Below are 109,413 nucleotides of genomic sequence, written 5' to 3' on the forward strand. Positions count from 1 at the left end.
AGTGCCGCCGAGGAGCAGACCGCCGTGGCCGAGGAGATCAACCGCAGCGTGCACCAGATCGCCGGCGGCGTGGAGAGCGTGGCGGACGATGCAGCCAAGGGTGCGCGTACGGCGACCGAGCTGAACGGCCTGGGCGAACGCCTGCGCCAGCTTGTGGGGCAGTTCCGCATCTGATCCGGGCGGGGCGCAACGCCCCGCCAATCCAGGCCGCGACGCATTCGGCGTGGCGGCCCTTGCCGGTCCTCTGCGACAATCCCCGGATTGTCGCCATGACAGCCCATTTTCCGGGACCGGCCCCGCTCGTTTGCGCTGCGCCGCTTCCCGCGCATACGCCAGCGAAGCCGATGACCCCAGAAACCACGCCGACTCCCGAACAGCTCCTGCAGCGCATGGACCATGCGCTGATCCGCGACCGCCATCGCCTGCGCCGGCAGCTCCACGAACTGCGCAAGCACCCCGACGACGCCAAGCTCGCCCAGTGGGCCGAGCGCTTCCAGGCCTCCTGCGCCAAGGTCGAGGCGCGCCGCGCGAGCATTCCGAAGATTCGCTACGACGACAGCCTGCCGATTGCCGCCAAACGCGACGAGATCAAGGCTGCACTGGAAAAGAGCCAGGTGGTGGTGATCGCCGGTGAGACCGGTTCGGGCAAGACCACGCAGCTGCCGAAGATCTGCCTGGAGCTGGGTCGCGGCACCCACGGCCTGATCGGCCACACCCAGCCGCGCCGGCTGGCCGCGCGTAGCGTGGCCACCCGTGTCGCCGAGGAGATCGGTACGCCGCTGGGCTCGCTGGTCGGCTACCAGGTGCGCTTCGAGGACCAGAGCGACGAAAGCACGCTGATCAAGCTGATGACCGACGGCATCCTGCTGGCCGAGACCCAGCACGACCGCTACCTGGAACGCTACGACACGATCATCGTCGACGAAGCCCACGAACGCAGCCTGAACATCGACTTCCTGCTCGGCTTCCTGAAGACGCTGCTGCCGCGGCGCCCCGACCTCAAGCTGATCATCACCTCGGCGACCATCGATCTGGAGCGTTTCTCCAAGCATTTCGGCGACGCGCCGATCGTCGAGGTCTCGGGCCGCACCTACCCGGTGGAAACCTGGTACCGCCCGCTGGCGGCGGAAGTGGACGAGGACGGCGAGGCGCTGTTCGATGATCTCTCCGTGGACCAGGGCATTCTCCGCGCGCTGGACGAGATCGCCGCCCACGAACGCGAGATCGGCAAGCGCCCCGGCGACGTGCTGGTGTTCCTCCCCGGCGAGCGTGAAATCCGCGACGCCGCCGACATGCTGCGCAAGGCCAACCTCCGGCACACCGAAGTGTTGCCGCTGTATGCGCGCCTGACGCCGGCCGAGCAGCAGAAGATCTTCGCGCCCATGCCGGGGCGCAAGATCGTGCTCGCCACCAACGTCGCCGAAACCTCGCTGACAGTACCGGGTATCCGTTACGTGATCGATAGCGGCACCGCGCGCATCAGCCGCTACAGCTACCGCGCCAAGGTCCAGCGCCTGCCCATCGAGGCCGTTTCGCAGGCCAGCGCCAACCAGCGCAAGGGCCGTTGCGGCCGGGTCGAGCCGGGCATCTGCGTGCGCCTGTACAGCGAGGAAGATTTCAACGGCCGCCCGGCCTTCACCGATCCGGAAATCCTGCGCACCAACCTCGCGGCGGTGATCCTGCAGATGCTGCATCTGCGCCTGGGCGACATCGAAGCCTTCCCCTTTATCGAGCCGCCGGATGGCAAGGCCATCAACGATGGCTTCACCCTGCTGCAGGAACTCTCGGCAGTGAACCGCGAGGGCCAGCTCACGCCGCTGGGCCGCCAGCTCGCGCGCCTGCCCATCGACCCGCGCCTGGGCCGCATGCTGCTGGAAGCGGCACAACTGGGCAGCTTGCCTGAAGTGCTCACCGTGGCCAGCGCGCTATCCGTGCAGGACCCGCGCGAGCGGCCGATGGATCGCCAGCAGGCCGCCGACCAGGCCCACGCGCAGTGGAAGGACCCGGACTCGGACTTCGCTGCGCTGATCAACCTCTGGCGCGGCTTCGAAGAACAGCGCCAGGCGCTGGGCTCCAACCCGCTGCGCAACTGGTGCCGGAAGAATTTCCTGAATTACCTGCGGCTGCGCGAGTGGCGCGATGCGCACCGCCAACTGACGTTGATCTGCAAGGAATTGCAGTTGCCCTTCACGAAGCCAGATGCTTCTCGTAGCAGCGAGCTTGCTCGCGAACAGCCCAACACTGCGAAACCCCAGAGCAATAAAGGCCCTCAGCCCGCCGTCGATAAAGGCGCGAAACCGGTTCGCGAGCAAGCTCGCTCCTACAAGGACGGCCAGTCCGCGGACGCGAAGCAGCGCGACATCGATTACGCCGCCGTGCACAAGGCGATCCTCTCCGGCCTGCTCAGCCAGATCGGCCAGAAGGCGGAGGAGGGCGACTACCTCGGCGCGCGCCAGCGGCGCTTCTGGATTCATCCCTCCAGCGTGATCGGCCGCAAGAAGCCGCAGTGGATCATGGCCGCCGAACTGGTGGAGACCACCAAGCTGTTCGCCCGCATGGTCGCGAAGATCGAGCCGGACTGGCTGGAACCGCTGGCCGGGCATCTGGTGAAGAAAAACTACCTGGAACCGCACTGGGAGAAACGCCGCGGCCAGGTGGTGGCCTACGAGCAGGTCACCCTGTATGGCCTGATCATCATTGGTCGCCGCGCTGTGCACTACGGCCCGATCGATGCGCCGGTGTCCCGCGAGATGTTCATCCGCGAGGCGCTGGTGCGCGGCGAGATCAACAGCCGCGCCAAGTGCCTGTCGGCCAACCGCCAGTTGCTGGAGAAGCTCGACGAACTGGAAGCCAAGGCACGCCGGCGCGACATCCTCGCCGACGAGGAAACCCTGTTCGCCTACTACGACGAGCGCCTGCCGGCAGATATCTACCAGTCCGCCAGCTTCGAGAAATGGTACGAGCGCGAGCACAAGGCAAAACCGGACCTGCTGATCATGCGCGAGGAAGATGTTCTCGCCCGCGATGCCAGCGAAGTCACCGCCGGCCTCTACCCGGACCGCCTGCAACTGGGTGAGCTGCAGTTGCCGCTGACCTACCATTTCGAGCCGGGCCACGTGCGCGACGGCGTGACCCTGCGCGTGCCGGCGCCACTGTTGCCGCAACTACCCGCCGAGCGCCTGGAATGGCTGGTGCCGGGCCTGCTGGAAGCCAAGTGCATCGAGCTGGTGCGCAGCCTGCCAAAGGCCATCCGCAAGAACTTCGTGCCGGTGCCGGACTTCGTCCGCGCCGCGCTGGGCAAGATTGTCTTCGCCGAGGGCGCGCTGTCCGAATCTCTCGGTCGCGAGCTGCAGCGCATGACCGGCAGCCGCGTGCCGGAAGAGGCCTGGGCGGAGGCCGAAACGCAGGTGGAAAGCCACCTGCGAATGAACATTGAAGTGGTCGACGCCCGGGGCAAGTTCCTCGGCGAAGGTCGCGATCTGGCGGAACTGACCGCACGCTTCGCCGAGGCCAGCCAGGCTGCGCTGGCGATCCCACAGGCGGACAAGCCGCAGAAGCCGGTGGAAGCCAAGGGCTTCGCTGGAGTGGCGGAGAAGGTCCAGCAGAAGATCGCCGGGTTGTCGATGACGGTCTATCCGGCGCTGGTGGAAGAGGCCGGCGTGGTGAAGGAAAACCGTTTCCCGACCCAGGCCGAGGCCGACTATCAGCACCGCCGCGCCCTGCAGCGGCTACTGCTGCAACAGCTCGCCGAGCCGGCCAAATTCTTGCGCAGCAAGCTGCCAGGGCAGACCGACATGGGCCTGCTCTACCGCGAGCTGGGCCGCGTCGAGTCGCTGGTCGAAGACATCCTGCTGGCCAGCCTGGACAGCGCCATTCTCGAAGGGGAAACCAATCTGCCGCGCGATGGTGCCGGGCTCGCGTCACTGGCCGAGAAGAAGCGCGGCGCCTGGACCGAGCACGCCGAGCGCATCGCCCGCCTGACCCTGGAAATCCTCAAGCTCTGGCATGGCTTGCAGAAGCGCTTCAAGGGCAAGGTCGACCTGGCCATGACGGTGCCTCTGAACGATGTGAAGGGGCAACTGGCCAAGCTGGTCTACCCCGGCTTCGCGCGTGACACGCCGCTGGAGTGGCTGAAGGAAATCCCGCGCTACCTCAAGGCCGTGGAACAGCGCCTCGACAAGGTCGCCGGTCAGGTCCAGCGCGACCGCGTGTGGAGTGGTGAGATGGCCGGCTACTGGGAACAGTACTCGGCGCGCCTGGCCAAGCACGCCCAGGAAGGCAAGCGCGACCCGGAGCTGGTGCTCTATCGCTGGATGCTGGAGGAGTACCGCGTCTCGCTGTTCGCCCAGCAGCTGGGAACGAAGATTCCGGTGTCGGACAAGCGCTTGTCGAAGCAGTGGAGCCAGGTCGAGGCCTGACGCTCAGGCTTTTTGTAGGAGCGAGCTTGCTCGCGAACCCGCCCAGCTTCAGAACTGCCGGGAAATGGTTCGCGAGCAAGCTCGCTCCTACAAGGAGTGAACCGTTAGTCCCGTTTTGGAATGCTCAGCCCACGCTGCACCGCTGGCCGCGCGAGGAAGCGCTCCAGCACGCGCTTCACGTTCTGGAAGTTCTCGAAACCGACCAGCTCGCCCGCCTCGTAGAAACCTACCAGGTTGCGAATCCACGGGAAGGTGGCGATGTCGGCGATGGTGTAGCGCTCGCCCATGATCCAGTCGCGGCCTTCCAGGCGCTGGTCGAGCACGGCCAGCAGGCGCTTGGCTTCGCCGACGTAGCGCTGCAGTGGGCGCTTGTCCTCGTAGTCCTTGCCGGCGAATTTGTTGAAGAAGCCGATCTGGCCGAACATCGGGCCGATCCCGCCCATCTGGAACATCAGCCACTGCAGTGTCTCGTAGCGGCCGCTGGCGCCGGGGGCGAGCAGCGAGTCGGTCTTGTCGGCGAGGTAGACCAGGATCGCGCCGGACTCGAACAGCGCCAGCGGCTGGCCGTCCGGGCCGTTGGGGTCGAGGATCGCCGGGATCTTGTTGTTCGGGTTGAGCGAGAGGAATTCGGGGGACATCTGGTCGTTGCGTTCGAAGCTGACCAGGTGCGGCTCGTAGGGCAGGCCCAGTTCTTCCAGCATGATCGACACCTTCACGCCATTGGGCGTGGGCAGCGAGTACAGCTGCAGGCGGTCAGGGTGTTCGGCGGGCCATTTATGGGTGATGGGGAACGCGGAAAGGTCTGACATGCATACTCCGGTCAGGTCACTGGGGAAGGCAGCGGAAGGCCTCAGGATAGACCTCCGGAAGCGACCGGTCATGACCCGCGCGCGACAAAAAGGTAAGGTGCGGCCCCATAGTCACCGGAGAAGGAACCCACCATGAGCCTGCACGGCACCTACGATTCGCAGAACATCTTCGCCCAGATCATTCGTGGCGAGGCTCCCTGCTACAAGCTGTACGAGGACGACGACGTGCTCGCCTTCCTCGACCTGTTCCCGCAGTCCTACGGCCATGCCCTGGTGATTCCGAAGAATTCTCCAGCGCGCAATATCCTCGAAGTCGACCCCGACGCCTTGGCCAAGGTGATGCGTGTGGTGCAGCGCCTGACCGGCGTGATCGTCGAAGAGCTCAATCCCGATGGCGTGCAGGTCGCCCAGTTCAACGGCGCGCCCGCCGGGCAGACGGTGTTTCACATCCACGTGCACATCGTCCCGCGCTATGCCGGCGAGGGCCTGGGCATCCACGCGGCGAACAAGGCCGAGGCGGGTGAACTGGAGAAGCTGCAGGCGCGCCTCGTTGCCCGTCTGAACGGCTGAGGCGCGCCAGGGGGTTATTCGACGGCGGGCTTGATGTCGAAACCGGTGCGGTTGTCGCTGACGATGCGGAAGGTGTTGTTGCCGCCCGGTTCGAGCGGCACCAGCAGTTCGCGGCGCAGCATGGCCTTGCTGCACAGGCCTTCGCCGTCCTTGTCGCCGATGATGCCGACCACGTGCTTGCCTGCTGGCACGTGGAAGCTGGCCGACTCGCCCTTGCCGATGCGCGCGGCTATTTCGTGGTCGATGGTGATGGCGACGTAGCAGCCGCCGCCGAGATAGCCGATGTCGCGGGTGACGTCGACCTTGACGCTGTCCTTGCCGGGTTGCTGGTAGGCCAGCAGGCGGTCGGTGGGGACGGGATGGACCTCGTCGTTCTGGTACGAGGCACAACCGGAAAGCGCGAGCACGGACAGGACGGCAAGAATCGAACGCATAGATTTCCTCCATGGACAATGCAGCCTAGGCTAGCCCATCCGGCTGGTTTCCGTCGGCTTGGCAACGCGTTGTAGGAATTTGGAGTAGTCTTCAGCAAACGTGAGCCGGGCTGGAGTGCTCGGCCGCCGCCATCGAGGCCGACCCGCCGGGCGGTTGAGCCAAGGAGCAGGGCGATGCACCGCAACAGCGATCCCGACCATCTGTTCGAGTCCAGCGCCGGACCGACCGGCCTGGAGGAAGCAGACCATCGTCTGCTGATGCGGTTGATCTTTACCTGTACCGGCGCGACGCTGGGATTGTTCTCGATTCTCCAGTGCTTCGCCGGCAACTACTGGCTGGCCGGCGCCGAACTGGCCACCTGTGGCCTGCTGCTGTGGGCCACGCAGCGGCTCAAGCGGGTAACGCGCCTGGTGCCCTGGATCATCGCCTACCTGCTGCCGACCTTCTGCTTCATCCTCTACATCATCATCATGCCCAACGCTTCGGCATCGGCCTTCGTCTGGGTCTACCTGATGCCGGTGATGGCTTACCTGCTGCTGGGCAAGTGGCGCGGCTTCCTGCTCGCCGTGCCGTTCATGCTGATCGCCACGGTGATGTACCTGCACGCCAATCGCTTGCGCCTGGATGCCCCGGGCCTGATCGACATCGGCAATGGCATCTTCTGTGGCGTGCTGGTGATCGCCTTCATGCACGTGTACGAGGAACGTCGCGCCGCCGCCTACAAGCAGCTGCGGAACCTGGCGCTGACCGACGCACTGACTGGCGTGGCCAGCCGCGAGAGTTTTCAGCGTGCGTTGCGTCGTTGCATCCAGGAGGCGGCGCGGTACGAGACGCGCCTGGTGCTGGTGGTGCTGGACGTCGACCACTTCAAGAACATCAACGACCAGTGGGGCCACGACGCCGGAGACAAGGCCCTGCAGCACCTGTGCAGTCGCCTGCGCCACCGCCTGCGCGCCACCGACCTGATCGGCCGGCTGGGCGGCGAGGAGTTCGGCCTGTTGCTGCCCTTCACCGACCGCTTCGACGCCAGGCCGCTGGTGGAATCCCTGCGCCGGGATATCGACGAGGCGCCGCTGATGTACCACGGCCAGCGTATCCCGATTTCAGCCACTTTCGGCCTCGCCGAATGGCCGGGCGACGGGCTGGATGCGGACGAACTCTACCGCTGCACTGACCGTCGCCTGTATCGCGGCAAGGCCGAGGGGCGCAACCGTCTGGTCTACAGCGATCCGGTCTGAGCGCGCCTGGCGGCCAGCGGCTCGGCCAGGCGGGCATAGGCCGTGCGCACCTGGCGGGCCATCTTCCGTTCAACCCATTCGTAGCTCAGCCAGGACAGCAACAGGATGGCTGGTACGCTGATGCCCAGCGTCTGGTAGGGCGTCAGGCCCAGCCGTTCATGCAGCCAGTACGCGGCCAGCCAGAGCACGATCACGTGCAGCAGGTAGACCGAATAGGACCAGTCGCCCAGCGCATGCAGCACCCGGTTGCGCTCGAACAGCGGTTCCAGCGCCACGCAGGCGGCGAGCAGTGCGGCGGCGGGCAGGCCCCAGGTCAGCAGGCGCCAGGGATGGTCGGCAGGGAACAGCGCGATGGTCGTCACTGCCATGGCGGCTGTCGCCAGCGCCAGCGGTCGCGGCCAGTTCAGCCAGCCACGCCGGTACAGCGCCGCGAGGCACAGGCCGAGGAGGAACTCGAAGATGATCGGGTTGCGATAGAAGTTGCTGACCCATGGCTCGCGCGCCAGCACCTGCGCCACCAGCAGCACCAGTGCGGTCACCAGCCAGGGACGCCAGCGTTCGGCGACCAGGAAGGAGAGGGCGAACAGGCCGTAGAAGAGCATCTCGAAGTTCAGCGTCCAGCCCACCGGTAGCACCGGATACTTGCCGAAGCCGCCGGGGTTCTCGCTGGGGATGAACAGCATGGACAGCAGCAGCGACTTGCCGCCGACGCCGTAGACCGGCATCACATCGGCGAAGGCGTAGATGATCAGCGCGGTGATCGCCGTGTACAGCCAGTAGGCCGGGGCGACGCGGGCCAGGCGCTGGACCAGGAAAGTCAGCGGCGACATCGGCCGGCCGGCGCTGGAAAGGTGGATCACGAAGCCGCTGAGGACGAAGAAGATGTCGACGCCGACCTGGCCGCGGGTGGAGAGCAATCTGCCGCCGAGGCTGTCGGCGCGGAAATCGAAGAACACCTGCATGAAGTGATGGAACACCACCAGCCAGGCGGCCAGTGCCCGCAGTGCCTGAAGCGAAACCAGCATGGGTGGGCGAGCCCTCCGTCTGTGGGAAAAGAAAAGGGGCGCGACAGTGCGCGCCCCTTTCCTCGACAGTGCGGATTCGCCGATCGTTCACCGGGCCTGCTGGACGGTGCCCGCCGGCAACGCCGGTTCGCGCTCCAGGCGCAGGCAGATCAGCGCCGTGGCGATGGCTGCGAGCGGCAGCAGGGCGCCGACCCAGGGCAGTGCGGCGAGGCCTGGGCCGTGGTCGATGGTCATGCCGCCGAGCCAGGCACCCAGGGCATTGCCCAGGTTGAATGCGGCGATGTTGAAGCTGGCCGCCACGCTCTGGCCGGCGCCATGGGCTTTCTCCAGCACCCACATCTGCAGCGGTGGCACGGTGGCGAAGCCGGCAGCGCCGAGCAGGGCAATGAAGATGACCACGGCGACCTGGTTCTGCAACGCAAAGCTCATCAACCCCATGACCACTGCCAGTGCCACCAGGCTGCCAAGCAGGGCCGGGACCAGCTTGCGGTCGGCCAGCTTGCCGCCGAGCAGGTTGCCCAGCACCAGCCCGCCGCCGAACACCAGCAGCACCGGCGACACGGCGCTCTCGGAGAAACCGGCGAGGCGGGTCAGCAGCGGCGACACATAGCTGAACACGGTGAACACGCCGCCGAAACCGAGCACGGTGGTCAGCAGGCCAAGCAGCACGGCCGGGCGCTTCAGCACGCGGAAGTCGTCGCGCAGGTTGCCGGCCGCCGGCGGGGCGCCGTTGCGCGGCAGGTAGATCGCCAGGATCGCCAGGGCCAGCACACCGATGCCGGTCACCACCCAGAAGGCCGCACGCCAGCCGTACAGTTGGCCGAGCCAGGTGCCCAGCGGGACGCCGAGGATGGTGGCGACGGTCAGGCCGGTGAACATCAGGGCGATGGCCGAGGCACGGCGTTCGGCCGGCACCAGGCTGGTGGCGACCACCGAGCCGACGCCGAAGAAGGTGCCGTGGGCGAAGGAGGTCAGCACCCGCGCCGCCATCAGCGTGGCGTAGTCCGGTGCCAGGGCACAGGCCAGGTTGCCGAGGGTGAAGATCACCATCAGTCCCAGCAGCGTGCGGCGCTGCGGCCAGCGCGCGGTAAGGGCGGTGAGCAGCGGCGCGCCGAGCACCACGCCCAGGGCGTAGCCGGAGATCAGCAGGCCGGCAGCGGAGATCGACACGCCGAAGTCCTGGCCGACCTCCAGCAGCAATCCCATGATCACGAATTCGGTAACGCCGATGCCAAAGGCACCGGCGGTCAAGGCATACAAGGCAATGGGCACGATGGCTCTCCCTGGTGATTCGTAGAATGGGCGCCACCTTATCCCCGCGCGTATTGCTGATATAGACTGCCTTTGAGCAAATCACCTGTGAATTGAATTCAACATGGCGCGCCCTGACGTCAACCGCTTCGGCGAAATGGAAGTCTTCATCCGCGTGGTGGAAACCGGCGGTTTCACTGCCGCCGCGCAGCAGTGCGGGATGACACCCTCGGCGGTGAGCAAGCTGGTGGCGCGCCTGGAGGATCGCCTCGGCGCGCGGCTGTTCAACCGTTCAACCCGACGCCAGCAGCTCACGGCCGAGGGCGCGGCCTTCTACGAGCGCAGCCTGCGCATCCTCGCCGACCTGGACGAAGCTGAGCGCGAAGCCTCAGCCAGCGCCGAGCCCCAGGGCCGGGTACGCATCAGTTGCAACCTGCCGGTGGGGCGGCAGTTCCTCATTCCGGCGCTGCCGCTGTTCTTCGGGCGCTACCCCGGCGTCAGCCTGGACCTGCAACTGACCGACGAAGTGGTGGACCTGCTGGAAGTGCGTGCGGATGTCGCCGTACGCAGCGGGCCGCTGCGGGATTCGCGGCTGGTGGCGCGTTCATTGGGCGAGTCCGGACACAAGATTGTCGCCGCACCCGAGTATCTGGCGCGGCACGGAACGCCGCAGCATCCGCGTGAGCTGGGTGAATACAACTGCCTGGGCTTCAGCTACCGGCGCGTCGAGCCGGACTGGCCATTCCTCGGCAAGCCGGCGGATGTCCCCGAGCCCAGCGGCAACCTGCTGGCCAGCGACGGTGACAGCGTGCGCCACCTGGCTTTGGCGGGACTAGGGCTGGCGCGGTTGGCGGAGTTTCAGGTGCGCGGGGATCTTGCTGCCGGACGGCTGGTGGAGGTGCTGGCGGACTTCAACCCCGGCGATCGCAAGCCCATGCATGCGCTCTACCTGGGCAAGCCGGGGCACTTGCCCGCACGGGTACGCGCGGTGCTCGACTTCCTCGCCGAGCACGTGCGCATCGACTGACTCAGGCGGCTTCGAGCAGCGCCAGGGTGTCGGTTGCGCCCATCATTCTGGCCGCGGCCAGCGGAGTCAGGCCGCTGGCATCGCGGGCCTCACGGTTGGCGCCGTGTTCCAGCAGGCAGCGGACGATCTCCGGGCGGTTGAACATCGCGGCCATCATCAGTGCGGTCTTGCCGTCGGGGGAGGCGCCTTCCACCTGGGCGCCGCGGCCGAGCAGCAGGCGGACCATCTCCAGGTCGCCCTTGAAGGCGGCGCCGGCCAGCGGTGTCTGGCCTGCATTGTTGCGCAGGTCCGGGTCGGCGCCGTGCTCCAGCAGCACGGCCACGGTGTCGTGGTGGCCGTAGTAGCTGGCCAGCATCAGCAGGCTGTCGCCCTTGTGGTTGCGCAGGTTGGCCGGCAGGCCCTGGCCCAGCAGGCTGGCCAGGCGCTCGGTGTCGCCCTGGCGGGCCAGGTCGATCACCTGGTTGGCGAATTCCAGCGTCTGTTCGTCCATTTCCGGGCGGTTCGCAGCATTCATCCTGAAGTCTCCTTGGCAAATTCGGGAATGATTCGCAGGATAAGGATCCGCGCGCTCTGGCGCGCTAACGCGGTGCCTATGGTGCCGGTGGAAAAAATCAATCCCTTGCTTCAAGGCAGGCATGGCGTGATTTGCGTCTGTAATCTTGCGTAAATGCCGTCCTCGCACGGCGGCTTTTCGGCGAATTTTGCAGCATAATCAGCGACCAGCGGTTGCACCTGAGGTGAAACCGCAAACCGCCGGGCGGGCAAAGGTGCCGCCCCGGCAAGGGAGTGGCACACTGCCCGGTTGCAGGGATTGCCATCCCAGAGGCTTCGCGCAGGGCGCGCAAGCCCATGAATATTCGGTGCCGGCCAATGCGCGGGCACCTTGCTGCCTAACCCAGCCGCCCGGCCCGGCGGCTTTGAGAAATTAAGAGGATTGACCGTGCATAAAGTCGTGATCAGCGGAACCGGCCTGTATACCCCGCCGTTCAGCATCTCCAACGATGAACTGGTGGAATCCTTCAACAGCTACGTCCGCAGCTACAACGACCAGCACGCAGAGGCTATCGCCAAGGGCGAAGTGGAAGCGCTCTCCGAGTCCAGCTCGGCGTTCATCGAGAAGGCTTCGGGCATCAAGAGCCGCTTCGTGGTGAACAAGGAAGGCATCCTCGATCCGCAGCGCATGGCACCGCGCATTCCGGAACGCTCCAACGAAGACTGGGGCATCCTCTGCGAAATGGCCACCGCCGCCGCCAAACAGGCCCTGGAACGCGCCGGCCGCAAGCCCGAGGACATCGACGGGGTGATCGTCGCCTGCTCCAACCTGCAGCGCGCCTATCCGGCCGTGGCTATCGAAGTGCAGGCCGCGCTGGGCATCCAGGGCTTCGGCTACGACATGAACGTCGCCTGCTCCTCGGCCACCTTCGGCATCCAGGCTGCGGTGAACAGCGTGCAGCTGGGCCAGGCCCGCGCGATCCTGATGGTCAACCCGGAAATCTGCACCGGCCACCTGAATTTCCGCGACCGCGACAGCCACTTCATCTTCGGTGACGCCGCTACCGCCGTGATCATCGAGCGCGCCGACCAGGCCACCAGCAAACACCAGTTCGACGTGGTCAGCACCAAGCTGCTGACCCAGTTCTCCAACAACATCCGCAACAACTTCGGCTTCCTCAACCGCGCGGCGGAAGAGGGCATCGGCACTCGCGACAAGCTGTTCGTGCAGGAAGGCCGCAAGGTGTTCAAGGACGTCTGCCCGATGGTGGCCGAGCTGATCGGCGAGCACCTGGCGCAGAACGACATCCCGGTCAGCGACGTGAAGCGCTTCTGGCTGCACCAGGCCAACCTGAACATGAACCTGCTGATCACCCGCAAGCTGATCGGCCGCGACGCCGAGCCGCACGAGGCACCGGTGATCCTCGACACCTACGCCAACACCAGTTCGGCCGGTTCTGTGATTGCCCTGCACAAGTACCAGGACGACCTGCCCGCCGGCTCCATCGGCGTGCTGAGCTCCTTCGGCGCCGGTTACTCCATCGGCAGCGTGATCCTGCGCAAGCGCTGATCGTGCCCGCTGACGACAACGAGCTGTTGTCGCGCCTGCTGGCCGGTGACCAGCAGGCCTTCCGCACCCTGGTAGCCGCCTACCAGGGCGCGATGCGCGCCGTGGCCATCGCAATCGTCGGCGGTGCCCATGCTGATGAGGTGGTGCAGGACGCCTGGCTTGCCGCCGTGCGCAACCTCGATGGCTTCCAGGGCCGCTCCAGCCTCAAGACCTGGCTGCTGACCATCACTGCCAACACCGCCAAATCCCGCCTGCGCAAGGTTCGTCGCGACGTTTCGCTGGACGACCTGCCCGCGCCCCACGGCAGCATCGACGAAAACCGCTTCGCCGCCGACGGCCACTGGAGCCCGGCACCGCTGGCGTGGCACGAGGACTCCCCCGAAGCGCTGCTGGCCGAGGACGAGCTGCGCCAATGCCTGGAAAAGACCCTGCTCAGCCTCTCCGAACTGCAGCGCAGCGTGTTGCTGCTGCGTGAGCGCCAGGGCCTGGAACTGGACGATATCTGTAATCTGCTGGAGGTTTCGCTCTCCAATGCCAGGGTGCTGCTGCATCGTGCGCGGCTGAAGGTGTTCGCCACCGTGGAGCACTTCGAGGAGACCGGGGAATGCTGACTTGCAAGGAACTGGTGGCCCGCTCCAGCGACCTGCTGGACGAACAGCTGGGCTGGCGCGAAAAGCTCGCGTTGCGCCGGCACCTGCTGCTGTGCCGCCACTGCCGGCGCTATCTGCGGCAGATGCGTCTGACCCAGGCGACATTGCGCCTGCTACCAGAACCGCCTCGCCCGGACTCGGAGCGCCTGGCAGATCATCTCGCCGAGCTTCGCCGGGACAGCGCGCGACGCTGATCGTTAGCTCACTCCTACGCTGGCGATTGGCGTAGGAGCGGATTTATCCGCGATTTCTTCACGGCGGATGCCTATCGCGGACGGAGTCCGCTCCTACGCCAGGTTTCAGATCTGCGCCGGAATCTGCGCCCGCCACGCATCCAATCCACCTGACAGGGCCCACGTACGCGGGTGTCCGAACGCCTGCAGCCGCTCCGCCAGCATCGCTGCGGAAAGCTCGTGGGGGCAGGCGCAATAGATCACCACTTCCTTGTCCTCCAGGCTGTCGCGCAGCTCGTCCAGAGCCCCGTCCAGGCTGAAGGCGATGGAGCCGGGAATCGCCTCGTCATCGAATTGCGCGCGCACATCGAGGATCAGCGGCGGCTCGCCGGCGTCCAGGCGTGCGCGCAACTCATCGACGCTGATGCGTGGAATCCGCGCGGTGCGCTTGAGCAGGCTGAAGCGTTGCCAGAGCTTCCAGGCAATGAACAGCGCGAAGGCGCCCAGCAGCACCGCTACACCAAGGCTCGCGTACTCGGTGAGCCAACCCAGGACACGGTCCACGGCATCGCTGAAGATGCTCCCGAGCATCAGCGCGGAACCAGCCCAGAGCGCCGCTCCTGCGCAGTCATAGGCGAGAAAGCGCGGCAGCGGCGTGCGGGTCATGCCGGCCATGGTGGTGGTCAGCGCGCTGGCACCGGGGAGGAATCGCGAGATCAGCAGCGCCCGCGGCCCGATGCGCAGGTACAGGCTCTGGCTCTGACGGATGCAGCTGTCAGGCGACAGCGAAACTTTGCACACGCTGCGCAGCATGAAGCCGCCGTAACGTCGCCCGGCGCTGAACCAGATCAAATCGGCAATCAGGCAGGCGCACACGGCCACGGCCAGCGCCTGCCCCAATGGAACACCGCTGCCTTGCAGGGCAAGAGCACCGGCGACGATCAACGCCGGATAGGCGGGAATCGGCAAGCCGAGTTGTTCCAGCAGGACGTTGAAGAACAGCAGGGTCAGGCCGTGCTGCTGGATCAAGGGTTGCAGTTCGTGCATGGGCAAACCTGAAGGCGCTGTCTTTCAGAAGTGAAGTCGGAGCATACCGCCAAAGGGGCCGACAGAAACGGCTGAAAGCCTAGTCGGGCATGGCCCTGAGCCTTTATGCCATAAGGAAATCAAAAGTTCCTTTGTAATAAAAGTTTTATCTACGAGCAACCGATCTGAAATAACCCCTCGCCAAGATTCCCAGCAACACAAACGGGGGCCGCCAGAACGGCCTGTGCGAGTCCTTGGGGGGCGCGCAGCAGCCAGGCACTCGGCGTGTTCAACGCAAATACCATTAAGGGGAATCTTCGATGATCCGTAAGCACTTCGCCGGTTACGCCGCCACTGCTCTGGCACTGGCCGTTTCCGCCCAGGCTTTCGCAGGCACAGTCACCACCGATGGCGCCGATATCGTGATCAAGACCAAAGGCGGTCTTGAAGTTGGCACCACCGACAAGGAATTCAGCTTCAAGCTCGGTGGCCGTCTGCAAGCGGATTACAGCCGCTTCGATGGTTTCTACACCAAGAACGGCAACAACGGTGACGGCGCCTACTTCCGCCGCGCCTACCTGGAACTGGGCGGCACTGTCTACAAAGACTGGAAATACCAGATCAACTACGACATGTCCCACAACTCCGGTAACGCTGACAACGGCTACTTCGACGAGGCTTCCTTCAGCTACACCGGCTTCAGCCCGGTAACCCTGAAGTTCGGCCGCTTCGACCCGGACTTCGGTCTGGAAAAAGCCACCAGCTCCAAGTGGGTCACCGCCACCGAGCGTACCTCCGCCTACGAACTGGCTGACTGGATCAACACCCACCAGGACGGCATGGGTGCCCAGGTTGGCGGCGTCGTCGCCAACATGGCTTACCTGGACGCCGGCGTATACGCCAAGGACGCCGACGACACCGACGGCGACAGCGTCAAGCAGTTCAACTTCCGTGGCGTGTTCGCTCCGCTGAACACCGACGGCAACGTCCTGCACATCGGTGTGGACTACGCCTACCGTGACCTGGACGACGTGGCCTTCGACTCCCGCATCCGTCCGCGTCTGGGCATGCGTGGTATCGCCACCAACGGCGGTAACGACGCTGGCGACAACGGCAACCGCGCTACCTTCGGCGGCGCCACCCTGAGCCCTGCCGGTTCCTACAAGGACGACTCCACCTGGGGCGCTGAATTCGCCTACGCCATCGGCCCGTTCTCCGCTCAGGCCGAATACCTGAAGCGCAAGCTGAAGGCCGATGCCGATGCCTTCCAGGACATCAAGGCTGACGGCTACTACGGCCAACTGGCTTACACCATCACCGGTGAATCCCGCGTGTACAAGCTCGATGGCGCCAAGTTCGACACCATCAAGCCGTCCAACAAGGAAATCGGTGCCTGGGAAGTCTTCTACCGTTACGACCACATCAAGGTCGATGACCCGAACGTGGTTGTGGCTACCGCTACCCGTGACGTCGGCGACACCAAGGCCAGCACCAACACCATCGGTGTGAACTGGTACGCCAACGAAGCCGTGAAGGTGTCCCTGGACTACGTTCACGTCAGCACCGACGGCATCCGCAACGCCAACGGCGACGACGACGGCAACGGTGTCGTAACCCGTCTGCAGTACGTGTTCTAAGAACTACAGCTCTACCGTTTGACTCCTTTGTGTGAACCCCCGCCTCGGCGGGGGTTTTTTTATGGGAGTCGGAAAATTACTTGCCCATGAACGCCGGCCTCTTGCGGGTGCAGGAGCGGATTTATCCGCGATCGGGTGAGCCCGGCACGGCGGCCAGCCATCGCGGACGGAGTCCGCTCCTACGCGCAGGCCGGTTCAGCGGAGCAAGGGGCCCGCCGGGCGCCGGCGGAATTCGAACTCGAGCAGTTCATCGAACGGATTGCCCATTTCCAGCCGCGTCCAGCCCAGCCTGATGAGGAAGGCCAGCGCCCCCAGGTTGTCCGGCCTCACGCTGGCGCGCCACAAGGGGCTGCTCTGCAGTTCCGCTCGGCTCATCACCAGCGCCATCACCGCGCGCCCAACGCCAGAGCCGCGCAGCTCCGGGCGGACGGCGAGATCGGTGACGAAATAGTACGGGTGCTCGGGGTTTGGCAGGCAGATACCCACTACCGCCACCAGAAGGTCGCCGCGCAGGATGCTGTACAGGACTCTGTCCGGAGTGTTCAGCAGCTGTTCCAGCCAGTCACGGTCCATCGGGCCAAGCTGCGCAAAGAGCACGGGGTCGGCGAACCAGCTTTCGTACGGAGGGAAGTCTTCCGCCTGGAAAGGGCGAATCTGCATGCGGGCGCTCTCCGGTGCAGCTTTGGGAAGTTTCACACTCGCATCTGCTGGGCGATTGCGTCAATCGACCCTGAGCGCTCGCGTCATTGAGGCCGCGCGCGGCCAGCACCTACCCTGCGGGCACTCAACCCACCGGGAGTCGATCATGCTGCGCAATCACTTCGAGACCGAACACAACCTGTTTCGCGATGCATTCCGTTCCTTCCTCGACAAGGAAGTGGTGCCCCACCAGGAAGAATGGGAAGAAGCCGGCGTGGTGGACCGCAGCGTCTGGCGCAAGGCAGGTGAGATGGGCTTCCTGCTGCCCTGGGCGGAGGAAGAGTACGGCGGAACTGCCCTGAAGGATTTCCGCTACGAACAGATCATGTGTGAGGAACTGGCCGCCATCAACGAGCCGGGCTTCATGATCCCGCTGCACTCGGCGCTGTGCGGCCCCTACATTGCCGAATACGGCAACGCTGAGCAGAAGGCTCGCTGGCTGCCCGGGATCATCCGTGGCGAGAGCATCCTCGCGGTGGCGATGACCGAGCCTTCCGCTGGCTCCGACCTGGCCGGCATGCGCACTACGGCGGTGGACAAGGGCGATCACTATGTCCTCAACGGCTCCAAGGTGTTCATCTCCAACGGGCTGCTGGCGGACCTGGTCATAGTCGCGGCCAAGACTGATCCGGCGAACAAGCACGCCATGGGCCTGTTCGTGGTCGAGCGCGGCATGCAGGGCTTCGAGCGCGGGCGCAACCTGAAGAAGCTGGGCATGAAGAGCCAGGACACCGCGGAGCTGTTCTTCAACGACGTGAAGGTGCCCAAGGAAAACCTGCTGGGCGATGCCAAGGGCGGCTTCTTCTACCTGATGAACATGCTGGCGCAGGAACGACTGACCAACGCCTGCGGCGCGGTGGCCGGCGCCGAGGCGGCACTCAATGCGACCGTCGACTACGTGAAGGAGCGCAAAGCCTTCGATCGCCCGATCGCGCACTTCCAGAACACCCGCTTCAAGCTCGCCGAGATGCGTACGCAGATCGACGTGGCGCAGGTCTTCACCGACCGCTGCGTGATGGACCACAACCAGAAGAAGCTCACCCCCGAAGTAGCCGCCGAAGCCAAGCTGTTCACCACCGAGCTGCTCTGCAAGGTGGTCGATGAAGGCGTGCAACTGCACGGCGGCTGGGGTTACATGTGGGAGTATCCGATCTGCAAGATGTACGCGAACGCGCGCATCCAGCGCATCTTCGCCGGTACTTCGGAGATCATGAAAGAGATTATCAGCCGCGGCATGAAGCTCTGAGGCGCGGCGCCCACGCATCGATTGAGCGAAACAGGAGTGCCCATGAACGGCCCGCTCGCTTCCCTGAAGATCCTCGACTTCTCCACCCTGTTGCCGGGGCCGTTCGCCTCGTTGCTGCTGGCCGACATGGGCGCCCAGGTGCTGCGCGTGGAGTCGCCCTCGCGCATGGACCTGGTACGCGTTCTGCCGCCGCACGTGGACGGTACATCCGCCAGCCACGCCTACCTCAACCGCAACAAACGCTGTATCGCGCTGGATCTCAAGCAGGCCGAGGCGGTGGAAGTGGTGAAGCAATTGGTGCAGGAATACGACATCGTGCTGGAGCAATTCCGCCCCGGCGTGATGGGCAAGCTCGGCGTCGGTTACGAGGCGCTCAAGGCGATCAACCCGAAGCTGATCTACGTATCGATCACCGGCTACGGCCAGACCGGGCCGCTGCGCGACCGTGCCGGGCATGACATCAACTACCTGGCCCTGGCCGGCGTGGCCAGCTACACCGGCCGCCGCGAGACCGGCCCATTGCCGCTGGGCGTGCAACTGGCGGACATCGGCGGTGGTTCGCTGCATGGCGTGATGGGCCTGCTGGCGGCAGTCATCCATCGGCAACAGTCGGGCGAGGGGCAGCAGGTCGACGTGAGCATGACCGACTGCGCCTTCAGCCTGCACGGTATGGCGGGGGCCGGCTATCTCGCGGCGGGAGTGGAGCCGGAGATGGAAGGCCTCGCGCTCAACGGTGGCAGCTTCTACGACTACTACCGCACCCGCGATGGCCGCTGGTTCTCGGTGGGCAGCCTGGAGCCGCAGTTCATGCAACAGTTCTGCGCCGCCATCGGCCGCCCGGAGCTGGCCGCGCGCGGGCTTTCGCCCAAGCCGGAGGAGCAGCAGGCGCTCAAGCGCGAAATCGCCATCGCTTTCGAGAAGCAGGATTTCGCCCACTGGCAGGAGCGTTTTGCCGCGCTGGACGCCTGTGTCGAGCCGATGCTGTCCCTGGCCGAGGCGGTGGAGCATCCGCAGTTGCGTGAACGGGGTGTGGTCACGCAGGTGCCCAACGGCAAGGGCGGGGCGCAACGGCAGGCGGCATGCCCGATCCGTTTCTCCGCCGGCCTACCCGAGCCACGCCACATCGGCGCTGCGCTGGGAGCGCACACGGCAGAGGTGATGGCGGAGCTGGGCTACACCGACGAGCAGGTCGCAGCGCTCAAGGCGGCGAAGGTCATCGCCTGAGTCGTATCACTCGCGGCGCGTTTCGCCGGTGAAGATCAGCGTCGCGCGACAGCGCCGGCAATAGTAGCGGCGGCCCTGGGCAACCAGGTTGTGGCGCTGGGACGAGAAGGGGAATTCATTGCCCTCGCCGCAGTGGCAGCGATACAGGTAGCGAGTGGCGCGGCGGCGCTTGATCTCGTAGGTGTGGCAGCGGTCCGGCGGCAAGCCGTAGATGCCGCGCATGATCAGTTGCCACTCCTCGCCGTGGGGGCGAATGCGCGGACCGAACATCTGGTGGGCGATCAAGTGCGCCACTTCATGGGCCACGGTCTGCTGCAGGAAGTGTTCGTGGTTTTCCCGGTACAACTGCGGGTTGAAACGCAGCAGGTTTTCATCCAGGTGGGCGACGCCGGCCTTCTGGCCGCGTAGCCGGAAGCTCACTTCCGGGCGGGGAAAGCGCCGCTGGAAGAAGGCTTCGGCCTGCTGGTAGCAGGCTTCGACGCGAGCGTTGAGCTGTTCAGGCATACAGTGGTTCTCCGACGGGGCAAGATTATGCCGCAGTCGGCGCGCCGGTGGAGGATTTCTCGCGGCCGCTCGTCCGGGGTGCAGCTTCAGGCAAGTCGGACGAGTTTCAGGCAAGTGCCGCTCTCTGCAGGAGCGAGCTTGCTCGCGAACCCCGTCAGGAGGTGAAGCCGACGCCTCGCTCCTGCGAAGAGCCAAAAAGAAACCGGGCCACAAGGGCCCGGTTTCTTTTGCAGAGAGTGGAATCAGGTGTATTCCGGGCCGACGCCGCTGCCCCAGAGGATGACCGACAGGGCCATCATCGCCACCAGCACCACCAGTCCTACCGCCAGCACGGAGCTGGAGAACAGGAAACCTTCATCCTTGGGAATGTTCATGAAGGTTGGGATGCCGACATAGAGCAGGTAGACGGTGTAGCAGATCGCGGCGGTGCCGATGATCATGCCCAGCCACAGGTGCGGATAGAGCGCCGCCAGGCCGCCGATGAACAGCGGAGTCGCGGTGTACGCAGCGAAGACGATGCATTGGGTCAGCGATGGCGACGCGTCGTACGTACGAGCCATCCAGTGGATGAAGGCGCCCATCACGGCGACGCCGGCGAGCATGGCGATGTAAGTCATGATGGTCAGCTGGATCGCGCTGGCGGCCGTCAGCTTGACCGGTCCCGCATTGCCCAATACCCAGCCGACCTGCGTGGTGCCGATGTAGGCGGAAATGACCGGGATGGCAGCGAGGATCAGGACGTGGGTGAGGTACATGTGGCTGATGGATTCTTCTTCGCCACGGATGTCCTGCCATTCCTGATCGGGATGGGTGAAGAGCCCCCACACATGATGGATCATGTCAGCATTCTCCTCTTCTTATAGAAGGTCGCCCCCCAGCGAGGCGCCGAGTACGCGTAGCCAGCGTCATCCGGTGCCCGGCCGACCTATGCGACCTTAAGTCGCAGTATAGGAATGCCTGCAGGCCACGTCGTCCGTGGGTTTAGAGCAAATGGAAGTTTCACGGGCGGCTGTAATAGCGCTCCAGTATTTCCATCGCCTTGTTGATCGACTGCAATCGCGTGGTGCTGCCACCGCGATCAGGGTGGTGCTGGCTCACCAGTTGGCGGTAGCGCAGCTTGATCAGCGCGTAGTCCACCGGGCCGTCTTCCAGCTCGAAGAGTGCCAATGCCGCGGCTTTTTCCTCGTTGCCCTGCATGCGCGTCCAGAAGCTTTCCAGCAACTTCTCCACATCGCGCTCGGTGGTTTCCTTCAGATGTTTTTCATCGAGGTAATAGGCGCGCAGCGCGTCCTGTTCGCCGAGAGCCTGCACACCCTGCATATAAGGAGAGAGGCGAATCTGCAGCGGGCCGATCTCCAGGTGCGCAGCGCCTTCTTCCCAGAGCCGGTCGCGCAGTCGATACAGCGCGTTGAACACCATGAAATGGGTACGGAACAGCACCAGCTTGTCGGTCAGCGGAAGGCTGGGCACGCGAGTGGAGTGCCGAGCCTTCAATTGCTGGATCAGCTGGAATTCGGAGATTCCTTCAGGCGCTTCCCGTAGCAACTGCAGGAGTTGGTCCGTCAGGTCGAGGGAAGGATCGAGATCGGGCATCATGCTGTCAGATTAGCAGTAGCCCGATAGAGGGGCTGGGGTACGCGTCGCTTTGCGCGTAAAATGACCGGCTTTTCGTCTTGCCCTTCGGATTCCAGAGCACCATGGCCAGCACCCTTTCGGTCAACCAGAACAAACTGCAGAAACGCCTGCGCCGCCAGGTTGGCGAAGCGGTCACCGACTTCAACATGATCGAGGACGGCGACAAGGTGATGGTTTGCCTGTCCGGCGGCAAGGACAGCTACACCCTGCTTGACATCCTGCTGTACCTGCAGAAGGTCGCCCCGATCCAGTTCGAGATCGTCGCGGTGAACATGGACCAGAAGCAGCCCGGCTTCCCCGAGCACGTGTTGCCGGCGTACCTGGAGTCCATCGGGGTTCAGTATCACATCATCGAGAAGGACACCTACTCGGTGGTGAAGGAGAAGATCCCGGAGGGCAAGACCACCTGCTCGCTGTGCTCGCGCCTGCGCCGTGGCACCCTTTATACGTACGCCGACGAGATCGGTGCGACCAAGATGGCGCTGGGGCACCACCGCGACGACATCCTGGAAACCTTCTTCCTCAATATGTTCTACGGCGGCACCCTCAAGGCCATGCCGCCCAAGCTCCTCTCCGACGACGGCCGCAACGTGGTGATCCGCCCGCTGGCGTACTGCAACGAGAAGGACATCGAAGCCTATTCGGTGCTCAAGGAATTCCCGATCATCCCTTGCAACCTCTGCGGCTCCCAGGAAAACCTGCAGCGCCAGGTGGTCAAGGAAATGCTGCTGGACTGGGAACGCAAGTCGCCGGGGCGCACCGAGATCATGTTCCGCGCCCTGCAGAACGTGGTGCCGTCGCAACTGGCGGACCGCAACCTGTTCGACTTCAACAGCCTGCGCATCGACGAGAGTGCCACCCCGCGCTTCCTCGACGTAATGAACCTGTAAGACCTCGCAAGGACGCCTGATGCGCGATTACCAGTGGCTGCACGAATACTGCCTGAACCGCTTTGGCTCGGTCGAGGCGCTGGAAGCACGCTTGCCCCAGGCCAGGTCGCCGGCCGAACTGGTGGCGGTCGGCGATGATCGCTACCTGTCGCTGATCAGCCTGCGCATCTTCCGCGCTGGGCTCAAGCACAGCCTGGTGGACGCCAAGTGGCCGGCCTTCGAGGGGGTCTTCTTCGGTTTTGATCCGGAGAAGGTCGTGCTGATGGGCGGCGAGCGCCTGGAAAACCTGATGCAGGACGCCCGGCTGATTCGTCACCTGGGCAAGCTCAAGAGTGTGCCGCGCAACGCCCAGTTCGTCCTGGACATTGCTCGCGAATACGGCAGCTTCGGCACACTGCTGGCCAGTTGGCCGTCCAGCGATATCGTCGGTCTCTGGAAGCTGCTGGCCAAGCGTGGCAGCCAATTGGGTGGCATGTCTGCGCCGCGCTTCCTGCGCATGGCTGGCAAGGACACGTTCGTCCTCGGCGACGATGTGGTTGCCGCGCTCAAGGCTCAGGAAATCGTCGACAAGGCTCCCACCAGCCAGAAGGATCTGGCGTTGGTGCAGGCTGCCTTTAATCAATGGCAGGAACAAAGCGGCCGTCCGCTGTGCCAGATTTCCATGATGCTGGCTTTCACGGTCAACCACTGATACGCGGTCCCGCCGCGGAGGAGGGCGCATGGACTCGGCGATCGAACGCACTGGCGCAGCGCTGGCTCGCACAGAACGTATCCTGGTGATTACCGGCGCCGGGCTCTCGGCCGACTCCGGGATGCCCACCTATCGCGGCCTGGGCGGTCTGTACAACGGCCGGACCGCGGAAGGCGTGCCGATCGAAGTAGCGATCTCCGGGCCGATGCTGCAGAAGGATCCGGCGCTGTGCTGGAAGTATCTGGCGGAACTGGGCAAGGCCTGCCTGGGCGCGCAGCCCAACGCTGGCCATGAGGCCATCGCGGAGTTGCAGAGGCTCAAGCCGGAGTGCTGGGTGCTCACCCAGAACATCGATGGTTTCCATCGGCGCGCCGGGTCGCCGGCCGAGCGACTGATCGAGATCCATGGCGAACTGGCGCCGCTGTACTGCCAGTCGTGTGGGCTGGAAAGCGCAGAGCTGGCAGGGCATCTGGATGGCCCGCTACCGCCGAAGTGCACGCGCTGTGCGGGCGTGCTGCGCCCGCCGGTAGTGCTGTTCGAGGAGATGTTGCCGGAAGAGGCCATCGATACGCTCTATGCGCAACTGCGCAAGGGATTCGATGCCGTTCTGCTGGTAGGAACCACTGCGAGCTTCCCGTACATCATCGAGCCCGTGCTGCGCACGCGGGAGGCTGGAGGCTTCACCGCCGAGGTGAATCCGGGGCTGACCGACCTGAGTTCGGTGGTCGAAGAAAGAATGGTGGGTCGAGCCTTAGACATTATGCCACGCCTGCTGAGTCACATTCCGCGATAAAAAACTTGCATTGCCCCCATTGAGCGGGCAAATTAGCCCGCTAATAAATGGAGCTAATGAGACACGGTCGTGCCCATGCTTAAACGCTTAGCACCCCTCGTGCCCATGAGTTTCGTTCTGCTGCTGGCAGCTTGCGCCAGCCATTCGCCGGAATCGCAGCCGAACCAGGTCGCTTCAGTGCCTGCCACTCGAGCAGCGTTCCAGGTAAATCAGCACAACATAGCGCTGATGAATGAGTCGCAGGACGAGGGGGCCAAAAACGATAACGGCAGTTCGACTGCCCATGTATCCGACATTCTGGACCGCGCGTTCTCGCTGATCGGTACTCCGTACCGCTTTGGTGGGAAATCGGAGCGGACCGGCTTCGACTGCAGCGGCTTCGTGGGCTATCTGTTCCGCGAAGAAGCAGGCATCAGCCTGCCGCGCTCCACGCGTGAGATGATCAACATGGACGTCCCGCTGGTCTCGAAAGAAGACCTGCAGCCGGGCGACCTGATCTTCTTCAACAACCGTGGTCGCGGCCGAGTCAGCCATGCCGGCATCTACATCGGTGACGGACAGTTCATCCACTCCGCCAGCCGCCGTGGCGGTGGCGTGCGAGTGGATAGCCTGGACGAGAGCTACTGGCGCCTGAGCTACATGGAAGCCAAGCGCGTGCTCGAGCCGGGTTACGAGCCGAAGACGGTGATACGCTAAACTTAAAGTTTTACTTTAAGTATTGCGCTCAAGTCACTGTTGGTACAAAGTGATGGCACTCCTTGACGGGATGCCATCACATGCTCGTTCTTCAGCGCATCGTTCTCCTCGCTTTTCTCGCCTCGCTGGCCGCCTGCGCCAGCCGCACTCCTCCTGCGCCGCCTCCCGTAGTGCGCGCTAACGTAGCTCCCGTCTACAACACCCAGGCTGCCGACGATGTTCTGATTCGTGCCATTGGCCTGGTCGGCACTCCGTATCGCTGGGGCGGTAACACGCCGGATAGCGGATTCGATTGCAGCGGCCTGATCGGCTATGTCTACCGCGATGCCACCGGCCTGATGCTCCCGCGCTCCACCCGCGAGATGATCACCATGCGCGCGCCCACCGTTGGCCGCGAGTCCCTGCAGAGCGGCGACCTGGTGTTCTTCGCCACCAGTGGTGGACGTGGCGTCAGCCATGCGGGTATCTATGTCGGAGAAGGGCGCTTCGTTCATGCACCCAGAACGGGCGGGACCGTGCGCCTGGACAGCCTCGACAGCACCTATTGGCAGAAAGCCTTCCTGGAAGCCAAGCGTGTCCTCGCCGTGCAGAGCCTCGCCCTCCATCCCTGATACTCAGGAGGGCTCATGACTACCCGCACGCTGAACCTCGACGACTCGCTTTATCAGTACCTGCTCGACGTTTCCCTGCGCGATTCGCCGGTGAAGGCACGATTGCGCGCCGAGACTGCCAGGTTGCCGATGTCCCGTTGGCAGGTCGCTCCGGAGCAAGGGCAGTTCCTCGCGCTGCTGGTCGGGCTGACCGGCGCGAAACGAATCCTCGAGATCGGCACCTTCACCGGCTACAGCGCCCTGTGCATGGCCGAGGCGCTGCCCGAGGGCGGCCATATCCTCTGCTGCGACCTGCCCGGTGAGTACAACGACATAGCGCGCAGCTACTGGCACGACGCAGGCGTCGACTCGCGCATCGAACTGCGGCTAGGACCTGCGTTGGCCACGCTGGAAGCCCTGGTGGCCGGCGACCTGCAAGGCAGCTTCGACCTGGTCTTCATCGATGCCGACAAGTCCAACTATCCCATTTACCTGGAGCGCGCCCTGAACTTGGTGCGCGAAGGCGGCCTGGTGGTCTTCGACAACGTACTGTGGAGTGGACGAGTGTTGGAGGCCAACCCGGAGAGTGCGGATACCCGCGCGATCCAGCAACTCAACCTGGCCTTGAAAGTGGATGAGCGAGTGGACTATTCGCTGGTGCCGATTGGCGATGGCATGAGCCTCTGCCGAAAGCGTTGAAAAACCTTGGGCGAAAAAAAGGCACGCCGGGAGGCGTGCCTTTTTCGTTACTGCGGCCTGGGTCAGGCAACATCCACCAGAATCACCTCGCTGTCTTCGAGCGCGGTGACCTTCACCACGGTCTCATCGGCGATGGCGGCGCCATCGCGGGCCAGCAGTTCGACGCCGTTGACCTCGACCTTGCCAACTGCCGGCACCAGGTAGGCGCGGCGGCCGTTGCCCAGTTCATACTCGGCAGTCTGGCCGGCCTTCAGTGTGGCGGCGACCAGGCGGCCTTCGGCGCGGATGCGCAGGGCGTCGGCGTCGTTTTCATAGCCGCTGGCCAGGGTCACGAAGCGTCCGGTGCGGTCGCCCTTCGGGAAGGGTTTGGCGCCCCAGGACGGCGTGCCGCCGCGTACCGAAGGAATGATCCAGATCTGGAAGATCTTGGTGACATCCTTCTCCAGGTTGTACTCGGAGTGCACGATGCCCGAGCCGGCGCTCATTACCTGCACGTCACCCGCTTCGGTGCGGCCCTTGTTGCCCAGGCTGTCCTGGTGGGTGATCGCGCCCTGGCGGACGTAGGTGATGATTTCCATCTCGCGGTGCGGGTGCGGCGGGAAGCCGGTGCCAGCAGCGATTTCGTCATCGTTCCAGACGCGGAGGTTGCCCCAGTCCATGCGCTCGGCGTCGTAGTACTCGGCGAAGGAGAAGTGGTGCTTGGCGTTGAGCCAGCCGTGGTTGGCGCCGCCAAGTTGCTGGAAGGGTCTGCGTTCGATCATGACTTAGTCCTCGTGGGGCGCGGCTGGCCGGTGGGCCAGTCCGCGCGGTTCATGGGACTATCTTCTCTCGCATATGATCGATAAAAAAGCGCAAATATCGGCAGATATTAATCGATTAATTCGATTCTACTCGGCGGTGCGCTTGTCGCCCTGATCGAGGAATTTGCTGAGGAACTGGCGGGTGCGCTCTTCCTTCGGATGGGCAAACAGCGCCTTGGCATCGCCCTGTTCGACGATCACTCCCTTGTCGATGAAGATCGCCCGGTTGGCGACGTCACGGGCGAAGCTCATCTCGTGGGTGACGATGACCATGGTGCGCTTTTCCTGGGCCAGGCCGCGGATGGTCGCCAGGACCTCGCCGACCAGCTCCGGGTCCAGCGCCGAAGTCGGTTCGTCGAAGAGGATCACGTCCGGCTGCATGGCCAGGGCGCGGGCGATGGCGACGCGCTGCTGCTGCCCGCCAGAGAGGCGCTTGGGATAGGAGTCTTCCTTGCCGGCCAGCCCGACCTTCGCCAGCAACTGGCGGGCGCGCTCGATGGCCTGGGCGCGCGGCTCCTTCTTCACGATGATCGGGCCTTCCACCACGTTCTCCAGCGCGGTGCGGTGGGGGAACAGGTTGAAGTTCTGGAAGACGAAGCCCACGTGCTGGCGCAGCTTGCGGATCAGCCCCTGCTGGCCGCTGAGCGGCCGCGAGGCGTCGATGAGGATGTCGCCGACCTGGATGGTCCCGCCGTTGGGCACCTCCAGCAGGTTCAGGCAGCGCAGCAGGGTGGTCTTGCCCGAGCCGCTGGGGCCGATGATCGCGACCACTTCGCCGGGCTGGACGGTCAGGTCGATGCCCTTGAGCACCTCCTGGCCGCGGAACTGCTTGGTCAGCTGGCGGACTTCGATCATGCGTCTTGCTCCCGGTCATGTCGGTTGACCCGGTCTTCCAGGCGATTCTGCAGGTGCGACAGGATGCTCGCGAGGATCCAGTAGATCAGCGCCGCGGCGAGGTACATGGTGAAGACCTCGAAGGTGCGCGCGGTGATCAACTGGGCCTGGCGGAACAGTTCCGGGACCTGGATGGTCGCGGCCAGGGCGGTGTCCTTGACCAGCGAGATGAAGCTGTTGCCCAGCGGCGGCAGTGCGGTGCGCGCGGCCTGCGGCAGGATCACCCGGCGCAGGGTTTCGGCGCGGGTCATGCCGATACTGGCGGCGGCTTCCCACTGGCCCTTGTCGATGGAGCCGATGGCGGCACGGAGGATTTCGCAGACATAGGCGGCCATGTTCAGCGAAAAGCCGATCAGCGCCGCCGGCAGCGGGTCGAGTTCGATGCCGGCCTGGGGCAGGCCGTAATAGATCATGAACAGCTGGACCAGCAACGGCGTGCCGCGGAAGAACGACACGTAGATGCGCGCCAGCCAGCGCACGGCAGTGAATCCGTACAGGCGCATCAGCGCCAGTACGAACCCCAGCAGTAGTCCGAAAAACATGCCGCCTACGCTGAGGACTACCGTGAAGATCGCGCCCTTGAGCAGGAAGGGCGCGGAATCCAGCGCAAGCTGCAGGCTTTCTTCAATCATTGGGTGACGTCAGCCTGGAACCATTTCTCCGAGAGTTTCTTCAGCGTGCCGTCGGCGCGGAATTTCTCGATGGCCTTGTTCAGCGCCGCGAGCAATTCGGGGTTGCCCTTGCGCAGGGCGATGCCGGCTTCCTGGCGAGCGAAGGGCGCGCCGGTCAGGGCCATGGCGCCCTTGGTCTTGTTGACCATGTCGAAGGCGGCCAGGCGGTCCACCAGGATCACGTCGATGCGGCCGCTGCGCAGGTCCTGGAATTTGGTCGGGTCGTCCTCGTAAGTACGCACGTCGGCTTGCGGCACATGCTCGCGCAGCCATTGCTCGTAGTTGGTGCCCAGGCCCACGCCGACTTTCACCCCGGCGAGTTTTTCCGGCGCGTCGTACTTGCCCTCGTCACCCTTGCGCACCAGCGCCTGGATGCCGGAAACGGTGTAGGCATCGGAGAAGTCGTACTTCTTCTTGCGCTCTTCGGAAATGGTCACCTGGTTGATCACCAGGTCCAGGCGCTTGGATTCCAGCGCGGCGAGGATGCCGTCCCACTTGGTCGGCTGCAGCTTGGCGGTGACGCCCAGTTCCTTGGCGATCAGCTCGGAGAAGTCCACTTCGAAACCGGCGAGCTTGCCGTTTTCGTCCTGGAAGCTGAAGGGTGGGTAGGTGCCTTCCAGGCCCACGCGGACCTGGCCTTTTTCCTTGATCTGGGCGAGCAGGTCATCGGCGGCCTGAGCCTGACCGAAGAGGCCAGCGCCAAGGGTGAGGGTCAGGCTGGCAAGCAGGAAATGACGTCGCAGTGCGGAGAAGGTCATGGTGGTCCCCGTTTTTGGTGTTTTAAGCAGGTTAGTCAACGCGTGGCGACTATAGGGTCGGAATCGTTATGCAATAAAATAATAAAAAATTACATGCCTAGTTCTGGTTGGCATGTAGGTCAAGTCGCCGAATGATAGGCGAACAATGCCGGCGAACCGCCGGTGTGCAGGAACAGGATAGGCCCAGGTTTTACGAAGCGATCCCGGCGGATGCCGTCGAGCAATCCCGCCATCGCCTTGCCGGTGTACACGGGGTCCAGCAACAGGCCTTCCTGGCTCGCCAGCAGGCGAATCGCATCGAGCGTTCCGGCATTGGGTTCGCCGTAGCGCGGGCCGAAGTACTGGTCCCACAAGTGTACGGTCGGCACTGCCTGCGTTTCGTGGCCGAGCAGTTGCAGCGTGCGCTCAACCAGTCCTTCCACCTTCGGCCGCTGTGCCGCGTCTGTGCGCGAGACGGTTACGCCGATCACGTCCAGTTGCGGCAGTGCATCGGCCAGTGCGATCGCAAGACCGGCATGGGTACCGGCGCTTCCCGAGGCGAGCACGACGGCGGAGAACTCCTGGCCGCTGGCCCGAACCTGCTCGGCCAGCTCCAGCCCGGCGCGTACGTAGCCCAGGGCGCCCAGCGCGTTGGAGCCGCCAATGGGCACAATGTAAGGCTTGCGACCCTCGCGGCGCAGGCGTTCACCGGTTTGTGCCAGCAACTCGTCCGCGGTATCGAGATTGGGCACGAGTTCGACTTCGGTGCCAAACAGGTCGAGCAACAGGCGATTGCCGTTGCTCAGGTAATTGCGGTCCTCGGTGCCGATCGGGTTTTCCAGCAGCGCCACGCAGCGCAGGCCGAGCTTCGCTGCGACGGCGGCGGTCTGGCGTACGTGGTTGGACTGGATCGCGCCGGCGGTGACCAGCGTATCGGCGCCGGCCTTCAGCGCATCGGCGGCGAGGAATTCCAGCTTGCGCACCTTGTTGCCGCCCAGGGCGAAGGGTGTGGTGTCGTCACGTTTCACATACAGCTCGCGGCCCAGTGATGTGGACAGCCGCTCCAGCTTGTCCAGCGGCGTCGGGCCGCCGGCCAGGTCGAGGCGGGGGAAGCGGGCGAGGGCTTCGCGAAGGGCGCTCATGAAGGATTCTCGGTATGGCAGTGGATTCGTCACGATAGAGCGCGGAAAGTCCTCTCGCAATCTGCCGAGCGGCCGCTTGACGCCGGGCTGCACGGGAATATCGCGTGACGATCCGCCATCTCGCCATGGGAATCTCCGGAGGCTGTGAATCAATGTGCGGACAGCGGCTCGGCGAACCGCTACGCTCCATGCTCAGATCCGGAGTCTTCAACCGGGCGATAACGAAAACAGGAAAACCAGGGCGGGAAATCCAAATGACTTCAGCTGTACTTTCGCGCGCTTCGCTGCGTCGCTGCTCGCTTCAGCTATTGGGTGCCATTGCCCTGTTGCTGGGGCTGAGCACGCCCGCGCTGGCCGACCGCGTGATTCCTGCGGGGATGATGGTCGGCTTCGTCGACAGCGCTGTGTATCCGGTGATCACCCTCAAGCGCCCCCGGCCGAGCCTGCTGCGTCAGGTCATGACGCTGGGGCTGTACAAGAGGACCGTCAGCTATCCATTGTCCGTTTCGGTGCGTATCCGTGACGAGAACAACCGATTCATGGTCTACGGCCTGTTACCCAACATCACTGGCAAATTCGTCGGCATCAAGGTCGGCCTGGACAGTCGCATCAGCCAGATATGGGTGCTTACCGAGCGGGAAGCGACAGAGTATGTAACCCGTCCGGGAACCCTCTTCCCACCGAGCTGACAGACAATTTGCAGGCTACGCCTTGCCGCTCGCGAGATTCCTCCGAGCGGACTGCAGCCGGGAAGGCTGTGCTTCGGCTATCATGTGCGCCGATCAAACTCTTTCTATCCGGTTACCCCATGACGTCCTCCCAGCAGCCGCCGCGCGACGAAAACGCGGACAACACCCAGGAACAACCTTCGCTCTCCCTGGCCGAACTGGCCAAGGCTGCGCTTGCTGCGCAAAAGCAGGCCGCGTCCGCCTATCAGCACCGCAAGGCCCACGACAAGGCGGAACTCCGTCCGCCGCACCCGCGCGGCTCGCGTCGCTCGATGGGCAAGCGCTGAGGCAGCCTCTCGTCAGAAACATCGTCAGCCAGCACTCTTGCGGGGGCGCTGGCTGAACTGCGGCAACCGGCGTCGGTCGTATCCGCAGCGGCCCTGCCATGCTGGCTGGCCATTTCCCGCTTTCGCGAACCCGTCACGGATCGACACTCGCGCCGTCCTGCAACCTGGTTGAAGGAGCGCCTCGCGTCCAAGGAGAATCCATGAAAGTCCTCGCTCCAATCCTTTCCCTGCTGGCGCTCGCCGGCTGCATCACCATGACCGGCAACTACGAAGTCAGTGCCCATGACGAGTCCGGCAAGGCCCTGAGCAATGGCAAGTTCCTCGCCCACGGCAGCGGTATCTACACCGTGCGCAATTCACTGTGCTCGGTCTACCCGAAGGCCATCGTCACCATCAAGGATGTGGAGACAGACCAGGAGCTGGAAGGCGAAAGCCCTTACCACTGTCGCTGAGTCGTCTCATGGGGCTGGCGGTGTGAGCTTCTGCTGCTGCCCCTGCTGCAACGTCCACTCCACAACCTGCGCGGAAAGCTGGTCGGCGGCCTTGCCGAAGGCGCTGACCACTTCGGGTACTTGCTTGCCGTCCACCGGCTGGCTGACCTCGAAGCTGTGCGAGGCGACGATGCGCTGGCCGAGTGTGCGCACCAGGCGGGCGTCGTAGCGGATGTGGATTACCGGTTTGCCGTTCTGGTACTCGCTCTGGAAGGCGCGCAGCTCGCCGGTCAGGTTGAGGTCGGCCTGCAGGCTGGCTTCGTCGCTGCTCAGCGCACGGATGCTGCCGTTGGCGGTGAAGGCGTCGAGCAGGCGATCACGCAACAGGCCCGGCGCACGGTTGCTCCAGCGCGCGCCCTGGTAGCTGCTCAGCTGGTTGCCCTGCGGGACCACGGCGATGCGGTTGCTGTCCAGCGCCAGGCTGGCGGTAGGCGCACTGACTCGTAGCGACCAGTTCACCAGCGCATGGCCGCGCGCGGGTTGCTGGGTGGCCGGCAGCAGGTAGAAGTCCGGGCTTTCCGCTTCCGGGAGGATCGAGCAGGCGCCCAGCAGGCTGACCAGGGCGACGACGCCGAGCAGGCGGGGAAGGGCGGTCATGGCTGGAACTCCTTGTTGCGCTCGCGGCCGAGCAGGTAGCCGGTGGGGTTTTCCTGCAGGCGGCGGGTGACGCCGCGCAGGTCTTCCAGGGTGGAGCGCAGTTCGCGGATCGCCGGGCCGATCTCGCCCAGGCCGTTGAGGCCGCCGTTCACCGAATCGTAGTTGCTGTCCAGCAACTGCTCGACGCGCTCGCTGCTGGTACGCAGGGAGGCGAGGGTCTTCTGGGTGTCGTCGAGGATGTCCTGGCCTTTCTTGCCCCCCAGCGTCTGGTTGGCGCGTTCGAGCAGCTGGCTGGCGTTGGCCAGGGTGATGCGCGCCTGCTCGCTGGCGGCGGCCAGTTCCTTGAAGGTCTGGCGGATGTCGTCGCGCTGCTCGGCAACCACGCCGGTGGCCTGGTCGATATGGTCCAGCGTGCGGCTGATGCGGTCGACGTTCTCCTGGGAGAACATGCGGTTCACGTTGTTGATCAGGTTGTTGATGTTGGTGGCGATGTCCTCGCCGTTGGCCAGCAGCTTGGCGAAGGGCGACGGGATGGTCTTGATCACCGGGATTCCGCCATCCTTGGCTTCCAGTGGCGGGCTGTCCTGGCCGGCGCTGGAGAGCTGGATGATGGCCTGGCCGGTGACGCCGGTGAGGGCCAGCTTGGCGCGCGTGTCTTCGCGGATCGGCGTGCTGTCGTAGACGCGGATGCGCGCGCGGACCTTGCGCGGGTCGTTCGGGTCCAGGCGCAGCGAGACCACGTCGCCGACGCGGATGCCGCTGTACTGCACGGTGCCGCCTTCGGACAGGCCGGTCACCGCTTCGCTGAAGATCACGTCGTAGATCTTGTAGCGCTGGTCGTTGCTCGATTGTGCCAGCCAGAGCGCGAAGAGCAGCGCGCCGATAGACACCACGAGGGTGAACAGGCCGATCAGCACGTGATGGGCACGGGTTTCCATTCAGCTTTCCTCCCGCAGGTGTTCGGTGGCCTGCAGCACGGCACGGCCGCGTGGGCCGTGGAAATAATCCTGTACCCAGGCGTCGTCGGTCTGGGCGACCTGGTCCAGCGGGCCGACCACCAGCACCCGCTTCTGCGAGAGCACGGCGACGCGGTCGCAGATGGTGTAGAGGGTGTCGAGGTCGTGGGTCACCAGGAACACAGTGAGGCCGAAGGCGTCGCGCAGGGTCAGGATGAGTTGGTCGAAGGCCGCCGCGCCAATGGGGTCGAGGCCAGCGGTGGGTTCGTCGAGGAACAGGATGTCCGGGTCCAGCGCCAGGGCGCGGGCCAGGGCGGCGCGCTTGACCATGCCGCCGGACAGTTCGGCCGGGTATTTGGAGCCGGCGTCCGGCGGCAGGCCGGCGAGGGAAATCTTCACCTTGGCCATAAACTCGGCATCGCTGCGCGACAGCCTGGCGTGCTCGATCAGCGGCAGGCAGATGTTCTCGCTCACGGTCAGCGAGGAGAACAGCGCGCCGTTCTGGAACAGCACGCCAAAGCGCCGTTCGAGCTTCGAGCGCTCCAGCGGCGGCAGCGCCGGCAGGTTCTGCCCGAACACGTGGACGCTGCCTTCGCTGGGCTGGCGCAGGCCGATGATACTGCGTAGCAGTACCGACTTGCCGGTGCCCGAGCCACCCACCACGCCGAGTATCTCGCCCTTCATCACATCGAGGTCGAGATGCTCGTGCACGGCGTGGGTGCCGAAGCGGTTGGCCAGGTCGCGGACGACGATGATCGGTTCGCTCACCAGCCCATCTCCATGAAGAACAGCGCGAACATCGCATCCAGCAGGATTACCACGAAGATCGACTGGACCACGCTGGAAGTCGTGTGCTCGCCCACCGACTGCGCGCTGCCGCTGACGCGGAAGCCTTCCAGGCAGCCGATCACGGCGATGATGAAGGCAAATACCGGGGCTTTGACGATACCGACCAGGAAGTGCTGCACGGCGATGTCGTTCTGCAGCATGTAGAGGAACATGCGTGGCGAGATATCCAGGCTCAGCGCGCAGACCACGCCGCCGCCGAAGATGCCGGAAATCATCGCCAGGAACGTCAGCATCGGCAGGGTCAGCAGCAGCGCCAGTACCCGCGGCAACACCAGCAGCTCCACGGGGTCGAGGCCCAGGGCCTGGATGGCGTCGATCTCCTGATTGGCCTTCATCGAGCCGATCTGGGCGGTGAAGGCGCTGGCGGTGCGGCCGGCCAGCAGGATCGCGGTGAGCAGCACGCCGAACTCACGGAGGAAGGAGAAGCCCACCAGGTCGACGGTGTAGATCTGCGCGCCGAACTTCTGCAACACCGTGGCGCCGAGGAAGGCCACCACCGCGCCGACCATGAAGGTGAGCAGGGCGACGATAGGCACGGCGTCCAGGCCGGTTTCTTCCATATGCGCGGCCAGTGCGGTCAGTCGCCAGCGACGCGGCCGGAACAGGTTGCGCACCAGGGTCTGCAGTGTCAGGCCGATGAAGCCGAGCACGCCGATCAGGTGGTCCTTGAACGTCAGGGTGGCGACGCCGATGCGCTCCAGCACGTCGACCAGCGCGTTGCCCGGTGCCGGGCCTTTCTCGTCCAGCCGGCACTGGGTAATGGCGCTGCCCACCGTGCGCAGCAGCGCCTGGCGCTCGACCGGAAGGTTGCGGGCGATCTGGTCGAGCTGGCTCATGCGCGCGCCGCCGATGATCTCGGCGAGCAGTGCGGCGCCGGCGGTATCCAGCGCGCCAAGGCCAGCGAAGTCCAGCTCGGCGGGGGACTCGGCGCTGCGCTGGGCGGCGACCTGGGCTTGCAGCGTGGCGAAGTGCGCGAGTGTCCAGTCGCCGCTGATGTGCATCAGGGACGGGGTCGCGGAGGTGTCGAGCTGAAGCTGGCCGGGTTGGGCAGTCGTCGTCATGATTCGCATTCTAGCGAAGTTGAGCGGCCTGACCACTTGACTTGTGTGACCCTTTTTAGAGCCCTGGCGGTTCTGCAGGCGGGCCCCGGCGACAGTCTGTTCAATTGACGCCCCAGCCCGCCAGCCACTAAGCTGCGCGCCTGCTTCAGGTGCCCGCGGCGCAAGTCGAGGGTGAAACAGGGAAGCCGGTGAATTCGATGAGCAATCGAGCATTCCGGCGCTGCCCCCGCAACGGTAAGCGAGCTTCGAACCGCATCCGCCACTGTGCCACTGGCATGGGAAGGCGCGGTTCCTTCGGAAACGCCAGGCGCTTCCACTCGCAAGCCCGGAGACCGGCCTGCTGCATCGCATGGCATCGCGGGAGGCGCTGCCGATCGTCGTGGCGCTCCCTGGCGCCGCGCGTTCGATGTCCTCCGCCTGCCCCGACTGGTCAGTGCCGCGCGGGTGAGAGCGGCGGAGAATCCTTCAGGTGAATTCCCTGTTTCCCAAGCCGACGGCTTTCGCGCCGAGCGGCTTTTACCGCCTGGCGCCGACGCACGCTGGCGGTTCGTTCCTGTCCAGCCCATTCTCCGCTCGCTGCCGCCCGGCCGGCGAGCTGGCGCCTGCGCGCTCCCTTTCTAGAGGCAAACCCCATGACTGAATCCCCTGAAAAGGACGAACGCCATCGTTCGCGCATGCAGCGCAAGAAGTCGGTGATCGACGAGAAGATCGCCCAGGCCCAGGGCGAACGCGGTGTGTTCCTGGTCAACAGTGGCAACGGCAAGGGCAAGAGCAGCTCGGCCTTCGGTATGGTCGCCCGCGCGCTGGGCCACGGCATGAAGGTCGGGGTGGTGCAGTTCATCAAGGGTGCTGCGACCACCGGCGAGGAGGCGTTCTTCCGCCGCTTCCCCGAGGAAGTCAGCTTCCATGTCATGGGCGAAGGCTTTACCTGGGAAACCCAGGATCGCCAGCGCGACATCGCCAAGGCACAGGCTGCCTGGGATGTGGCACGCCAACTGCTGAGCGACCCGCAAGTCGGCCTGGTGGTGCTGGACGAGGTGAACATCGCCCTCAAGCACGGCTATCTGGAGCTGGACACCGTGCTCGCCGACATTGCCGCCCGCCCGCCGATGCAGCATGTGGTCGCTACCGGCCGCGGCGCGCAGCCGGCCATGGTCGAAGCTGCCGACACCGTGACCGAGATGGGCCTGGTGAAACATGCCTTCAAGGCCGGCATCAAGGCGCAGAAAGGGGTGGAGTTCTGATGCCCTTCGTTGTGGCGGAGCGCGCCCGATGACCTCGCGCCAATGCCCCGCCCTGCTGATCGCCGCTCCCGCTTCCGGGCAGGGCAAGACCACCGTGACCGCCGCCCTGGCGCGCCTGCACACGCGCCTCGGGCGCAAGGTGCGGGTGTTCAAGTGTGGCCCGGACTTTCTCGACCCGATGATCCTCGCCCGCGCCAGCGGCGCACCGGTCTATCAGCTGGACCTGTGGATGGTCGGCGAGGGCGAAAGCCGCCGCTTGCTCTGGGAGGCAGCCAGCGAGGCCGACCTGATCCTCATCGAAGGCGTGATGGGCCTGTTCGATGGCTCGCCCTCGGCCGCCGATCTCGCGCGGCGCTTCAACGTGCCGGTGATGGCGGTGATTAATGGCCAGTCCATGGCCCAGACCTTCGGCGCGATGGCCGTCGGCATGGCCACCTACCAGAGCGACCTGCCGTTCTCCGGCGTGCTCGCCAACCGCATCGGCAGCCAGCGCCATCGCGACCTGGTGCGTGACAGCCTGCCGGAATGGATTCGCTGGTATGGCGCACTGCCGCGCGACACCGAGGTCGAGTTGCCCAGCCGTCACCTCGGCCTGGTGCAGGCCGATGAACTGGCCGACCTCGATGCCCGCCTGGACGCCGCCGCCGATGCCCTGGCCGCCAGCGCCAGCACCGAGTTGCCGGCGCCGGTGAGCTTCGCCGCGCCCGAACCGCGTAGCGAGTCTTCCCGCCTCGACGGCGTACGCATTGGCGTGGCGCGGGACTACGCCTTCGCCTTCCTCTATCAGGCCAACCTCGATCTGTTGCGCGAACTGGGCGCCGAACTGGTGTTCTTCTCGCCGCTGCGTGATCAATCGCTGCCGGAGGTGGACAGCCTCTGCCTGCCCGGCGGCTACCCGGAACTGCACCTGCAAGCGCTGGCCGACAACCGCGCCATGGCCCAGGCGATTCACGCCCACCACGAGATGGGCAAGCCGATCCTCGCCGAGTGCGGCGGCATGCTCTATCTGCTCGATGCCCTGACCGACGTGGCCGGCGAACGCGCGGAGCTGCTGGGCCTGCTGCCGGGTGAGGCGCGCATGCAGAAGCGTCTCGCCGCGCTGGCATTGCAGGAGGTGACGCTGCCAGAGGGCACCCTGCGCGGGCACACCTTCCACCATTCGTTGCTCGACAGCGCGGAAATACCGCTGGCCCGTGGCGTATGCCCGAACGACAAACCGGTGGCCGAGGCCGTGTTCCGGCGTGGCCGTCTCACGGCGTCCTATATCCACTTCTACCTGCCATCCGATCCGGATGCCGCGGCCGCACTCTTCAGACCATGACCGATCACGCCTACAGCCCCGAGGAACGCGCCGCGCTCTACCGCGCCATCGCCGAGCGCCGCGACATGCGTCATTTCAGTGGTGGCGAGGTGGCGCCCGAATTGCTCGCGCGCCTGCTCGAAGCGGCCCACCAGGCGCCCAGTGTCGGGCTGATGCAGCCGTGGCGGTTCATCCGCGTCACCTCGCGGGACCTGCGCCAGTCGATCCATGGCCTGGTGGAAGACGAGCGCGTGCGTACCGCCGAGGCGCTGGGCGAGCGCTCCGATGAATTCATGAAGCTGAAGGTCGAGGGCGTGCTCGACTGTGCCGAGGTGCTGGTGGCTGCGCTGATGGATGGCCGCGAGGCACACATCTTCGGTCGCCGCACGCTGCCGAACATGGACCTGGCCTCGCTGTCCTGCGCCATCCAGAACCTTTGGCTGGCTTCGCGCGCGGAAGGGCTGGGCATGGGCTGGGTGTCGCTGTTCGATCCTGCCGCATTGGGCGACCTGCTAGGCCTGCCGGACGGTGCCGAGGCGGTGGCGGTGATTTGCCTGGGGCCGGTCAATGAGTTCTACCCGGCGCCAATGCTGGCCCTGGAGGGCTGGCGCCAGCCGCGTTCGCTGGGCGAGTTGGTGTTCGAGAACCGCTGGGGGGAGAAAGCATGAGCCTGGCCTTGCTGAGCGTCCTCGGTGTGGCGCTGGACGCCCTGCTGGGTGAGCCGAAACGCTGGCATCCGCTGGTGGCGTTCGGGCGCTTGGCGGATCGGCTGGAGCGAAGGTTCAATCGGTCGCGAGTTGCCGATAGCGCTGAAAAGCTCCCTCTCCCTAACCCTCTCCCTGAAGGGAGAGGGGATATCCGTGCAGTGCCACATTCCGAGTTTTCCGGCGAGCACAGTGCTGGCCTACCGCTCCAGGCTAACTCCCTCGCCCTTCAGGGAGAGGGCTGGGGAGAGGGTGTATCAGCGAGCACCATTACGCCCAAGAGTGACACCCCCGGCCTCGGCTGGCGCAGCCATGGTGTCACCGCGTGGATTATCGCGGTCATTCCGCTGACCCTGATCGCGCTGCTGCTCAGCCTGCTGCCCTACGTCGGCTGGGTCGTCCAGGTGCTGGCGCTCTACGCCGCGCTGGGCCTGCGCAGCCTGGGCGAACACGCCGATCCGGTGGTGCTGGCGCTGCGTAGTGGCGATCTCAACGAAGCGCGCCTGCGCGTGGGTTACGTGGTCAGCCGCGAAACTGCCGAGCTGGACGAAACCGCGGTGGCTCGCGCGGCCACCGAATCGGTGCTGGAGAATGGCGGCGATGCGGTCTACGCCGCGCTCTTCTGGTTCGCCGTGGCCGGCGCGCCGGGCGTGGTGCTCTATCGCCTGAGCAACACCCTCGACGCCATGTGGGGCTATCGCAATGCGCGTTTCGAACGCTTTGGCTGGGCCGCGGCGAAGATCGACGATGTGCTCAACTACATTCCCGCCCGGCTGGTGGCGCTGACCTACGCGCTGCTGGGGCACACCCGGCTGGCCCTGCGCTGCTGGCGCACGCAGGCGCCAAAATGGGACAGCCCCAACGCCGGCCCGGTGATGGCGGCCGGCGCGGGGGCTCTGGGCGTTTCGCTCGGCGGCTCCGCCCGCTACCACGGCGAGCTCCACGAGCGCCCGCAGCTGGGCGAAGGCCCGGCGCCGACTGCCGTGGACATCTGGCGTGCGCTTGCCCTGGTACGTCAGGGAGTGTTGTTGTGGTTGCTGATCATCCTGATTCTGGGAGTGCTCTGATGCTCGAACATGGCGGACGGTTGCGCAAAGCGGCGCAGCAGTACGGAATTCCGCTCTCCGAGTGGCTGGACCTGTCCACCGGCATCTCGCCCTGGCCCTGGGCGTTGCCCAGCGTGCCGGCGGCTGCCTGGATGCGCCTGCCCGAAGACAGCGACGGCCTCGAAGCCGCCGCGCGCCGCTACTACGGCGCCGAGAAGCTGCTGCCGCTACCCGGCAGCCAGGCGGCGATCCAGCTGCTGCCGCGTCTGCGTCGGCCGGGCAAGGTCGGCGTGGTCTCGCCCTGTTATGCCGAGCACGCCGAGTCCTGGCGAGCTGCCGGGCACATCCTGCGTGAGGTCAGCGACCAGGAAGTGCCCCATCATCTGGAGCGCTTCGACGTGCTGGTGGTGGTCAACCCGAACAACCCCACCGGCCGGCGCATCGAAGCTGGCGTGCTGCTGGAGTGGCATGCGCGCCTGCAGGAGCGCGGCGGCTGGCTGGTGGTGGACGAAGCCTTCATGGACTGCACGCCCGAGCACAGCCTGGCGCCCAGTTGCGCCAGTCGTCCGGGGCTGATCGTGCTGCGCTCCTTCGGCAAATTCTTCGGCCTGGCCGGCGCACGGCTGGGCTTTGCCTTCGCCGAACCGCGCCTGCTGGAAAGCCTGGCGAAACTGCTCGGCCCCTGGGCGGTGAACGGACCCACGCGCTGGGTTGCCCAGGCGGTGCTGGGCGAGTTCCAGGAACAGATTCAGCGGCGCCGCGACCTCAACGAAGCGAGTCGGCGCCTGGCCGGTCTGCTCGGCGAGCACGGCTTCGCGCCCCAGGGCGGTACGGCACTGTTTCAGTGGGTGGTATCGATGCGCGCCCATGCGCTGCGTGATCACCTCGCGCGCCAGGGCATTCTCGTGCGCCTGTTCGAGACGCCCGGCAGCCTGCGCTTCGGCCTGCCGCCGGACGAGAAGGGCTGGGAGCGCCTGGAGCACGGCCTGCGCACCTTCAACCAGATGGAGAGCCTGCGGTGACAACGTCCAGCGCGCACAGCTCGACCTTGATGGTGCAGGGCACCACCTCGGATGCCGGCAAAAGCACGCTGGTGACGGCGCTGTGCCGCTGGCTGCGCCGCCAGGGCGTGGCGGTGGTGCCGTTCAAGCCGCAGAACATGGCGCTCAACAGCGCGGTGACCGCCGACGGCGGCGAGATCGGCCGCGCCCAGGCAGTGCAGGCGCAGGCCTGTAATCTGGCACCGCACACCGACATGAACCCGGTGCTGCTCAAGCCCAACAGCGACACCGGCGCCCAGGTGATCATCCATGGCCGCGCGGTCACCAGCATGAACGCGGTCGCCTATCACGACTACAAGCGCGTGGCGATGCAGGCGGTGCTCGAATCCCACCAGCGCCTGAGTGCGCAGTACCTGGTGGTGATGGTGGAAGGCGCGGGCTCGCCGGCGGAGATCAATCTGCGCGCCAACGACATCGCCAACATGGGCTTCGCCGAGGCGGTGGACTGCCCGGTGATCCTGATCGCCGATATCGATCGTGGCGGCGTGTTCGCTCACCTCGTGGGCACCCTGGAGCTGCTCTCCGAGTCCGAGCGGGCACGGGTGAAAGGCTTCGTCATCAACCGTTTCCGCGGCGATATCGCGTTGTTGCAGAACGGCCTCGACTGGCTGGAGGAGCGCACCGGCGTGCCCGTGCTGGGCGTGTTGCCGTACCTGATGGACTTCCATCTGGAAGCCGAAGATGCCATCGACACCCGCCAGGCCGCCAAGACCGGCGAGCGACTGCGTGTCGTCGTGCCGGTGCTGCCGCGCATCAGCAACCACACCGACTTCGACCCGCTGCGCCTGCACCCGCAGGTGGAGCTGACCTTCGTCGGCCCCGGCCAGCCGATCCCGCCGGCGGACCTGATCATCCTGCCCGGCTCCAAGAGCGTACGGCCGGACCTGGCCTTCCTGCGCGCGCAAGGTTGGGACGCGGCGATCCAGCGCCACCTGCGCTACGGCGGCAAGGTGCTGGGCATCTGCGGCGGCTTGCAGATGCTCGGCCGTACCCTGGCCGATCCGCATGGGCTGGAAGGCGCGGCGGGGGAGAGCGAAGGGCTCGGGCTGCTGGATTTCCGCACCGTTCTGGAGCCGGAGAAGCAACTGCGCAATGTCAGCGGCCGGCTGGCGCTGGAAGATGCTGCGGTGATTGGTTACGAGATTCACGCCGGCGTCACCGAAGGCCCGGCGCTGGCCAATCCCGCCGTGCGCCTGAGCGATGGCCGTGTCGATGGTGCGTTGAGCGACGATGGCCAGGTAATGGGCACCTATCTGCACGGGTTGTTCGAGTCCGCCGCTGCCAGCGCCGCATTGCTACGCTGGGCCGGGCTGCGCGAGGTGCAGCACATCGATTACCACGCCTTGCGCGAACGCGACATCGAGCGCCTGGCCGATCAGGTCGAGGCGCATCTGGATACCGAAAAACTGAGGGCGTTATGCGGACTGCAGGGCGCATGACCGTTCGCGGTTATCCGCCATCCCGCCTCGCCGTGAAGTCGACGAATAACGCCGGAGACACGCTTTCTTGTAGGAGCGAGCTTGCTCGCGAACCGCATGACTCCGGCGTGACCGGAAACCTCTGTTCGCGAGCAAGCTCGCTCCTACAGGGGCTGACCTACTGGAAGAACCCATGCTTGAACTGATCCTCGGCGGCGCCCGGTCGGGCAAGAGCCGCCTGGCCGAGCGCCTGGCGCAGGAAAGCGGCCTGCCGGTCACCTACGTCGCCACGGCCCAGGCCGGCGACGGCGAGATGTCCACGCGCATCCTCCGGCACCGCGAGCGCCGCCCGGAACACTGGGGGCTGGTGGAAGAGCCGCTGGCCCTGGCCGACGCGCTGGAGCGCCTGGCGGCGCCGCAGCACTGCGTGCTGGTGGACTGCCTGACCCTGTGGGTTACCAACCTGCTGATCCATGAAGACGGCTGGCGCCTGCGCGGCGAGATCGATGCGCTGCTGGAAACGCTGCCGCAACTGCCCGGGCGGATCGTCCTGGTCAGCAACGAAACCGGGCTGGGCGTGGTGCCGATGGGCGAACTCAGCCGCCGATATGTCGACGAGGCCGGCTGGTTGCACCAGTCCCTGGCCGAGGTCAGCGAGCGCGTGGTGTTCACCGTCGCCGGCCTGCCCATGGTGTTGAAGGGGGAAGCGTTATGAGTCTGCAATGGTGGCTGCAAGGCACCCAACCGATCGACCGCGTGGCGCAGGACAAAGCCGCTGCGCGCCAGGACCAACTGACCAAGCCGCGTGGCGCACTGGGCCGTCTGGAAGAGGAAACCATCCGCCTGGCCGGCCTGCAGGGCCGCGAACGGCCGGGCCTGGAGCATGTCTGGATCGCCCTGTTCGCCGGTGACCACGGGGTAGTGGCCGAGGGGGTCTCGGCCTATCCGCAGGCAGTGACCGTCGAGATGCTGCGCAACTTCGTGCGCGGCGGCGCGGCGATCAGCGTGCTGGCGCGCGACCTCGATGCGCGCCTGGAGGTCATCGACCTCGGCACGGCGACGCCGCTGGAGCCGCTGCCGGGTGTGCTGCATGTGATGGTCGGCGCCGGCACGGCGAACTTCACCAAGGAACCGGCGATGACCGCCGCCCAGTGCCTGATCGCCCTGGAGGCCGGCCGTGAATCCGTGCGCCGCGCGCAACAGGCTGGCGCCGAGCTGTACATCGGCGGTGAGATGGGCATCGGCAACACGAGTGCCGCCGCTGCGCTGGCCTGCGCGCTGCTCGACGAGCCGGCCCGTGCGCTGGTCGGCCCCGGCACGGGGCTGGACTCGCAGGGTGTCGCCCGCAAGGTCGAGGTGATCGACCGCGCGCTGGCGCTGCATCGCGCCCACTGCGACGAACCGTTTGAGGCGCTGTGCCGCCTGGGCGGCTTCGAGATTGCTGCACTGGTCGGCGCCTACCTGGCATGTGCGCAGAAGGGCATTACCGTGCTGGTGGACGGCTTCATCTGCAGCACTGCCGCGCTGTGCGCGATTCACCTGAATCCAGCCTGCCGCGACTGGCTGCTGTTCGCCCATGCCGGTGCCGAACCGGGGCACAACCGTGTGCTGGCCGCGCTCAATGCGCAGCCGCTGCTGGACCTTGGCCTGCGCCTGGGCGAGGGCAGCGGCGCGGCGCTGGCGGTGCCGCTGCTGCGCCAGGCCTGCCGGCTGCACAGCGAGATGGCGACCTTCGCCGAGGCGGCGGTATCGGATCGCCCGGCATGAGGCTGCGGCTGGAACTGCTGCGCCACGGCGAGACCGAGCGCGGCGGTGGCTTTCGCGGACGGCTGGACGACGCGCTGACCGAGAGCGGTTGGGCGCAGATGCGCGCGGCGGTGGGCGACGAGTGTCGCTGGGCGGCGCTGGTCAGCTCGCCGTTGCAGCGTTGCGCGGCCTTCGCCCAGGAACTTGCGGCGCGCCACGGCCTGCCGCTGGGCTTCGAGGCGGGCTTGCAGGAGCTGGATTTCGGCCAGTGGGAAGGCATTTCGCCAGCTAAGCTGATGGAGACGGATGCGCAGGCGCTCGGACGCTTCTGGGACGATCCCTACGCTTTCCCTCCACCGGGCGGCGAGGCCATGGGTGACTTCGAATCCCGCGTCTTTGCGGCGCTGGAGCGGCTCTACCAGGGCCATGCCGGATCTTCCGTACTGGTCGTCACCCATGGCGGTGTGATGCGCCTGTTCGGCGCCCTGGCCAGCGGCCTGCCGGCGAAGCGTCTGCTGGAAGTGGTGGTGGCCCACGGCGAATGCATGGTGCTGGACGTGACCCGCGAGGGTGATGGCTGGCGTATCCAAAAGGCGCAATCACAAGTCGACCCCTGATGAACAACCTGCACCCGGAACGCGACCAGGAAGCACCCGAGCCGCCTGCTGAAGAGCCTGGCGAAGACGCGCGCGCCGCCCAGCTCAGTGACTGGTGCCTGCCGTTGGTGGCGTTGCAGTTCCTGACTCGGCTGCCGGTGCGCCTGGGGCACATGCCGACGCCGCAGCAGTTCGGCCGCGCCACGCTGTATTACCCGCTGGTGGGGTTGCTGATCGGTGCGGTGCTGTTCGCCATGGGCGAGTTGCTCAGCGGCGTGCACCTGCTGTTGCAGGCGGCACTCATCCTTCTGGTGTGGGTGGCCTTCACCGGCGCGCTGCACCTCGACGGCCTGGCCGACACGGCGGATGCCTGGATCGGCGGGCTGGGCGATCGCGAACGTACACTGGCGATCATGAAGGACCCGCGCTGCGGCCCGGCCGCGGTGGTCGCCCTGGTGCTGTTGCTGCTGCTGAAGTTCGCGGCGATCACCGCCATTCTCGGTAACCACCAGCACTGGGGTTTGCTGCTGGCGCCCTGGTTGGGGCGCTGCGCGTTGCCGCTGCTGTTCTACACCACCGATTACGCGCGCAAGGGCGGCCTGGGCCAGGCGCTGGCCGATCACCTGCCGCGCCGCGCCATGCCCTGGATGCTGGCGGCCAACGCCGCGCTGATGGTGCTGGTGGGCCTGACCGGCATGCTGGCGCTGGCGGTCGCGCTGGTGATGTTCGTCTGGCTGCGCAGCCGCTTCATCGCCCGCCTGGGCGGTACCACCGGGGATACCGCCGGGGCGATGCTGGAGATGATCGAGTGCGCGGTGCTGGTGGCGCTGGCGCTCTAGGGTCCAACGGATAGGGGCGTGGGCTGTTCATGTAGGAGCGAGCTTGCTCGCGAACTGCATGGCACCGCTGCTTCCGGGAAGCTTGTTCGCGAGCAAGCTCGCTCCTACAAAATACCTTCACTACCGCTCTCCCACGGGAGAGCAGGATAGCCGTGCCCCCCCATCAATCGAACGCAAAATGCTCCGTCTTCAACCCCATGATCGACCGTACCGGCTTGGCCATCGCCGACGCGTGCCCTTTGGCGCGGGGTAGCAGGCGGGCGAAGTAGAAGTCGCTGGTGGCGATCTTGGCCTTGTAGAAGTCGCTCGATTCGCTGCCGCCCTGGCGCAGGCGCTTGCGGGCGGCGGCTTCCTGCAGTGCCCAGGAGTACGCCAGCGCGGCGTAGCCGGAGAACATCAGGTAGTCGTGGCTGGCGGTGCTCACCAGGTCGCGCTGTTTGCGGGCGGTGAGGGCGATGCGCAGCGTGAGGATATTCCACTGCGCGCAGAGCTTGAGCAGCGTGAGCGCGCGCCCGCGCATGGCCGGTTCCTGCTTGAGCAGGTCGACGGCGAACTTTGCCACCTGCCGGGTGAAGTCGCGCACGGCCTTGCCCTGGGTCATCAGCAGCACCTTGCGGCCGAGCAGGTCCAGCGCCTGGATGCCGGTGGTGCCCTCGTAGAGCGTGGCGATCCGCGCGTCGCGGACGATCTGCTCCATGCCGTGTTCCTTGATGTAGCCGTGGCCGCCGAAGACCTGCATGCCCAGGTTGGCGCTCTCCAGGCCCAGTTCGGTCAGGCAGCCCTTGAGGATCGGGGTGAGGAAGCCGAGCTTGTCGTCCCAGCGGTCGTACTCGGCGTTGTCGTTGGTCAGCAGGCCCTGGATCATCTTGTCGGCGTACTGGGTGGCGAGATAGATCAGCGCGCGGCCGCCCTCTGCCACGGCTTTCTGGGTCAGCAGCATGCGGCGCACATCGCCGTGGTGCATCAGGGTGTCGGCGATCTCGCCCGGTTCCTTGGTGCCGGAGAGCGCGCGCATGGAGCGGCGTTCGCGGGCATAGGCCAGCGCGCCCTGGTAGGCCAGTTCGGCGGTGGCCACGCCCTGGATGGCGGTGCCGATGCGCGCGCTGTTCATGAAGGTGAACATGCACTCCAGGCCCTTGTTCGGCTCGCCGATGAGGTAGCCGGTGGCGCCGTCGAAGTTCATCACGCAAGTGGCCGAGGCCTTGATGCCCATCTTCTTCTCCAGCGCGCCGCAGCTCACGCCGTTGCGCGGGCCGAGGGTGCTACCTGAGCCGCTGCTCTGGGATGGTAGAAACTTGGGCACGATGAACAGCGAGATGCCGCGCGTGCCTTTCGGCGCATCCGGCAGGCGGGCGAGGACAATGTGCACGATGTTCTCGGTGAGGTCGTGCTCGCCCGAGGAGATGAAGATCTTGGTGCCGGTGATGGCGTAGCTGCCGTCGGCGTTGGTTTCCGCGCGGGTCTTCACCTGGCCGAGGTCGGTGCCGCACTGCGGCTCGGTGAGGCACATGGTGCCGCCCCAGCGGCCTTCGGTGAGCGGGGTGAGATAGGTGTGTTTCTGCTCCTCGCTGCCGTGCTGCATCACGGTGTTCATCGCGCCTAGCGACAGGCCCGGGTACATGGAGAACGGCCAGTTGGCTGTGCCCAGCATCTCCTGCTTGAGCGCGCCCAGGCTCATTGGCAGGCCCTGGCCGCCATATTCCACCGGGTGCGAAAGGCCCTGCCAGCCGCCCGCCACGTAGGCGTCGTAGGCTTCCTTGAAGCCCTTGGGCGTGCGCACTTCGCCGTTCTCCAGGTGGCAGCCTTCCTCGTCGCCGCTGTGGTAGAGCGGGGCGATCACTTCTTCGCAGAGCTTGGCGCATTCGCCGAGGATGGCATCGACCATGTCCGGCGTGGCTTCGCCGCCATTCACCAGGTTCTGGTAGTGGCCGGGGAAATCGAAGACTTCGTTGAGCAGGAAACGGGTGTCGCGCAGTGGAGCTTTGTAGACTGGCATCGGGGACCTCGGACCGTGATGCGCCCCGCCGAAAGCGCGGGGCTGGATGGCCGCAGTTATACGGCTGGCGCGATGCGGTGCCCTTGGCTGCGCCAACGCCGGGCGCTGGCAGATGGGACAATCGGTCGCATCGGCCATTGCGCTCGATCGATTGCGGGTATATACACGTATCCCATGCTGACCACCCAATGCCTCTGTACCAAACTGCGCCGCTCGGCCCGTGCCGTCACCCGCGTCTACGACGATGCCTTGAAAGGCGTCGGGCTGACGACTGCGCAGTTTTCCCTGCTGCGGCATCTGTCGCGGCTGGAGCAGCCGAGCATCTCCGACCTGGCCGAGGCCATGGGGCTGGACCGCAGTACGCTGGGGCGCAACCTCAAGCCGCTGGAAGCCGACGGCCTGGTGAAGCTGGAGGAGGGTGAGGACCTGCGCAACCGCATCGTGGCGCTGACTCCCGCAGGATTGGAACGCATTGTCCGCGGCGGCGAAGCCTGGGACGCGGCGCAGCACGATGTAGCGGTTCACCTGGGAGATGACAAGCGTCGCCAACTGGAAGCCCTGCTGGATGAACTGGCCGCGCTGGAGAGCTAGCGCAGGCCTGCGTGCACTGGATACGAACGATTAGAAGCGGGTATATACCCGTGTAGGAGCAAGTGATGTCGAAGCTGTCGCGTACGGGGTTCTGGATACTGCTATCCGGCGCCCTGATCCTCGCCCTGTCCCTGGGCACTCGCCACGGCTTCGGCCTGTTCCTGGCGCCGATGAGCGCCGAATTCGGCTGGGGACGCGAGACCTTCGCCTTCGCCATCGCTCTGCAGAATCTGATCTGGGGCATCGCCCAGCCGTTCACCGGCGCCATTGCCGACCGCTTCGGTGCGATGCGCACGGTGGTAGTGGGCGGCATCCTCTACGCGATCGGCCTGGTGCTGATGGGCTATTCCGATTCGGCCTTCAGCCTGTCCATGAGCGCCGGCCTGCTGATCGGCATCGGCCTGTCGGGCACCTCCTTCTCGGTGATTCTCGGCGCTGTCGGCCGCGCGGTGCCGCTGGAGCAACGCAGCATGGCGATGGGCATCTCGGCGGCGGCGGGCTCGTTCGGCCAGTTCGCCATGCTGCCCGGCACGCTCGGGCTGATCAGTTGGCTCGGCTGGTCTGCCGCGCTGCTCGCCCTCGGCCTGATGGTGGCGCTGATCGTGCCGTTGGCCGCGCTGATGAAGGACAAGCCGCTGCCGATGCAGGGGCATGAACAGACATTGGGCGAGGCGCTGCGCGAGGCTGTCGGGCATTCCGGTTTCTGGCTGCTTTCCCTGGGTTTCTTTGTCTGTGGCTTCCAGGTGGTGTTCATCGGTGTGCACCTGCCAGCCTATCTGGTGGACCGCCACCTGCCCGCAACCGTTGGCACCACGGTGCTGGCACTGGTGGGGCTGTTCAACGTATTCGGCACCTACATTGCCGGTTGGCTCGGCGGGCGCATGAGCAAGCCCAAACTGCTCACCGGCCTGTACTTGCTGCGCGGCGTGGTGATCGTCGTCTTCCTCTGGGCGCCGCTGACGGTCTGGACTGCCTACCTGTTCGGCATCGCCATGGGTCTGCTGTGGCTGTCCACCGTGCCGCTCACCAACGGCACGGTGGCCACGCTGTTCGGCGTACGCAACCTGTCGATGCTCGGCGGCATCACCTTCCTGTTCCACCAGATCGGCGCCTTCCTCGGCGGCTGGCTGGGTGGCTACGTGTATGACCACACCGGCAACTACGACCTGGTCTGGCAGATTTCCATCCTCCTCAGCCTGCTGGCCGGCCTGCTCAACTGGCCGGTGCGCGAGCGTCCCGTCGAGCGCGCCGCGCTGGGGACAGCGTGAAGCGCCCACTGGTGATCGCGCTGGTGCTGGGCCTCGGCCTGGCGCTGGCGGGCGTGGCATGGTGGGGCTGGCAACGTGGTGGCCTCGCGCTGATGCAATTGGGCATGGGCAGTTGCTGATGCCCGTCGCGCGGGGTAGCGTGACGGGATAATTCGAGGATCACTGCCATGCGTCTTTCCCTGCTCGCCCTCTCTCTTCTCTTGCCGCTGGCGGCCCAGGCCGCCGATTGCCCGGCGCTGCTCAAGACCCAGGGCGAACTGCCCAAGCTGCGTTCCAAGGACGTGCTCGACCTTTGCGAGCTGTACGCCGGCAAGCCTCTGGTGATTGTGAATACCGCCAGCCACTGCGGCTTCACCCCGCAATTCAAGGGGCTCGAAGCCGTCTACCAGAAGTACAAGGGCCAGGGCCTGGAAGTGCTCGGCGTGCCCTCCGATGACTTCAAGCAGGAAGACGCGGATGCCGCCGAGACTGCGAAGGTCTGCTACGGCAACTACGGCGTGACCTTCAACATGACCTCGGTGCAGCACGTCAGCGGCGACGAGGCGATCCCGCTGTTCAAGGACCTCTCGCAGCAGGCCGACCAGGTACCGCGCTGGAATTTCTTCAAGTACGTGGTGGACCGCCAGGGCAAGGTGGTGGCGGAGTTTTCCAGCCTGACCAAACCGGATGACCCCGAGCTGCAGGCCGCCATCGAGAAGGCCATCGCCAGCCAGCCGTGAGCGTGCGGATGAGCTCTTCGTAGGAGCGAGCTTGCTCGCGAACCACTTGGCACAGGCGCTGCCGGCTGATTTGTTCGCGAGCAAGCTCGCTCCTGCAAGAGCCTCGCTTGTGTGCGGAGCGAAGCCGGACTGATGCCCGGCTTTTTTGTGCGTGCGCCCGAAGGTTGCAGAAATTTCCTGTTACAGACCGACTGGGTCAGTGAGACAATCCGTGCCCGGCGCCACCACGGGTGGCCGCCGATGTCATGGATTCGATTCAGGAGATTCACCTCTATGGATGGCAAAGCCCTCTTCCTCGTTGCCTTGCTCGCCCAGGCCGTCGCTGCCCCGGCGTTCGCTGCACCCGCTACGTCCAACCAGAGCGACGCCCCTGCGGCTGCCGCTGCTCCCGCCGCCGAGTCGGACGAGGAGATGTCGCCCGAGACCTTCGTCGCCAGCCTGCACTTCCAGAAGGGCAAGGTGGTGGTCGGCGACAACCTCGCCACCTTCGACCTGCCGGACAATTTCGTCTTCCTCGACAGCAAGGATGCCGAGCGCGTTCTCGAAGCCTGGGGCAACCCGCCCAGCTCCGAGCCGCCGCTGGGCATGTTGATGCCGGCCGGCGTCTCGCCCTTTGAAGCCGCTTCCTGGGCGGTGACCGTGCAGTACGAGGAGAGTGGCTACGTTTCCGACGAGGATGCGGCAAAGATCGACTACGCCGAGATGCTCAAGGACATGCAGGACGACCTCAAGCAGGCCAATCCGCAGCGCGAGCAGCAGGGTTTCGAGGCCATCCAGCTGATCGGCTGGGCTGCGCCGCCGCGCTACGACGCCGCCGAGAAGAAGCTCTACTGGGCCAAGGAGCTGCAGTTCGGCGATGCCAAGGAGCACACGCTGAACTACAACATCCGCGCGCTGGGCCGCAAAGGCGTGCTGGTTTTGAACTTCGTCGCGGGCATGGAGCAGCTGCCGGAAATCGAGAAGAACGTCGGCAAGGTATTGGCGATGACCGAGTTCAACCCTGGCAACCGCTACGTCGACTTCAACCCCAGCGTCGACAAGGTCGCGGCCTATGGCCTGGGTGCGCTAATTGCCGGCAAGGTTGCCGCCAAGGTCGGCTTGTTTGCCACCCTGCTGGTGCTGCTGAAGAAGCTGTGGATCGTCCCGGCCCTGGCCATCGGCTGGATTGCCCGGCGATTCAAGCGCAAGCCGTCGAACGAAGGCTGATACGCAGCCTGGTTCTCCAAGCAAGGAAAAGCCGGGCGTTGCCCGGCTTTTTTTATTGGCTGCTCACTGCGGCGTATGGCTCTTCGTAGGATCGAGAGGACGCCCAGTCCTTGCTCGCGAACATTGTGTCCGGCGGCATCGTCGCCAAGTGGTTCGCGAGCAAGCTCGCTCCTACAGGCCTTGCGCTCCGCGTGGCGCAGATATGAAAAAGCCGGGCAATTGCCCGGCTTTTCTTTGTGCTGAAGGATCAGCCTTTCTCGCCCTGAACGGCCTTGCCGTTGACGGTGCCTTCCTTGAGCATGATCTGGTACTCCTTGCCGTCGGACTCCTGCTGGTACAGGCGCACGAGGAGGAAGTCCCAATCCTTGGCGAACCAGAGGATGGTCTTGCGGTTGCTCTTGGTGGGGTCGCGCACGCGCTCCACCTTGATCGCGGTGATCAGGCCGGCCTGGGTACGCACCTTCTCCTCGCCAAGAACACGGAAGTCGTAGGTATCGACGTCGGTCCCCTCGATGACCTGGTAGCTCATGGCCTTCTTGCCAACGGCCACGTCATGCTGCAGCGCGAGCTGGTAGGTGGATTTGTCCAGCTGGCCCTTGTTCAGCGGCTGGCGCACCTGGTCGCCACGGTCGCTGCCCAGCACCTGCTTCTCGGCCCAGTCGAAATCGAGCTCGGTCTGCTTGTTCTTGCCCAGGCCTTCGCGGGCCCAGCGGTAGGTCAGCGGCAGGTAGGTGTCGTTCTCGACCTTGAACGTGCTGTTCTCGGTCAGGCTGGCGAGCAGCATGGAGGCCTTGAAATTCAGCTCCCAGCGGCCGCCGTCGCCTTGCTTTAGGCTGCGGGAGGCGGTGCCGCTGATGGGCATCTGCTTCCAGTCGGCGGTGTAGCTGGCGTCGAACGGTTCCAGCTCATAAGCCTGGGCCGGCAGGGTCAGCACGGCCATCAGGAGTAACAGAGCTCTACGCATCGCGAATCTCCTAGGTTCGGTACGAATGGCCGGATGCGGGCAGAAGCTCCCCATCCAGCATGGCGCCATGTTCGCCCAGCCTGACTCGGCCTTCGGCGAACCAGCGCATGGCCAGCGGATAGATCACATGTTCCTGCACGTGCACGCGCTGGGCCAGCGTTTCCGGCGTGTCGTCAGACTCTACCGGGATTGCCGCCTGTACGACCAGAGGCCCGCCATCAAGTTCCTCGGTAACGAAGTGTACGCTGCAGCCGTGCTCGGCATCGCCAGCCTCCAGCGCCCGCTGGTGCGTGTGCAGGCCCTTGTACTTGGGCAACAGGGAAGGATGGATGTTCAGCAGGCGGCCCTGGTAGTGACGCACGAAGTCCGCGCTGAGGATGCGCATGAAGCCGGCAAGCAGCACCAGGTCAGCATCGAAGCCATCGATGGCCTGGATCAGTGCGGCATCAAAACTTTCGCGGTCGGCATAGGCCTTGTGGTCGAGGAAGCAGGTCTCGATGCCGGCCTGGCGCGCGCGCTCCAGGCCGTAGGCGTCGGCGCGGTTGGAAATCACCGCGCGGATCACCACCGGCGCGTCGGCGCCGGCGAGACTGTCGATCAGGGCTTGCAGGTTGCTGCCGGAGCCGGAAATTAGCACCACGACATTGCAAGGTGTGGACATCAGTGGCCTTTCAGGTTGTTCAGGACCACGCGCTCGGCGTCAGCGGCGCAAGCCTCGATGCGGCCGATGACCCACGGCTGCTCGCCGGCGTCACGCAGGGCCTTCAGGGAAGCCTCGACCTGGTCCTGGGCGACACAGATGACCATGCCCACGCCGCAGTTCAGTACGCGGTGCATCTCGGTCTCGTCGACGTTGCCTTTTTCCTGCAGCCAGTCGAACACCGCCGGGCGCTGCCAGCTGGCCACGTCGACCACCGCCTGGGCGTTGTCCGGCAGGACGCGCGGAATGTTGTCCAGCAGGCCGCCGCCGGTGATGTGGGCCATGGCCTTGACCGCGCCGGTCTGCTTGATCAGCTGCAGCAGCGGCTTGACGTAGATGCGGGTCGGGGCCATCAGCAGGTCGGCCAGGGGCTGGCCGTTCAGCTGGGTGGCTTCGATGTCGGCACCGGAGACTTCGATGATCTTGCGGATCAGCGAGTAGCCGTTGGAGTGCGGGCCGGAGGAGGGCAGGGCGATCAGGGCGTCGCCGGCGACCACTTTCGAGCCGTCGATGATTTCCGATTTTTCCACGACGCCGACGCAGAAGCCGGCCAGGTCGTAGTCTTCGCCTTCGTACATGCCCGGCATTTCGGCGGTTTCACCACCGACCAGGGAGCAGCCGGCCAGCTCGCAGCCGGCGCCGATGCCGGTGACCACGGTGGCGGCCACGTCGACATTGAGCTTGCCGGTGGCGTAGTAGTCGAGGAAGAACAGCGGCTCGGCGCCGCAGACGACCAGGTCGTTCACGCACATGGCGACCAGGTCCTGGCCGATGCTGTCGTGCTTGTTCAGGTTCAGCGCCAGGCGCAGCTTGGTGCCGACGCCATCGGTGCCGGAGACCAGCACGGGTTGCTTGTAGCCGGCCGGGATTTCGCACAGAGCGCCAAAGCCACCCAGGCCTCCCATCACTTCAGGACGTGCGGTGCGCTTGGCGACGCCTTTGATGCGTTCGACCAGGGCTTCGCCGGCGTCGATGTCCACACCGGCGTCCTTGTAGCTCAACGAGGGTTGCTTGTTGCTCATAAATCCAGGCCTATAGAAGGGATGATTCGTCTTGCCGCCGGGTGCGCCGTTCGCGCTTCCCGGCCTGCGCGGGAGGCGCGGGATTTTATCAGGCTTGCCCGGCAGCGGCCATCTCGCGCTGTTGCCGCTGGCCGGACGGCTGTTTAAGGTATAGGCCTTCATTGCCAGCTCGTTGCGTGCTGGCATCTTCGTTTTCGCCGCGAGAGCCCGCCATGCGCCTGACCGCCCGCCTGTTGATCCTCTGCCTGACGCTGTTCAGCCTGCCGTCCTTCGCTGAAACGCTGGGCAACCTGTACCAGGTGCACGAACCGGTCGCCTCCCAGCAGCCGGACGAGCGCAACGCCGGCCTGACCCGCGCCCTGCAGACCCTGGTACTGCGCCTGACCGGCAATGCCAGCGCCGCGCAGAGCCCGGCGCTGGCCGGCTACTTCAAGGATCCGCAGCAACTGATCAGCCAGTACGGCTTCGAGAACGGCCCGCCCATGGCGCTGGTGGTGGACTTCGACCCGACTGCCACCGACAACGCCCTGCGCCAGGCCGGCCTGCCGGTCTGGGGCGCCAGCCGCCCGAGCGTGCTGGCCTGGTGGCTGAACGAAAGCGCCAACGGCAGCAGCCTGGTGGGCGACAGCCAGGAAGCCTCCGCCCCGCTGAACCGCGCCGCCCAGCGCCGCGGCTTGCCGCTGCGCCTGCCAATAGCCGATCTCAGCGAACAGCAGGTCGGTACTGCCGAAAATCTCAACGCCGCGCAGCCCGACGCGCTTAAGGCCGCCTCCGAGCGCTACGGCGCCGACGCCCTGCTGGCGGTGGACGCCAAGGAAGCCGACGGCAAGTGGACCGCCACCTGGCGCGTGTGGATGGGCGACAGCCGCGAGCAGGGCCAGGCCCAGGGCGATACTCCGGACGCGCTGGCCGATGCAGTGATGCTGGGCGTGTCCCAGCGCCTGTCGCAGCGTTTCGTCGGTTCGGCCGGCTCGGCTTCGGCCCAGGTCCTGCAGATCGAGGGCGCCGATCTGGCCCGTTACGCCGAAGTTTCGCGCCTGCTGGAGCCCATGGGCGCCAAGCTGGTGGAGGTACAGGGCAACCGTCTCGTCTACCGCGTCACCGCCAGCTCCGAGCAACTGCGTGCGCAACTGGCCCTGGCCCGCTTGCAGGAAGCCCCGGCGGAGCCGGCGCAACCGGCGGTCGACGCCAATGGCCAACCGGTGCCGAACGCGGCCGTGCCGGCGCAGAACACCCTGCGCTTCCACTGGTAATGAGCCCTGCGGAAGCGGGCAAAGTCCCGCTTCCTGGCGCCGGTGGCTCTGAGTCGCACGTGGTAGCTGCGTTATCCTTCTGATTTGGATAAACTTTCAGTCACCAAGGCCCACCCCAAGCGATTGAAGAAACGCCCGGCCCGGCATGACTCCTATGCAGCTCCCACTCAGCGTACGTCTGCGCGATGACGCAACGTTCGCCAACTACTACCCCGGTGCCAATGCCGCGGCGCTCGGCTATGTCGAGCGTCTGTGCGAGCCCGAGGCGGGGTGGACGGAAAGCCTGATCTATCTCTGGGGCGCCGAAGGCGTGGGCCGCAGCCACCTGCTGCAGGCTGCGTGCATTCGCTCCGAGCAGTTGGGCGAACCGTCGGTCTACCTGCCGATGGCCGATCTGGTGGCCTATGGCCCGGAAATCTTCGACAACCTCGAACAGCGCGAGCTGGTGTGCCTGGACGATCTCGACGCCCTGGCCGGCAAGCGCGAATGGGAAGAGGCGCTGTTCCACCTGTTCAACCGCCTGCGCGATTCCGGCCGCAAGCTGCTGCTGTCGGCGTCGGTGTCGCCGCGCGAGTTGGGGGTGAAGCTGCCGGACCTGAAATCCCGCCTGACGCTCTCGCTGATCTTCCAGCTGCACCCGCTGACCGACGACGAGAAGCTGCGCGCCCTTCAGCTGCGCGCCTCGCGCCGCGGCCTGCACCTGACCGACGAAGTGGGGCGGTTCATCCTCACCCGCGGCGCGCGCAGCATGCAGTTCCTCTTCGACCTGCTGGACGAGCTGGACAAGGCCTCGCTGCAGGCGCAGCGCAAGCTGACCATTCCCTTCCTCAAGGAAACCATGGGCTGGTAAGCCCCGGTTTCAGCTCAGCTCATTCAGAAACGCCACGATGGCGGCCGCACAGGGTTCAGGCCTGCTTTGCAGCAGAAAGTGCGGGCCGGTAATTTCCTTCGTCCTGATGTTTTCGCAGCCGGCGGCAACGCTGGCTCGTGCGCGCCTGCTCACCAGTTGGTCGTTCAGCGGCACCAGGCTCAGGCAGGGAGTTCTCAGTGGCGAGGTCGATTTGCGAAGTTGGGCCAGCACCTTCAGACGCGCCTGAATCTGTGCTGCTGGCAATCGGCGGACTTCATCAGCGATCAAATTCACCAGCGCTTCCGAAGCACTCCGCCCCACACAGAACTGACGAATCAATCTGCGCTGGGCTAGCAGAGCGGCTGGCGGTAGAGGAAGGAACTGGAGCAGGCTAAGCAGCGGGCTCGGCCGTTCGGCGAAGGTGGCGGCGAAAACGATTCCTCGCAACCCTGCTGGAGAGCGTTGGGCGAGCATTCTGGCCAGGGGGCCGGAGAATGATTCGCCCAGCAGCACGAAGGGAGTGCTTCCCAGCTTGGGTTCTAGTGCGTCCGCCAGGCTCGGGTAGTCCTGGGCTCCCTCTTCAGGCAGTTCAAGACATTCCACGGTCAGGTTGGTTGGCAGATGAGGCAGTAGAGGAGTGAATAGGCGGTTGCTGCCGTTAAGCCCAGGTAGAAGCAGCAACCGCACCGGTCAACTCTCGCCAGCGAGCTTGCGGTCGTACTGGAAGCGCCAGCGCGTGTACATCAGCGCCGAACAGAACAGCGACACGCTGAGGATGATCTCCGCCCAGCCGAAGATGGCGTGGTTGGGATCGAAGGCGTTGAGCACGCCGAGGATGAAGTACAGGTTGATCACGTAGCACGCCCAGGCATGGCCGCGGGCGCTGCCGATCAGGATGCCCGGCGCTACCACCAGCAGCGGCAGCAGCTTGAAGCCGAGGAACACCCAGGGTACCCAGCGTGCGCCGCCGTGGGCGTCGGCGAACAGCAGGTCCCAGATGACGATGAGCAGGATCAGCCCGATGAAGCTGCCGAGGGCGACCGCGCGGCTGGCGGCCAGCCGGGGCTTGAGCCAGTCCATGGACGGCAGCGGTTTGTTCTTGCGGGCCATTCAACTCTCCAGTTTGCGGGCAACTTCGGCCAGGCGCTTTCCGAGCGCGCGGCACAGGGTGATCTCGTGTTCGTCCAGGCTGCGCTTGCCATCGGCGCCGGCGAAATGGCTGGCGCCATAGGGCGTGCCGCCGCCGCGGGTTTCCAGCAGTGCGGGCTCGCTGTAGGGAATGCCGGTGACGATCATGCCGTGGTGCAGCAGTGGCAGCAGCATCGACAGCTGAGTGGTTTCCTGGCCGCCATGCAGGCTGGCGGTGGAGGTGAAGACTGCCGCCGGTTTGCCTACCAGGCCACCGGTCAGCCACAGGCTGCTGGTGCCGTCGAGGAAGTACTTGAGCGGCGCGGCCATGTTGCCGAAGCGGGTCGGGCTGCCGAGGACCAGCCCGGAGCAATCCTTCAGGTCATCCAGGGTGGCGTAGAGCGCGCCTTCTGCCGGGATGTCCGGGGCGACCGCTTCGCACTCGGTGGACACCGCCGGCACCGTGCGCACGCGCGCTTCCAGGCCGCCGGCCTCGACGCCGCGGGCAATCTGCCGCGCCATTTCGGCGGTGGCGCCGTGGCGGCTGTAGTAGAGGACGAGGACGTAAGGCGTGCTCAAGGCAGGATCTCCAGTACCTTCTCCGGCGGACGGCCGATCACCGCCTTGTCGCCGACGATGAGGATCGGCCGCTCGATCAGCTTGGGATGACTGGCCATTGCCTCGATCAGTTGGTCGTCGCCCAGTGCCGGATTGGCCAGGTTCAGCTCCTTGTATTCGTCCTCGCCGGTGCGCAGCAGTTGGCGTGCGCCAATGCCCAGCTTGCCAAGCAGCGCCTTGAGTTCGGCCGCGCTGGGGGGAGTTTCCAGGTAGCGGATGATCTCGGGCTGGATGCCGCGTTCCTCGAGCAGTTCGAGGGCGCCGCGGGATTTGGAGCAGCGCGGATTATGAAAAAGTGAAATCTGGCTCATGTGCCGGGACTCGCAAGGCCGATGAAGTGGCGGCTATTCTAACCGCCTCCTCGGACTGGACTGAACCGCTGTCGTTCGTCGCGATCTACGAGGACGGTTTTTTCAGTGCAGCCAAAGGACACTTCATGCACGAACGCTTGCAGGGCCTGGTCGAATTCGGCCGTTATCTGGTCCAGCGCTTCCTGGCCGACAAGGCGCCCAACAGCGCCGCGGCCCTGACCTACACCACGCTGTTCGCGGTCGTCCCGATGATGACGGTGACCTTCGCCATGCTCTCGGCCGTACCGGCCTTCGAGGGCATGGGGGAGCGCATCCAGCTGTTCGTGTTCCGCAACTTCGTGCCCTCTACCGGCGAGGCGGTGGAGGCCTACCTGCGCAACTTCACCGTGCAGGCGCGCCACCTGACCTGGCTGGGCGTGGCGTTCCTGGCGGTGACTGCGTTCACCATGCTGGTGACCATCGAGAAGGCCTTCAACGCCATCTGGCGTGTACGTCAGCCGCGCCGGGGCGTAACGCGCTTCTTGCTGTATTGGGCGATCCTCAGCCTGGGCCCGTTGCTGCTGGGGACCGGTTTCGCCGTGTCTACCTACATCACCTCGCTGTCGCTGCTCTCCGGCCCCCACGCGCTGCCGGGCGCGGCGATGCTGCTGAAGTTCATGCCGCTGCTGGCCAGCGTGGCGGCCTTCACCCTGATCTATGCGGCGGTACCCAACGCTAGGGTGCCGTTCCTGCACGCACTGGCCGGCGGGGTGTTCACCTCGATCCTGTTCGAAGCGGCCAAGTCGCTGTTCGGCTTCTATGTGAGTTTCTTCCCCGGCTACAAGCTGATCTACGGCGCCTTCGCCACGGTGCCGCTGTTCCTGCTGTGGATCTACCTGTCGTGGCTGATCGTGCTATTCGGTGCGGAACTGGTCTGCAACCTGTCGTCGACCCGTCTCTGGCGTCGACGCGCCATGCCGCGTCTGCTGGTGATCCTCGGCGTACTGCGGGTGTTCTTCGACCGCCAGCGCCATGGCTTGCCGACGCGTCTGGCGCATCTGCATCGGGCAGGCTGGTTGTTGCCGGAAGACGAGTGGGAAGAGGTGCTGGATTTCCTGGAGGGCGAGCAACTGGTCTGCCGTGCCGGCTCGACCACCGCGGCCTGGGTGCTGTGCCGTGACCTGGGCAGCTACAGCCTGCACCACCTGCTCAATCGCAGCCCGTGGCCGTTGCCGTGCCTGGAGGCCTTGCCGGCGACTCTGGATGAGCCGTGGTACCCGCAGTTGCGAGAAACGCTGGCGCGCTATCAGGCCGACCGGCAGGAGCTGTTCGGCGATAGCCTGGCGAAATGGTTGAAGCCGTCACATTCCGAGTGACGCAAAACGTCAGTTTGCGGCGAATCTGATTCTGTCGCGGCTTTGTACCACTTCAGAAATGCGCCAATTCTCGCTATTTCCGAATTGGCACAGTTCTGGCTATGGAGGTTTCAGGACACAGGAGTCCTTCAGAAGTTCCTCCAAGGCCAGCGAATCCATGAAAAAAGACCAGAACAACGTAGTGCACCTGCATCAGCGCGATCTGACGAGCGCCCTGGAGCGGTTGAATCGAATCACTGGTCTGCAATTCAGCAGCTGGCCTGAATCGCTCCTGCCGTCCGTCTCGCAGGACAGCGCCGAAAGCGTTGCGGCCGAGCCGTCGGATGAAACCCTGGTGCGGCAGCTGGGCTGATCCCTCAGAGGCTGGTGGCCACCGGGCGCGCGGCGCCCGCCTGCTGCTCCACCGCCTGCATGAAGACTTCCTCGGCAATCACCCGCGACAAGGGAATGGCCGCGCGAAGCTTGATCTGCGCATCCTCGATCCGCAGGGAAAACGGCAGTCGAGCCACACCCGAGAGCAGGATGCGACTCTGTTTGTTGACCGTGCCATGGTCTATCACCACTTCCCGGCTGCGTTCCCCATCGCGGTAGCTGAGCAATAGCGTCACCGGCAGGTCCGCCACGCCGGGCAGATGTAGCCAGACCGCGACATTGAAGTCGGCAAGTCGTCCTCCGTTCGCCGCATTGGCCGGCCGGGCGCTGGCGACAATATGGCTGGGAACCTTGCTGACAAGCTGGTCTGTAGGCTGCATCTGGCTGTCCTGTCGCTGGAGGCTGGCGTGCATGGCGCCAGTCGCATTCTGAAGGCCGCTGAGTTATCGGCGAGCGAGAATCGTCCCGAGAGTCAGAACGAACGTTCGAATTATAAGGAGGCGGATGCCTGGCATATCGGGCCTACTGCCGATCTTGCCTGTGACATCTCTCCCAAAATCGACAATCAGGCCAGGCGCAGCGGGTGGCGAGCTACCAGTGGCGTGCTGAGGTTGGCTGCCGGAAGGGGCAGGATGGTCTGGTTGTCGAAGCTGGCCAGTTGCAGCCAGAGGTTCTCGCCTTCGACGAATTGCCCCTGGGCGACCCAGAGTCCGTGATACCAGCCATTGCCCGGTTCCGGTGTGCTCTGCAGCACGCCGGGGTGACGCTGCGCGTCAGGTGCGCGGCGCAGCCAGACCGGGCGGGGAAGTCCTTTGAGGTAACGCAGGCCCAGGTGCAGCCCGTCACTGTTGAGGTGTCGCCAGCGCACAACGGCCAGGGTGGGAGTGCCGCCATTGCTGGGGATCAGCAGGAGTTGGCCGACCGGGAGCTGCCCGGCCTGCTGGCCGGAACAGAGAATGCGCGCGCCGCCCGCGCTGGCATCCATCAGTGTGGCTTCCCGGCAGGGGCTGGCTGAGCTGTCCAGCAGGTGCTGCTGGATGGCCGGGAGGCCGACCACCACGCGGCAGTTGCCGGTTTGTTCTGCACGTTCATGGCGGCGCGTCTGGTGGCCCAGCCAGTGGTGGCGGACGCGATCCAGCAGTGCGCCTTGCTCCAGTCGGCGCAGCGGTGCGGGATCGTGCAGGGCGATCAGCACGGCGCCCAGTTCCAGGCGGCGCAGTTGCTCCTTCGGAGCGTCGCTGGCCTGCTCTGCAGCCAGGCAAGGTTGGTCGGAGCCCAGGTCGACCACGAAGCCTTCCTGTTCCTCATCGTCCCAGGGCAGCAATCGACCCAGCGCGGCCAGCGGTGCCAGCGCGCTGAACAGTTGCGGGGCTTCCCCTTCGGTCAGGTGGAACGGATTGCTCAGGGCCAGCAGCAGGATCTGCTGGTAAAGCCCGCGCAAGGTGCCTGCTGGCACCGGGTCGAAAGCGGCGGCGACCGGCTCGTCCAGGCACTCCTGATGTTCGCCGATCCAGTAGAGCAGGTGGCTGTCGCGCCAGAGGCTGCCGGGCGGCTGCTGGTATTGCTGGTAATGACGCAGCAGGGCCTGGGCGAGGAAATGCTGGGCCATGTACAAGCACCAGGCCATGTGCGGCCGCGAAGGCTTGTGGCCGTGCAGGATCTGCAGCAACAGGCGCTTGAAGCCGGCGGCCAGCTCGCTGCAGAAGTGCACGAACAACGCCGGCGGCGTCTTTTCCTGGCGGATCAGCCGTTCGTAATGCCGGTATTCTTCGCTGAGACTTTGCAGGGCGCGCTGCCTTTCCAGTAAGGTCAGCGCGCATCGGTTGAGGCGGAACAGCGTGCCCAGGGCCTTCTGCAAACCTTCCTGCAGGGGCTGCTGACGCGATTCCTGGAGCCCGGCCGCCAGGTTGCTCATTGCCTCGGCGTCTTCTTCGAGGATGTCCGGCACCTCCAGGCGCAGGGCATTGAGCATCATGACCACCCCGCATACACGAGGATTGAAGGCATGGGAGTGCGGCTCCGTATTGTGATGGGCTTGATGGCCGGCCTGATCCTGGCCGGCTGCTCGGCGGACTATGGCACCGATCAGCATGGACAGAAAGTACCCGCTGCCAGCGTGGATGGCCAGTGGCTAGTTATCAATTACTGGGCCGAGTGGTGCGCGCCCTGTCGCAAGGAGATTCCCGAGCTGAATCACCTGGCGGAGGAGGGCAAGGCCAAGGGCTTCCGGGTGCTGGGGGTGAACTTCGATGGGCTGCGCGATGCGGACCTGGCAAAGGCTTCACAGGCGCTGGGCGTGCAATACACCGTGCTGGCCGATAACCCCGCGCCGCGGTTCAGCCTGCCGCGCAGTGAAGCCTTGCCTGTAACCTACATCGTCGACCCTGAGGGCAAGCTGCGCGAGCAGTTGCTCGGCGAGCAGACCGCCGCCGGCCTGCTGGCGCGCCTTGGCGCGTTGCGCGAGGAGAAACAGTAATGGCCAGGATCTGTCTGCACGGCTACATCAGCGGCAAGGTGCAGGGTGTCTATTACCGCCAGAGCACCCAGGAACAGGCCGAGCGCCTGGAAATCGACGGCTGGATACGCAACCTCGAAGATGGGCGCGTGGAGCTGTTGGTCGAAGGCGAGGAAGATGCGGTACGCGAGCTGGAGAAATGGTTGGCGCGTGGACCGGTGAAGGCGAAGGTGGCGGCGGTGGAGTTGCAGCCGATGACACCCCAGGGCATCACCGGCTTCATCGTTCGCCGCTAGGCGTCAGTTGCTGACGCCGGGGTCCGCTGCCAGGCGACCGGCGTCGGTCATCAGGCTGTGGAGGAACTCCTTCTGCAGCTCCGGATCGTTGCGGGTCAGCTCGATCAGGCTCTGTTCCAGTTCGCTCGCTTCCTCTTCCAGGCCCAGGTCGGAGAGGCGTTTCACCCGGTGTACCCAGTGGTGCACATCGTCACCTTCCAGGTCATCGTAAATCAGCGCGTGGGCTTCCTGCAGCTTGCCGCGCAGAGAGCGGCTGACCAGCAGGCTGGCATCGGCGCGAGTGTCGTCGGAAGGGTCCTGGACGCTGAACTGCAGGCGGCCGATGCGGCTGACCTCGTCGTCGCTGAATGGGCCTTCCAGCAGGTTCAGGCGCAGCACGCCGTGACGGTCGGTAAGCAGCTCCTGGGAGTTCTTGCCGGCGGTGACGGTCACCGGGCGCTCCGACCAGGGCAGGCTGGAGTACTCGGTGCGCTTGTCGCGCTGCTTCTCGTCGATCGACGCCAGGTTCTGCTCGGCACGGCCGTTGGACTCGACGTTCATGAACGGATTCATGCCGTCGATGCCGTAGCGGATCCAGCCGCGGGTGACGCTCTCGGGCAGGTTGCCCAGGGCGAACACGTTGACCACGTTGGCGCCGATACCGCCGACGAAGGCCACGACGCCCAGCGGCATTTCGTAGACCTTGCGCCAGCCCTGGTACGGCGTGTAGCGGTCGTAGCGGCGGGTGACCTCGAACTCGGTGACTTCGAAGGTCTTCTGTTCCTGCACGCGAATACGGCGCTGGGGCAGTTCCAGCGTGCCCGGGGTGCCCACGTCGATCTGCAGGCTGTGGTCGAGCAGTTTGCGCTCGACACGCTCTTCATGCTCGCTGCGTTGCGGCAGCTGGTTGGCGCAGCCGCTCAGCAGAAGGCTGCCGCACAGGGCGGCAGCCACGAGGCTTGAGGTACTTCGGGTGGACATCGCTCTGCTCAGTTGCCGATCTTGGCCGTGATGAAAGCTTGCAGTTCGGACAGGGCGACAGGCTGCGACTCGGCGTCACGGCGACCCTTGTACTCCAGTGTGCCTTCGTCCAGGCCGCGCTCGCTGACCACGATGCGGTGCGGGATGCCGATCAGCTCCATGTCGGCGAACTTCACGCCGGGGCTGGTCTTCTTGTCGCGGTCGTCCAGCAGCACTTCGAGGCCAGCGGCGGTGAGGTCTGCGTAGAGCTTGTCAGTGGCGGCGCGCACGGCCTCGTTCTCGTACTTCATCGGCACGATGGCGATCTGGAAGGGCGCCAGGGCGGCCGGCCAGAGGATGCCGCGGTCGTCGTAGTTCTGCTCGATGGCGGCGGCGACCACGCGGGATACACCGATGCCGTAGCAGCCCATGATCAGGGTGACCGGCTTGCCGTTCTCGCCCAGTACGGAAAGCTTCATGGCTTCGCTGTACTTGGTGCCGAGCTGGAAGATGTGGCCGACTTCGATGCCGCGGCGGATGATCAGGGTGCCCTTGCCGTCCGGGCTCGGGTCGCCTTCCACGACGTTACGCAGGTCGGCGACTTCCGGTACCGGCAGGTCGCGTTCCCAGTTCACACCGAAGTAGTGCTTGTCGTCGACGTTGGCGCCGGCGGCGAAGTCGCTCATCAGTGCTACGGAGCGGTCGATGATGCAGGGCAGCGGCAGGTTCAGCGGGCCGAGGGAGCCGGGCGCGGCGCCAATGGCGGCCTTGATGTCCGCTTCGCTGGCCATCTGCAGGGGGCTGGCCACCAACGGGTGGTTGCCGGCCTTGATCTCGTTGAGTTCGTGGTCGCCACGGACGATCAGGGCGATCAGCTTGCCTTCCTCGGCGGCGTGCACCACCAGGGTCTTGATGGTCTTCTCGATCGGCAGGCCGAACTTCTCCACCAGGGCGGCGATGGTCTTGGTCTCGGGAGTATCGACCAGGCGCAGTTCTTCGCTGGCAGCGCCACGAGCGGTCTCGCGGGGCAGGGCCTCGGCCTTCTCGATGTTGGCGGCGTAGTCGGTGGACTCGCCGAAGACGATGTCGTCTTCACCGGAGCCGGCCAGCACGTGGAACTCGTGGGAACCGCTGCCGCCGATGGAGCCGTTGTCCGCCTGCACGGCACGGAAATCCAGGCCGAGGCGGGTGAAGATCTTGCTGTACGCGCCGTACATGACGTCGTAGGTCGCCTGCAGCGAGTCCTGGCTGGCGTGGAAGGAGTAAGCGTCCTTCATGATGAACTCGCGGCCACGCATCAGGCCGAAGCGCGGACGGATCTCGTCACGGAACTTGGTCTGGATCTGGTACATGTTGATCGGCAGCTGCTTGTAGCTGTTCAGCTCGTTGCGCGCCAGATCGGTGATCACTTCCTCGTGCGTCGGGCCGACACAGAAGTCGCGGTCATGGCGATCCTTCAGGCGCAGCAGCTCGGGGCCGTACTGCTGCCAGCGACCGGATTCCTGCCACAGTTCGGCGGGCTGGATGGCCGGCATCAGCACTTCCAAGGCGCCGGCGGCGTTCATCTCTTCGCGAACGATGGTCTCCACCTTGCGCAGCACCCGCAGACCCATTGGCAGCCAGGTGTACAGACCGGACGCCAGCTTGCGGATCATGCCGGCGCGCAGCATCAGCTGATGGCTGATCACGACCGCATCGGAAGGGGTTTCTTTCAGGGTGGACAGCAGGTACTGACTGGTACGCATCTTTGGCCGTTTTGTCGGTTGCGAAGGGGAATATAGGCTGGGCATTGTACGGTGCAGGTCTGGCTGCGTACAGGGCGCGGCGGACGGAGAGGGAGGAGTGGCGTGAGTCGTTTAACTGCGGCGCAGGTACAAGCGTTCATCCGCGCGGGATTGCCCATGGCGGACGACATGGATCTGCGCATCGATGCACTGGAAGGGCGCAGCGCCTTCGTACGGGTTCCATTCCACGGACGGATGGTTCGCCCAGGTGGCACGGTCTCCGGGCCGACCATCATGTCGCTGGCGGATGCGGCGATGTACGCGGTGATTCTGGCGCAGCTGGATAACGTCGAGATGGCTGTTACTTCCAACCTCAATATCAACTTCTTGAGCAAACCCAAGCCGGAAGATCTGTTGGCGGAAGCCAAGATATTGAAGCTGGGGCGCCGGCAGGTGGTTTGCGAAGTAGCTGTCTACTCGGTCAGCAATCCCGAGGAGTTGGTTGCCCATGTGACCGGGACCTATGTTTTACCGATGTAACAGATACGTTCGAAGTTGTAGGTAAGTTGCAATAAAAAAGCCCGGCAGAAGCCGGGCTTTTTAATACCAGCGAGTCGTCGTGAATTACATCACAGACAGCGGGTAGTCGACGATCAGACGGAACTCGTCAACATCGCCTTCGCCCTGGTCGGAGTTGCCGCGGTGCCAGGCTTGGCGGATACGGAAGGACAGGTCCTTCGCGGCGCCTTCCTGAATCACGTACTTGGCTTCCAGGTTGGTTTCGTGGTGTTTGCCATCTTCGCCGTACAGGCCATCGTAAGCGGTGCCAACAGCCTTGGTACCGTCGATGTCCTTACCGTTGATGTAGCGGCCCATGAAGGTCAGGCCGGGTACACCGTACTCTTTCATGTTCAGGTCGTAACGAGCCTGCCAGGATTTTTCGCCCGGGCCGTTGAAGTCGGAGTACTGAACGGAGTTGGCGAGGAAGATCGAGTCGCCGCCCTTGTTGTTGTCGCCGATACCGATGTAGTCGAACGGGGTATCGCCATTCACTTTCTGGAAGGCCAGGGTGAAGGTATGCGCGCTCAGGGTGTAGGCGGCGGCCAGCGAGAAGGCGTTGTTGTTGATGTCGCCAGCTTTTGCCGAACCTTCGTCGCGGGTGTTGTAGTAGTTGAAGTCGAAGCCCAGGGACTGGTCGTCGGCGATCGGCAGGGTGTAGTTCAGGTTCGCGTAGTACTGGTTCCAGACGTCTTCCAGCTTGGCGCCGTACAGCGATGCGCTGAAGTTGTCGGAGAAGGCGTACTTGCCGCCAACGAAGTCTGCAGTGTTGCCGGTTACGCCAGCGTAGTTGGCCCAGATTTCACCGTCGTGGCTGGTGTCGTTCTGGCTGGTGCCGGAGTAGTAGTGGCCGCCCTCGACGTCCAGGCCGTCGATTTCGCTGCTCATGATGGCCAGGCCGCTAGCGGTCTGGGGCAGCAGACGGGTACCGCCAACGGCGAATACCGGTGCGGTCGGCTGCATGTCGCCGGCTTTCAGCTCGGTCTTGGATACGCGAACTTTGATCGCGCCGCCAGCTTTGCCGAAGGAATCCTGCGGGGTGCCGTCGTCGCTGATTGCCAAGTTCTCGGTACCGGTACGGCCGCGGCCGGAATCCAGTTTCAGGCCGAGGTAGCCGAAGGCGTCAACGCCGAAACCTACAGTGCCCTGGGTGAAGCCAGAGTTGTAGTTGGCCCAGAAGCCCTGGGTCCATTCTTCGCGGTAGCCGTTCTTGAAGCCACTGGCTTTGGAGGCATCGGCAACGTTACCGCCGCCATTGCGCTGATCGCGATTGAAGTAGTAGTTGCGAACCAGGAAGTTCAGGCTGCTGTCTTCGACAAAGCCTTTAGCGTCAGCCTGATTACCTACGAAGGGTTCGGCCATTGCCAGTTGTGTGCTGCCTGCAGAAACCGCCAGGGCGATGGCGCTCCACTTCATCACTTTCATTGTGATTGCTCCTTTGGTTTTGAAATTATCTGCCATCACAGTGCCGCGGTGACGGCTCATTCTTTTTGTCGGCGCTAACTTATAGCACGCGTGTTCAGTTGGCGATAGTTGCCCAAATAAACACACGGAAACGTTACGGGACTGTCGCAAAGCTGCATGAAGCATGTCGCATTCAAGCAGTTCCGATGTTGCAAAAAGAGGTTGTCCCCCCATTGCTCCAATGTTGCTTCAGTCTTGTGGTTTTACTCTCCCTCAACCACTTCATGGTTTCTCACGCTTCCGCGTCCACTTTCTGAAAGAGGTGGCCGTCGGAGCGATGTCCTTGCCTCTAGCAACAACCGTGCACAAATGCCCGGAGCTGCTTTCACAGTGCCCGTCTTGCGACGTGTTGGCGCATTTCACGGCTTCTGTTGGGGATTTGCAACATGGAAGCGCGCCGATGTCGTTTTCCGACATCCCGCAGATCCCACTGTTTAAACGATTTTTCAGCGCTGATGGGCGGGATTGCCGTGTGGTTTCCTGCACGCGCCTGTTGTCGGGATATGCCAATTCGCGTCATGCCCAATCCTGGGGCGAGGTGCCGGGCGGCGTGCTCCGGGATGGGGCTGCGCCTGAACATGTTCGCCGCCACGGCTCTCTAGTATTCTTCGCGCCCTTCGGCTCCCTCGCGGAGCTAGGCTTAAACAAGGCTCGTCGAGCAGGAGAAGTCTTATGTTCGCCCTGGATTCCCGTCTCCAGCAGGACACCGTTGCACTGGGGGATTTCCCACTGAGCAGCCTGCTGCTGATGAATGACTCGCAGTACCCCTGGTTCATCCTGGTGCCGCGCCGAGAGGATGTCAGCGAAATCTTCCAGTTGGACATCGCTGACCAGCAACAGCTGTGGCACGAGGCGACCCAACTGGCCGAAGTGCTCAAGGACACTTTCGATGCGGACAAGATGAACGTCGCCAACCTGGGCAATGTCGTCAGTCAGCTGCACGTGCACGTCATCGTGCGCAAGACGAGCGATGCCGCCTGGCCGGGCCCGGTTTGGGGCAAGCACCCGGCCGCGCCCTATAAAGAAGAAGAGCTGGCTCGCATACGCGAGAAGCTGCGCATGGTGTTGGGCGATGGTTTTCGCTTCAGTCAGGAGTAAGTGATGGATCTGGAAAAACGGATGGCCGATCTGGAAAGCCGGCTGGCCTTCCAGGATGACGCGCTGCAGACAATGAGCGATGTGGTTTACGAGCAGGAACGGGTGATTGAGCGCCTGCGCCTGCAGATGCAGGCTTTGCTCAAGCGCCTGGAAGACCTGCAGGGGCAGGTGGGTGTTTCGGAAGATGAGGCGCCTCCTCCCCATTACTGAGTCGCAAGCGCCGGTATCCCAAGGCCGCCCTGGTATGCGCGAAGCCGTCTTCCGGCAGTTGTTGCGCATGCCTGAACTGTGACAATAGGGCGCACAGGCAATTGCTACTTGTGCGCAATGTCTCCCAGAAAATGGGAAACAACCTACATTTCATCGGGATAATGGCCTAAGGGCATCATGTATCAAATATGATCCAATCCGTCTTTTGGGATGGACTGGCCGCTCGGCCAGAAGACAGGGATCGTAAGGATGCGTGTTCTCTACCGTGGCTGGATGCCGGTCCTGGCATTCTGCTGTGCTTCGGCAAGCTTTGCTGCACCACTGCCCACACCGGGTGACAACGACCTCCAGCGCCAGCGCCAGGAACAACTGCTGCGTGAGCAGCAGAAGCGCCTGGAGGAGCTCCAGCAGCTCCCTGGCAAGGCGCCCAGCGAGGCGCCGCCGACCGCGGCGCCGGACACCCGTTGCTTCACCATCCGCAGCATTACCCTCGAAGGTGCCGAGCACCTCGACGCGCGCTCGCGTGAAGCGCTGCTGGCTCCCTATCGCGACCAATGCCTGGGCGTGAACCAGCTCAATGAGCTGCTCAAGGGCATCACCGACCATTACCTTTCCCGAGGTTTCGTCACCACCCGCGCTTACTTGCCGCAGCAGGACCTTTCCAGCGGCGAGCTGAAGGTCATCGTGGTCGAGGGGCGCTTCGAAGGTTTCGACCAGTCGGAGCTGGCCAGCGATCGCGAGCTGGCCATGACCTTTCCCGGCGCCACCGGCGACGTCCTGAACCTGCGCGAGCTGGAGCAACTGGTCGACCAGATCAACCGCCTGCCCTCGCGTCAGGCGCAGATGGAGCTGGTACCGGGCCAGGAAGTGGGCGGCAGCCGGGTGCAGCTCAAGGGCGAGCGCAGCAAGCCCTGGCGCGTCTCCGCCAGCCGCGACAACAACGGCGACTCGACCTCCGGCGAACAGCAGGCCGGCGTCGGCCTGGACTGGGACAGCCCGCTGGGCCTGGCCGACCAGTTCGGCCTGCGCTACGGCGAGGACGTGGTCAGCGACCACTGGAAGCACTCCGACAACCAGAGCCTGTGGTACAGCGTCCCCTACGGCTGGTGGACCTTCAACTACAGCTACAGCCGCAACTATTACCGCACCCGCAACGAAGACGCCGGCTTCGCCTTCAAGTACGACGGCGACAACGAGACCCACCAACTGGGCGCCGAGCGCGTGCTGTATCGCGACGACGTGAGCAAGACCGGAGTGAACTTCGGCCTCAGCCACCAGCGCACGCGCAACTACATCGATGACACCCTGCTCGACGTCTCCAGCACCCATCTCAGCGAATTCAGCCTCGGCTTCAACCATGGCCGGCGTATCGGCAGCGCCTTCGTCAACGCCGACATCGGCTGGCAGCGTGGTATCGGCGCCTTCGGCGCGCAGGACGATGACCATGATGCGCCCCACGGCAACCCCACCGCCCGCTACAACAAATACAGCCTGACCCTGAGCTACCTGCAGCCGTTCACGCTTTGGGACCAAGCCTTCAGTTTCGAAAGCCTCACCACCGGTCAGCGCAGCGAAGACCCCCTCTACAGCCCCCAGCGCATCAGCCTGGGCGGGCTCAGCTCGGTCCGCGGGTTCAAGGACCAGACCCTCTCCGGCGACTCCGGCTACTACTGGCGCAACCAACTGCGCTGGCGCCGCGCCGTGACCTGGGAGCCGCTATTGCCCTGGGTGCAGGAGTACGGCGTGGCCTACGCCTATGACTTCGGCGCCATTCGCCACGACCGGTACAACACCGGCGTCAGCGGGCGCATGAGCGGTCATGGTGTGGAGTTCAGCGCGCGCGGGCAGTACGCCGCCGCCTCCGTCACCCTGGCGCGCTCGCTGGAGCGCCCCGACCTCATCGAACGACGCGAACATCCGGTTTATTTCCGCGTCGACCTCTTCTTCTGACATTTGGGAGCTATGCATGCACGCAGTATCAAGATCAGTTTTGGCAGCAGCGATTTCCGTCGTAGCTCTGGTCGGCCTGGCCGGATGCGCCACTGAAACTTCCACGGCGCTTCCAGTGGCACAGGTACAGAGTGCCAACCAACCGTACGCGGGGATACGCACGCCAATTGCCGTGGGCAAGTTCGACAACCGCTCCAGTTACATGCGCGGAATCTTTTCGGATGGCGTTGACCGACTCGGCGGACAGGCCAAGACCATTCTCATCACGCACCTTCAGCAGACCAATCGTTTCACTGTGCTCGACCGCGACAACATGGGCGAAATCCAGCAGGAGGCGGCGATCAAGGGCAAGGCGCAAAGCCTGAAAGGCGCGGATTTTGTGGTAACGGGCGATGTCACCGAGTTTGGCCGCAAGGAAGTCGGCGATCGGCAACTGTTCGGAATTCTCGGGCGCGGCAAGTCGCAGGTGGCCTATGCCAAGGTCGCGCTGAACATAGTCAACATCAGCACTTCCGAGGTCGTGTATTCAAGCCAGGGCGCAGGTGAGTACGCCTTGTCAAACCGCGAAATCATCGGCTTTGGCGGTACCGCAAGTTACGACTCCACCCTCAATGGGAAGGTCCTGGACCTGGCCATGCGAGAGGCGGTGAACAAGCTCGTCAGTGCAGTCGATACCGGGGCGTGGAAGCCCCAGATTCAGTAAGAGCCGGAGTCGATATGACCATTCCAACCCCGTTGCGCCCTTCCTTGGCGGTGCTGGCATTGCTGTTCCTGGCAGGATGCGCCCAGCAAAAGACGCTTTACCAGTGGGAAGGCTATCAGCCGCAGGTTTACCAGTACTTCAAGGGGGAGTCCAAAGAGGCTCAGGTTCAGGAGCTGGAGGCGGATCTGGAGAAGATCAAGGCCAAGAATGGCGTGGTGCCGCCGGGCTATCACGCCCAGTTGGGCCTGCTGTATTCCAGCCTGGGCAAGGACGACCAGATGATCCAGCAATTCCAGACCGAGAAGGCGCTGTTCCCCGAGTCCGCAACCTATATGGACTTCCTCATGAAGAACGCCGGCAAGGCAGGTGCGCAATGACCAAACGACTTAGCCAGTTTCTCGGCAGCCTCCTGTTGATAGGTCTATGTGCCGGATGTGCGCCGACAAAGTCCGTGGACTACTCGGCGTTCAAGCAAAGCCGCCCACGCTCGATTGTTGTACTGCCGCCCCTGAACGAGTCGCCGGACGTGAAAGCGACCTACGGCATGCTTGCGCAAGTGACGTATCCACTGGCCGAGGCCGGTTACTACGTGTTGCCGGTGGCGTTGGTGGACGAGACTTTCCGGCAGAACGGCGTCGACGCTCCGGGAGATATCCATCAGATCCCGGTAACCAAGTTGCACGAGATATTCGGTGCTGATGCGGCGCTGTACATCACCGTTACGGCTTATGGCACCAGCTACATGGTGATCAGCAGCGCAACGATCGTGACGGCCTCCGCCAAGCTGGTGGACCTGAAGTCCGGTGCCACCCTCTGGACGGGGACAGCCAGTGCCTCCAGCGAAGAAGGTGGGAACAACGGCGGCGGTGGCCTGGTAGGTGCGCTGGTGACCGCGGCTGTAAAGCAAATCATCAGTAGCTCCGTGGACGATGCGGGGTATCCGATTGCGGGCATCACCGGGCAGCGCCTGCTTTCGGCGGGGCAACCGACTGGCCTGCTATATGGTCCCCGCTCGCCGAAGTACGGAACCGACTAGTGCAACCCGTCTGAGGGCGAGGGGCAGGGTCGTGCTCGTTCTCAGATCGGTTGTTCGCTCCCTGATCCGCAGTACGGAATGAGAGATTGATATGGACATCCGCCACCCGTTGTACCAGGCCATTGCCAGCGTCCTCGCCGGCATCCTGATCCTCAATCCCATCGTCGCGGCGGCCGCCGAGCTGGCGGTGGATGCGGCGGCGGGGAGCAATACCCACCTGGGTGCAGCGGGCAACGGCGTGCCGGTGGTGAACATCGCCACGCCCAACGGCGCGGGGCTCTCGCACAATAAATTCACCGACTACAACGTCGGGCAGAACGGCCTGATCCTCAACAACGCTACCGGTAAGACCCAGGCAACCCAGCTGGGTGGAATCATCGTCGGCAACCCGAACCTCAAGGGCGGCGCAGCGCAGAAGATCCTCAACGAAGTCACCGGGGCCAATTCCTCGCAATTGCGCGGCTACACCGAAGTGGCCGGCCAGTCCGCCCACGTCATCGTCGCCAACCCCCACGGCATCACATGCAACGGCTGCGGTTTCATCAATACCCCGCGCGCCACGCTGACCACCGGCAAGCCGTTGATGGATGGCGAGCGCCTGCGCGGCTATGACGTAGACGGCGGTGAGATCGCCATCGAAGGCGCCGGCCTGAACGCCAGCAACCTCGACCAGTTCGAACTGATCACCCGCAGCGCCAAGCTCAACGCCGACCTTTATGCCAAGCAGCTCGCGGTGGTGACCGGGCGCAACCAGGTGGACGCCGAAACCCTGGCCGCCACCGCCAAGGCCGACGACGGCAGCGCCAAGCCGCAGCTGGCCATCGACAGCTCCGCGCTGGGCGGCATGTACGCCGGCGCCATCCGCCTGGTGGGCACCGAGCAGGGCGTGGGTGTGAAGCTGGCGGGAAACATGGCCGCCAGCGGTGGCGATATACAAATCGATGCCAATGGTCAGCTGTCTCTTGCGCAGACCAGTGCTGCCGGCAGCCTGCGCGCCAAGGCCAGTGACATCGCTCTCAACGGCCAGACATATGCGGCCGGCGTCGCCGAGTTGAGCGCGACCGGCCAACTGAGCAACAGCCAGAGCCTGGCTGCCGGCCAGCGCGTGGCATTGAGCGCTGCGCAGGTCAGCAACAGTGGCATCGTCGAAGCCGGGGTCAACCCGGATAACAGCCGCAACGCCCAGGGCGACGTGGCGATCACTGCGCAGAGCCTGCGCAACAGCGGCAGCGTGGTGGCCAGCCGCAACCTCGAAGCCAATGCCAGCGGCACGCTGGACAACCAGGGTGGGGCGCTCAAGGGCGCTGACACCCGCGTCACCGCTGCCACCCTGGACAACCGCCAGGGCCGCCTGCTCGCCGGGAATCAACTGACGCTTAGCGCTGCGAGCCTGGACAACCGCAACGGCCAGGCCGTCGCCAACCGCCTGCAAGTCAGCGGTGGCGCGCTGGACAACCGCCTCGGCCTGTTCTCCGCCGAACAAGCGCTGGACTTCACCCTCGACAACCTCGACAACAGCGGCAAGGGCAACCTCGTCAGCAATGGCACCCTGCAAGCCCGCGTTCAGCAGAAGCTCGACAACCAGGCCGACGGCCTGCTTTCGGCCAAGGGCGCACTCGGCGTGCATGCCGGTACCCTCGACAACCGGGGAGGACTGGTGGTCGGCGATGCCGGGGTGACCTTTTCCGGCGCCAGCCTGAACAACAGCGCGCTGGGCGTGATCAGCAGCCTGGGCGAGCTGAAACTCGACATCGGCCAGCTGGACAACAGCCAGGGCGGCGCCCTCGACAGCGGCGCGGCGCTGTATCTGACCGCCGGCCAGGTGGACAACGATAAAGGCAGCGTCAGCGCCAAGGGCGACCTGCAGGCCAAGGCCGACCGCTTCAGCCAGCAGGGCGGCGAGCTGCTCGCTCAGGGCGCGCTGAACCTCGAAGCCGGGCAGCTCGACAACCGTAACGGCGGCCTCATCGCCGCCAACAACGGTGTGACCCTCAAGGGCACCGACCTGCTCAACCAGGGCGGCGAAATCTCCAGCCGCGCCAAGGTCGACGTACAGGCCGCTAGCCTGGAAAACGGAGCCGGCAAGGTCATCGGCGACGCCGGCCTCAACCTGCAGGTGCAACGCATCGCCAACCGCGCCGGCACCCTGGCCGGTCGCGACGGCCTGACTGTCACCGGGCAGAGTCTGGACAACCAGGGCGGCCTGCTCAACAGCCAGAAGAATCTCTGGCTGCAACTGGCCGGCGCGCTCGATAACAGCGGCAACGGCGCGCTGCTCAGCCAAGGCACCTTGACCCTCAACGCCGGCAGCCTCGACAACCGCGCCGGCACTGTCTCCAGCGCTGGCCAACTGTTCTCGCGCCTGGCCGGCGCCCTGAACAACCAGGGTGGCAAGCTGCTCAGCGACGCGACTATCGACCTCGCCGGTGCAGACCTGAACAACGCCGGCGGCATCCTCAGCGCGGCGGGCGACATCAGCCTTCAAGGCACCAGGCTCGACAACAGCCAGAAGGGCCGCATCGTCACCGACGCCGCTATCCACCTCGCCACCGCCCAATTGGACAACAGCCAGGGCGGCAGCCTGTCCGCCCGTGGCGTCATCGACGGTCGCGTGACTGGCCTCGACCAGCACGGCGGCGGCCAACTGATCGGCCAGGCCGGTATCGACCTCGACCTGCAAGGCGGCGCCCTGAACAACGCTGGCGGCCTGCTCGGCAGCCCCGGCCAACTGGTCCTGCGCAACGTCGCCAGCCTCGATAACCGGGGCGGCGAAATCTCCAGCGACCGCGCCTTCGCACTCACTACCGGCACGCTGCTCAACCAGGGTGGCAAGGTTCTCTCCTCTGATCGCCTGACTCTCACCACGGGCGCGCTCAACAACAGCGGCGCCGGCGTGCTGTCTGGCAACAACGGCCTTACCGTCAACGCCGCCAGCCTCGACAACAGCCAGGGCGGCACCCTCGCCAGCCGTAGCGACCTGCTGCTGCGTAGCCAGGGCGCGCTGGACAACCACGGCGACGGCGCACTGGTCGCCGGTGGCCAACTCGATGTCGGCAGCGCCAGCCTGAACAACCAGGGCGGCCTGCTTTCCGCCAGCGGCAACCTGCTGCTGGCCACCGGCACCACCGACAACCGCGACGGTCGCCTGCTCGCTCAAGGGCGCCTCGACGGTACCACGGCCGACCTCGATAACCGCGACGGCGTCATCAGCGGCGCACAGGGCCTCGACCTCGGCGCTGGCAACGTCCTCAACGACGCCAGCGCTACCGGCAAACCCGGTGGCCTGATCACCAGCCAGGGCGCGCTGACCCTGCGTGGCGGCAAGCTCGAATCCACCGCAGGCGGGGAAATCTCCGCCAAGGGCGACCTGCACCTGATCGTCACCCAACTGATCCAGCAGCAGGCGGCGCTGATCGGCGAAGGCAAGGTCACGCTCGACCTGGGCAACGGCGTCCTGCGCGGCGACTTCGACAACCGTGGCGGCCTGCTCAGCGCAGGTGGCCTCCTGGCAATCAACGGCCTGGGCAGCCTCGACAACCGCGGCGGAGAAATCTCCGCCAGCCAGGGCTTCGCCCTGACCGCCAGCGGCACCCTCGACAACCGCGACCAGGGCCGCATCATCAGTGCCGGCCAGCTCGACCTGAATGCCAACACCCTGCGCAACGCCAACCAGGGCCTGTTCTCCGGCTGGCAGGGCCTGGCAGTCAATGCCGCCAGCCTGGACAACAGCAGCGGCGGCACGCTGTCGAGTCGCGACGGCGCGCTCACCCTGACCCTGAGCGGCAACCTCGACAACCACAACGAAGGCGCGCTGGTCAGCAAAGGCAAGCTCAGCCTTGGCGCCGGCAGCCTGAACAATGCCGGCGGCATCGTCTCCACCCAGGGCGACCTCGGCCTGGCCCTCTCCGGCAACCTGGACAACAGCGCCGCCGGCCTGCTCAGCACCCAGGGCAGTCTGACCGGCAGCGCCAAGGCTGTGGCTAACCGTGGCGGGCAGATCAGCGCCGCCAGCGTCGACTATGACGCCAGCAGCCTCGACAACAGCAGCGGCAGCCTGGTCAGCCAGGGCGCCCTGCGGCTCGGCCTGCTCGGCACGCTGCTCAACAACGGCGCCGACTCGAAAATCGCCAGCGGCGGCCCGCTCAACCTGAACATTGGCAGCCTGCAGAATCACGGCGGCCAGCTCGCCAGCCAGGGCTTGCTCAAGGTCCTCGCCGGCAGCTTCGACAACAGCGCCGGCGGCACCGTGGCCGCGCAAACCGACCTGACCCTGACTCTAACCGGCGAACTGCTCAACGGCCAGGACGGCCTCATCTTCGCCAAGACCGGCCAGCTCAACGTCAGCGCCAGCCGCATCGACAACAGCGCCGGCACCCTGCAGGGCCAGGGCGACACCACCCTCAAGGCCACTGGTGCGATCGGCAACCAGGGCGGCCACATCATCAGCCAGAGCGGCCAGCTCGACCTGGGCAGCGCCAGCCTCGATAACAGCAGCGGCGGCGTTCTCAACGCTGCAGACGGTAGCCTCAAGCTGGTCACCGGCACCTTCAGCAACAACGCCGGCACCACCCAGGCGAAGGGCCTCGACATCACCGCCACCGGCGGTATCGACAACCGCACCGGCCACCTCTCGGCGGTCAGCGGTGACAACCGCATCAGCACCACCGACCTGAACAACCAGGGCGGCGGCCTGTATGCCGGCGGCCTGCTCTACCTGCGCGGCAACCAGCTGCTTAACGACGGCGCGGCCCTCGGCCAGGGCGGCAAGATCGGCGCCGGCAGCGTCGACGCCAGCCTCACTGGCGCGCTGAACAACCAGTTCGGCCTGATCGAAAGCAGCGGCAACCTGACCCTCGGTGCGGCCAGCATCAACAACGTGGTGGGCTCTATCCGCGCACTCGGTCAGGCTCCCGGCAGCCTGTTGCTCGCGGCCAGCCCGACGCAGATGAATATCACCAGCGGCGGCCTGTTCAACAACAACCTCGGCCGCATCGAGAGCGCTACCCAGGACCTGATCCTGCAGACTGGCGCCCTGCAGAACGGCGGCGGCAACGTGCTGCATGTCGGCACCGGCACCTTCGGCATTGACCTCGCCCAGGCCGGTCAGGCCGGCGGCAACTTCACCTCCAACGGCAGCCTGACCTATCAGGCCGACAACTGGACCAACAACGCTGTCATCCAGGCGCGCAACCTGAACCTGACCATCGGCCAGCTCAACCAGGGCCTCTACGGTCAGTTGCTGGCCGCGCAGAGCCTGATCGGTCGTGGCGGCGACTGGACCAACAGCGGGCTGATCGCCAGCGACGGCACGCTCGATCTCGATCTGAGCGGCAACTACACCGCCGATGGCCGCGTGAGCAGCCTGGGCAGCCTGTCCCTCGACGCTGGCTACATCGGTATCGGCCTGAGCGGCAGCATTGGAGGCGGTGGCGCGACGACAGTCATCAACAGCAACGGCACCCTCGACAACGGAGGTCGCCTGACCGCTACCCAGGACCTGCGCGTCAGCGCCGCCAGCCTCAACAACCGCGGTACTCTCGGCAGCGCCGGCAATCTGTATCTGGGTGCCGGTAGCCTGCTCAACGAGAACGGTTTGATCTTCAGCGGCGGCAACATGCAGCTGCGCACGCAGAACTTCACCAACCGCAACGCCGACCTCTACAGCCTGGGCACATTGCACATCGCCGCCAACGACCAGGAAGGCTGGGCGAGCAGCGTGCAAAACATCTCCGGCAGCTTCGAGAGCGGCGGGGCCATGACCCTGCTGGTGCAGGATTTCGACAACCGCCGTGCCGACGACTTCCAGATCGGCGAGCGCATTGTTGCGGGCAATTTCCGCATGTATGCCGACGATGTCTGCGATGGCAAGGGCTGCGAATTCAAGTTCCAGTCCTGGGAGCGCTATGAGGACATCATCCTCAAGGACGCGCCTCAAGCTTCGATCACCGCCGGCGGTGACTTCCGCTTCCGTGGCGGCTCCTTCGACAACCTCTACAGCAGCATCGCCTCGGGCCGCAATATCGACATCCAGACGGCCACCTTCCGCAACCAGGGCGCTGCTGGTGGGGAAGAGCGTCACCTTGATGGCAGCTTCTATTCGCGTGATGACAACCTGTATTGGGCCGTTCGGAACAACAAAGACCTGTACAACCGCTACAACGATCCCAATTCGCCAGACTACAGTCCCGGCGCATTGACTCGACTGCAGATTCTTGAGTCTGGTGGCTATCCGGAGGGAAAAGCCTTTCGGAGCATGACCGAGTCCGTCATCCCTGTCTCCGGCACGCCCGCCGCCTCCGCGGTGATCCAGGCCACCGGCGACGTGGTGATCAACGCCAGCCAGAGCTTCGACAACAGCGTGGTGAAGCGCGATGCCGGAGTGCAGACCATCAGCCCGCGCGACGTCGGCGTGGCCAATGGCGCCACCACCGTGCAACTGGCGATCACCTCGCAGCTGCCGCCGGACCTCGCCCAGAAGCAGGTCAACCCTGTCACCCTGCCGGGCTTCAGCCTGCCTCAGGGGGAGAACGGCCTGTTCCGCCTCAGCGGCCAGGGTGGCAGCGGTGGCAGCACCGGCACCGTACAGGGCGCCGGCGATCTCAGTTTCAACGGCCAGACCATCAGCGCAGCGCAGCGCGAGCAGAGCCTGGGCGGCGGCACCGCCGGCGCTGGCAACGTCGCCCTGGGCAATAGCGCCGCCAGCACGGACGCAGAGTCTGGCGCCGCCCTCAACGTCCCGCGTGTGCAGGGCCTGCCCAGCAGCGCCACGCCGAGCAACAGCCACAAATACCTGGTCGAGACCAACCCCGAACTCACCAGCCTCAAGAGCTTCCTCGGCTCCGACTACCTGCTCGGCCTGCTTGGCTACGACCCGGACAAGGCGCAGAAGCGCCTGGGCGACGGCCTCTACGAACAGCGCCTGATCCAGCAGGCCGTGGTCGCGCGTACCGGCCAGCGCTACATCGACGGCATGGCCAGCGACGAGGCCCTGTTCAAGTACCTGATGGACAACGCCATCGCCTACAAGGACAGCCTCCAGCTGCAACTGGGCGTCGGCCTCAGCGCCGAACAGGTCGCCGCGCTGACCCACGACATCGTCTGGCTCGAAGAAGCCACCATCAACGGTGAAAAGGTCCTGGTGCCGGTGCTCTACCTCGCCCAGGCCGAGGGGCGCCTGGCGGCCAACGGCGCCCTGATCATGGGCAACGACCTGTCCCTGATCAGCGGCGGCAACCTGACCAACCAGGGCACCCTGCGCGCCAGCGGCGACCTCGCCGCCAGCGCCGCCAACATCAACAACAGCGGCCTGATCGAAGCCGGCAACCGCCTCGACCTGCTGGCCATCGACAGCATCCGCAATGCCGCCGGCGGCATCATCAGCGGCCGCGACGTCAGCCTCACCGCGCTGACCGGCGACGTCATCAACGAGCGCAGCATCACCTCGGTCGACGCCAGCAACGACGCCCACCGCATCCACAAGGAGATCTCCAACAACGCTGCCCGTATCGAAGCCCGCGGCGACCTGGAGATCACCGCCGGACGCGACCTGATCAGTGCCGGCAGCGTCCTCCAGGCTGGCGGCAATGCCAGCCTCACCGCCGGGCGCGACCTGCGCCTGGAAGCCGCGCAGGAAGTCGACAGCTTCGACTTCCAGAGTCGCCGCATTACCGGCAACGTCACCAGCGTCACCCAGCACGGCAGCGACGTGCAGGTCGGCGGCAACCTGGAGCTGAACGCCGGCCGCGACCTCAGCGCCGTCGCCAGCCGCATCGACGCCGCCCGCGACATCGCCATGAGCGCCGGGCGCGACGTCGTCCTCGCCTCCGCCGCCAACGAAGAACACAGCGACGCCAAGTACAAGGGCGGCGGCAAGAAAGTCACCACCCAGGAAGACCACGTTGGCCAGCAGGCCACCGAAGTCATCGCCGGCGGCGACGTCCTGATCAGCGCGGGTGAAAACCTCACCCTCGTCAGTAGCAAGATCGGCGCCGGCAACGAGGCCTACCTGGTCGCCGGCGACAAGATCGAACTGCTCGCCGCCAACGACAGCGACTACTCGCTGTACGACATGGAGGAAAAGGGCAGCTGGGGCAAGAAGAAAACCCAGCGCGACGAAGTCACCGATGTCCGCGCCGTGGGCAGCGAAATCAGCGCCGGCAGTGACATCACCCTGCTCAGCGGCGGCGACCAGAAGTACCAGGGCGCCAAGCTGGAAGCGGGCAATGACATCGCCATCCTCAGCGGCGGCGAAGTCACCTTCGAAGCGGTCAAGGACCTGCACCAGGAAAGCCACGCCAAGAGCGACAGCGACCTCGCCTGGACCAGCTCCAAGGGCGAAGGCAAGACCGACGAGACCCTGCGCCAGACCCAGATGATCGCTCAGGGCAACATCGCCATCAAAGCGGTGGACGGCCTGAAGATCGACTACAAGCACATCGATCAGAAGTCGGTAAGCCAGGCTATCGATGCGATGGTGCAGGCGAATCCGAGCCTGGGTTGGTTGAAGGAGGCCGAGGCGCGCGGAGATGTGGATTGGCGCGCGGTGAAGGAGATTCACGACTCGTACAAGTACAGCAACTCGGGGCTGGGTGCCGCGCCGCAACTCATCATTGCCATCGTCGCCTCCTACTTCCTTGGGCCGCTGTATGGCGCCATGGCCAGTAACCTCGCGGTTGGAACCATCAACAATGGTGGTGATATTGGGCAAGGTCTTGAATACGCCACCACATCCGATGCCCTCAAGAGCTATGCGATGGCGGGTGTCGGTGAATACGTCATCTCGCCGAAGCTGGATAGTTATTTCAAGGTCTCCACAGACACCGCCAACCAAGTCACCAAGGGATTCGACCTTAGTACTTGGGCTGGCGAGAAAGGCATTGGTGCCTTTGCTGCCTATAACAGTGCTCAAGCCCTGTCCCAGGCAGTCATGCAGCAAGCAGCGTTCGGCGGCAGCTTCGCCGATAACCTGATGGATGCCTTTAGTACTCAGGCCGGCAACCTGGGTATGGCAGTCGGGTTCAATGGTGTGGGGGATTGGGCGGCGGGGCAGTATGGCGGCAATGTTTATCGGGACGGCAGCCTGCAGAAAATCGTTGCCCATGCCTTGATGGGAGGCCTGCTCGCCGAAGCAACCGGCAGCGATTTCAAGACCGGCGCCATGGCCGCCGGGGTCAATGAGGCCCTGGCCAACGTGCTACATGGCTGGGCTAAGGGCGATCCGAAGTTCGAGCTGATGGAGTCGCAAATCGTTGGCGTACTGGCTGCGGCAGCGGTGAATGGCGACGTAGGCAAAGGCGCGGAAATTGCGAAGAACGCTACCGCCTATAACCGCCAGCTCCACCCGGAAGAGCAACGGCAGATTCGTGAAAAGGCGAAGGAGCTGGAGGCCCAATACGGAAAGATCGACCTCGGGAGCCTGACTTGGGAGGACATGCTCACTCTCAGCGCTGGTACTGCCGTGGACAAGACGCAGAGCGAGCAGTACCTGAGCTTGCTCAAGCAATTGGATGGCCTCAATCCGGACAGCAGTCTGAGGGCCAATTTCGACCACATCAGTGAAATTGCCTTTAACTCCGTCTCTACGATGGGTATGGGCAGTGAGCCGTTACGCTGGGCCAACGGCGAACCGATCATTGCGCACGGCCAGCCGGTGTACGCCTTCCAGGCCACGGCGGAGCAATTTGCCGACAGCAACCTGTTCAACCAGCCGTATCTGGGCAATCAGTCCAGCGCCGCATGGGCCAACTTGCAACGCGCTTTGGCTCAGTACGGATCCGATCAGACCGGTACCCACAACGGAGAGATCGGGAGCTTCAAGGGTCAGATCGATCAGCAGCAGTACATCCGGGAGGCACTGGGGCTCGCCGTTGGCGACGGCATCCTCATTAGCACGCCGGAGGATTACCTGATACCGGCTGGAGGAGCTGCCAAAGGCGCCGCGACAGCGACAGGCAAGCTGGTTAAGGGATTTGGAGAGGCTCTTGCTAGCAAGATTGAGGCTAAGCTGGCAGAGTCGGCCGTGGCCAACACGGTTGCAAAAGGAACTGCTGTAGTTCCACGCCAAGGGACCATTACCTTTGAGTCTGGCAAGACGCTCGAAGGTTTGAGTGCATCCGAACAGCAAGGGCTGAAGGCTATTCAGAATCTTGGCTACGATGTCCATGTTCCGTTGGAGGCTAGTAAGAAAGGGATTTCTGGAGTTCCCACCTCTGAGTTCCAGGTGCAGGGTTTAGGCAAAATTGATGTGTATAAGCCGGAGCAACTTAAGCCTACGACAATTGCACGGGAAATTGAGGTGAAGGTTGTTAGTGGTCAAGCTGACTCTGTGGTGGTTGTCGTTCCAGAAACGTTTAGTAAATTCGATATGTACAAGTCAGCAGCTATGGCTTTTGGTAAAATAAAAGGCGGTCAGCCTATTCCTTTGAATCAAGTTATATTTTCTCAAGGAGAAAAGACGATTCAATTGGATAAGTCGGCAGTTAATAGTCTATTGGGGCGATGATTCATGGCTAAATTCTTATGTAGATGTTCTCATCTGATTAGCCTGATTAGCTCGCCTACTCCGGATCAGTTCACGCTTGTTCCTAATATTTTGCTATATGAATTGGCGGAGCGTGCGAGTAAAGAGAAGGTTCCATTTGATGACTTCTTTGAACGTATAGACGCCGTAAGCAAAGATGTTCTCAAGTGCCCTTCGTGTGGCCGGGTCTGGATTAGAGATGGAGAGGGGCCAGAATACTGGCCTTATCTTGCAGAGAAGGAATAGAAGTAACCCCGGCTTAGCCGGGGTTATTTATTTCTCCGTCACCGCCCTCGCTTCCGACCGAAAAGCGACCGAAAAGCGACCGAAAAGGGGACAGATTTATTTTTCTACTCTAAAGCTGGACGCGGAGTCAGGATTAGAGTTTCGAAAATAAATCTGTCCCCTTTTTCTCTTGTCCCCTTTTTTCTCTTAATGAGCTTCGATGTACTTCAGTGGGGCGAGAAATGAATCGAGAGGTTGTGAAGAGTTGGATCGCTGCTGGAATAGTCTTGGCTAAAGATTCCAACGAGGATGTTGATTGCCCTGTGTGTGGAATGGCAAAGCTGTTAGTGAGGGATATCAGGAGAAGTACGGGCTCTTCCGAATTTGAGCGCCTGTTGAAATGCCCGTCTTGTGGAGCCAGAAACGCGCTCAGGATGAGTGACGAAGCACCCTGGTAATCGCAAAACAGGGCTCAGGGGCAGAGCATGTCTTAGGTGGACAGTCAGAGTCCGCGCGCTCCGGAATAAAAAAGCCCGCCATTCGGCGGGTTTTTTCATGGGCGTAACGCTCAGCGCCGATTAGGCAGCGCAGCAATCACATCCTCTGCCTGCAATCCCTTGTCGCGCTGAACGACGGAGAACTCCACGCGCTGCCCTTCAATCAGGATGCGGTGGCCCTCGCCGCGGATGGCGCGGAAGTGGACGAAGATGTCCTCGCCCGAGTCGCGGGAGATGAAACCGAAGCCCTTGGAGGTGTTGAACCACTTCACGGTGCCGGTTTCGCGGTCGACGCCTGCGAAGGTTTCGATGGCAACGCTGGCGCTCGGTTTGTTGAGGCTCGCTATCCATTGCAGGACGACGGCGCCGGCCAGGCTCAGCAGCGGCAGCACGATGGCCGGTTGATCGCCGATGAAGGGCAGCGGGGCGAGCAGGATCAGGATCTGCAGGACCACGGCCAGCACGACCAAGGCGGTGGCGAGGCTCTGCAGGGCGGAGGGGTGTTTCAGGTTGCTGCTCGGGGCGAGCAGGAGGCTGGTCAGACCGAGCAGTGCCAGGTAGATGGCATCGCTCTGTTGCAGGTAGGGCAGGGCATCACTACGCAGACTCGGGATCAAGGACAGCAAGAGTGCGGCGACGCCCGTCACGAGATGGACGATCTTCAACATGGCTACGGATTCACCTTGAGCGGGTAACGAAATAAAGAAGCAGCCAGCCCCGGGTGCGACGCCAGAAAGGAAAAATGAAAGCGTGCCGGGCGGCCTATGCGAGAAACGCACGGCGGGTATTTAACCGCAATCCAGTTGCCTTCTCAAATCAACCGCTTAGGCCATTCGTAGGGGGAGGCAGCCGGTTTTCCGGCCGGCTGCTTATAGAAGGAAGGGGTTATTCGGCGAGCAGGCTGCGCAGCATCCAGGCAGTCTTTTCGTGTACCTGCATGCGCTGGGTCAACAGGTCGGCGGTGGGCTCATCCGCCACCTTGTCGGCCAGCGGGAAGATGCTGCGGGCGGTGCGCACCACGGCTTCCTGGCCCTGAACCAGCAGGCGGATCATTTCCTGGGCGTCCGGTACGCCTTCTTCTTCCTTGATCGAGGAGAGGCGGGCGTAGGCGGCGTAGGTGCCGGGCGCCGGGAAGCCCAGGGCGCGGATACGTTCGGCGATGCTGTCCACGGCCAGCGCCAGTTCGTTGTACTGCCCTTCGAACATCAGGTGCAGGGTGTTGAACATCGGCCCGGTGACGTTCCAGTGGAAGTTGTGGGTCTTCAGGTACAGCGTGTAGGTGTCGGCCAGCAGGCGGGACAGGCCGTCGGCGATGGCGGCGCGATCTTCTTTGGCGATTCCGATATCGATGTCCATGGCGATCTCCTCATCGTGCATGAATGATTTAAAACGCTGGATTCGAGGCTATCACCGGGACAGGTGCGAAGCTCTTGGTCTATATCAAGGCAATCGATTGAGGTTTTCTATTAAAAGGCTGTGCGCCCGGCAGGCTTTTCCGCCACCGGAGCCCGGCTGCAACCTGCGGATTTTTCAGGCTATAATCGGCCTCTTTGCCGCGGGACGCGGACCCGTGGCGTTACACAGCCAAGGTGTTCCATGCCGATTTACGAGTACCAGTGCCAGTCCTGCGCGCATCAGCTGGAATCGCTGCAGAAGATCAGCGATGCGCCGTTGGTCGATTGTCCGGCCTGCAAGGCTCCCGAATTGAAGAAGATGTTGTCGGCTCCGGGCTTCCGCCTGGGCGGCAGCGGTTGGTACGAGACCGACTTCAAGACCGGAGCGAAGAAGAACCTGGCCTCCGGCGATGCCCCAGCGGCCTGTCCGGCCACCGGTTGCGGTGCCGGCGCCTGCTCCGCCAGCGAATGAGCGGTTCCCTAGAATTCAAGACTTTCGAGAAGCGAAACACACCATGATGCGCAGCCACTATTGCGGCCAGTTGAACGAGAGCCTGGACGGCCAGGTAGTCACTCTTTGCGGTTGGGTACACCGTCGCCGCGACCACGGCGGGGTGATCTTCCTCGACGTGCGTGATCGTGAAGGTCTGGCCCAGGTGGTGTTCGACCCGGATCGCGTCGAGACCTTCGCCAAGGCCGACCGCGTGCGCAGCGAGTACGTGGTGAAGATCACCGGCAAGGTGCGCCTGCGCCCCGAAGGTGCGCGCAACTCGAACATGGCTTCGGGCGCCATCGAAGTGCTGGGTCACGAACTGGAAGTACTGAACCAGGCTGAGACCCCGCCGTTCCCGCTGGACGAATACTCCGACGTGGGCGAGGAAACCCGCCTGCGCTACCGCTTCATCGACCTGCGTCGCCCGGAAATGGCCGCCAAGCTGAAGCTGCGCGCGCGCATCACCAGCAGCATCCGCCGCTACCTGGATGAGAACGGCTTCCTGGACGTGGAAACCCCGATCCTCGGTCGCCCGACGCCGGAAGGCGCGCGTGACTACCTGGTGCCGAGCCGCACCTATCCGGGTCACTTCTTCGCCCTGCCGCAGTCGCCCCAGCTGTTCAAGCAACTGCTGATGGTGGCCGGCTTCGACCGTTACTACCAGATCGCCAAGTGCTTCCGCGACGAAGACCTGCGTGCCGACCGCCAGCCGGAATTCACCCAGATCGACATCGAGACCAGCTTCCTGGAAGAAAGCGACATCATCGAGATCACCGAGAAGATGGTGCGCCAGCTGTTCAAGGAAGTGCTGAACGTCGAGTTCGATGAATTCCCGCACATGCCGTTCGAAGAGGCCATGCGCCGCTACGGTTCGGACAAGCCTGACCTGCGTATCCCGCTGGAACTGGTCGACGTCGCCGATCAACTGAAGGACGTCGAGTTCAAGGTCTTCTCCGGCCCGGCCAACGATCCGAAGGGCCGCGTTGCCGCCCTGCGCGTTCCCGGCGGTGCGAGCATGCCGCGCAAGCAGATCGACGACTACACCAAGTTCGTCGGCATCTACGGCGCCAAGGGCCTGGCCTATATCAAGGTCAACGAACGCGCCAAGGGCGTGGAAGGCCTGCAGTCGCCGATCGTGAAGAACATCGCCGAGCCGAACCTGAACGAGATCCTCGATCGCGTCGGTGCGGTCGATGGCGACATCGTGTTCTTCGGCGCCGACAAGGCCAAGATCGTCTGCGACGCCCTGGGCGCGCTGCGCATCAAGGTCGGCCATGACCTCAACCTGCTCACCAAGGAGTGGGCGCCGATGTGGGTCGTGGACTTCCCGATGTTCGAAGAGAACGACGACGGCAGCCTGACCTCGCTGCACCACCCGTTCACCGCGCCCAAGTGCACTCCGGAAGAGCTGGAGGCCAACCCGGCCGGCAAGCTGTCCCGTGCCTACGACATGGTGCTCAACGGCACCGAGCTGGGCGGTGGTTCCATCCGTATCCACGACAAGGCCATGCAGCAGGCGGTCTTCCGCGTGCTGGGCATCGACGATGCGGAGCAGGAAGAGAAGTTCGGCTTCCTGCTGGACGCCCTGAAGTACGGCGCACCGCCGCACGGTGGCCTGGCCTTCGGCCTGGACCGCCTGGTGATGCTGATGACCGGCGCGGCCTCGATCCGCGAAGTTATCGCCTTCCCGAAAACCCAGAGCGCCGGCGACGTCATGACCCAGGCTCCGGGCACTGTGGATGCCAAGGCTCTGCGTGAGCTGAACATCCGCCTGCGCGAGCAGCAGAAGGCCGCCGAGTAAGTCGATTCGGATTGCAGCGGCGCCCGCAAACCGGGCGCCGCGTGCGAAGCAAACAAGCGATACGGAGTGAGTTATGGCTGGTCATTCCAAATGGGCCAACATCAAGCACCGCAAGGAACGTCAGGACGCCAAGAAGGGCAAGATCTTCACCAAGCTCATTCGTGAGCTGACCGTTGCTGCCAAGCAGGGCGGCGGGGTGCCGGCGGACAATCCGCGCCTGCGCCTGGCCGTGGACAAGGCGCTGACTGCCAACATGACCCGCGACACCATCGACCGTGCCATCCAGCGCGGCGTGGGTTCCAGCGAAGCGGACAACATGGCTGAGCTGACCTACGAAGGTTACGCGCCCAGCGGCGTGGCGATCATCGTCGAGGCCATGACCGACAACCGCAACCGCACCGCAGCCGAAGTGCGCCATGCCTTCAGCAAGTGCGGCGGCAACCTGGGTACCGATGGTTCGGTGGCCTACATGTTCGAGCGCAAGGGGCAGATCAGCTATGCGCCGGGCGTGAACGAAGAGGCCCTGATGGATGCCGCGCTGGAAGCCGGCGCCGACGATGTAGTGGTCAACGACGACGGTTCCATCGACGTCTTCACCACCTTCGCCGATTTCATCTCGGTCAACGAAGCACTGATCGAAGCGGGCTTCAAGGGCGAGGACGCGGAGATCACCATGATCCCGTCGACCGTGGCGACCCTGGACCTGGACACCGCGCAGAAAGTCCTCAAGCTGATCGACATGCTGGAAGACCTGGACGACGTGCAGAACGTCTATTCGAATGCGGACATCCCGGACGAGGTGATGGCCCAGCTGGGCTGATCCCACCACCGGCGATGTGCTGAAGCCGGAAGCGGGAGTGGTCGTCAGCGGCGCCTCCCGCTTCCGGTTTTTGTTATCTGAAATGCGCGTTGCAGACTAGGTGTGATCGAACAGACATGACCCTGATTCTCGGCATCGACCCAGGTTCACGGATTACCGGTTTCGGCGTGGTGCGCGACACCGGCCGCGGCTGCGAGTACGTGGCCTCGGGCTGCATCCGTACCGGTAACGGCGAGTTGTTCGAGCGCCTGCAGATCGTCTTTCGTGGTGTGCGCGAGGTCATCCAGACCTACCAGCCGACCATGATGGGCATCGAGCAAGTGTTCATGGCGCGAAATGCCGACTCGGCGCTGAAGCTGGGGCAGGCGCGCGGCGCGGCCATCGTCGCGGCGGCGGAAGAGGGATTGCAGATCGCCGAGTACACCGCCAGCCAGGTCAAGCAGGCCATCGCCGGCACTGGCGGCGCGGACAAGCAGCAGGTGCAGATGATGGTGATGCACCTGCTCAAGCTGGTACAGAAGCCACAGATCGACGCCTCCGACGCCCTGGCCATCGCCCTGTGCCACGCGCACACGCGGCAAAGTCTGGTGCCGCATGGCCTGATGGGCGCCCGCCGTCGCGGCGGACGTCTGCGCCTGTGATATCCGGAAAAACATTGAGCAAGGACAAACACCCGTGATTGGACGCCTGCGTGGCACCCTGGCGGAGAAGCAGCCGCCGCACCTGATCGTCGACGTGAACGGCGTGGGCTACGAGCTGGAAGTGCCGATGACCACCCTGTACCGCCTGCCGAGCCTGGGCGAGCCGGTGACCCTGCACACCCACCTGGTGGTGCGCGAGGATGCCCACCTGCTCTACGGCTTCGCCGAGAAGCGCGAGCGCGAGTTGTTCCGCGAGCTGATCCGCCTCAACGGCGTGGGGCCGAAGCTGGCACTGGCGCTGATGTCGGGGCTGGAGGTCGATGAGCTGGTGCGTTGCGTGCAGGCGCAGGATACTTCGACCCTGGTGAAGATTCCGGGCGTCGGCAAGAAAACTGCCGAGCGCCTGCTGGTGGAGCTGAAGGATCGCTTCAAGGCGTGGGAGAATATTCCGTCCATTGCACCGCTGGTGGTGGAACCCAGGCTGGTTGCCGCAGTCTCAAGCGCCGAGTCCGATGCGGTCAGCGCGCTGATCGCCCTGGGTTTCAAACCCCAGGAGGCGAGCCGCGCCGTGGCCGCCGTGCAGGAGGAAGGCTTGTCCAGCGAAGAACTCATCCGCCGTTCCCTCAAGGGCATGGTCTAGGTAGATATTGATGATCGAAGCCGATCGCCTGATTTCCTCAGCCTCCAGTCGCGACCGCGAAGAGCAGTTCGACCGCGCCATCCGCCCGCTCAAGCTGGCGGATTACGTCGGTCAGCCTGTGGTGCGCGAGCAGATGGAGCTGTTCATCCAGGCGGCCCGCGGGCGTCAGGAGGCCCTCGATCACACGCTGATCTTCGGCCCGCCCGGCCTGGGCAAGACCACCTTGGCGAACATCATCGCCCAGGAGATGGGGGTGTCGATCAAGAGCACCTCTGGCCCTGTGCTGGAGCGCCCTGGCGATCTGGCGGCGATTCTGACCAATCTCGAACCGAACGATGTGCTGTTCGTCGACGAGATCCATCGCCTGTCGCCGATCGTCGAGGAAGTGCTGTACCCGGCCATGGAAGACTTCCAGCTGGACATCATGATCGGCGAAGGCCCGGCCGCGCGCTCGATCAAGCTCGACCTGCCGCCCTTCACGCTGGTGGGGGCGACGACCCGCGCCGGCATGTTGACCAATCCGCTGCGTGACCGCTTCGGTATCGTGCAGCGTCTCGAGTTTTACGGCGTGGATGATCTGACCACCATCGTTGCTCGCTCTGCGGGCATCCTGGGGCTGGAGATCGAAATTGCCGGGGCCTACGAAATTGCCCGTCGGGCGCGCGGCACGCCGCGGATCGCCAACCGATTGCTGCGCCGGGTGCGCGACTTCGCCGAAGTGCGCGGTACTGGCCATATCAGTCGCGACATCGCCGACAAGGCGCTGAACCTGCTGGACGTGGATGAACGCGGCTTTGATCACCAGGATCGCCGCCTGTTGCTGACCATGATCGACAAGTTCGACGGTGGTCCGGTGGGCGTCGACAACCTGGCGGCGGCCATCAGCGAAGAAAGACACACGATTGAAGATGTGCTGGAGCCCTATCTGATCCAGCAAGGCTATATCATGCGCACACCGCGCGGCCGTGTAGTGACCCGGCATGCGTACCTGCATTTCGGCCTGAATGTGCCGAAGCGGATGGGGGAGGGGGCGACACCGGATCTGTTCGCCCCTGAAGATGGTAATTAATTGCATTTGTAGACGATTGCCGATTGGCAAAGTCTTTACTTGGTTCTAGAGTATGCGCGCGCAACACGGGGGGCAGCCGTTCCAGCAGCGGTATCGGGTCTATTACGAGGACACCGATGCCGGCGGCATCGTCTACTACGTCAATTACCTCAAGTTCATGGAGCGGGCTCGTACCGAGCGGCTGCGTGATCTGGGCTTCGCCCAGTCGCAGTTGGCGGGGGAGAACCTGCTTTTCGTCGTTCATTCGGCCGAGGCGCGTTATCACGCACCGGCACGCCTGGACGACGAGCTGCTCGTCAGCGTCGAAGTGGAGGAATTGAACCGCGCGAGCCTGAAGTTTCGTCAACAGGTTCGGCGGGCTGCGGATTCGACCTTGCTCTGCGAGGGGCGATTCCTGGTGGCGTGCGTGCGGGCGGACAACCTGAAACCCCGCGCTATCCCAGATGTGTTGCGTGCGGCATTTGCCGGCAGTCCGGACACCCTTTCAGCAGGAGATTAACGTGGAACCGAACGTCGTCGACCATACTTCCATGTGGAGCTTGATCAGTAACGCCAGCGTCGTGGTACAGCTGGTGATGCTGACCCTGGTGGCCGCATCGGTCACTTCCTGGATCATGATTTTCCAGCGCAGCAACATGATGCGCTCGGCGAAGAAGGCCCTGGAAACCTTCGAAGAGCGCTTCTGGTCGGGCATCGACCTGTCCAAGCTCTATCGTCAGGCGGGCAGCAACCCCGATCCGGATTCGGGGGTCGAGCAGATCTTCCGTGCCGGTTTCAAGGAGTTCTCCCGTCTGCGCCAGCAGGCCGGCGTCGACCCGGATGCGGTGATGGAAGGCGTTTCCCGCGCCATGCGCGTCGCCATTTCCCGTGAGGAAGAGAAGCTGGAAACCAGCCTGCCGTTCCTCGCCACCGTCGGCTCCACCAGCCCGTACATCGGTCTGTTCGGCACCGTATGGGGCATCATGAACTCCTTCCGCGGTCTGGCCACCGTTCAGCAGGCCACCCTCGCCACCGTGGCGCCGGGTATCGCCGAAGCGCTGATCGCCACCGCCATCGGCCTGTTCGCGGCTATCCCCGCGGTCATCGCCTACAACCGTTTCGCCGCTCGCTCGGAAATGCTCATTGGCCGCTACTACACCTTCGCCGACGAGTTCCAGGCCATCCTGCACCGCAAAGTGCACACCAGCGACGATTGAAGACGACCAAGAGGTAAGCCGTCATGGCAAGAGTTCGTCACAAGCGCAAGCCGGTCGCGGAAATGAACGTGGTGCCCTACATCGACGTGATGTTGGTACTGCTGGTCATTTTCATGGTGACCGCGCCCATGCTCAACCAGGGCGTCAAGGTCGACCTGCCCAAGGTTTCCAGCGAAGCGCTGCCGCAGGATAACGATTCCCGCGTGCTCACCATCTCCATCAAGGCCGACAAGACCTACTACTGGAACATGGGCTCGGAAGTGGACCCGGATCAAGGCAAGGGTAGCCAGACTGCCGTGGACCTCGATCAGCTGGTCAATGCTGCCTCCGGCATCATGGCCGAGAACAGCCGCCAGGGTAAGAAAGTCCAGGTCTTCGTCCGTGGCGACAAGGCAGTCGACTATGGCTCGGTTATGGCCGTCATGGGCGGTCTGCAGAAAGCCGGAGTCGGCAACGTCGGTCTGATTACCGAGGCACCAGGTAGTTGATGCACCAGCTCGAGCGCTCTCAATCGGAAGGCTACTTCTGGCCGACGGTCCTGGCCGTGGCCCTGCATGTGCTGATTTTTGCCATGTTGTTCGTCAGCTGGGCCAGTACGCCTGAACTGCCGCCTTCGCGGCCGATCGTCCAGGCTACGCTGTACCAGCTGAAGTCCAAGAGCCAGGCGACCCAGCAGACCAACCAGAAGATTGCCGGCGAGGCGAAGAAAACCTCGGCCAAGCAATACGAGCAGGAGCAGCTCGAGCAGAAGAAGGCTGAGCAGCAGGCATTGGCTGCTGCGAAAGCCGAGGAACAAAAGAAGGCCGACACGGCTCAAAAGGCTGCAGATGCAGCTCAGAAGGCCGCCGATGCCAAGAAGGCCGACGACGCCAAGAAGGTTGCCGATGCTGCCGCCGCCGCGAAGAAAGCGGCTGAAGCCAAGGCTGCCGAGCAGAAACAGCAGGCGGATATAGCCAAGAAGAAAGCCGAGGAAGAGGCCAAGAAAGAGGCCGCTGACGAGGCGAAGAAGAAAGCTGCCGAGGAGGCCAAGAAGAAGGCCGCCGAGGACGCGAAGAAAAAAGCCGCCGCGGATGAAGCCAAGAAGAAGGCTGCCGCGGTCGAGGCTGCGAAGAAGAAGGCTGCTGCGTCAGCCGCTGCCGCAGCCCGTAAGGCGACGGAAGACAAGAAGGCCCAGGCCCTGGCCGATCTGCTGTCTAACGACACGCAACGGCAACAGGCTCTGGCTGACGAGCAGGGTAATGAGGTGGCGGGCAACTTTGACGATCTGATCGTCAGCCTGGTGAGCCAGCAATGGAGCCGCCCTCCTTCAGCTCGTAACGGAATGAGCGTAGAAGTGCTGATTCAGATGCTGCCGAGCGGGGCTATCACCAATGTGAGCGTGACTCGCTCCAGTGGTGACAAGCCGTTCGATGATTCTGCGGTGGCTGCGGTCCGAAATGTGGGCCGTATTCCCGAACTGCAAAACCTGGATCGCGCCACTTTCGATAGCCTGTATCGTCAGCGCCGAATGGTCTTCAAACCGGAGGATTTAGATCTGTGAGTACCCTGATTCGCTTCGCGCTCTTCGCCCTGGCCCTGGTGGCAGGCGCAGCGCAGGCCGCCGACCCGCTGGTGATCTCCAGCGGTCGTGACTCGGCCGTTCCGATCGCCGTGGTTCCGTTCGGCTGGCAGGGCGGCAATGTCCTGCCCGAAGACATGTCGAACATCATCGGCAACGACCTGCGCAATTCCGGTTACTTCGAGCCGATCCCGCGCCAGAACATGATCAGCCAGCCGGCCCAGGCCAGCGAAGTGATCTACCGTGACTGGCAGGCCCTCGGCGCGCAGTACGTGCTGGTCGGCAGCATCGTGCCCAACGGTGGCCGTCTGCAGATCCAGTACGCCCTGCTCAACGTGGCGACCCAACAGCAGGTCCTGACCGGCAGCGTGGGCGGCACTACCGACCAGTTGCGCGACATGTCGCACTACATCGCCGACCAGTCGTTCGAGAAGCTCACCGGCGTCAAGGGTGCGTTCTCCACCCGGCTGCTCTACGTGACTGCCGAGCGCTTCTCGGTGGACAACACCCGCTACACCCTGCAGCGCTCCGACTATGACGGCGCTCGCCCGGTGACCCTGCTGCAATCGCGCGAGCCGATCCTTTCGCCGCGCTTCTCGCCCGACGGTCGCCGTATCGCCTACGTGTCCTTCGAGCAGAAGCGTCCGCGCATCTTCATGCAGTACGTCGACACTGGCCGCCGCGAGCAGATCTCCAATTTCGAAGGCCTCAACGGCGCCCCGGCCTTCTCGCCGGACGGCAACCGCCTGGCCTTCGTGCTGTCGCGCGACGGCAACCCGGAGATCTACGTGATGGATCTGGGCAGCCGCCAGCTGCGTCGCCTGACCAACAACTCGGCGATCGACACCGAACCCTTCTGGGGCGCGGACGGCTCGACCCTGTACTTCACCTCGGACCGTGGCGGCAAACCGCAGATCTACAAGATGAACGTGAACTCGGGCGCTACCGACCGCGTGACCTTCATCGGCAACTACAACGCCAACCCGAAACTCTCGGCGGATGAGAAGACCCTGGTGATGGTTCACCGCCAGGACGGTTTCACCAACTTCCAGATCGCAGCGCAGGACCTTCAGCGCGGTAATCTCCGGGTACTTTCCAACACCAATCTGGACGATTCGCCCACTGTTGCGCCAAATGGCACGATGCTAATATACGCCACCCGCCAGCAGGACCGGGGCGTGTTGATGCTCGTGAGCATCAACGGACGTGTTCGGTTACCGCTACCCACCGCTCAAGGCGACGTGCGCGAGCCTTCCTGGTCCCCTTACCTGAACTGACGGTTGCCAACTGTTTCAAACTTATACACTGGGGTTCATTAGGAGTTACATGATGGAAATGCTGAAATTCGGCAAATTTGCCGTTATCGCCCTCGCCATGGCCGTAGCCGTTGGTTGCTCGTCCAAGAAAGGCGATGCAACTGGTGAAGGCGCCAATGGCGGCGTTGACCCGAACGCTGGCTACGGCGCCAACAGCGGTGCCGTTGACGGCTCCCTGAGCGACGAAGCTGCTCTGCGCGCTATCACCACCTTCTACTTCGAGTACGACAGCTCCGACCTGAAGCCGGAAGCCATGCGTGCCCTGGACGTACACGCCAAGGACCTGAAAGGTTCCGGCCAGCGCGTAGTCCTGGAAGGTCACACTGACGAGCGCGGCACCCGCGAGTACAACATGGCTCTGGGCGAGCGTCGCGCCAAGGCCGTTCAGCGCTACCTGGTACTGCAGGGCGTTTCCCCGGCTCAGCTGGAACTGGTTTCCTACGGCAAAGAGCGTCCGGTTGCCACTGGCCACGACGAGCAGTCCTGGGCCCAGAACCGTCGCGTTGAGCTGAAGAAGTAAGACGTGATGCCGATGCGCCTGCGTTTTCTGACCTTGATCGCATGCGGACTGCCCCTCATGGCGGCAGCCGCGGTTCCGGTACAGGACGGTAATGGTGGCTATGCCAGCACGCCGCCCTCGGGTTATGGCACCGCAGGCGCTGATGGCGCCTATGCCGGAGGCGGGATGACAACTCCCGTCTCCGGTCAGGCTCAGCTGTTCATGCAGCTGCAGCAGATGCAGGACGAAATGTCCCGTCTGCGCGGCATGCTCGAAGAGCAGCAGAACCAGATCCAGCAAATGAAGCAGGAAAACCAGGAGCGCTTCCAGGACATCGACAGCCGCCTTTCCAGCGGTGCAGGTGCAGGAGCGGCCGGTGCTGCTGTTCAACAGAATTCCCCCGCTGCCGGCGCCAGTGCCGGAGCTGCCGCCGGAGCAGGCGTTGCCGCCGCCCAGCAACAGCAGCCCGCCGCCAGCAGCGAGCCGGGTGACCCGGCAAAAGAGAAGCTCTACTACGATGCCTCCTTCGACCTGATCAAGGCCAAGGACTTCGACAAGGCCAGCCAGGCCTTCGGCGCTTTCCTGCGCAAATACCCGAACAGCCAGTACGCGGGTAACGCGCAATATTGGCTGGGTGAAGTGAACCTCGCGAAAGGCGACCTGCAGGGCGCCGGCCAGGCTTTCGCCCGCGTCAGCCAGGCCTACCCGAGCAGCGCCAAGGTGCCGGACTCGCTGTACAAGCTCGCCGACGTGGAGCGCCGCCTGGGCAACAACGACAAGGCTCGCGGCATCCTGCAGCAGGTGGTCGCGCAGTATCCGGGTACTTCCGCTGCCCAGCTGTCCCAGCGTGATCTGAAGAACCTCAAGTAAGCTTCCTATCTCGCAGTCTGAAAACCCGCGCCTGTCGCGGGTTTTTTCGTTAGAATTCCCGCCCCCGGAAAAAGCCAGTGGTTTCAGCCGCGCTGATGTCTGCTGTGTACCGGGATTGCCGGGCGCCTCTCCAGTGCGCTCACGACTCCAACGCAACGGAGGCGGATGGCCTGTATAGCCGTCACGCCCGTGGCTGATATGCAACAGACCCTGCGCATTACCGAGATTTTCTACTCGCTGCAGGGGGAAACGCGCACCGCCGGCTTGCCGACCGTGTTCGTACGCCTGACCGGCTGCCCCCTGCGCTGCAACTACTGCGATACCGCCTATGCCTTCAGTGGCGGCGAAATCCAGAGCCTCGACGCCATCCTCGACCAGGTCGCCCAGTATCGCCCGCGCTACGTCTGTGTGACTGGCGGCGAGCCGCTGGCGCAGCCCAACTGTATCCCGCTGCTCGAACGCCTGTGCCATGCCGGCTACGAAGTGTCGCTGGAAACCAGCGGCGCGCTGGACATCTCGGCCACCGACCGCCGCGTCAGCCGCATCCTCGACCTGAAGACCCCCGGCTCCGGTGAGGTGGCGCGCAATCGCTACGAGAACATCGGCGAGTTGACGCTCAACGATCAGGTCAAGTTCGTCATCTGTTCCCGCGAGGACTATGACTGGGCGGTGTCCAAGCTGATCGAGTATCGCCTGGAGGAGCGCGCCGGCGAGGTGCTGTTCTCGCCCAGCCACCGCCAGGTGGACGCGCGCGCGCTGGCCGACTGGATCGTCAGCGACAACCTGCCGGTCCGCCTGCAGCTGCAATTGCACAAGATTCTCTGGAACGATGAGCCGGGCCACTGAGCGCGGAGGAGACCCTGTTGATGTCCGACAAGAACGCTACGAACGACAAGAAAGCCGTGATCCTGCTCTCCGGTGGCCTGGATTCCGCGACGGTCGTCGCCATGGCCAAGGCCGAGGGCTACGCCTGCTACACCATGAGCTTCGACTACGGCCAGCGTCACCGCGCCGAGTTGCAGGCAGCCGAGCGCGTCGCCCACCAATTGGGTGTGGTCGAGCACAAGGTGATCGGCCTCGACCTGAATGGTATCGGCGGCTCCGCGCTGACCGACAGCAGCATCGATGTTCCCCAAGCCCCCAGTGAAGGCATTCCGGTGACCTATGTGCCGGCGCGCAATACCGTGTTCCTTTCTTTGGCACTGGGCTGGGCGGAAGTGCTGGGCGCACGGGACATTTTCATCGGCGTGAACGCCGTGGATTATTCCGGCTACCCGGATTGCCGCCCGGAGTTCGTCGAGGCCTTCGAGCGTATGGCGAACCTGGCGACCAAGGCAGGAGTGGAGGGCGACGGCTTCCGTATCCAGGCGCCGCTGCAGTTCCTTTCCAAGGCGCAGATCATCGAGGCAGGCGTCGCTCGGGGCGTCGATTACGGTCTCACCGTTTCCTGCTATCAGGCTGATGATGAGGGGCGTGCTTGCCGCAAATGTGACAGCTGCCGACTGCGCTCCGAGGGCTTTTCCGCCGCTGGAATTTCCGACCCTACGCGATATTTCTGAAAAAAGTTTTCTCGGGGTGTTGTTTTTACGTTAGAAATCAGTATTATACGCACCACGTCGGGTCGTTAGCTCAGTCGGTAGAGCAGTTGGCTTTTAACCAATTGGTCGTAGGTTCGAATCCTACACGACCCACCATCAAATCCTGTGAAAGCCCCGTGATCGAAAGATCACGGGGCTTTTGCCATGTGCCGGAAAAAGTCCGCCGCGCGGCACTCCTCGGCCCGCCGCGACGAGGGATGGTGGTGATAAAATCGCCGGCATAATCAGACCGTGCCTGTTGAGGTTTCCACACGATGTCCCAGATTTCCGAACGCCTTCTGGTCCAGGCCCATCTGGCGGCGAAACAGCCGCGGGTGCTGAGTGCGCAGGAAGAGGCTGACTACCGCGCGGCCATCGCCGCAGAGCTGAAGGCGCAGAACGCTGTGCTCGTCGCGCACTATTACTGCGATCCGGTGATCCAGGCGCTGGCTGAAGAGACCGGCGGCTGCGTTTCCGATTCGCTGGAAATGGCCCGCTTCGGCAATCAGCACTCGGCGCAGACCGTGGTGGTGGCTGGTGTCCGCTTCATGGGCGAGACCGCGAAGATTCTCAACCCGGAAAAGCGCGTGCTGATGCCCACGCTGGAGGCGACCTGCTCGCTCGACCTGGGTTGCCCGGTGGAAGAGTTCTCGGCGTTCTGCGACAAACATCCGGAGCGCACCGTGGTCGTCTACGCGAACACCTCGGCGGCCGTGAAAGCGCGTGCGGACTGGGTGGTGACCTCCAGCTGCGCCGTGGAGATCGTCGAGCACCTGATGGACAACGGCGAGCCGATTCTCTGGGCGCCGGACCAGCACCTGGGCCGGTACATCCAGCGCGAGACCGGCGCCGACATGCTGCTCTGGGACGGTGCCTGCATCGTTCACGAGGAGTTCAAGGCCAAGCAACTGGAAGACCTCAAGGCGGTCTACCCGGACGCTGCGATCCTGGTGCACCCGGAGTCGCCGGAGGCGGTGGTTGATCTGGCCGACGCCGTGGGCTCCACCAGCCAGTTGATCAAGGCCGCGCAGACGATGCCGAACAAGCGCTTCATCGTCGCCACCGACCGTGGCATCTTCTACAAGATGCAGCAGCTGTGCCCGGACAAGGAATTCATCGAGGCGCCCACCGCCGGCAACGGCGCGGCTTGCCGCAGCTGCGCGCACTGCCCGTGGATGGCCATGAACACCCTGGAGCGTACCCTGGCGTGCCTGAAGGAAGGTTCGGGCGAAATCTTCGTCGACCCGGCGCTGATTCCCAAGGCGATCAAGCCGCTCAAGCGCATGCTCGACTTCACCCAGGCGGCGAAGCTGAAGCTGGCGGGTAACGCCTGACGCGCTCGGCACCATGAAAAAGCCCGGCAGATGCCGGGCTTTTTCTTTGAGGCATTTGTAGGAGCGAGCTTGCTCGCGAACCGCTTGATGCCAATGATTCCCGTGATGAGTTCGCGAGCAAGCTCGCTCCTGCAGGTAAGGGCTGCGTGATTACTCAGCGCCCCATCATTTCCTTGAGGATGCGCTCCTGATCGCGGAACTCCTGCTGGCGGGCATCCAGGCGCGCGGCCAGGGTGAAGTTGCCGCCGGCGCGACGCTTGGCAAAGTCCAGTTGCTCGATCGCCTGCTTGTAGTCGCCGGTGAGCGCGTAGTACTCCGCGCGGGCCTGGTATACGCCGATGGCGTTGCCGCTCAGGGTGCAGGCATCGGCCAGGCGGTTCCACACGTCCGGGTCCAGTGGGCGGCGCTGGGACAGCTTGAACAGCGTCTTCTCGGCGTCGGCGGCACGGTTGGTCTTCATCATCAGATCGGCATTGGCCTGGATCAGCGGATAGCTGTCCGGGTACTGGCCGAGCATCTTCTGCACGCGCGCCTGAGCATCGGGCAACTTGTTGGCGGTGATGTCCAGGTCGGACATCGCCAGGTTGTAGCTGATGTCGTTGGGAGCCTTGGCCAGCAGTTGCTGGAGATTGCTGCGGGCGTCGTTGAGCTGGCCGATCTTGGTCTGCGACAGCGCCAGGCCATAGCGGGCAGCATCGTTCTTCGGGTCTTCGTCGAGCTGTGCGCGGAACTGTTTGCTGGCCATGCCCGGAGTGTCCTCGAACATCTGCTGGACGCGGGCGCGCATCAGCTCGTAGCGCAGCGAGTCTTCCTTGCCGCCTTTGGGGTATTGCTCGGCGCGGTTGCGGGTGTCGGCGATACGCGATTCGGTCACCGGGTGAGTCAGCAGGAATTCCGGCGGCTTGCCCTCGTAGCGGTACTGCCGGGCGAGGCGCTCGAACATGTTGGGCATGGAGCGCGGGTCGTAGCCGGCGCGGACCATGGTGGCGACGCCGACGCGGTCGGCCTCCTGCTCGTTCTGCCGGGAGAAGCGCAGCTGGTTCTGGATCGCTGCGGCCTGGGTGCCGGCGATGGCGGCGATACCGGCGTCACCGGCACCCGCTGCGGCGGCAATGATGCCGGCGAGCATGGCAGCCATCACCGGTACCTGCATGCGCTGTTGCGCCTCGATGCCACGGGCGAAGTGGCGTTGGCTCAGGTGGCCGAGTTCGTGCGCCAGTACGGCGATGTATTCGCCTTCGGTCTGGGCATAGATGAACAGGCCGCCATTGACGCCGACCACGCCGCCAGGGGCGGCAAAGGCGTTGATCTGCTTGTCGCGGATCAGGATGAAGGCCAGGCGGTGGTCCTGCAATTCACTGGACTCCGCCAGCCGGTAAACGCTGGACTCGACATAATCCTTGAGTTGCGGGTCGTTGAGCGTGTCGACCTGGTTGCGCAGCATGCTCAGCCAGGCGCGGCCGAGCTGGAATTCCTGCTCCGGGGAGACGATGGACGAGCTGGCATCGCCCAGAGACGGCAAGTCGTCCGCCAGGGCCGGCGTGGCGAGGGCGACAGCGAGCGACAGCAGGGCAGGGCGGAGTACTTTCATGTACACGAGGCTCGTTCCGAGAAAGTCTCTACTTTAGCCGCACGCTAACGCCTATGCCTAGTTTGCAGGGCGGAAGTGCGGCGCAATTCGAAATGGGTATTGTCGCTTCGTCTTCCTTTTAGGCCCTGATGCTGACAGCTTGATTAATGAACACCGTCCTGCCTGGGCCTGGTTACTTTTCCAAGGCTTTCGGTATTCTTGGGCGCCCTGACCGGAGTTCGTTTCGATGTCCGATTCCACGCCGTCCGTCCCCGCCTGTGACGCGGAGCTGGACGCCAGCGGTCTCAATTGTCCGTTGCCGCTGCTCAAGGCCAAGCTCGAGCTGAACAAGCTGCCCAGCGGGGCGGTGCTCAAGGTGATGGCCACCGACGCTGGCTCCCAGCGCGACTTCCGCGTTTTCGCCGATCTTGCCGGGCACTCGCTGCTGCATGAAGAGGTCGAAGCCGGCGTCTATCGCTACTGGCTTCGCAAGAAGTAGCCCTGAAGTTTCCGGGTAACCGGGACGTTACCCTTTGTCGTTTTGTAGGTCCTTACATGCTCAAGGTTTTGCAGGACTGGATGCAGCGCTATTTCTCCGACGAGGAGGCGATAGTGCTGGCGGTCATTCTCGGGCTCGGGTTCACCGTCATCCTGGCCTTTGGCGGGATGCTCGCTCCGGTGCTGGCGGCGATGGTCATCGCCTTCCTGATCCAGGGCATGGTCGGTGTGCTGGAGCGCCTGCGCGTGCCCCACCTGTTCGCGGTGTGGCTGGTGTATTCGCTGTTCCTCGGCTTGCTCGCGGTGTTCCTGCTGGTGCTGGTGCCGCTGCTGTGGAAGCAGCTCTTCACCCTGTTCAACGAGCTGCCCGGCATGCTCGGCGAGTGGCAGGCGACGCTGCTGATGCTGCCCGAGCGCTACCCGGACATGGTGACCGAGGAACAGGTGCTGCGCACCGTCGAGGCGGCGCGCAACGAGCTGGGGCAGCTTGGCCAGTGGGCGCTGACCTTCTCCCTGTCGGGCCTGCCGGTGGTGGTCAACATCATGATCTACCTGGTGCTCGTGCCGATCCTGGTGTTCTTCTTCCTCAAGGATCGCCGGCGCTTCTACCACTGGTTCCGCCGCTACCTGCCCCGCGAACGCGGCCTGATGAAGCAGGTGTGGAACGAGATGAACCAGCAGATTGCGAACTACATCCGCGGCAAGGTCATCGAAATCTTCATCACCGGCGTGGCGACCTACATCGCCTTCGCCGTGCTGGGCCTGAACTACGCGGCGCTGCTGGCTCTGCTGGTCGGCCTGTCGGTGGTCGTGCCTTATATCGGCGCGGTGGTAGTCAGCGTGCCGGTCGCGATGATCGCGCTGTTCCAGTGGGGCTGGAGTGACCAGTTCATCTACCTGATGGCCGCCCACGCAATCATCCAGGCACTGGATGGCAACGTGCTGGTGCCGTTGCTGTTCTCGGAGGCTGTGAACCTGCATCCGGTGGCGATCATCTGTGCGGTGCTGTTGTTCGGCGGGCTGTGGGGCTTCTGGGGAGTGTTCTTCGCCATCCCGCTGGCGACCCTGGTGAAGGCCGTTCTGGACGCCTGGCCGCGCCAGCCGGCGGTGGGGCCGCAGGTCAGCCCGATGATGTGACGCCGGGAAAGGAAAAAGGCCGCTGATCAGCGGCCTTTTTCATGGGGCTGGCTCAGCGGATTACTGGTTCAGCGCCTGGGCGGCGGCGAGCACGGCATCCACGTGACCGGGCACTTTCACACCGCGCCACTCCTGACGCAGCACGCCCTTGGCGTCGATCAGGAAGGTGCTGCGGTCGACACCCATGTATTCCTTGCCGTAGAGCTTCTTCAGCTTGATCACGTCGAACAGCTGGCAGACGGCTTCGTCCTTGTCGCTGATCAGCTCGAAGGGGAAGCACTGCTTGGCCTTGAAGTTCTCGTGGGACTTGATGCCATCGCGGGAAATGCCGAAGACGAGGGTGTTGGCCTTGGCGAAGTCCTCGATCTTGTCGCGGAAGCCCTGACCCTCGGTGGTGCAGCCAGGCGTGCTGTCCTTGGGGTAGAAGTACAGGACGACCTGCTTGCCCTTGAGCTCGGACAGGCGGAATTCGACGCCGCTGGTGGCCGGGGCGTGGAAATCGGCGACGGGTTTGTTCAGTTCGACTGCCATTGGGCTCTCTCCTTACGGATGCTGCGGACGCCAGGGTTCGATCAGCGCGTCCAGGTTCAGCGCATCGGCGAAGTCGAGGAACTGATCGCGCAGCCAACTGATCTGGGTGCCGGCCGGCAGCGTCACGGTGAGGGTGGCGTTGAGCATGCTGGTGTTGGTGTGCGGCGCCTGGTAGGTGTCGCAGGTGAGGTTCTCCAGCTCGATGTTGTGATCGATGAAGAACTGGCACAGCTCGTTGAGGATGTCCGGGCGATAGACGGCGCTGACATAAGCCACGTAGGGCAGGGCCTGGGCGCGGGTAACGTGGACATTGCTGCGGGTGACGCTGAGGGTGAAACCATGGCGCTTGGCCAGGGGCGGCAGGCCGCCCTCCAGGCGGGCCAGGGCGTCCCAGCTGCCGGAGATCTGCAGGATCAGCGCGCTGAACTCGCCATGGCGGGTCAGGCGGCTGCTGACCACCGAGCAACGGTTTTCGACGCAGGTGCGGCATAGCACGCTGGTCAACTCCATCGGGTTCGGGCCCAGAGCGCTGATCAGGAGGAATTGTTCACGAGGGTGAGAGGCGGACATGCAGCATTCCTGGAGTGGCGGCCAAGCGGGCCGCATCGACAAAGGAAGAAGGGTAGCGAAAAGCGCCGATGAGGGGAATGTCTGGTCGTTCGCGGGTCGCTGCGTCACCTTGTGCGTGGCCGGTGGCGACAGTACCATTACGGCTTTCTTTTTCCGGCAGGAGCGGTTGCATGATTGCGGGCAGTATGGTGGCGCTGGTCACCCCCTTCGATGCTCAGGGTCGACTGGATTGGGACAGCCTCGCTAAGCTGGTGGACTTCCACCTGCAGGAAGGCACCAACGCCATCGTAGCGGTCGGCACCACTGGTGAATCGGCCACCCTGGACGTGAACGAACACCTGGACGTCATCCGTCGCGTAGTCGACCAGGTCAACGGCCGCATCCCGGTCATCGCCGGCACCGGCGCCAACTCCACCCGCGAAGCCGTCGAGCTGACCGAGGCCGCCAAGTCCGGCGGCGCCGATGCCTGCCTGCTGGTGACTCCGTATTACAACAAGCCGACCCAGGAAGGTCTGTACCAGCACTTCCGTCACATCGCCGAAGCTGTGGCCATCCCGCAGATCCTCTACAACGTGCCGGGCCGTACCGCCTGCGACATGCTGCCCGAGACCGTCGAGCGCCTGTCCAAGGTGCCGAACATCATCGGCATCAAGGAAGCCACCGGCGACCTGCAGCGCGGCAAGGAAGTACTGGACCGCGTCGGCAAGGACTTCCTCGTCTACTCCGGTGACGACGCCACTGCTGTCGAGCTGATGCTGATGGGCGGCAAGGGCAATATCTCGGTGACCGCCAACGTCGCCCCGCGCGCCATGAGCGACCTCTGCGCCGCCGCCATGCGTGGCGACGCCGCCGCTGCCCGCGCCATCAACGATCGTCTGATGCCGCTGCACAAGACCCTGTTCATCGAATCCAACCCCATCCCGGTCAAGTTTGCCCTGCACGAAATGGGGCTGATTCCAGAGGGCATCCGCCTGCCTCTGACCTGGCTCAGCCCGCGTTGCCACGAACCGCTGCGTCAGGCCATGCGCCAGACCGGCGTCCTGGCTTAAGGAGCTCCCTCGCATGAAGCGACTGGCAGGACTGACTGCGCTCGCCCTGGTTATCGGCAACACCTCCGGCTGCGGCTGGCTGTGGGGCCCGGAAGGCTACTTCCGTGACCGTGGCGACGATTATTTGAACGCCCGCGAAACGGCACCGATGAAGGTGCCCGAAGGCATGCAGAGCAAGCCGCTCGACCCGCTGCTGCCGATCCCGATGAACGTCGCCACCAGCACTGAGAAGGAAGGCGAGTTCGAAGTGCCACGTCCGCAGCCGCTGTCCGGCGCCGGCGAAGTCAGCGATTTCAGCCTGCAGAAGAGCGGTGATTCGCGCTGGCTGGTCGCTCAGCGCCCGCCGGCGGAAGTCTGGCCGGTCGCCCACCAGTTCTTCCAGGACAACGGTTTCTCCATCACCAACGAGCGTCCGCAGACTGGCGAGTTCAGCACCAACTGGCAGCCGCTGTCGCAGCTCTCCGCGCCCCTGGCGCGTCGGCTGAGCAGCCGTGTGTCGGGCGTCGAGCCTGACAGCGAAGCGCGCGTTCGCGTACGCATCGAGCCGGGCGTGCAGACCAACACCAGTGAAGTCTACGTGCTGAGCGAAACCCGCCCGGCCGGCAGCACCGCCAGCGGTGACTGGCCGACCAAGCCGGCGGTGCCGAGCCTGGATGCCGCGCTGCTCGACGAAATGATCGCCAGCATGGCCACCAGCGCCGAGAAGGGCGGCTCCGTCTCCCTGCTCGCCGCGCACTCGGACTACGACACTCCTGGCTCTGTCCAACTGAACAAGGACGGCAGCGGCAACCCGGTCCTGACCGTCGACTCCGACTTCGACCGTGCCTGGGTCAGCGTCGGTCGTGCACTGGATCGCGCCGACATCCGTGTCGACGACCTCAATCGCAGCCTGGGCGTGTACTACGTCAACATCGCCGAAGGCGCGAAGAAGAAGGACGAAGACAAGCCTGGCTTCTTCAGCCGCCTGTTCGGCGGTGGCGAGAAGACCAAGGAAGAAGAGGACGCCAAGGCCCAGCGCTATCAGGTTCGCCTGACCAGCGTGAGCAATACCGTCCAGATCACCGTCGACAAAGATATCAACACCTCCGCACCGGCTGACGTGGCGCAGGGCGTGTTGGAAAAACTCCAGGAGAGTATGCGGAATGCACTTCGCGGTCCTGGGGAGCGGAAGCCGGGGCAATTCGGCCTTGGTGAGCAGTTCTGACACCCGGATACTGATCGATTGCGGCTTCCCGCTGCGTGAAACCATCCGCCGTCTGGCACGCCTGGGCGTAGAGCCTGGGCAGTTGGACGCGGTACTGGTCACACACGAGCACTCCGATCACATCAACGGCGTCGAACTGCTGGCCCGGCACCATCGAATACCCGTGTATCTCAGCGCCGGCACCCTGCAGGGAATGCGCAAGCCGGTGGCGCCGGCGGGGCTGCTCAAATGCGGCGACCGCCTGGTACTGAAAGACCTGGAAGTCACTGCGGTGAGCGTCTCCCACGATGCACGGGAGCCCCTGCAGTACGTGTTTTCCGATGGCCGGAAGCGCTTTGGCCAGCTCACCGATCTGGGGGCCGCCACGGCGCAGGTGCTGGAATGCTATCGTGGCCTCGATGCGTTGATCATCGAGGCGAATCACGATACCGACATGCTGGCCCGCGGTCCGTATCCCTACCCACTCAAAGCCCGTGTTGGCGGCCAGTGGGGACATTTGAACAACCGGCAGGCCGCCGAACTGGTGGCCCAGCTGGGCTGGGAAAGCCTGCAGCACCTGGTGCTGGCGCATCTCAGCGAAAAGAACAACTCGCCGCAGCTGGCCCGGCAAAGCTTCGTCGACACCCTCGGGTGCGACCCGGACTGGCTGCAGGTAGCCGATCAGCATTCTGGACTCGACTGGCGCACCATCGCCTGAGCCCACCCCTTAAGCAAGCGGAGCCCATCATGGAAAAACGCGAAGAACTCTATCGCGGCAAGGCCAAGTCGGTTTACACCACCGATGACGCCGACCGCCTCGTCCTGCTGTTCCGCAACGACACCTCGGCGTTCGATGGCAAGCGCATCGAGCAGCTCGATCGCAAGGGCATGGTGAACAACAAGTTCAACGCCTTCATCATGCAGAAGCTCGAAGCCGCCGGCATCCCGACCCAGTTCGACGCCCTGCTGTCGGACAACGAAGTGCTGGTCAAGAAGCTTGCGATGATCCCGGTCGAGTGTGTGGTGCGTAACTATGCCGCCGGCAGCCTGGTGCGCCGCCTGGGCGTGGAGGAGGGCCTGCAGCTCATCCCGCCGACCTTCGAACTCTTCCTGAAGAACGACGCTCTGGGTGATCCGTTCATCAACGAATCCCACGTCCAGGCCTTCGGCTGGGCGACCCTGGAGCAACTGGCCGAAATGAAGGCCTACTCCTTCAAGGTCAACGAAGTGCTGAACAAGCTGTTCGACGACGCCGGCCTGCTGCTGGTGGACTTCAAGCTCGAGTTCGGCCTGTTCCACGGCAAGATCGTCCTGGGCGACGAATTCAGCCCGGACGGCTGCCGCCTGTGGGACAAGGAAACCCGCAAGAAGATGGACAAGGACCGCTTCCGCCAGGGCTTGGGCGACGTCATCGAGGCCTACGAAGAAGTGGCCCACCGCCTGGGCGTACCGCTCTGATCTGACGAGTGCACGCAAGCGTCTGATACCACGCAAAAAAATCCTGAAACAGGGCTTCGCCTTCAGGCTTCAAGCTGGTATCATGCGCGCCGCACGGAGAGATGCCGGAGTGGCCGAACGGGACGGATTCGAAATCCGTTGAACTGGCAACAGTTCCTAGGGTTCAAATCCCTATCTCTCCGCCATTACAGATGGCCGAAGCCCCTGAAATTCCTAGAGTTTCAGGGGCTTTGTCTTTTCTGCGTCCGGGCCAGTGTCGAAAAAGTGTCGAAGCCCTCGACGCAAGCCTGCTTCCGTTCCCTCAGCGCCTGCAGCAAAATGCCACGAGCATGGACAGCCTGAGCAGCAACGGATGCGCACTCACTACGTTTTGATCGATTACGAAAGCATTCCCGTCAGATCACTCGATCTACTGCAGGAAGCGCACTTTCGCTTGCGGGTTTTCCTGGGGCCGAACAACTCCAAGTTATCGACTGACCTCATTATCGGAATTCAGCGAATGGGGGAGCGCGCCGACTACATCCGGATCGACGCAGCAGGTCCCAACGCACTCGACTTCCACATTGCCTACTACCTGGGGCGCTTCGCCCTGGAAGATCCCACGGCGTCCTTCCACGTCATATCGGCTGACAAGGGCTTCGATCCCCTCCTGAAGCACCTGGAGAGCAAAGGCATCCTGGCGACCAGGTCCGAAAGCATCGAAGCCATGCCGTGCTTCAAGGAGCTTCCCGCCTTGCAGGCCACCCTGGCTGCCAGTGCCGCAAGTGCCCAGGCCGCCAAGCCGGTCAAGAAAGCACCGGTAAAGACCGCTCCCGCGAACGATGCGCACCTGAAGACAGTCATGGTCGACCTAGTGCGTCGCAAGGCTTCAAAACCGGCCTCCACCAAAACGCTGATCAGCACCATCCGAGCAACCCTCGGCAAGGACGTCCCCGTAATAGAGGCTGATCGCGTTTACCAGGCGCTGTGCAAGCAAGGCTTTGTGAAGGTGAAAGGGCAGAAGGTCACCTATTCACTGCCAGAGCGTGTTTAGCGTTCTCAGCGGATTGAACCGAACCGCATCCTGCAGGTGATCCGGCGACAGGTGTGCATAGCGCATCGTCATCGCCAACGACGTATGCCCCAGGATTTTCTGCAGCGTGAGGATATTCCCGCCATTCATCATGAAGTGCGACGCGAAGGTGTGGCGCAGGACGTGGGACGCTTGGCCAGCGGGAAGGGCAATACAAGTCTTGATGGTTTGATCGAAGCTGTTACGGCAGTTCGAGAAAGTCCCGTACCTGGTGAAGTGATCCTGCAGGGCGTCCTCAAGGACGCTATCGATAGGCACCGACCGAGCCCGCTTCGACTTCGTGTTCACGAACGTCACGCATCTGCCGCGCACTCGTCCAGGAACAAGCCCCTCAGCCTCTCCCCATCGCGCTCCCGTCGCCAGGCAGACCCTCGCCACCATTTCCACGTGCGGCGTCTTACAGCGCTTCCTGATGGCCTCAAACAGCGTGCGGATCTGTTCCTCAACCAACCAGGTCAACTCCCGCTCCTGGAGCTTGAGCAACTTCACCCGCTGCAGCGGGTTCGCATAGTCAATCTCGCCCAACTGGTGCAGTTCGTTGTACACCGCCCGCAGATATCCCAGCCGGTTATTCAACGTCTTGCCATGCGCCCCTGCTGCCAGCTGCTGCGCTCGGTATTCAGTGTACTGATTGCCCGTCAGCTGCAGCGCTACCGGGTCGCCCAGGTCCTCGGTCAGCTGCAGTAACAGCCGAGTGCGGTTCTCGCCGTCGCTCAGCGCATGACCATGCAGAACGCTCCAGCGCTCGACTAACTCGGACAGTCGCCGGCGATCCTTAGGCTGAGGGTTCCATTCCGGGTTCTGCGCCAAGCGCTGGCGCATCAAGGCTTCGAAGCGTTGTGCTTCGGCTTTGGTTCTGAACTGTCTCCGATAGCGCTTTCCTTTCACCGGCTCGACGTCGACCAGCCAGCGCCCATTCTCAAGGTGTTCAATCCCCATACCCACCTCCGCAAAAACGGTATAGGGAGCACACGCCTGCTACGAAATCAAAATCTCGCTCCTACAGTGCCTCTCTGTGCAAGTAGCGCGCGGTGGAAGGTGATTTCATATCGGAGCTTTCCAGCTCTGGTGGGAGTTCACTGTAGATATACAGGTCGCGTTTGAACCTGGCTCTACTCTTGGCACTGCAGCCGTGGAGGCTAACGGTGTCCAGGACAAAGCTTCCAAGGCTCACCAGAAGGGAAAGAAAAAAGCTCAAAATAAATAACCCGCCAACTGCAATGCATGCGGTGAGAGCAATAAAGTTCAGACTCTTCATGTTGCTTAGTTCGGAGAAATTGAATGGACCGCTACTTGTGATTAGGCTCTGTCCCGCGAAGGTAAGTAGGCCGCCCATAATTGGAAGAAGAAAAAGTATAAGCAGCTTGGGGGCTTTTACGATGTGCCTTAAAAAACGTGTATCCAGACCAGAAAGTAATTTCTCCTGCCGGGAGATCTGCTCTTCTATTTTTTCAAACTCAGTTGCAAGGAGAGGGTAGCTGGAAGCTGGTACGGAAAATTCCCTCGCCAGCCAGGCGCGACGGCATTCGGAGTCGTCGAGGATGAGGCCTTTCTCATCGGGCGGGGGAAGTTTTGCTCTTCGAACTTTCTCGGTGACTTGTTCTTCATCGTGGGCAGTCTTAAACGCTAGACCTATTGCTTCAAATATGTATAGCAGAATAAGTGGAATCAAAGAGAGCAGAAAATGGCCGTTTTTAAGTAGAAGAAAATCTGCGTAAAAGCATAACGACATAAGCGCCGCGAAGACTATCGAGAGCCAGAATTTTTTGCTCTTAAATGAGCGCTTGTTTAGATGGTTTTCAAAGATATTGTTGTACTGCTTTGCTGCTTTTTTTAAATCGGTATATTGAATATTCCTTTTCATTACTTCTCCGTGCTTAAATTTTCTTGATTTTTGTGCTCATATGGCCCCCTTAAACGGCTGGAGCTGGCCGTTTTAGGAGGGAGTGGAGAAT

Annotated in this window: 110 protein-coding genes, 2 tRNA genes, 2 pseudogenes and 1 riboswitch (1 of these 115 cut by a window edge); of the genes and pseudogenes, 74 read left to right on the forward strand and 40 right to left on the reverse strand. The window is 64.0% G+C overall.

Features of this window, described 5'->3' with window-relative positions:
• Both G4G71_RS30195 and hrpA read left to right on the forward strand, forming a co-directional pair.
• Positions 1-174: pseudogene (locus G4G71_RS30195) on the forward strand (methyl-accepting chemotaxis protein); its annotated part reaches 426 nt to the left of the window's first position; the annotation flags it as partial.
• A 170-nt stretch (positions 175-344) separates the two neighbouring features.
• Positions 345-4,418, forward strand: a complete 4,074-nt coding sequence (gene hrpA, locus G4G71_RS09855) for an ATP-dependent RNA helicase HrpA (protein WP_169937191.1) — start codon at positions 345-347, stop codon at positions 4,416-4,418.
• 104 nt (positions 4,419-4,522) lie between these two features.
• Here hrpA and G4G71_RS09860 read toward each other — a convergent pair whose 3' ends face one another.
• On the reverse strand, positions 4,523-5,227 hold the full coding sequence (locus tag G4G71_RS09860) for a glutathione binding-like protein (RefSeq protein WP_169937194.1): 705 nt from the start codon (positions 5,225-5,227) through the stop codon (positions 4,523-4,525).
• A gap of 132 nt (positions 5,228-5,359) precedes the next feature.
• Between G4G71_RS09860 and G4G71_RS09865 the strand changes: the two genes are divergently transcribed.
• Complete coding sequence (locus G4G71_RS09865; protein WP_169937196.1) at positions 5,360-5,797, forward strand: HIT family protein; 438 nt, start codon at positions 5,360-5,362, stop codon at positions 5,795-5,797.
• A 14-nt stretch (positions 5,798-5,811) separates the two neighbouring features.
• On the opposite strand, the gene G4G71_RS09870 is transcribed toward G4G71_RS09865, so the two are convergent.
• Positions 5,812-6,231 (reverse strand): 3-isopropylmalate dehydratase, encoded by a 420-nt coding sequence (locus G4G71_RS09870; RefSeq protein WP_169937198.1) that lies wholly within the window; start codon positions 6,229-6,231, stop codon positions 5,812-5,814.
• 174 nt (positions 6,232-6,405) lie between these two features.
• Here G4G71_RS09870 and G4G71_RS09875 point away from each other — a divergent pair, with 174 nt between their 5' ends.
• Positions 6,406-7,470, forward strand: coding sequence for a GGDEF domain-containing protein (locus tag G4G71_RS09875; RefSeq protein ID WP_169937200.1), 1,065 nt, complete (start codon positions 6,406-6,408; stop codon positions 7,468-7,470).
• Here G4G71_RS09875 and G4G71_RS09880 read toward each other — a convergent pair.
• Both G4G71_RS09880 and G4G71_RS09885 read right to left on the reverse strand, forming a co-directional pair.
• Positions 7,452-8,495, reverse strand: coding sequence for an acyltransferase family protein (locus G4G71_RS09880; protein ID WP_169937202.1), 1,044 nt, complete (start codon positions 8,493-8,495; stop codon positions 7,452-7,454). The two genes, G4G71_RS09875 and G4G71_RS09880, sit on opposite strands and share 19 nt — an antisense overlap.
• An 87-nt stretch (positions 8,496-8,582) precedes the next feature.
• Positions 8,583-9,767, reverse strand: coding sequence for an MFS transporter (locus G4G71_RS09885; RefSeq protein ID WP_169937205.1), 1,185 nt, complete (start codon positions 9,765-9,767; stop codon positions 8,583-8,585).
• A gap of 103 nt (positions 9,768-9,870) precedes the next feature.
• Between G4G71_RS09885 and G4G71_RS09890 the strand changes: the two genes are divergently transcribed.
• Positions 9,871-10,773 carry a LysR family transcriptional regulator gene (locus G4G71_RS09890; protein ID WP_169937207.1) on the forward strand — a complete coding sequence of 301 codons (903 nt, stop codon included), beginning with the start codon at positions 9,871-9,873 and terminating at the stop codon, positions 10,771-10,773.
• Between the two features lies 1 nt (position 10,774).
• Here the strand turns inward: G4G71_RS09890 and G4G71_RS09895 are convergent, their stop codons facing one another.
• A complete protein-coding gene (locus tag G4G71_RS09895) occupies positions 10,775-11,287 on the reverse strand; it encodes an ankyrin repeat domain-containing protein (protein ID WP_169937209.1) in 513 nt (170 codons plus the stop codon).
• A gap of 426 nt (positions 11,288-11,713) precedes the next feature.
• Here G4G71_RS09895 and G4G71_RS09900 point away from each other — a divergent pair, with 426 nt between their 5' ends.
• Genes G4G71_RS09900 through G4G71_RS09910 form a run of 3 tightly spaced genes read left to right on the forward strand, consistent with a single transcriptional unit; the run spans position 11,714 to position 13,679 of the window.
• On the forward strand, positions 11,714-12,835 hold the full coding sequence (locus G4G71_RS09900; RefSeq protein ID WP_169937211.1) for a beta-ketoacyl-ACP synthase III: 1,122 nt from the start codon (positions 11,714-11,716) through the stop codon (positions 12,833-12,835).
• A 2-nt stretch (positions 12,836-12,837) separates the two neighbouring features.
• Positions 12,838-13,446 carry an RNA polymerase sigma factor gene (locus G4G71_RS09905; RefSeq protein ID WP_169937213.1) on the forward strand — a complete coding sequence of 203 codons (609 nt, stop codon included), beginning with the start codon at positions 12,838-12,840 and terminating at the stop codon, positions 13,444-13,446.
• The gene (locus tag G4G71_RS09910; RefSeq protein WP_169937215.1) at positions 13,440-13,679 is read left to right on the forward strand and encodes an anti-sigma factor family protein; all 240 of its coding nucleotides are present in this window, start codon (positions 13,440-13,442) and stop codon (positions 13,677-13,679) included. The genes G4G71_RS09905 and G4G71_RS09910 overlap by 7 nt, the downstream gene beginning before the upstream one ends.
• Before the next feature lie 105 nt (positions 13,680-13,784).
• On the opposite strand, the gene G4G71_RS09915 is transcribed toward G4G71_RS09910, so the two are convergent.
• A complete protein-coding gene (locus G4G71_RS09915) occupies positions 13,785-14,705 on the reverse strand; it encodes a DedA family protein/thiosulfate sulfurtransferase GlpE (protein ID WP_169937217.1) in 921 nt (306 codons plus the stop codon).
• A 299-nt stretch (positions 14,706-15,004) separates the two neighbouring features.
• Between G4G71_RS09915 and G4G71_RS09920 the strand changes: the two genes are divergently transcribed.
• Positions 15,005-16,321: an OprO/OprP family phosphate-selective porin gene (locus G4G71_RS09920; RefSeq protein WP_169937219.1), complete on the forward strand. Its 1,317-nt coding sequence runs from the start codon at positions 15,005-15,007 to the stop codon at positions 16,319-16,321.
• Between the two features lie 195 nt (positions 16,322-16,516).
• Here the strand turns inward: G4G71_RS09920 and G4G71_RS09925 are convergent, their stop codons facing one another.
• Positions 16,517-16,981 carry a GNAT family N-acetyltransferase gene (locus G4G71_RS09925; protein WP_169937221.1) on the reverse strand — a complete coding sequence of 155 codons (465 nt, stop codon included), beginning with the start codon at positions 16,979-16,981 and terminating at the stop codon, positions 16,517-16,519.
• 145 nt (positions 16,982-17,126) lie between these two features.
• Here G4G71_RS09925 and G4G71_RS09930 point away from each other — a divergent pair, with 145 nt between their 5' ends.
• Entirely contained in the window at positions 17,127-18,266 is a 1,140-nt protein-coding gene (locus G4G71_RS09930) for an acyl-CoA dehydrogenase family protein (RefSeq protein WP_169937223.1), read from the forward strand.
• A gap of 42 nt (positions 18,267-18,308) precedes the next feature.
• Positions 18,309-19,490 (forward strand): CaiB/BaiF CoA transferase family protein, encoded by a 1,182-nt coding sequence (locus G4G71_RS09935; protein WP_169937225.1) that lies wholly within the window; start codon positions 18,309-18,311, stop codon positions 19,488-19,490.
• Between the two features lie 6 nt (positions 19,491-19,496).
• Here G4G71_RS09935 and G4G71_RS09940 read toward each other — a convergent pair whose 3' ends face one another.
• The 3 genes from G4G71_RS09940 to G4G71_RS09950 all read right to left on the reverse strand — a co-directional run bounded on the left by G4G71_RS09940 (position 19,497) and on the right by G4G71_RS09950 (position 21,590).
• Complete coding sequence (locus G4G71_RS09940; protein ID WP_081515827.1) at positions 19,497-19,994, reverse strand: SprT family zinc-dependent metalloprotease; 498 nt, start codon at positions 19,992-19,994, stop codon at positions 19,497-19,499.
• 242 nt (positions 19,995-20,236) lie between these two features.
• Positions 20,237-20,833 carry a Yip1 family protein gene (locus G4G71_RS09945; RefSeq protein ID WP_024764594.1) on the reverse strand — a complete coding sequence of 199 codons (597 nt, stop codon included), beginning with the start codon at positions 20,831-20,833 and terminating at the stop codon, positions 20,237-20,239.
• A 160-nt stretch (positions 20,834-20,993) separates the two neighbouring features.
• Positions 20,994-21,590, reverse strand: coding sequence for a DNA-J related domain-containing protein (locus tag G4G71_RS09950; protein WP_169937227.1), 597 nt, complete (start codon positions 21,588-21,590; stop codon positions 20,994-20,996).
• A gap of 101 nt (positions 21,591-21,691) precedes the next feature.
• On the opposite strand from G4G71_RS09950, the gene ttcA reads away from it, so the two are divergent.
• The 6 genes from ttcA to G4G71_RS09980 all read left to right on the forward strand — a co-directional run bounded on the left by ttcA (position 21,692) and on the right by G4G71_RS09980 (position 25,988).
• Positions 21,692-22,519, forward strand: coding sequence for a tRNA 2-thiocytidine(32) synthetase TtcA (ttcA, locus tag G4G71_RS09955; protein WP_169937229.1), 828 nt, complete (start codon positions 21,692-21,694; stop codon positions 22,517-22,519).
• Between the two features lie 19 nt (positions 22,520-22,538).
• A complete protein-coding gene (locus G4G71_RS09960; protein WP_169937231.1) occupies positions 22,539-23,210 on the forward strand; it encodes a DNA-3-methyladenine glycosylase I in 672 nt (223 codons plus the stop codon).
• Between the two features lie 28 nt (positions 23,211-23,238).
• A complete protein-coding gene (locus G4G71_RS09965; RefSeq protein ID WP_169937233.1) occupies positions 23,239-24,003 on the forward strand; it encodes an NAD-dependent deacylase in 765 nt (254 codons plus the stop codon).
• 69 nt (positions 24,004-24,072) lie between these two features.
• Positions 24,073-24,699, forward strand: coding sequence for a C40 family peptidase (locus tag G4G71_RS09970; protein WP_169937236.1), 627 nt, complete (start codon positions 24,073-24,075; stop codon positions 24,697-24,699).
• A gap of 80 nt (positions 24,700-24,779) precedes the next feature.
• Positions 24,780-25,310: a C40 family peptidase gene (locus tag G4G71_RS09975; protein WP_169937238.1), complete on the forward strand. Its 531-nt coding sequence runs from the start codon at positions 24,780-24,782 to the stop codon at positions 25,308-25,310.
• A gap of 15 nt (positions 25,311-25,325) precedes the next feature.
• Complete coding sequence (locus tag G4G71_RS09980; RefSeq protein WP_169937240.1) at positions 25,326-25,988, forward strand: class I SAM-dependent methyltransferase; 663 nt, start codon at positions 25,326-25,328, stop codon at positions 25,986-25,988.
• Between the two features lie 62 nt (positions 25,989-26,050).
• Here the strand turns inward: G4G71_RS09980 and G4G71_RS09985 are convergent, their stop codons facing one another.
• The 5 genes from G4G71_RS09985 to G4G71_RS10005 all read right to left on the reverse strand — a co-directional run bounded on the left by G4G71_RS09985 (position 26,051) and on the right by G4G71_RS10005 (position 30,232).
• Complete coding sequence (locus tag G4G71_RS09985; RefSeq protein ID WP_169937243.1) at positions 26,051-26,749, reverse strand: pirin family protein; 699 nt, start codon at positions 26,747-26,749, stop codon at positions 26,051-26,053.
• 126 nt (positions 26,750-26,875) lie between these two features.
• Positions 26,876-27,643 (reverse strand): L-cystine ABC transporter ATP-binding protein TcyN, encoded by a 768-nt coding sequence (gene tcyN / locus G4G71_RS09990; RefSeq protein WP_169937244.1) that lies wholly within the window; start codon positions 27,641-27,643, stop codon positions 26,876-26,878.
• Positions 27,640-28,311, reverse strand: a complete 672-nt coding sequence (tcyL, locus tag G4G71_RS09995; RefSeq protein WP_024764585.1) for a cystine ABC transporter permease — start codon at positions 28,309-28,311, stop codon at positions 27,640-27,642. The genes tcyN and tcyL overlap by 4 nt, the downstream gene beginning before the upstream one ends.
• A complete protein-coding gene (gene tcyJ / locus G4G71_RS10000; RefSeq protein ID WP_169937246.1) occupies positions 28,311-29,111 on the reverse strand; it encodes a cystine ABC transporter substrate-binding protein in 801 nt (266 codons plus the stop codon). The genes tcyL and tcyJ overlap by 1 nt, the downstream gene beginning before the upstream one ends.
• A gap of 119 nt (positions 29,112-29,230) precedes the next feature.
• The gene (locus G4G71_RS10005; protein WP_169937248.1) at positions 29,231-30,232 is read right to left on the reverse strand and encodes a D-cysteine desulfhydrase; all 1,002 of its coding nucleotides are present in this window, start codon (positions 30,230-30,232) and stop codon (positions 29,231-29,233) included.
• Between the two features lie 104 nt (positions 30,233-30,336).
• Between G4G71_RS10005 and G4G71_RS29925 the strand changes: the two genes are divergently transcribed.
• The 3 genes from G4G71_RS29925 to G4G71_RS10020 all read left to right on the forward strand — a co-directional run bounded on the left by G4G71_RS29925 (position 30,337) and on the right by G4G71_RS10020 (position 31,699).
• The gene (locus G4G71_RS29925; protein WP_240964895.1) at positions 30,337-30,921 is read left to right on the forward strand and encodes a hypothetical protein; all 585 of its coding nucleotides are present in this window, start codon (positions 30,337-30,339) and stop codon (positions 30,919-30,921) included.
• Positions 30,922-31,040: 119 nt separating this feature from the next.
• Positions 31,041-31,247 carry a hypothetical protein gene (locus tag G4G71_RS10015; protein ID WP_169937251.1) on the forward strand — a complete coding sequence of 69 codons (207 nt, stop codon included), beginning with the start codon at positions 31,041-31,043 and terminating at the stop codon, positions 31,245-31,247.
• Positions 31,248-31,447: 200 nt separating this feature from the next.
• Positions 31,448-31,699 carry a hypothetical protein gene (locus tag G4G71_RS10020; protein ID WP_169937253.1) on the forward strand — a complete coding sequence of 84 codons (252 nt, stop codon included), beginning with the start codon at positions 31,448-31,450 and terminating at the stop codon, positions 31,697-31,699.
• 6 nt (positions 31,700-31,705) lie between these two features.
• Here the strand turns inward: G4G71_RS10020 and G4G71_RS10025 are convergent, their stop codons facing one another.
• From G4G71_RS10025 to G4G71_RS10040, 4 genes are read right to left on the reverse strand one after another with little or no spacing between them, the layout of a single operon-like run.
• On the reverse strand, positions 31,706-32,335 hold the full coding sequence (locus G4G71_RS10025; protein WP_169937255.1) for an ABC-type transport auxiliary lipoprotein family protein: 630 nt from the start codon (positions 32,333-32,335) through the stop codon (positions 31,706-31,708).
• Positions 32,332-33,273, reverse strand: coding sequence for an MlaD family protein (locus tag G4G71_RS10030; RefSeq protein ID WP_045210390.1), 942 nt, complete (start codon positions 33,271-33,273; stop codon positions 32,332-32,334). Before G4G71_RS10030 ends, G4G71_RS10025 begins: the two co-directional genes overlap by 4 nt.
• The gene (locus G4G71_RS10035) at positions 33,274-34,059 is read right to left on the reverse strand and encodes an ABC transporter ATP-binding protein (protein ID WP_169937257.1); all 786 of its coding nucleotides are present in this window, start codon (positions 34,057-34,059) and stop codon (positions 33,274-33,276) included.
• A complete protein-coding gene (locus G4G71_RS10040; protein ID WP_169937259.1) occupies positions 34,056-35,201 on the reverse strand; it encodes an ABC transporter permease in 1,146 nt (381 codons plus the stop codon). The genes G4G71_RS10035 and G4G71_RS10040 overlap by 4 nt, the downstream gene beginning before the upstream one ends.
• Positions 35,202-35,331: 130 nt before the next feature.
• Positions 35,332-35,556: riboswitch (cobalamin riboswitch) on the forward strand.
• A gap of 277 nt (positions 35,557-35,833) precedes the next feature.
• On the opposite strand from G4G71_RS10040, the gene cobO reads away from it, so the two are divergent.
• From cobO to G4G71_RS10095, 10 genes are all read left to right on the forward strand, one after another.
• Positions 35,834-36,445: a cob(I)yrinic acid a,c-diamide adenosyltransferase gene (gene cobO / locus G4G71_RS10045; protein ID WP_169937261.1), complete on the forward strand. Its 612-nt coding sequence runs from the start codon at positions 35,834-35,836 to the stop codon at positions 36,443-36,445.
• Between the two features lie 28 nt (positions 36,446-36,473).
• Positions 36,474-37,766, forward strand: coding sequence for a cobyrinic acid a,c-diamide synthase CobB (locus G4G71_RS10050; protein ID WP_169937264.1), 1,293 nt, complete (start codon positions 36,474-36,476; stop codon positions 37,764-37,766).
• Complete coding sequence (gene bluB / locus G4G71_RS10055) at positions 37,763-38,413, forward strand: 5,6-dimethylbenzimidazole synthase (RefSeq protein WP_169937266.1); 651 nt, start codon at positions 37,763-37,765, stop codon at positions 38,411-38,413. The genes G4G71_RS10050 and bluB overlap by 4 nt, the downstream gene beginning before the upstream one ends.
• A complete protein-coding gene (gene cbiB, locus G4G71_RS10065) occupies positions 38,410-39,516 on the forward strand; it encodes an adenosylcobinamide-phosphate synthase CbiB (RefSeq protein ID WP_240964896.1) in 1,107 nt (368 codons plus the stop codon). Before bluB ends, cbiB begins: the two co-directional genes overlap by 4 nt.
• Complete coding sequence (cobD, locus tag G4G71_RS10070) at positions 39,516-40,517, forward strand: threonine-phosphate decarboxylase CobD (RefSeq protein WP_169937268.1); 1,002 nt, start codon at positions 39,516-39,518, stop codon at positions 40,515-40,517. Before cbiB ends, cobD begins: the two co-directional genes overlap by 1 nt.
• 29 nt (positions 40,518-40,546) lie before the next feature.
• Positions 40,547-41,995: a cobyric acid synthase gene (locus G4G71_RS10075; RefSeq protein WP_169942594.1), complete on the forward strand. Its 1,449-nt coding sequence runs from the start codon at positions 40,547-40,549 to the stop codon at positions 41,993-41,995.
• Between the two features lie 172 nt (positions 41,996-42,167).
• Positions 42,168-42,689: a bifunctional adenosylcobinamide kinase/adenosylcobinamide-phosphate guanylyltransferase gene (cobU, locus tag G4G71_RS10080; protein WP_169937270.1), complete on the forward strand. Its 522-nt coding sequence runs from the start codon at positions 42,168-42,170 to the stop codon at positions 42,687-42,689.
• On the forward strand, positions 42,686-43,741 hold the full coding sequence (cobT, locus tag G4G71_RS10085; protein ID WP_169937272.1) for a nicotinate-nucleotide--dimethylbenzimidazole phosphoribosyltransferase: 1,056 nt from the start codon (positions 42,686-42,688) through the stop codon (positions 43,739-43,741). The genes cobU and cobT overlap by 4 nt, the downstream gene beginning before the upstream one ends.
• Positions 43,738-44,337: an alpha-ribazole phosphatase family protein gene (cobC, locus tag G4G71_RS10090; RefSeq protein WP_169937274.1), complete on the forward strand. Its 600-nt coding sequence runs from the start codon at positions 43,738-43,740 to the stop codon at positions 44,335-44,337. Before cobT ends, cobC begins: the two co-directional genes overlap by 4 nt.
• Positions 44,338-44,489: 152 nt before the next feature.
• Positions 44,490-45,155 (forward strand): adenosylcobinamide-GDP ribazoletransferase, encoded by a 666-nt coding sequence (locus G4G71_RS10095; protein ID WP_240964944.1) that lies wholly within the window; start codon positions 44,490-44,492, stop codon positions 45,153-45,155.
• A 163-nt stretch (positions 45,156-45,318) separates the two neighbouring features.
• On the opposite strand, the gene G4G71_RS10100 is transcribed toward G4G71_RS10095, so the two are convergent.
• The gene (locus tag G4G71_RS10100; RefSeq protein WP_169937276.1) at positions 45,319-47,151 is read right to left on the reverse strand and encodes an acyl-CoA dehydrogenase C-terminal domain-containing protein; all 1,833 of its coding nucleotides are present in this window, start codon (positions 47,149-47,151) and stop codon (positions 45,319-45,321) included.
• A gap of 174 nt (positions 47,152-47,325) precedes the next feature.
• Between G4G71_RS10100 and G4G71_RS10105 the strand changes: the two genes are divergently transcribed.
• The 5 genes from G4G71_RS10105 to G4G71_RS10120 all read left to right on the forward strand — a co-directional run bounded on the left by G4G71_RS10105 (position 47,326) and on the right by G4G71_RS10120 (position 50,935).
• Positions 47,326-47,742, forward strand: coding sequence for a MarR family winged helix-turn-helix transcriptional regulator (locus G4G71_RS10105; RefSeq protein WP_169937278.1), 417 nt, complete (start codon positions 47,326-47,328; stop codon positions 47,740-47,742).
• 74 nt (positions 47,743-47,816) lie between these two features.
• Positions 47,817-49,010 (forward strand): MFS transporter, encoded by a 1,194-nt coding sequence (locus G4G71_RS10110; protein ID WP_169942598.1) that lies wholly within the window; start codon positions 47,817-47,819, stop codon positions 49,008-49,010.
• The gene (locus G4G71_RS30045; RefSeq protein WP_277352241.1) at positions 49,007-49,129 is read left to right on the forward strand and encodes a hypothetical protein; all 123 of its coding nucleotides are present in this window, start codon (positions 49,007-49,009) and stop codon (positions 49,127-49,129) included. The genes G4G71_RS10110 and G4G71_RS30045 overlap by 4 nt, the downstream gene beginning before the upstream one ends.
• A gap of 48 nt (positions 49,130-49,177) precedes the next feature.
• On the forward strand, positions 49,178-49,729 hold the full coding sequence (locus G4G71_RS10115) for a glutathione peroxidase (protein WP_169937280.1): 552 nt from the start codon (positions 49,178-49,180) through the stop codon (positions 49,727-49,729).
• Between the two features lie 273 nt (positions 49,730-50,002).
• On the forward strand, positions 50,003-50,935 hold the full coding sequence (locus G4G71_RS10120) for a DUF2167 domain-containing protein (protein WP_169937282.1): 933 nt from the start codon (positions 50,003-50,005) through the stop codon (positions 50,933-50,935).
• A gap of 247 nt (positions 50,936-51,182) precedes the next feature.
• Here G4G71_RS10120 and G4G71_RS10125 read toward each other — a convergent pair whose 3' ends face one another.
• The 3 genes from G4G71_RS10125 to purM are packed head-to-tail and all read right to left on the reverse strand — an operon-like array spanning position 51,183 to position 53,621.
• Positions 51,183-51,899 (reverse strand): DUF3108 domain-containing protein, encoded by a 717-nt coding sequence (locus G4G71_RS10125; RefSeq protein WP_169937285.1) that lies wholly within the window; start codon positions 51,897-51,899, stop codon positions 51,183-51,185.
• A gap of 10 nt (positions 51,900-51,909) precedes the next feature.
• Entirely contained in the window at positions 51,910-52,560 is a 651-nt protein-coding gene (gene purN, locus G4G71_RS10130; RefSeq protein WP_169937287.1) for a phosphoribosylglycinamide formyltransferase, read from the reverse strand.
• Positions 52,560-53,621, reverse strand: coding sequence for a phosphoribosylformylglycinamidine cyclo-ligase (purM, locus tag G4G71_RS10135; RefSeq protein ID WP_169937289.1), 1,062 nt, complete (start codon positions 53,619-53,621; stop codon positions 52,560-52,562). Before purM ends, purN begins: the two co-directional genes overlap by 1 nt.
• A gap of 212 nt (positions 53,622-53,833) precedes the next feature.
• Between purM and G4G71_RS10140 the strand changes: the two genes are divergently transcribed.
• Entirely contained in the window at positions 53,834-54,874 is a 1,041-nt protein-coding gene (locus G4G71_RS10140; protein ID WP_169937291.1) for a DUF2066 domain-containing protein, read from the forward strand.
• Between the two features lie 145 nt (positions 54,875-55,019).
• Positions 55,020-55,724 carry a DnaA regulatory inactivator Hda gene (gene hda / locus G4G71_RS10145; protein WP_024764559.1) on the forward strand — a complete coding sequence of 235 codons (705 nt, stop codon included), beginning with the start codon at positions 55,020-55,022 and terminating at the stop codon, positions 55,722-55,724.
• A 9-nt stretch (positions 55,725-55,733) separates the two neighbouring features.
• Here the strand turns inward: hda and G4G71_RS10150 are convergent, their stop codons facing one another.
• The 4 genes from G4G71_RS10150 to arsC are packed head-to-tail and all read right to left on the reverse strand — an operon-like array spanning position 55,734 to position 57,781.
• The gene (locus G4G71_RS10150) at positions 55,734-56,411 is read right to left on the reverse strand and encodes an alpha/beta fold hydrolase (RefSeq protein WP_169937293.1); all 678 of its coding nucleotides are present in this window, start codon (positions 56,409-56,411) and stop codon (positions 55,734-55,736) included.
• 3 nt (positions 56,412-56,414) lie between these two features.
• Positions 56,415-56,834 carry a DUF2069 domain-containing protein gene (locus G4G71_RS10155; RefSeq protein ID WP_169937295.1) on the reverse strand — a complete coding sequence of 140 codons (420 nt, stop codon included), beginning with the start codon at positions 56,832-56,834 and terminating at the stop codon, positions 56,415-56,417.
• The gene (wrbA, locus tag G4G71_RS10160) at positions 56,835-57,431 is read right to left on the reverse strand and encodes an NAD(P)H:quinone oxidoreductase (RefSeq protein ID WP_065085794.1); all 597 of its coding nucleotides are present in this window, start codon (positions 57,429-57,431) and stop codon (positions 56,835-56,837) included.
• A complete protein-coding gene (gene arsC, locus G4G71_RS10165) occupies positions 57,428-57,781 on the reverse strand; it encodes an arsenate reductase (glutaredoxin) (RefSeq protein WP_054907474.1) in 354 nt (117 codons plus the stop codon). The genes wrbA and arsC overlap by 4 nt, the downstream gene beginning before the upstream one ends.
• Before the next feature lie 125 nt (positions 57,782-57,906).
• Here arsC and G4G71_RS10170 point away from each other — a divergent pair, with 125 nt between their 5' ends.
• Both G4G71_RS10170 and G4G71_RS10175 read left to right on the forward strand, forming a co-directional pair.
• Positions 57,907-59,136 carry a YihY family inner membrane protein gene (locus G4G71_RS10170; protein ID WP_169937297.1) on the forward strand — a complete coding sequence of 410 codons (1,230 nt, stop codon included), beginning with the start codon at positions 57,907-57,909 and terminating at the stop codon, positions 59,134-59,136.
• A gap of 157 nt (positions 59,137-59,293) precedes the next feature.
• Positions 59,294-59,488 (forward strand): hypothetical protein, encoded by a 195-nt coding sequence (locus G4G71_RS10175; RefSeq protein WP_169937299.1) that lies wholly within the window; start codon positions 59,294-59,296, stop codon positions 59,486-59,488.
• Between the two features lie 4 nt (positions 59,489-59,492).
• On the opposite strand, the gene G4G71_RS10180 is transcribed toward G4G71_RS10175, so the two are convergent.
• Positions 59,493-59,888 (reverse strand): hypothetical protein, encoded by a 396-nt coding sequence (locus G4G71_RS10180; RefSeq protein ID WP_054907494.1) that lies wholly within the window; start codon positions 59,886-59,888, stop codon positions 59,493-59,495.
• A gap of 185 nt (positions 59,889-60,073) precedes the next feature.
• Positions 60,074-61,483 (reverse strand): PilZ domain-containing protein, encoded by a 1,410-nt coding sequence (locus G4G71_RS10185; protein ID WP_169937301.1) that lies wholly within the window; start codon positions 61,481-61,483, stop codon positions 60,074-60,076.
• 30 nt (positions 61,484-61,513) lie between these two features.
• On the opposite strand from G4G71_RS10185, the gene G4G71_RS10190 reads away from it, so the two are divergent.
• Complete coding sequence (locus G4G71_RS10190) at positions 61,514-61,984, forward strand: TlpA disulfide reductase family protein (RefSeq protein WP_169937303.1); 471 nt, start codon at positions 61,514-61,516, stop codon at positions 61,982-61,984.
• Positions 61,984-62,259: an acylphosphatase gene (locus G4G71_RS10195; protein ID WP_169937305.1), complete on the forward strand. Its 276-nt coding sequence runs from the start codon at positions 61,984-61,986 to the stop codon at positions 62,257-62,259. Before G4G71_RS10190 ends, G4G71_RS10195 begins: the two co-directional genes overlap by 1 nt.
• Before the next feature lie 3 nt (positions 62,260-62,262).
• On the opposite strand, the gene G4G71_RS10200 is transcribed toward G4G71_RS10195, so the two are convergent.
• Both G4G71_RS10200 and G4G71_RS10205 read right to left on the reverse strand, forming a co-directional pair.
• Complete coding sequence (locus G4G71_RS10200; RefSeq protein WP_024764550.1) at positions 62,263-63,219, reverse strand: YceB family lipoprotein; 957 nt, start codon at positions 63,217-63,219, stop codon at positions 62,263-62,265.
• An 8-nt stretch (positions 63,220-63,227) separates the two neighbouring features.
• The gene (locus G4G71_RS10205; RefSeq protein ID WP_169937308.1) at positions 63,228-64,943 is read right to left on the reverse strand and encodes a proline--tRNA ligase; all 1,716 of its coding nucleotides are present in this window, start codon (positions 64,941-64,943) and stop codon (positions 63,228-63,230) included.
• A gap of 156 nt (positions 64,944-65,099) precedes the next feature.
• Between G4G71_RS10205 and G4G71_RS10210 the strand changes: the two genes are divergently transcribed.
• Positions 65,100-65,462, forward strand: coding sequence for a PaaI family thioesterase (locus G4G71_RS10210; protein ID WP_089285724.1), 363 nt, complete (start codon positions 65,100-65,102; stop codon positions 65,460-65,462).
• 84 nt (positions 65,463-65,546) lie between these two features.
• Here G4G71_RS10210 and G4G71_RS10215 read toward each other — a convergent pair whose 3' ends face one another.
• The gene (locus G4G71_RS10215) at positions 65,547-66,905 is read right to left on the reverse strand and encodes an OprD family porin (protein WP_169937310.1); all 1,359 of its coding nucleotides are present in this window, start codon (positions 66,903-66,905) and stop codon (positions 65,547-65,549) included.
• A 711-nt stretch (positions 66,906-67,616) separates the two neighbouring features.
• Here G4G71_RS10215 and G4G71_RS10220 point away from each other — a divergent pair.
• The 7 genes from G4G71_RS10220 to G4G71_RS10250 all read left to right on the forward strand — a co-directional run bounded on the left by G4G71_RS10220 (position 67,617) and on the right by G4G71_RS10250 (position 82,442).
• Positions 67,617-68,042, forward strand: coding sequence for an HIT family protein (locus G4G71_RS10220; RefSeq protein ID WP_169937312.1), 426 nt, complete (start codon positions 67,617-67,619; stop codon positions 68,040-68,042).
• A gap of 3 nt (positions 68,043-68,045) precedes the next feature.
• Positions 68,046-68,252 (forward strand): SlyX family protein, encoded by a 207-nt coding sequence (locus G4G71_RS10225; protein ID WP_169937314.1) that lies wholly within the window; start codon positions 68,046-68,048, stop codon positions 68,250-68,252.
• A gap of 249 nt (positions 68,253-68,501) precedes the next feature.
• A complete protein-coding gene (locus tag G4G71_RS10230; protein WP_240964897.1) occupies positions 68,502-70,202 on the forward strand; it encodes a ShlB/FhaC/HecB family hemolysin secretion/activation protein in 1,701 nt (566 codons plus the stop codon).
• Positions 70,203-70,218: 16 nt separating this feature from the next.
• Positions 70,219-70,905: a CsgG/HfaB family protein gene (locus tag G4G71_RS10235; protein ID WP_169937316.1), complete on the forward strand. Its 687-nt coding sequence runs from the start codon at positions 70,219-70,221 to the stop codon at positions 70,903-70,905.
• Positions 70,906-70,919: 14 nt separating this feature from the next.
• Positions 70,920-71,282 carry a DUF4810 domain-containing protein gene (locus G4G71_RS10240; protein ID WP_169937318.1) on the forward strand — a complete coding sequence of 121 codons (363 nt, stop codon included), beginning with the start codon at positions 70,920-70,922 and terminating at the stop codon, positions 71,280-71,282.
• On the forward strand, positions 71,279-71,941 hold the full coding sequence (locus G4G71_RS10245; RefSeq protein WP_169937320.1) for a DUF799 domain-containing protein: 663 nt from the start codon (positions 71,279-71,281) through the stop codon (positions 71,939-71,941). Before G4G71_RS10240 ends, G4G71_RS10245 begins: the two co-directional genes overlap by 4 nt.
• A gap of 91 nt (positions 71,942-72,032) precedes the next feature.
• On the forward strand, positions 72,033-82,442 hold the full coding sequence (locus tag G4G71_RS10250) for a two-partner secretion domain-containing protein (RefSeq protein ID WP_240964898.1): 10,410 nt from the start codon (positions 72,033-72,035) through the stop codon (positions 82,440-82,442).
• 811 nt (positions 82,443-83,253) lie between these two features.
• On the opposite strand, the gene G4G71_RS29930 is transcribed toward G4G71_RS10250, so the two are convergent.
• From G4G71_RS29930 to G4G71_RS10260, 3 genes and pseudogenes are all read right to left on the reverse strand, one after another.
• Positions 83,254-83,493, reverse strand: a complete 240-nt coding sequence (locus tag G4G71_RS29930) for a cold-shock protein (RefSeq protein ID WP_192430913.1) — start codon at positions 83,491-83,493, stop codon at positions 83,254-83,256.
• Between the two features lie 93 nt (positions 83,494-83,586).
• A pseudogene (locus G4G71_RS30105) lies at positions 83,587-83,850 on the reverse strand (cold shock domain-containing protein membrane protein); the annotation flags it as partial.
• Between the two features lie 217 nt (positions 83,851-84,067).
• Positions 84,068-84,538 carry a Dps family protein gene (locus tag G4G71_RS10260; protein ID WP_024763362.1) on the reverse strand — a complete coding sequence of 157 codons (471 nt, stop codon included), beginning with the start codon at positions 84,536-84,538 and terminating at the stop codon, positions 84,068-84,070.
• A gap of 240 nt (positions 84,539-84,778) precedes the next feature.
• On the opposite strand from G4G71_RS10260, the gene G4G71_RS10265 reads away from it, so the two are divergent.
• The 17 genes from G4G71_RS10265 (at position 84,779) to nadA (ending at position 98,390) form a co-directional block, all read left to right on the forward strand.
• Positions 84,779-85,048, forward strand: a complete 270-nt coding sequence (locus G4G71_RS10265) for an FmdB family zinc ribbon protein (RefSeq protein ID WP_017522110.1) — start codon at positions 84,779-84,781, stop codon at positions 85,046-85,048.
• 43 nt (positions 85,049-85,091) lie between these two features.
• Positions 85,092-86,870, forward strand: a complete 1,779-nt coding sequence (gene aspS, locus G4G71_RS10270) for an aspartate--tRNA ligase (protein WP_024763363.1) — start codon at positions 85,092-85,094, stop codon at positions 86,868-86,870.
• Positions 86,871-86,943: 73 nt separating this feature from the next.
• Entirely contained in the window at positions 86,944-87,690 is a 747-nt protein-coding gene (locus G4G71_RS10275; protein WP_169937325.1) for a YebC/PmpR family DNA-binding transcriptional regulator, read from the forward strand.
• Between the two features lie 116 nt (positions 87,691-87,806).
• On the forward strand, positions 87,807-88,331 hold the full coding sequence (gene ruvC, locus G4G71_RS10280) for a crossover junction endodeoxyribonuclease RuvC (protein WP_024763365.1): 525 nt from the start codon (positions 87,807-87,809) through the stop codon (positions 88,329-88,331).
• Positions 88,332-88,365: 34 nt separating this feature from the next.
• Entirely contained in the window at positions 88,366-88,971 is a 606-nt protein-coding gene (ruvA, locus tag G4G71_RS10285; protein WP_017522106.1) for a Holliday junction branch migration protein RuvA, read from the forward strand.
• A gap of 10 nt (positions 88,972-88,981) precedes the next feature.
• On the forward strand, positions 88,982-90,040 hold the full coding sequence (gene ruvB / locus G4G71_RS10290) for a Holliday junction branch migration DNA helicase RuvB (protein ID WP_054911003.1): 1,059 nt from the start codon (positions 88,982-88,984) through the stop codon (positions 90,038-90,040).
• 52 nt (positions 90,041-90,092) lie between these two features.
• Positions 90,093-90,539, forward strand: coding sequence for a tol-pal system-associated acyl-CoA thioesterase (gene ybgC, locus G4G71_RS10295; protein WP_169937327.1), 447 nt, complete (start codon positions 90,093-90,095; stop codon positions 90,537-90,539).
• 1 nt (position 90,540) lies between these two features.
• A complete protein-coding gene (gene tolQ, locus G4G71_RS10300; protein ID WP_045210353.1) occupies positions 90,541-91,236 on the forward strand; it encodes a protein TolQ in 696 nt (231 codons plus the stop codon).
• Between the two features lie 23 nt (positions 91,237-91,259).
• Positions 91,260-91,724, forward strand: coding sequence for a protein TolR (tolR, locus tag G4G71_RS10305; protein ID WP_138526547.1), 465 nt, complete (start codon positions 91,260-91,262; stop codon positions 91,722-91,724).
• Positions 91,721-92,776: a cell envelope integrity protein TolA gene (gene tolA / locus G4G71_RS10310; protein ID WP_169937329.1), complete on the forward strand. Its 1,056-nt coding sequence runs from the start codon at positions 91,721-91,723 to the stop codon at positions 92,774-92,776. Before tolR ends, tolA begins: the two co-directional genes overlap by 4 nt.
• The gene (gene tolB, locus G4G71_RS10315) at positions 92,773-94,071 is read left to right on the forward strand and encodes a Tol-Pal system beta propeller repeat protein TolB (RefSeq protein ID WP_038803297.1); all 1,299 of its coding nucleotides are present in this window, start codon (positions 92,773-92,775) and stop codon (positions 94,069-94,071) included. Before tolA ends, tolB begins: the two co-directional genes overlap by 4 nt.
• 52 nt (positions 94,072-94,123) lie before the next feature.
• Positions 94,124-94,630, forward strand: a complete 507-nt coding sequence (gene pal / locus G4G71_RS10320; protein ID WP_017522099.1) for a peptidoglycan-associated lipoprotein Pal — start codon at positions 94,124-94,126, stop codon at positions 94,628-94,630.
• 6 nt (positions 94,631-94,636) lie between these two features.
• Positions 94,637-95,479: a tol-pal system protein YbgF gene (gene ybgF, locus G4G71_RS10325; protein ID WP_169942601.1), complete on the forward strand. Its 843-nt coding sequence runs from the start codon at positions 94,637-94,639 to the stop codon at positions 95,477-95,479.
• 198 nt (positions 95,480-95,677) lie between these two features.
• Positions 95,678-96,325 carry a 7-carboxy-7-deazaguanine synthase QueE gene (queE, locus tag G4G71_RS10330; RefSeq protein WP_169937331.1) on the forward strand — a complete coding sequence of 216 codons (648 nt, stop codon included), beginning with the start codon at positions 95,678-95,680 and terminating at the stop codon, positions 96,323-96,325.
• A gap of 20 nt (positions 96,326-96,345) precedes the next feature.
• Positions 96,346-97,038: a 7-cyano-7-deazaguanine synthase QueC gene (queC, locus tag G4G71_RS10335; RefSeq protein ID WP_169937333.1), complete on the forward strand. Its 693-nt coding sequence runs from the start codon at positions 96,346-96,348 to the stop codon at positions 97,036-97,038.
• A 59-nt stretch (positions 97,039-97,097) separates the two neighbouring features.
• Positions 97,098-97,173 (forward strand) — tRNA-Lys (locus tag G4G71_RS10340).
• A gap of 158 nt (positions 97,174-97,331) precedes the next feature.
• Positions 97,332-98,390, forward strand: coding sequence for a quinolinate synthase NadA (nadA, locus tag G4G71_RS10345; protein ID WP_169937335.1), 1,059 nt, complete (start codon positions 97,332-97,334; stop codon positions 98,388-98,390).
• 154 nt (positions 98,391-98,544) lie between these two features.
• Here nadA and G4G71_RS10350 read toward each other — a convergent pair whose 3' ends face one another.
• Positions 98,545-99,981 carry a M48 family metalloprotease gene (locus tag G4G71_RS10350; RefSeq protein WP_169937337.1) on the reverse strand — a complete coding sequence of 479 codons (1,437 nt, stop codon included), beginning with the start codon at positions 99,979-99,981 and terminating at the stop codon, positions 98,545-98,547.
• Positions 99,982-100,207: 226 nt separating this feature from the next.
• Here G4G71_RS10350 and G4G71_RS10355 point away from each other — a divergent pair, with 226 nt between their 5' ends.
• Both G4G71_RS10355 and G4G71_RS10360 read left to right on the forward strand, forming a co-directional pair.
• On the forward strand, positions 100,208-100,459 hold the full coding sequence (locus G4G71_RS10355) for a sulfurtransferase TusA family protein (protein WP_169937339.1): 252 nt from the start codon (positions 100,208-100,210) through the stop codon (positions 100,457-100,459).
• A gap of 56 nt (positions 100,460-100,515) precedes the next feature.
• Positions 100,516-101,595 carry an AI-2E family transporter gene (locus tag G4G71_RS10360; protein WP_169937341.1) on the forward strand — a complete coding sequence of 360 codons (1,080 nt, stop codon included), beginning with the start codon at positions 100,516-100,518 and terminating at the stop codon, positions 101,593-101,595.
• 60 nt (positions 101,596-101,655) lie between these two features.
• Here the strand turns inward: G4G71_RS10360 and G4G71_RS10365 are convergent, their stop codons facing one another.
• Together G4G71_RS10365 and G4G71_RS10370 are read right to left on the reverse strand one after the other, a co-directional pair.
• Positions 101,656-102,126, reverse strand: a complete 471-nt coding sequence (locus G4G71_RS10365; RefSeq protein WP_169937343.1) for a peroxiredoxin — start codon at positions 102,124-102,126, stop codon at positions 101,656-101,658.
• Positions 102,127-102,138: 12 nt separating this feature from the next.
• Positions 102,139-102,696 carry a glycine cleavage system transcriptional repressor gene (locus tag G4G71_RS10370; RefSeq protein ID WP_169937345.1) on the reverse strand — a complete coding sequence of 186 codons (558 nt, stop codon included), beginning with the start codon at positions 102,694-102,696 and terminating at the stop codon, positions 102,139-102,141.
• Between the two features lie 170 nt (positions 102,697-102,866).
• On the opposite strand from G4G71_RS10370, the gene dapA reads away from it, so the two are divergent.
• The 6 genes from dapA (at position 102,867) to G4G71_RS10400 (ending at position 107,419) form a co-directional block, all read left to right on the forward strand.
• Entirely contained in the window at positions 102,867-103,745 is an 879-nt protein-coding gene (dapA, locus tag G4G71_RS10375) for a 4-hydroxy-tetrahydrodipicolinate synthase (protein WP_169937348.1), read from the forward strand.
• A gap of 13 nt (positions 103,746-103,758) precedes the next feature.
• Positions 103,759-104,949, forward strand: coding sequence for an outer membrane protein assembly factor BamC (bamC, locus tag G4G71_RS10380; RefSeq protein WP_169937350.1), 1,191 nt, complete (start codon positions 103,759-103,761; stop codon positions 104,947-104,949).
• On the forward strand, positions 104,888-105,646 hold the full coding sequence (locus tag G4G71_RS10385; protein ID WP_240964899.1) for an MBL fold metallo-hydrolase: 759 nt from the start codon (positions 104,888-104,890) through the stop codon (positions 105,644-105,646). Before bamC ends, G4G71_RS10385 begins: the two co-directional genes overlap by 62 nt.
• Positions 105,647-105,675: 29 nt before the next feature.
• Positions 105,676-106,386 carry a phosphoribosylaminoimidazolesuccinocarboxamide synthase gene (gene purC, locus G4G71_RS10390; protein WP_169937354.1) on the forward strand — a complete coding sequence of 237 codons (711 nt, stop codon included), beginning with the start codon at positions 105,676-105,678 and terminating at the stop codon, positions 106,384-106,386.
• A 95-nt stretch (positions 106,387-106,481) separates the two neighbouring features.
• A tRNA-Ser gene (locus G4G71_RS10395) sits at positions 106,482-106,571 on the forward strand.
• Positions 106,572-106,738: 167 nt separating this feature from the next.
• On the forward strand, positions 106,739-107,419 hold the full coding sequence (locus G4G71_RS10400) for a PIN domain-containing protein (RefSeq protein WP_169937356.1): 681 nt from the start codon (positions 106,739-106,741) through the stop codon (positions 107,417-107,419).
• Here G4G71_RS10400 and G4G71_RS10405 read toward each other — a convergent pair.
• A complete protein-coding gene (locus G4G71_RS10405; RefSeq protein ID WP_169937358.1) occupies positions 107,399-108,397 on the reverse strand; it encodes a phage integrase in 999 nt (332 codons plus the stop codon). The two genes, G4G71_RS10400 and G4G71_RS10405, sit on opposite strands and share 21 nt — an antisense overlap.
• A gap of 61 nt (positions 108,398-108,458) precedes the next feature.
• Entirely contained in the window at positions 108,459-109,322 is an 864-nt protein-coding gene (locus G4G71_RS10410) for a hypothetical protein (RefSeq protein WP_169937360.1), read from the reverse strand.
• Positions 109,323-109,413: the final 91 nt, after the last annotated feature.

It is taken from the genome of Pseudomonas multiresinivorans, from assembly GCF_012971725.1.
Taxonomy (GTDB): Bacteria; Pseudomonadota; Gammaproteobacteria; order Pseudomonadales; family Pseudomonadaceae; genus Pseudomonas; species Pseudomonas multiresinivorans.

Excerpts from the sequence above, each read along its gene's own strand:
- hrpA (WP_169937191.1), top strand. The coding sequence starts at position 345 with ATGACCCCAGAAACCACGCCGACTCCCGAACAGCTCCTGCAGCGCATG.
- G4G71_RS09860 (WP_169937194.1), bottom strand. The coding sequence starts at position 5,227 with ATGTCAGACCTTTCCGCGTTCCCCATCACCCATAAATGGCCCGCCGAA.
- G4G71_RS09865 (WP_169937196.1), top strand. The coding sequence starts at position 5,360 with ATGAGCCTGCACGGCACCTACGATTCGCAGAACATCTTCGCCCAGATC.
- G4G71_RS09870 (WP_169937198.1), bottom strand. The coding sequence starts at position 6,231 with ATGCGTTCGATTCTTGCCGTCCTGTCCGTGCTCGCGCTTTCCGGTTGT.
- G4G71_RS09875 (WP_169937200.1), top strand. The coding sequence starts at position 6,406 with ATGCACCGCAACAGCGATCCCGACCATCTGTTCGAGTCCAGCGCCGGA.
- G4G71_RS09880 (WP_169937202.1), bottom strand. The coding sequence starts at position 8,495 with ATGCTGGTTTCGCTTCAGGCACTGCGGGCACTGGCCGCCTGGCTGGTG.
- G4G71_RS09890 (WP_169937207.1), top strand. The coding sequence starts at position 9,871 with ATGGCGCGCCCTGACGTCAACCGCTTCGGCGAAATGGAAGTCTTCATC.
- G4G71_RS09895 (WP_169937209.1), bottom strand. The coding sequence starts at position 11,287 with ATGAATGCTGCGAACCGCCCGGAAATGGACGAACAGACGCTGGAATTC.
- G4G71_RS09910 (WP_169937215.1), top strand. The coding sequence starts at position 13,440 with ATGCTGACTTGCAAGGAACTGGTGGCCCGCTCCAGCGACCTGCTGGAC.
- G4G71_RS09915 (WP_169937217.1), bottom strand. The coding sequence starts at position 14,705 with ATGCACGAACTGCAACCCTTGATCCAGCAGCACGGCCTGACCCTGCTG.
- G4G71_RS09920 (WP_169937219.1), top strand. The coding sequence starts at position 15,005 with ATGATCCGTAAGCACTTCGCCGGTTACGCCGCCACTGCTCTGGCACTG.
- G4G71_RS09925 (WP_169937221.1), bottom strand. The coding sequence starts at position 16,981 with ATGCAGATTCGCCCTTTCCAGGCGGAAGACTTCCCTCCGTACGAAAGC.
- G4G71_RS09930 (WP_169937223.1), top strand. The coding sequence starts at position 17,127 with ATGCTGCGCAATCACTTCGAGACCGAACACAACCTGTTTCGCGATGCA.
- G4G71_RS09935 (WP_169937225.1), top strand. The coding sequence starts at position 18,309 with ATGAACGGCCCGCTCGCTTCCCTGAAGATCCTCGACTTCTCCACCCTG.
- G4G71_RS09940 (WP_081515827.1), bottom strand. The coding sequence starts at position 19,994 with ATGCCTGAACAGCTCAACGCTCGCGTCGAAGCCTGCTACCAGCAGGCC.
- G4G71_RS09945 (WP_024764594.1), bottom strand. The coding sequence starts at position 20,833 with ATGATCCATCATGTGTGGGGGCTCTTCACCCATCCCGATCAGGAATGG.
- G4G71_RS09950 (WP_169937227.1), bottom strand. The coding sequence starts at position 21,590 with ATGATGCCCGATCTCGATCCTTCCCTCGACCTGACGGACCAACTCCTG.
- ttcA (WP_169937229.1), top strand. The coding sequence starts at position 21,692 with ATGGCCAGCACCCTTTCGGTCAACCAGAACAAACTGCAGAAACGCCTG.
- G4G71_RS09960 (WP_169937231.1), top strand. The coding sequence starts at position 22,539 with ATGCGCGATTACCAGTGGCTGCACGAATACTGCCTGAACCGCTTTGGC.
- G4G71_RS09965 (WP_169937233.1), top strand. The coding sequence starts at position 23,239 with ATGGACTCGGCGATCGAACGCACTGGCGCAGCGCTGGCTCGCACAGAA.
- G4G71_RS09975 (WP_169937238.1), top strand. The coding sequence starts at position 24,780 with ATGCTCGTTCTTCAGCGCATCGTTCTCCTCGCTTTTCTCGCCTCGCTG.
- G4G71_RS09980 (WP_169937240.1), top strand. The coding sequence starts at position 25,326 with ATGACTACCCGCACGCTGAACCTCGACGACTCGCTTTATCAGTACCTG.
- G4G71_RS09985 (WP_169937243.1), bottom strand. The coding sequence starts at position 26,749 with ATGATCGAACGCAGACCCTTCCAGCAACTTGGCGGCGCCAACCACGGC.
- tcyN (WP_169937244.1), bottom strand. The coding sequence starts at position 27,643 with ATGATCGAAGTCCGCCAGCTGACCAAGCAGTTCCGCGGCCAGGAGGTG.
- tcyJ (WP_169937246.1), bottom strand. The coding sequence starts at position 29,111 with ATGACCTTCTCCGCACTGCGACGTCATTTCCTGCTTGCCAGCCTGACC.
- G4G71_RS10005 (WP_169937248.1), bottom strand. The coding sequence starts at position 30,232 with ATGAGCGCCCTTCGCGAAGCCCTCGCCCGCTTCCCCCGCCTCGACCTG.
- G4G71_RS10015 (WP_169937251.1), top strand. The coding sequence starts at position 31,041 with ATGACGTCCTCCCAGCAGCCGCCGCGCGACGAAAACGCGGACAACACC.
- G4G71_RS10020 (WP_169937253.1), top strand. The coding sequence starts at position 31,448 with ATGAAAGTCCTCGCTCCAATCCTTTCCCTGCTGGCGCTCGCCGGCTGC.
- G4G71_RS10025 (WP_169937255.1), bottom strand. The coding sequence starts at position 32,335 with ATGACCGCCCTTCCCCGCCTGCTCGGCGTCGTCGCCCTGGTCAGCCTG.
- G4G71_RS10030 (WP_045210390.1), bottom strand. The coding sequence starts at position 33,273 with ATGGAAACCCGTGCCCATCACGTGCTGATCGGCCTGTTCACCCTCGTG.
- G4G71_RS10040 (WP_169937259.1), bottom strand. The coding sequence starts at position 35,201 with ATGACGACGACTGCCCAACCCGGCCAGCTTCAGCTCGACACCTCCGCG.
- cobO (WP_169937261.1), top strand. The coding sequence starts at position 35,834 with ATGACTGAATCCCCTGAAAAGGACGAACGCCATCGTTCGCGCATGCAG.
- G4G71_RS10050 (WP_169937264.1), top strand. The coding sequence starts at position 36,474 with ATGACCTCGCGCCAATGCCCCGCCCTGCTGATCGCCGCTCCCGCTTCC.
- bluB (WP_169937266.1), top strand. The coding sequence starts at position 37,763 with ATGACCGATCACGCCTACAGCCCCGAGGAACGCGCCGCGCTCTACCGC.
- cbiB (WP_240964896.1), top strand. The coding sequence starts at position 38,410 with ATGAGCCTGGCCTTGCTGAGCGTCCTCGGTGTGGCGCTGGACGCCCTG.
- cobD (WP_169937268.1), top strand. The coding sequence starts at position 39,516 with ATGCTCGAACATGGCGGACGGTTGCGCAAAGCGGCGCAGCAGTACGGA.
- G4G71_RS10075 (WP_169942594.1), top strand. The coding sequence starts at position 40,547 with ATGGTGCAGGGCACCACCTCGGATGCCGGCAAAAGCACGCTGGTGACG.
- cobU (WP_169937270.1), top strand. The coding sequence starts at position 42,168 with ATGCTTGAACTGATCCTCGGCGGCGCCCGGTCGGGCAAGAGCCGCCTG.
- cobT (WP_169937272.1), top strand. The coding sequence starts at position 42,686 with ATGAGTCTGCAATGGTGGCTGCAAGGCACCCAACCGATCGACCGCGTG.
- cobC (WP_169937274.1), top strand. The coding sequence starts at position 43,738 with ATGAGGCTGCGGCTGGAACTGCTGCGCCACGGCGAGACCGAGCGCGGC.
- G4G71_RS10095 (WP_240964944.1), top strand. The coding sequence starts at position 44,490 with ATGCCGACGCCGCAGCAGTTCGGCCGCGCCACGCTGTATTACCCGCTG.
- G4G71_RS10100 (WP_169937276.1), bottom strand. The coding sequence starts at position 47,151 with ATGCCAGTCTACAAAGCTCCACTGCGCGACACCCGTTTCCTGCTCAAC.
- G4G71_RS10105 (WP_169937278.1), top strand. The coding sequence starts at position 47,326 with ATGCTGACCACCCAATGCCTCTGTACCAAACTGCGCCGCTCGGCCCGT.
- G4G71_RS10115 (WP_169937280.1), top strand. The coding sequence starts at position 49,178 with ATGCGTCTTTCCCTGCTCGCCCTCTCTCTTCTCTTGCCGCTGGCGGCC.
- G4G71_RS10120 (WP_169937282.1), top strand. The coding sequence starts at position 50,003 with ATGGATGGCAAAGCCCTCTTCCTCGTTGCCTTGCTCGCCCAGGCCGTC.
- G4G71_RS10125 (WP_169937285.1), bottom strand. The coding sequence starts at position 51,899 with ATGCGTAGAGCTCTGTTACTCCTGATGGCCGTGCTGACCCTGCCGGCC.
- purN (WP_169937287.1), bottom strand. The coding sequence starts at position 52,560 with ATGTCCACACCTTGCAATGTCGTGGTGCTAATTTCCGGCTCCGGCAGC.
- purM (WP_169937289.1), bottom strand. The coding sequence starts at position 53,621 with ATGAGCAACAAGCAACCCTCGTTGAGCTACAAGGACGCCGGTGTGGAC.
- G4G71_RS10140 (WP_169937291.1), top strand. The coding sequence starts at position 53,834 with ATGCGCCTGACCGCCCGCCTGTTGATCCTCTGCCTGACGCTGTTCAGC.
- hda (WP_024764559.1), top strand. The coding sequence starts at position 55,020 with ATGACTCCTATGCAGCTCCCACTCAGCGTACGTCTGCGCGATGACGCA.
- G4G71_RS10155 (WP_169937295.1), bottom strand. The coding sequence starts at position 56,834 with ATGGCCCGCAAGAACAAACCGCTGCCGTCCATGGACTGGCTCAAGCCC.
- arsC (WP_054907474.1), bottom strand. The coding sequence starts at position 57,781 with ATGAGCCAGATTTCACTTTTTCATAATCCGCGCTGCTCCAAATCCCGC.
- G4G71_RS10170 (WP_169937297.1), top strand. The coding sequence starts at position 57,907 with ATGCACGAACGCTTGCAGGGCCTGGTCGAATTCGGCCGTTATCTGGTC.
- G4G71_RS10175 (WP_169937299.1), top strand. The coding sequence starts at position 59,294 with ATGAAAAAAGACCAGAACAACGTAGTGCACCTGCATCAGCGCGATCTG.
- G4G71_RS10180 (WP_054907494.1), bottom strand. The coding sequence starts at position 59,888 with ATGCAGCCTACAGACCAGCTTGTCAGCAAGGTTCCCAGCCATATTGTC.
- G4G71_RS10185 (WP_169937301.1), bottom strand. The coding sequence starts at position 61,483 with ATGATGCTCAATGCCCTGCGCCTGGAGGTGCCGGACATCCTCGAAGAA.
- G4G71_RS10190 (WP_169937303.1), top strand. The coding sequence starts at position 61,514 with ATGGGAGTGCGGCTCCGTATTGTGATGGGCTTGATGGCCGGCCTGATC.
- G4G71_RS10195 (WP_169937305.1), top strand. The coding sequence starts at position 61,984 with ATGGCCAGGATCTGTCTGCACGGCTACATCAGCGGCAAGGTGCAGGGT.
- G4G71_RS10200 (WP_024764550.1), bottom strand. The coding sequence starts at position 63,219 with ATGTCCACCCGAAGTACCTCAAGCCTCGTGGCTGCCGCCCTGTGCGGC.
- G4G71_RS10205 (WP_169937308.1), bottom strand. The coding sequence starts at position 64,943 with ATGCGTACCAGTCAGTACCTGCTGTCCACCCTGAAAGAAACCCCTTCC.
- G4G71_RS10210 (WP_089285724.1), top strand. The coding sequence starts at position 65,100 with ATGGCGGACGACATGGATCTGCGCATCGATGCACTGGAAGGGCGCAGC.
- G4G71_RS10215 (WP_169937310.1), bottom strand. The coding sequence starts at position 66,905 with ATGAAAGTGATGAAGTGGAGCGCCATCGCCCTGGCGGTTTCTGCAGGC.
- G4G71_RS10220 (WP_169937312.1), top strand. The coding sequence starts at position 67,617 with ATGTTCGCCCTGGATTCCCGTCTCCAGCAGGACACCGTTGCACTGGGG.
- G4G71_RS10225 (WP_169937314.1), top strand. The coding sequence starts at position 68,046 with ATGGATCTGGAAAAACGGATGGCCGATCTGGAAAGCCGGCTGGCCTTC.
- G4G71_RS10230 (WP_240964897.1), top strand. The coding sequence starts at position 68,502 with ATGCGTGTTCTCTACCGTGGCTGGATGCCGGTCCTGGCATTCTGCTGT.
- G4G71_RS10235 (WP_169937316.1), top strand. The coding sequence starts at position 70,219 with ATGCACGCAGTATCAAGATCAGTTTTGGCAGCAGCGATTTCCGTCGTA.
- G4G71_RS10240 (WP_169937318.1), top strand. The coding sequence starts at position 70,920 with ATGACCATTCCAACCCCGTTGCGCCCTTCCTTGGCGGTGCTGGCATTG.
- G4G71_RS10245 (WP_169937320.1), top strand. The coding sequence starts at position 71,279 with ATGACCAAACGACTTAGCCAGTTTCTCGGCAGCCTCCTGTTGATAGGT.
- G4G71_RS10250 (WP_240964898.1), top strand. The coding sequence starts at position 72,033 with ATGGACATCCGCCACCCGTTGTACCAGGCCATTGCCAGCGTCCTCGCC.
- G4G71_RS10260 (WP_024763362.1), bottom strand. The coding sequence starts at position 84,538 with ATGGACATCGATATCGGAATCGCCAAAGAAGATCGCGCCGCCATCGCC.
- G4G71_RS10265 (WP_017522110.1), top strand. The coding sequence starts at position 84,779 with ATGCCGATTTACGAGTACCAGTGCCAGTCCTGCGCGCATCAGCTGGAA.
- aspS (WP_024763363.1), top strand. The coding sequence starts at position 85,092 with ATGATGCGCAGCCACTATTGCGGCCAGTTGAACGAGAGCCTGGACGGC.
- G4G71_RS10275 (WP_169937325.1), top strand. The coding sequence starts at position 86,944 with ATGGCTGGTCATTCCAAATGGGCCAACATCAAGCACCGCAAGGAACGT.
- ruvC (WP_024763365.1), top strand. The coding sequence starts at position 87,807 with ATGACCCTGATTCTCGGCATCGACCCAGGTTCACGGATTACCGGTTTC.
- ruvB (WP_054911003.1), top strand. The coding sequence starts at position 88,982 with ATGATCGAAGCCGATCGCCTGATTTCCTCAGCCTCCAGTCGCGACCGC.
- ybgC (WP_169937327.1), top strand. The coding sequence starts at position 90,093 with ATGCGCGCGCAACACGGGGGGCAGCCGTTCCAGCAGCGGTATCGGGTC.
- tolR (WP_138526547.1), top strand. The coding sequence starts at position 91,260 with ATGGCAAGAGTTCGTCACAAGCGCAAGCCGGTCGCGGAAATGAACGTG.
- pal (WP_017522099.1), top strand. The coding sequence starts at position 94,124 with ATGGAAATGCTGAAATTCGGCAAATTTGCCGTTATCGCCCTCGCCATG.
- ybgF (WP_169942601.1), top strand. The coding sequence starts at position 94,637 with ATGCCGATGCGCCTGCGTTTTCTGACCTTGATCGCATGCGGACTGCCC.
- queE (WP_169937331.1), top strand. The coding sequence starts at position 95,678 with ATGCAACAGACCCTGCGCATTACCGAGATTTTCTACTCGCTGCAGGGG.
- queC (WP_169937333.1), top strand. The coding sequence starts at position 96,346 with ATGTCCGACAAGAACGCTACGAACGACAAGAAAGCCGTGATCCTGCTC.
- nadA (WP_169937335.1), top strand. The coding sequence starts at position 97,332 with ATGTCCCAGATTTCCGAACGCCTTCTGGTCCAGGCCCATCTGGCGGCG.
- G4G71_RS10350 (WP_169937337.1), bottom strand. The coding sequence starts at position 99,981 with ATGAAAGTACTCCGCCCTGCCCTGCTGTCGCTCGCTGTCGCCCTCGCC.
- G4G71_RS10355 (WP_169937339.1), top strand. The coding sequence starts at position 100,208 with ATGTCCGATTCCACGCCGTCCGTCCCCGCCTGTGACGCGGAGCTGGAC.
- G4G71_RS10360 (WP_169937341.1), top strand. The coding sequence starts at position 100,516 with ATGCTCAAGGTTTTGCAGGACTGGATGCAGCGCTATTTCTCCGACGAG.
- G4G71_RS10365 (WP_169937343.1), bottom strand. The coding sequence starts at position 102,126 with ATGGCAGTCGAACTGAACAAACCCGTCGCCGATTTCCACGCCCCGGCC.
- G4G71_RS10370 (WP_169937345.1), bottom strand. The coding sequence starts at position 102,696 with ATGTCCGCCTCTCACCCTCGTGAACAATTCCTCCTGATCAGCGCTCTG.
- dapA (WP_169937348.1), top strand. The coding sequence starts at position 102,867 with ATGATTGCGGGCAGTATGGTGGCGCTGGTCACCCCCTTCGATGCTCAG.
- bamC (WP_169937350.1), top strand. The coding sequence starts at position 103,759 with ATGAAGCGACTGGCAGGACTGACTGCGCTCGCCCTGGTTATCGGCAAC.
- G4G71_RS10385 (WP_240964899.1), top strand. The coding sequence starts at position 104,888 with ATGCACTTCGCGGTCCTGGGGAGCGGAAGCCGGGGCAATTCGGCCTTG.
- purC (WP_169937354.1), top strand. The coding sequence starts at position 105,676 with ATGGAAAAACGCGAAGAACTCTATCGCGGCAAGGCCAAGTCGGTTTAC.
- G4G71_RS10400 (WP_169937356.1), top strand. The coding sequence starts at position 106,739 with ATGCGCACTCACTACGTTTTGATCGATTACGAAAGCATTCCCGTCAGA.
- G4G71_RS10405 (WP_169937358.1), bottom strand. The coding sequence starts at position 108,397 with ATGGGGATTGAACACCTTGAGAATGGGCGCTGGCTGGTCGACGTCGAG.
- G4G71_RS10410 (WP_169937360.1), bottom strand. The coding sequence starts at position 109,322 with ATGAAAAGGAATATTCAATATACCGATTTAAAAAAAGCAGCAAAGCAG.